The 112,982-nt window shown below is 39.0% G+C and carries 125 protein-coding genes, 1 tRNA gene, 1 other RNA gene, 1 pseudogene and 1 riboswitch (2 of these 129 only partly in view); of the genes and pseudogenes, 100 read left to right on the top strand and 28 right to left on the bottom strand.

Annotation, left to right across the window (positions count from 1 at the left end):
• From lgt to ACH0CI_RS19750, 18 genes are all read left to right on the top strand, one after another.
• A protein-coding gene (lgt, locus tag ACH0CI_RS19665) for a prolipoprotein diacylglyceryl transferase (RefSeq protein WP_028412041.1) crosses the window boundary here: on the top strand, positions 1-57 show its end. Its footprint begins 777 nt before the window's first position; 57 of the gene's 834 nt are visible here — the last part of the coding sequence; its start codon lies beyond the left edge, outside the window; it ends in the stop codon at positions 55-57.
• Between the two features lie 60 nt (positions 58-117).
• Positions 118-765 carry a pyrophosphatase PpaX gene (gene ppaX, locus ACH0CI_RS19670; RefSeq protein WP_335706977.1) on the top strand — a complete coding sequence of 216 codons (648 nt, stop codon included), beginning with the start codon at positions 118-120 and terminating at the stop codon, positions 763-765.
• Positions 762-1,289, top strand: a complete 528-nt coding sequence (locus tag ACH0CI_RS19675) for an acyltransferase (RefSeq protein WP_013059723.1) — start codon at positions 762-764, stop codon at positions 1,287-1,289. Before ppaX ends, ACH0CI_RS19675 begins: the two co-directional genes overlap by 4 nt.
• 183 nt (positions 1,290-1,472) lie before the next feature.
• Positions 1,473-2,654, top strand: coding sequence for an ATP phosphoribosyltransferase regulatory subunit (locus ACH0CI_RS19680; RefSeq protein ID WP_028412043.1), 1,182 nt, complete (start codon positions 1,473-1,475; stop codon positions 2,652-2,654).
• A complete protein-coding gene (gene hisG / locus ACH0CI_RS19685) occupies positions 2,654-3,286 on the top strand; it encodes an ATP phosphoribosyltransferase (RefSeq protein ID WP_013059721.1) in 633 nt (210 codons plus the stop codon). The genes ACH0CI_RS19680 and hisG overlap by 1 nt, the downstream gene beginning before the upstream one ends.
• 15 nt (positions 3,287-3,301) lie before the next feature.
• Complete coding sequence (gene hisD / locus ACH0CI_RS19690; RefSeq protein ID WP_028412044.1) at positions 3,302-4,570, top strand: histidinol dehydrogenase; 1,269 nt, start codon at positions 3,302-3,304, stop codon at positions 4,568-4,570.
• Positions 4,571-4,644: 74 nt separating this feature from the next.
• Positions 4,645-5,229 carry an imidazoleglycerol-phosphate dehydratase HisB gene (gene hisB, locus ACH0CI_RS19695; protein WP_013059719.1) on the top strand — a complete coding sequence of 195 codons (585 nt, stop codon included), beginning with the start codon at positions 4,645-4,647 and terminating at the stop codon, positions 5,227-5,229.
• Positions 5,230-5,877 (top strand): imidazole glycerol phosphate synthase subunit HisH, encoded by a 648-nt coding sequence (gene hisH / locus ACH0CI_RS19700; protein ID WP_034264272.1) that lies wholly within the window; start codon positions 5,230-5,232, stop codon positions 5,875-5,877. It abuts the gene before it with no gap.
• Complete coding sequence (hisA, locus tag ACH0CI_RS19705; protein ID WP_025752584.1) at positions 5,864-6,598, top strand: 1-(5-phosphoribosyl)-5-[(5-phosphoribosylamino)methylideneamino]imidazole-4-carboxamide isomerase; 735 nt, start codon at positions 5,864-5,866, stop codon at positions 6,596-6,598. Before hisH ends, hisA begins: the two co-directional genes overlap by 14 nt.
• Entirely contained in the window at positions 6,598-7,356 is a 759-nt protein-coding gene (gene hisF / locus ACH0CI_RS19710; RefSeq protein ID WP_025752585.1) for an imidazole glycerol phosphate synthase subunit HisF, read from the top strand. The genes hisA and hisF overlap by 1 nt, the downstream gene beginning before the upstream one ends.
• Positions 7,353-7,976, top strand: a complete 624-nt coding sequence (hisIE, locus tag ACH0CI_RS19715) for a bifunctional phosphoribosyl-AMP cyclohydrolase/phosphoribosyl-ATP diphosphatase HisIE (protein ID WP_013059715.1) — start codon at positions 7,353-7,355, stop codon at positions 7,974-7,976. Before hisF ends, hisIE begins: the two co-directional genes overlap by 4 nt.
• 181 nt (positions 7,977-8,157) lie before the next feature.
• Entirely contained in the window at positions 8,158-9,660 is a 1,503-nt protein-coding gene (locus tag ACH0CI_RS19720) for a tetratricopeptide repeat protein (RefSeq protein WP_406902119.1), read from the top strand.
• A 111-nt stretch (positions 9,661-9,771) separates the two neighbouring features.
• A complete protein-coding gene (gene trxB / locus ACH0CI_RS19725) occupies positions 9,772-10,725 on the top strand; it encodes a thioredoxin-disulfide reductase (protein WP_013059713.1) in 954 nt (317 codons plus the stop codon).
• A 303-nt stretch (positions 10,726-11,028) separates the two neighbouring features.
• The gene (locus ACH0CI_RS19730; protein ID WP_013059712.1) at positions 11,029-11,487 is read left to right on the top strand and encodes an 8-oxo-dGTP diphosphatase; all 459 of its coding nucleotides are present in this window, start codon (positions 11,029-11,031) and stop codon (positions 11,485-11,487) included.
• Positions 11,488-11,528: 41 nt separating this feature from the next.
• Positions 11,529-12,422: an RNase adapter RapZ gene (gene rapZ, locus ACH0CI_RS19735; protein ID WP_013059711.1), complete on the top strand. Its 894-nt coding sequence runs from the start codon at positions 11,529-11,531 to the stop codon at positions 12,420-12,422.
• On the top strand, positions 12,419-13,405 hold the full coding sequence (locus ACH0CI_RS19740; RefSeq protein WP_028412048.1) for a gluconeogenesis factor YvcK family protein: 987 nt from the start codon (positions 12,419-12,421) through the stop codon (positions 13,403-13,405). The genes rapZ and ACH0CI_RS19740 overlap by 4 nt, the downstream gene beginning before the upstream one ends.
• Before the next feature lie 33 nt (positions 13,406-13,438).
• Entirely contained in the window at positions 13,439-14,383 is a 945-nt protein-coding gene (gene whiA, locus ACH0CI_RS19745) for a DNA-binding protein WhiA (RefSeq protein WP_013085390.1), read from the top strand.
• 28 nt (positions 14,384-14,411) lie between these two features.
• Positions 14,412-14,666, top strand: coding sequence for an HPr family phosphocarrier protein (locus tag ACH0CI_RS19750; RefSeq protein ID WP_013059708.1), 255 nt, complete (start codon positions 14,412-14,414; stop codon positions 14,664-14,666).
• 34 nt (positions 14,667-14,700) lie between these two features.
• On the opposite strand, the gene clpP is transcribed toward ACH0CI_RS19750, so the two are convergent.
• A complete protein-coding gene (gene clpP / locus ACH0CI_RS19755; protein WP_013059707.1) occupies positions 14,701-15,288 on the bottom strand; it encodes an ATP-dependent Clp endopeptidase proteolytic subunit ClpP in 588 nt (195 codons plus the stop codon).
• Positions 15,289-15,508: 220 nt separating this feature from the next.
• Here clpP and ACH0CI_RS19760 point away from each other — a divergent pair.
• The 15 genes from ACH0CI_RS19760 (at position 15,509) to ssrA (ending at position 30,756) form a co-directional block, all read left to right on the top strand.
• Positions 15,509-15,580: transfer RNA gene (locus ACH0CI_RS19760), tRNA-Arg, on the top strand.
• A 201-nt stretch (positions 15,581-15,781) separates the two neighbouring features.
• Positions 15,782-16,456, top strand: coding sequence for a hypothetical protein (locus ACH0CI_RS19765; protein WP_028412049.1), 675 nt, complete (start codon positions 15,782-15,784; stop codon positions 16,454-16,456).
• A 286-nt stretch (positions 16,457-16,742) separates the two neighbouring features.
• Positions 16,743-18,053, top strand: coding sequence for an RNA polymerase factor sigma-54 (gene rpoN / locus ACH0CI_RS19770; RefSeq protein ID WP_406902120.1), 1,311 nt, complete (start codon positions 16,743-16,745; stop codon positions 18,051-18,053).
• Positions 18,054-18,065: 12 nt separating this feature from the next.
• Complete coding sequence (locus ACH0CI_RS19775) at positions 18,066-18,314, top strand: glutaredoxin family protein (protein WP_406902121.1); 249 nt, start codon at positions 18,066-18,068, stop codon at positions 18,312-18,314.
• A gap of 133 nt (positions 18,315-18,447) precedes the next feature.
• Positions 18,448-19,476, top strand: coding sequence for a sugar-binding transcriptional regulator (locus ACH0CI_RS19780; protein WP_071269834.1), 1,029 nt, complete (start codon positions 18,448-18,450; stop codon positions 19,474-19,476).
• A 46-nt stretch (positions 19,477-19,522) separates the two neighbouring features.
• Positions 19,523-20,530: a type I glyceraldehyde-3-phosphate dehydrogenase gene (gap, locus tag ACH0CI_RS19785; RefSeq protein WP_013059702.1), complete on the top strand. Its 1,008-nt coding sequence runs from the start codon at positions 19,523-19,525 to the stop codon at positions 20,528-20,530.
• A gap of 309 nt (positions 20,531-20,839) precedes the next feature.
• Entirely contained in the window at positions 20,840-22,024 is a 1,185-nt protein-coding gene (locus tag ACH0CI_RS19790; RefSeq protein WP_014457840.1) for a phosphoglycerate kinase, read from the top strand.
• Between the two features lie 175 nt (positions 22,025-22,199).
• The gene (gene tpiA / locus ACH0CI_RS19795; RefSeq protein ID WP_013085385.1) at positions 22,200-22,955 is read left to right on the top strand and encodes a triose-phosphate isomerase; all 756 of its coding nucleotides are present in this window, start codon (positions 22,200-22,202) and stop codon (positions 22,953-22,955) included.
• Entirely contained in the window at positions 22,955-24,487 is a 1,533-nt protein-coding gene (gene gpmI, locus ACH0CI_RS19800; RefSeq protein WP_028412054.1) for a 2,3-bisphosphoglycerate-independent phosphoglycerate mutase, read from the top strand. Before tpiA ends, gpmI begins: the two co-directional genes overlap by 1 nt.
• Before the next feature lie 24 nt (positions 24,488-24,511).
• A complete protein-coding gene (gene eno, locus ACH0CI_RS19805; protein ID WP_028412055.1) occupies positions 24,512-25,807 on the top strand; it encodes a phosphopyruvate hydratase in 1,296 nt (431 codons plus the stop codon).
• 209 nt (positions 25,808-26,016) lie between these two features.
• The gene (gene secG / locus ACH0CI_RS19810) at positions 26,017-26,250 is read left to right on the top strand and encodes a preprotein translocase subunit SecG (RefSeq protein ID WP_014457843.1); all 234 of its coding nucleotides are present in this window, start codon (positions 26,017-26,019) and stop codon (positions 26,248-26,250) included.
• Between the two features lie 272 nt (positions 26,251-26,522).
• On the top strand, positions 26,523-27,263 hold the full coding sequence (locus ACH0CI_RS19815) for an alpha/beta hydrolase (protein ID WP_029714523.1): 741 nt from the start codon (positions 26,523-26,525) through the stop codon (positions 27,261-27,263).
• Between the two features lie 38 nt (positions 27,264-27,301).
• On the top strand, positions 27,302-29,644 hold the full coding sequence (gene rnr / locus ACH0CI_RS19820; protein ID WP_071269831.1) for a ribonuclease R: 2,343 nt from the start codon (positions 27,302-27,304) through the stop codon (positions 29,642-29,644).
• Positions 29,645-29,789: 145 nt separating this feature from the next.
• On the top strand, positions 29,790-30,257 hold the full coding sequence (smpB, locus tag ACH0CI_RS19825) for an SsrA-binding protein SmpB (RefSeq protein ID WP_013059694.1): 468 nt from the start codon (positions 29,790-29,792) through the stop codon (positions 30,255-30,257).
• Between the two features lie 137 nt (positions 30,258-30,394).
• Positions 30,395-30,756, top strand: a transfer-messenger RNA (tmRNA) gene (ssrA, locus tag ACH0CI_RS19830).
• Between the two features lie 154 nt (positions 30,757-30,910).
• Here ssrA and modB read toward each other — a convergent pair.
• The 4 genes from modB to fdhF all read right to left on the bottom strand — a co-directional run bounded on the left by modB (position 30,911) and on the right by fdhF (position 35,927).
• The gene (gene modB / locus ACH0CI_RS19835; RefSeq protein WP_034264255.1) at positions 30,911-31,567 is read right to left on the bottom strand and encodes a molybdate ABC transporter permease subunit; all 657 of its coding nucleotides are present in this window, start codon (positions 31,565-31,567) and stop codon (positions 30,911-30,913) included.
• A 7-nt stretch (positions 31,568-31,574) separates the two neighbouring features.
• The gene (gene modA / locus ACH0CI_RS19840) at positions 31,575-32,372 is read right to left on the bottom strand and encodes a molybdate ABC transporter substrate-binding protein (protein WP_033580425.1); all 798 of its coding nucleotides are present in this window, start codon (positions 32,370-32,372) and stop codon (positions 31,575-31,577) included.
• A 124-nt stretch (positions 32,373-32,496) separates the two neighbouring features.
• Positions 32,497-32,976 carry a helical membrane plugin domain-containing protein gene (locus tag ACH0CI_RS19845; RefSeq protein WP_033580426.1) on the bottom strand — a complete coding sequence of 160 codons (480 nt, stop codon included), beginning with the start codon at positions 32,974-32,976 and terminating at the stop codon, positions 32,497-32,499.
• An 11-nt stretch (positions 32,977-32,987) separates the two neighbouring features.
• Entirely contained in the window at positions 32,988-35,927 is a 2,940-nt protein-coding gene (gene fdhF, locus ACH0CI_RS19850; protein ID WP_406902122.1) for a formate dehydrogenase subunit alpha, read from the bottom strand.
• Between the two features lie 369 nt (positions 35,928-36,296).
• Between fdhF and ACH0CI_RS19855 the strand changes: the two genes are divergently transcribed.
• Genes ACH0CI_RS19855 through moaA form a run of 3 tightly spaced genes read left to right on the top strand, consistent with a single transcriptional unit; the run spans position 36,297 to position 38,515 of the window.
• Positions 36,297-36,641 carry a Na-translocating system protein MpsC family protein gene (locus ACH0CI_RS19855; protein WP_013059689.1) on the top strand — a complete coding sequence of 115 codons (345 nt, stop codon included), beginning with the start codon at positions 36,297-36,299 and terminating at the stop codon, positions 36,639-36,641.
• Between the two features lie 15 nt (positions 36,642-36,656).
• Positions 36,657-37,454: a formate dehydrogenase accessory sulfurtransferase FdhD gene (gene fdhD, locus ACH0CI_RS19860; protein ID WP_033580428.1), complete on the top strand. Its 798-nt coding sequence runs from the start codon at positions 36,657-36,659 to the stop codon at positions 37,452-37,454.
• 44 nt (positions 37,455-37,498) lie between these two features.
• The gene (gene moaA / locus ACH0CI_RS19865) at positions 37,499-38,515 is read left to right on the top strand and encodes a GTP 3',8-cyclase MoaA (protein ID WP_335708361.1); all 1,017 of its coding nucleotides are present in this window, start codon (positions 37,499-37,501) and stop codon (positions 38,513-38,515) included.
• 13 nt (positions 38,516-38,528) lie between these two features.
• Here the strand turns inward: moaA and mobA are convergent, their stop codons facing one another.
• Positions 38,529-39,098 carry a molybdenum cofactor guanylyltransferase gene (mobA, locus tag ACH0CI_RS19870; protein ID WP_406902123.1) on the bottom strand — a complete coding sequence of 190 codons (570 nt, stop codon included), beginning with the start codon at positions 39,096-39,098 and terminating at the stop codon, positions 38,529-38,531.
• A gap of 161 nt (positions 39,099-39,259) precedes the next feature.
• Between mobA and ACH0CI_RS19875 the strand changes: the two genes are divergently transcribed.
• From ACH0CI_RS19875 to moaD, 5 genes are read left to right on the top strand one after another with little or no spacing between them, the layout of a single operon-like run.
• On the top strand, positions 39,260-40,276 hold the full coding sequence (locus ACH0CI_RS19875) for a molybdopterin-synthase adenylyltransferase MoeB (RefSeq protein ID WP_406902124.1): 1,017 nt from the start codon (positions 39,260-39,262) through the stop codon (positions 40,274-40,276).
• Between the two features lie 16 nt (positions 40,277-40,292).
• Positions 40,293-41,558: a molybdopterin molybdotransferase MoeA gene (locus ACH0CI_RS19880; RefSeq protein ID WP_406902125.1), complete on the top strand. Its 1,266-nt coding sequence runs from the start codon at positions 40,293-40,295 to the stop codon at positions 41,556-41,558.
• The gene (mobB, locus tag ACH0CI_RS19885) at positions 41,546-42,073 is read left to right on the top strand and encodes a molybdopterin-guanine dinucleotide biosynthesis protein B (protein WP_033580429.1); all 528 of its coding nucleotides are present in this window, start codon (positions 41,546-41,548) and stop codon (positions 42,071-42,073) included. Before ACH0CI_RS19880 ends, mobB begins: the two co-directional genes overlap by 13 nt.
• Positions 42,070-42,534: a molybdenum cofactor biosynthesis protein MoaE gene (locus ACH0CI_RS19890; protein ID WP_406902126.1), complete on the top strand. Its 465-nt coding sequence runs from the start codon at positions 42,070-42,072 to the stop codon at positions 42,532-42,534. Before mobB ends, ACH0CI_RS19890 begins: the two co-directional genes overlap by 4 nt.
• Positions 42,535-42,536: 2 nt before the next feature.
• A complete protein-coding gene (moaD, locus tag ACH0CI_RS19895) occupies positions 42,537-42,770 on the top strand; it encodes a molybdopterin converting factor subunit 1 (RefSeq protein ID WP_028412068.1) in 234 nt (77 codons plus the stop codon).
• A 32-nt stretch (positions 42,771-42,802) separates the two neighbouring features.
• Here moaD and ACH0CI_RS19900 read toward each other — a convergent pair whose 3' ends face one another.
• The 3 genes from ACH0CI_RS19900 to ACH0CI_RS19910 form a co-directional block, all read right to left on the bottom strand.
• Positions 42,803-43,444 (bottom strand): nitroreductase family protein, encoded by a 642-nt coding sequence (locus ACH0CI_RS19900; RefSeq protein ID WP_406902127.1) that lies wholly within the window; start codon positions 43,442-43,444, stop codon positions 42,803-42,805.
• 27 nt (positions 43,445-43,471) lie between these two features.
• Positions 43,472-43,909 (bottom strand): MarR family winged helix-turn-helix transcriptional regulator, encoded by a 438-nt coding sequence (locus ACH0CI_RS19905; RefSeq protein ID WP_013085370.1) that lies wholly within the window; start codon positions 43,907-43,909, stop codon positions 43,472-43,474.
• 392 nt (positions 43,910-44,301) lie between these two features.
• Positions 44,302-44,928, bottom strand: a complete 627-nt coding sequence (locus ACH0CI_RS19910; RefSeq protein WP_406902128.1) for an undecaprenyl-diphosphatase — start codon at positions 44,926-44,928, stop codon at positions 44,302-44,304.
• A gap of 153 nt (positions 44,929-45,081) precedes the next feature.
• On the opposite strand from ACH0CI_RS19910, the gene ACH0CI_RS19915 reads away from it, so the two are divergent.
• The 3 genes from ACH0CI_RS19915 to ACH0CI_RS19925 all read left to right on the top strand — a co-directional run bounded on the left by ACH0CI_RS19915 (position 45,082) and on the right by ACH0CI_RS19925 (position 48,435).
• Positions 45,082-46,218 carry an MGDG synthase family glycosyltransferase gene (locus ACH0CI_RS19915; RefSeq protein WP_406902129.1) on the top strand — a complete coding sequence of 379 codons (1,137 nt, stop codon included), beginning with the start codon at positions 45,082-45,084 and terminating at the stop codon, positions 46,216-46,218.
• 158 nt (positions 46,219-46,376) lie between these two features.
• Positions 46,377-47,102 carry a response regulator transcription factor gene (locus tag ACH0CI_RS19920; protein ID WP_098621236.1) on the top strand — a complete coding sequence of 242 codons (726 nt, stop codon included), beginning with the start codon at positions 46,377-46,379 and terminating at the stop codon, positions 47,100-47,102.
• Complete coding sequence (locus ACH0CI_RS19925) at positions 47,080-48,435, top strand: sensor histidine kinase (RefSeq protein ID WP_406902130.1); 1,356 nt, start codon at positions 47,080-47,082, stop codon at positions 48,433-48,435. The genes ACH0CI_RS19920 and ACH0CI_RS19925 overlap by 23 nt, the downstream gene beginning before the upstream one ends.
• A gap of 33 nt (positions 48,436-48,468) precedes the next feature.
• Here the strand turns inward: ACH0CI_RS19925 and ACH0CI_RS19930 are convergent, their stop codons facing one another.
• Entirely contained in the window at positions 48,469-49,182 is a 714-nt protein-coding gene (locus ACH0CI_RS19930) for an FTR1 family iron permease (protein ID WP_406902131.1), read from the bottom strand.
• A gap of 216 nt (positions 49,183-49,398) precedes the next feature.
• Here ACH0CI_RS19930 and ACH0CI_RS19935 point away from each other — a divergent pair, with 216 nt between their 5' ends.
• The 3 genes from ACH0CI_RS19935 to ACH0CI_RS19945 all read left to right on the top strand — a co-directional run bounded on the left by ACH0CI_RS19935 (position 49,399) and on the right by ACH0CI_RS19945 (position 51,644).
• On the top strand, positions 49,399-50,025 hold the full coding sequence (locus ACH0CI_RS19935; RefSeq protein WP_406902132.1) for an FMN-dependent NADH-azoreductase: 627 nt from the start codon (positions 49,399-49,401) through the stop codon (positions 50,023-50,025).
• Positions 50,026-50,182: 157 nt separating this feature from the next.
• Positions 50,183-51,076, top strand: coding sequence for a LysR family transcriptional regulator (locus tag ACH0CI_RS19940; RefSeq protein WP_335707521.1), 894 nt, complete (start codon positions 50,183-50,185; stop codon positions 51,074-51,076).
• A 136-nt stretch (positions 51,077-51,212) separates the two neighbouring features.
• Positions 51,213-51,644, top strand: coding sequence for a carboxymuconolactone decarboxylase family protein (locus ACH0CI_RS19945; RefSeq protein ID WP_406902133.1), 432 nt, complete (start codon positions 51,213-51,215; stop codon positions 51,642-51,644).
• Positions 51,645-51,681: 37 nt separating this feature from the next.
• Here the strand turns inward: ACH0CI_RS19945 and ACH0CI_RS19950 are convergent, their stop codons facing one another.
• Together ACH0CI_RS19950 and ACH0CI_RS19955 are read right to left on the bottom strand one after the other, a co-directional pair.
• Positions 51,682-52,884 (bottom strand): MFS transporter, encoded by a 1,203-nt coding sequence (locus ACH0CI_RS19950; protein WP_406902134.1) that lies wholly within the window; start codon positions 52,882-52,884, stop codon positions 51,682-51,684.
• A gap of 129 nt (positions 52,885-53,013) precedes the next feature.
• The gene (locus ACH0CI_RS19955) at positions 53,014-53,808 is read right to left on the bottom strand and encodes an SDR family oxidoreductase (protein WP_406902135.1); all 795 of its coding nucleotides are present in this window, start codon (positions 53,806-53,808) and stop codon (positions 53,014-53,016) included.
• A gap of 170 nt (positions 53,809-53,978) precedes the next feature.
• Between ACH0CI_RS19955 and ACH0CI_RS19960 the strand changes: the two genes are divergently transcribed.
• Positions 53,979-54,563 carry a DUF502 domain-containing protein gene (locus ACH0CI_RS19960; protein ID WP_028412076.1) on the top strand — a complete coding sequence of 195 codons (585 nt, stop codon included), beginning with the start codon at positions 53,979-53,981 and terminating at the stop codon, positions 54,561-54,563.
• 21 nt (positions 54,564-54,584) lie between these two features.
• Here ACH0CI_RS19960 and ACH0CI_RS19965 read toward each other — a convergent pair whose 3' ends face one another.
• Complete coding sequence (locus ACH0CI_RS19965; protein ID WP_028412077.1) at positions 54,585-55,457, bottom strand: TetR/AcrR family transcriptional regulator; 873 nt, start codon at positions 55,455-55,457, stop codon at positions 54,585-54,587.
• 268 nt (positions 55,458-55,725) lie between these two features.
• Between ACH0CI_RS19965 and ACH0CI_RS19970 the strand changes: the two genes are divergently transcribed.
• The gene (locus ACH0CI_RS19970; RefSeq protein WP_406902136.1) at positions 55,726-58,836 is read left to right on the top strand and encodes an efflux RND transporter permease subunit; all 3,111 of its coding nucleotides are present in this window, start codon (positions 55,726-55,728) and stop codon (positions 58,834-58,836) included.
• Positions 58,837-58,872: 36 nt separating this feature from the next.
• On the top strand, positions 58,873-59,010 hold the full coding sequence (locus ACH0CI_RS19975; RefSeq protein WP_014457868.1) for a hypothetical protein: 138 nt from the start codon (positions 58,873-58,875) through the stop codon (positions 59,008-59,010).
• A gap of 32 nt (positions 59,011-59,042) precedes the next feature.
• On the opposite strand, the gene ACH0CI_RS19980 is transcribed toward ACH0CI_RS19975, so the two are convergent.
• Together ACH0CI_RS19980 and ACH0CI_RS19985 are read right to left on the bottom strand one after the other, a co-directional pair.
• On the bottom strand, positions 59,043-59,216 hold the full coding sequence (locus ACH0CI_RS19980) for a YozQ family protein (RefSeq protein WP_013085357.1): 174 nt from the start codon (positions 59,214-59,216) through the stop codon (positions 59,043-59,045).
• A 109-nt stretch (positions 59,217-59,325) separates the two neighbouring features.
• Positions 59,326-60,315 carry an ABC transporter substrate-binding protein gene (locus ACH0CI_RS19985; protein WP_406902137.1) on the bottom strand — a complete coding sequence of 330 codons (990 nt, stop codon included), beginning with the start codon at positions 60,313-60,315 and terminating at the stop codon, positions 59,326-59,328.
• A 179-nt stretch (positions 60,316-60,494) separates the two neighbouring features.
• Between ACH0CI_RS19985 and ACH0CI_RS19990 the strand changes: the two genes are divergently transcribed.
• The 6 genes from ACH0CI_RS19990 (at position 60,495) to ACH0CI_RS20015 (ending at position 65,505) form a co-directional block, all read left to right on the top strand.
• Positions 60,495-61,499, top strand: coding sequence for a FecCD family ABC transporter permease (locus ACH0CI_RS19990; protein WP_028412080.1), 1,005 nt, complete (start codon positions 60,495-60,497; stop codon positions 61,497-61,499).
• On the top strand, positions 61,496-62,545 hold the full coding sequence (locus tag ACH0CI_RS19995) for a FecCD family ABC transporter permease (RefSeq protein WP_335707514.1): 1,050 nt from the start codon (positions 61,496-61,498) through the stop codon (positions 62,543-62,545). The genes ACH0CI_RS19990 and ACH0CI_RS19995 overlap by 4 nt, the downstream gene beginning before the upstream one ends.
• A gap of 26 nt (positions 62,546-62,571) precedes the next feature.
• Positions 62,572-63,399: an ABC transporter ATP-binding protein gene (locus tag ACH0CI_RS20000; RefSeq protein ID WP_013059664.1), complete on the top strand. Its 828-nt coding sequence runs from the start codon at positions 62,572-62,574 to the stop codon at positions 63,397-63,399.
• Positions 63,389-64,159, top strand: a complete 771-nt coding sequence (locus ACH0CI_RS20005) for an IucA/IucC family C-terminal-domain containing protein (RefSeq protein ID WP_034264219.1) — start codon at positions 63,389-63,391, stop codon at positions 64,157-64,159. Before ACH0CI_RS20000 ends, ACH0CI_RS20005 begins: the two co-directional genes overlap by 11 nt.
• Positions 64,152-64,409 (top strand): YusU family protein, encoded by a 258-nt coding sequence (locus ACH0CI_RS20010; protein ID WP_335707513.1) that lies wholly within the window; start codon positions 64,152-64,154, stop codon positions 64,407-64,409. Before ACH0CI_RS20005 ends, ACH0CI_RS20010 begins: the two co-directional genes overlap by 8 nt.
• Positions 64,410-64,587: 178 nt before the next feature.
• The gene (locus ACH0CI_RS20015; protein ID WP_028412084.1) at positions 64,588-65,505 is read left to right on the top strand and encodes a proline dehydrogenase family protein; all 918 of its coding nucleotides are present in this window, start codon (positions 64,588-64,590) and stop codon (positions 65,503-65,505) included.
• A gap of 79 nt (positions 65,506-65,584) precedes the next feature.
• Here ACH0CI_RS20015 and ACH0CI_RS20020 read toward each other — a convergent pair whose 3' ends face one another.
• A complete protein-coding gene (locus ACH0CI_RS20020) occupies positions 65,585-65,734 on the bottom strand; it encodes a YuzL family protein (protein ID WP_013059660.1) in 150 nt (49 codons plus the stop codon).
• 184 nt (positions 65,735-65,918) lie between these two features.
• Here ACH0CI_RS20020 and ACH0CI_RS20025 point away from each other — a divergent pair, with 184 nt between their 5' ends.
• The 22 genes and pseudogenes from ACH0CI_RS20025 to ACH0CI_RS20130 all read left to right on the top strand — a co-directional run bounded on the left by ACH0CI_RS20025 (position 65,919) and on the right by ACH0CI_RS20130 (position 85,401).
• The gene (locus ACH0CI_RS20025) at positions 65,919-68,300 is read left to right on the top strand and encodes a 3-hydroxyacyl-CoA dehydrogenase/enoyl-CoA hydratase family protein (protein ID WP_406902158.1); all 2,382 of its coding nucleotides are present in this window, start codon (positions 65,919-65,921) and stop codon (positions 68,298-68,300) included.
• Positions 68,301-68,312: 12 nt separating this feature from the next.
• Positions 68,313-69,491, top strand: coding sequence for an acetyl-CoA C-acetyltransferase (locus ACH0CI_RS20030; RefSeq protein ID WP_335707512.1), 1,179 nt, complete (start codon positions 68,313-68,315; stop codon positions 69,489-69,491).
• A 23-nt stretch (positions 69,492-69,514) separates the two neighbouring features.
• Positions 69,515-71,299, top strand: coding sequence for an acyl-CoA dehydrogenase family protein (locus ACH0CI_RS20035; RefSeq protein ID WP_033580444.1), 1,785 nt, complete (start codon positions 69,515-69,517; stop codon positions 71,297-71,299).
• A 115-nt stretch (positions 71,300-71,414) separates the two neighbouring features.
• Positions 71,415-71,771: an arsenate reductase family protein gene (locus ACH0CI_RS20040; RefSeq protein ID WP_028412087.1), complete on the top strand. Its 357-nt coding sequence runs from the start codon at positions 71,415-71,417 to the stop codon at positions 71,769-71,771.
• Between the two features lie 135 nt (positions 71,772-71,906).
• Positions 71,907-72,290: a glycine cleavage system protein GcvH gene (gcvH, locus tag ACH0CI_RS20045; protein WP_014457880.1), complete on the top strand. Its 384-nt coding sequence runs from the start codon at positions 71,907-71,909 to the stop codon at positions 72,288-72,290.
• A 79-nt stretch (positions 72,291-72,369) separates the two neighbouring features.
• Positions 72,370-72,615, top strand: coding sequence for a YusG family protein (locus tag ACH0CI_RS20050; protein ID WP_014457881.1), 246 nt, complete (start codon positions 72,370-72,372; stop codon positions 72,613-72,615).
• 181 nt (positions 72,616-72,796) lie between these two features.
• Positions 72,797-73,147, top strand: a complete 351-nt coding sequence (locus tag ACH0CI_RS20055; RefSeq protein WP_025752660.1) for a toprim domain-containing protein — start codon at positions 72,797-72,799, stop codon at positions 73,145-73,147.
• Positions 73,148-73,161: 14 nt separating this feature from the next.
• Positions 73,162-73,461, top strand: coding sequence for a thioredoxin family protein (locus ACH0CI_RS20060; RefSeq protein ID WP_033580445.1), 300 nt, complete (start codon positions 73,162-73,164; stop codon positions 73,459-73,461).
• A gap of 180 nt (positions 73,462-73,641) precedes the next feature.
• A riboswitch (SAM riboswitch) is annotated at positions 73,642-73,749 on the top strand.
• Positions 73,750-73,880: 131 nt separating this feature from the next.
• Positions 73,881-74,906, top strand: a complete 1,026-nt coding sequence (locus ACH0CI_RS20065; RefSeq protein ID WP_335707511.1) for a methionine ABC transporter ATP-binding protein — start codon at positions 73,881-73,883, stop codon at positions 74,904-74,906.
• Positions 74,899-75,567 carry a methionine ABC transporter permease gene (locus ACH0CI_RS20070; RefSeq protein WP_016765829.1) on the top strand — a complete coding sequence of 223 codons (669 nt, stop codon included), beginning with the start codon at positions 74,899-74,901 and terminating at the stop codon, positions 75,565-75,567. The genes ACH0CI_RS20065 and ACH0CI_RS20070 overlap by 8 nt, the downstream gene beginning before the upstream one ends.
• A 17-nt stretch (positions 75,568-75,584) precedes the next feature.
• Positions 75,585-76,421, top strand: a complete 837-nt coding sequence (locus tag ACH0CI_RS20075) for a MetQ/NlpA family ABC transporter substrate-binding protein (RefSeq protein WP_014457885.1) — start codon at positions 75,585-75,587, stop codon at positions 76,419-76,421.
• Positions 76,422-76,542: 121 nt separating this feature from the next.
• On the top strand, positions 76,543-76,908 hold the full coding sequence (locus ACH0CI_RS20080; protein ID WP_016765828.1) for a carboxymuconolactone decarboxylase family protein: 366 nt from the start codon (positions 76,543-76,545) through the stop codon (positions 76,906-76,908).
• A gap of 238 nt (positions 76,909-77,146) precedes the next feature.
• Positions 77,147-77,932 (top strand): Fe-S cluster assembly ATPase SufC, encoded by a 786-nt coding sequence (gene sufC, locus ACH0CI_RS20085; protein WP_013059647.1) that lies wholly within the window; start codon positions 77,147-77,149, stop codon positions 77,930-77,932.
• A gap of 17 nt (positions 77,933-77,949) precedes the next feature.
• Positions 77,950-79,257 (top strand): Fe-S cluster assembly protein SufD, encoded by a 1,308-nt coding sequence (gene sufD / locus ACH0CI_RS20090; protein ID WP_028412089.1) that lies wholly within the window; start codon positions 77,950-77,952, stop codon positions 79,255-79,257.
• Positions 79,257-80,477, top strand: a complete 1,221-nt coding sequence (locus tag ACH0CI_RS20095) for a cysteine desulfurase (protein WP_406902138.1) — start codon at positions 79,257-79,259, stop codon at positions 80,475-80,477. The genes sufD and ACH0CI_RS20095 overlap by 1 nt, the downstream gene beginning before the upstream one ends.
• Positions 80,467-80,901: a Fe-S cluster assembly sulfur transfer protein SufU gene (sufU, locus tag ACH0CI_RS20100; RefSeq protein WP_013085338.1), complete on the top strand. Its 435-nt coding sequence runs from the start codon at positions 80,467-80,469 to the stop codon at positions 80,899-80,901. The genes ACH0CI_RS20095 and sufU overlap by 11 nt, the downstream gene beginning before the upstream one ends.
• Before the next feature lie 45 nt (positions 80,902-80,946).
• Entirely contained in the window at positions 80,947-82,344 is a 1,398-nt protein-coding gene (gene sufB / locus ACH0CI_RS20105; protein ID WP_013059643.1) for a Fe-S cluster assembly protein SufB, read from the top strand.
• A gap of 101 nt (positions 82,345-82,445) precedes the next feature.
• Positions 82,446-83,300: a DUF72 domain-containing protein gene (locus ACH0CI_RS20110; RefSeq protein WP_406902139.1), complete on the top strand. Its 855-nt coding sequence runs from the start codon at positions 82,446-82,448 to the stop codon at positions 83,298-83,300.
• Between the two features lie 120 nt (positions 83,301-83,420).
• Positions 83,421-83,723: a YunC family protein gene (locus ACH0CI_RS20115; RefSeq protein WP_013059641.1), complete on the top strand. Its 303-nt coding sequence runs from the start codon at positions 83,421-83,423 to the stop codon at positions 83,721-83,723.
• Positions 83,724-83,812: 89 nt separating this feature from the next.
• A complete protein-coding gene (gene yunB, locus ACH0CI_RS20120; RefSeq protein ID WP_034264201.1) occupies positions 83,813-84,565 on the top strand; it encodes a sporulation protein YunB in 753 nt (250 codons plus the stop codon).
• A gap of 127 nt (positions 84,566-84,692) precedes the next feature.
• A pseudogene (locus ACH0CI_RS20125) lies at positions 84,693-85,286 on the top strand (SLC5/6 family protein); the annotation flags it as partial.
• 34 nt (positions 85,287-85,320) lie between these two features.
• Positions 85,321-85,401 carry a MetS family NSS transporter small subunit gene (locus tag ACH0CI_RS20130; RefSeq protein WP_406902159.1) on the top strand — a complete coding sequence of 27 codons (81 nt, stop codon included), beginning with the start codon at positions 85,321-85,323 and terminating at the stop codon, positions 85,399-85,401.
• 30 nt (positions 85,402-85,431) lie between these two features.
• Here the strand turns inward: ACH0CI_RS20130 and ACH0CI_RS20135 are convergent, their stop codons facing one another.
• Positions 85,432-86,433, bottom strand: coding sequence for a M23 family metallopeptidase (locus ACH0CI_RS20135; RefSeq protein ID WP_028412626.1), 1,002 nt, complete (start codon positions 86,431-86,433; stop codon positions 85,432-85,434).
• A gap of 316 nt (positions 86,434-86,749) precedes the next feature.
• On the opposite strand from ACH0CI_RS20135, the gene lipA reads away from it, so the two are divergent.
• Positions 86,750-87,649, top strand: a complete 900-nt coding sequence (gene lipA, locus ACH0CI_RS20140) for a lipoyl synthase (protein WP_013059637.1) — start codon at positions 86,750-86,752, stop codon at positions 87,647-87,649.
• Positions 87,650-87,769: 120 nt separating this feature from the next.
• Here lipA and ACH0CI_RS20145 read toward each other — a convergent pair whose 3' ends face one another.
• On the bottom strand, positions 87,770-88,411 hold the full coding sequence (locus ACH0CI_RS20145) for a YhcN/YlaJ family sporulation lipoprotein (protein ID WP_406902140.1): 642 nt from the start codon (positions 88,409-88,411) through the stop codon (positions 87,770-87,772).
• Between the two features lie 196 nt (positions 88,412-88,607).
• Between ACH0CI_RS20145 and ACH0CI_RS20150 the strand changes: the two genes are divergently transcribed.
• Positions 88,608-88,883 (top strand): YutD family protein, encoded by a 276-nt coding sequence (locus tag ACH0CI_RS20150; RefSeq protein ID WP_013059635.1) that lies wholly within the window; start codon positions 88,608-88,610, stop codon positions 88,881-88,883.
• A 48-nt stretch (positions 88,884-88,931) separates the two neighbouring features.
• Here ACH0CI_RS20150 and ACH0CI_RS20155 read toward each other — a convergent pair whose 3' ends face one another.
• Positions 88,932-89,198, bottom strand: a complete 267-nt coding sequence (locus ACH0CI_RS20155; RefSeq protein WP_033580450.1) for a DUF3055 domain-containing protein — start codon at positions 89,196-89,198, stop codon at positions 88,932-88,934.
• 162 nt (positions 89,199-89,360) lie between these two features.
• Here ACH0CI_RS20155 and ACH0CI_RS20160 point away from each other — a divergent pair, with 162 nt between their 5' ends.
• A complete protein-coding gene (locus ACH0CI_RS20160) occupies positions 89,361-89,798 on the top strand; it encodes a DUF86 domain-containing protein (protein ID WP_406902141.1) in 438 nt (145 codons plus the stop codon).
• 74 nt (positions 89,799-89,872) lie between these two features.
• Entirely contained in the window at positions 89,873-90,643 is a 771-nt protein-coding gene (locus ACH0CI_RS20165) for a TIGR01457 family HAD-type hydrolase (protein ID WP_013059632.1), read from the top strand.
• 37 nt (positions 90,644-90,680) lie between these two features.
• Here the strand turns inward: ACH0CI_RS20165 and ACH0CI_RS20170 are convergent, their stop codons facing one another.
• Positions 90,681-91,181: a phosphatidylglycerophosphatase A family protein gene (locus ACH0CI_RS20170; protein WP_013059631.1), complete on the bottom strand. Its 501-nt coding sequence runs from the start codon at positions 91,179-91,181 to the stop codon at positions 90,681-90,683.
• Between the two features lie 176 nt (positions 91,182-91,357).
• Between ACH0CI_RS20170 and yutH the strand changes: the two genes are divergently transcribed.
• From yutH to thrB, 5 genes are all read left to right on the top strand, one after another.
• Positions 91,358-92,359: a spore coat putative kinase YutH gene (gene yutH, locus ACH0CI_RS20175; RefSeq protein WP_406902142.1), complete on the top strand. Its 1,002-nt coding sequence runs from the start codon at positions 91,358-91,360 to the stop codon at positions 92,357-92,359.
• Positions 92,360-92,476: 117 nt separating this feature from the next.
• Positions 92,477-93,466 (top strand): 2-hydroxyacid dehydrogenase, encoded by a 990-nt coding sequence (locus tag ACH0CI_RS20180; protein ID WP_406902143.1) that lies wholly within the window; start codon positions 92,477-92,479, stop codon positions 93,464-93,466.
• Positions 93,467-93,707: 241 nt separating this feature from the next.
• Positions 93,708-95,009, top strand: coding sequence for a homoserine dehydrogenase (locus tag ACH0CI_RS20185; protein ID WP_013059628.1), 1,302 nt, complete (start codon positions 93,708-93,710; stop codon positions 95,007-95,009).
• Positions 95,009-96,070: a threonine synthase gene (thrC, locus tag ACH0CI_RS20190; protein ID WP_028409600.1), complete on the top strand. Its 1,062-nt coding sequence runs from the start codon at positions 95,009-95,011 to the stop codon at positions 96,068-96,070. Before ACH0CI_RS20185 ends, thrC begins: the two co-directional genes overlap by 1 nt.
• Positions 96,064-96,978: a homoserine kinase gene (gene thrB / locus ACH0CI_RS20195; RefSeq protein WP_406902144.1), complete on the top strand. Its 915-nt coding sequence runs from the start codon at positions 96,064-96,066 to the stop codon at positions 96,976-96,978. The genes thrC and thrB overlap by 7 nt, the downstream gene beginning before the upstream one ends.
• An 89-nt stretch (positions 96,979-97,067) precedes the next feature.
• On the opposite strand, the gene ACH0CI_RS20200 is transcribed toward thrB, so the two are convergent.
• Positions 97,068-97,298: a NifU family protein gene (locus ACH0CI_RS20200; RefSeq protein WP_013059625.1), complete on the bottom strand. Its 231-nt coding sequence runs from the start codon at positions 97,296-97,298 to the stop codon at positions 97,068-97,070.
• 193 nt (positions 97,299-97,491) lie between these two features.
• Here ACH0CI_RS20200 and ACH0CI_RS20205 point away from each other — a divergent pair, with 193 nt between their 5' ends.
• Positions 97,492-97,818: a YuzD family protein gene (locus ACH0CI_RS20205; protein WP_168761557.1), complete on the top strand. Its 327-nt coding sequence runs from the start codon at positions 97,492-97,494 to the stop codon at positions 97,816-97,818.
• 43 nt (positions 97,819-97,861) lie between these two features.
• Here ACH0CI_RS20205 and ACH0CI_RS20210 read toward each other — a convergent pair whose 3' ends face one another.
• Entirely contained in the window at positions 97,862-98,926 is a 1,065-nt protein-coding gene (locus tag ACH0CI_RS20210) for an NAD(P)/FAD-dependent oxidoreductase (protein ID WP_406902145.1), read from the bottom strand.
• Positions 98,927-99,307: 381 nt separating this feature from the next.
• On the opposite strand from ACH0CI_RS20210, the gene ACH0CI_RS20215 reads away from it, so the two are divergent.
• From ACH0CI_RS20215 to ACH0CI_RS20230, 4 genes are all read left to right on the top strand, one after another.
• Entirely contained in the window at positions 99,308-99,547 is a 240-nt protein-coding gene (locus tag ACH0CI_RS20215; RefSeq protein WP_033580454.1) for a YuzB family protein, read from the top strand.
• A gap of 302 nt (positions 99,548-99,849) precedes the next feature.
• Positions 99,850-100,704: a diaminopimelate epimerase gene (gene dapF, locus ACH0CI_RS20220; RefSeq protein WP_335387951.1), complete on the top strand. Its 855-nt coding sequence runs from the start codon at positions 99,850-99,852 to the stop codon at positions 100,702-100,704.
• A 74-nt stretch (positions 100,705-100,778) separates the two neighbouring features.
• Positions 100,779-101,144, top strand: a complete 366-nt coding sequence (locus ACH0CI_RS20225) for a HesB/IscA family protein (RefSeq protein WP_025752687.1) — start codon at positions 100,779-100,781, stop codon at positions 101,142-101,144.
• A gap of 148 nt (positions 101,145-101,292) precedes the next feature.
• Positions 101,293-101,811 (top strand): hypothetical protein, encoded by a 519-nt coding sequence (locus tag ACH0CI_RS20230; RefSeq protein ID WP_406902146.1) that lies wholly within the window; start codon positions 101,293-101,295, stop codon positions 101,809-101,811.
• 26 nt (positions 101,812-101,837) lie between these two features.
• Here the strand turns inward: ACH0CI_RS20230 and ACH0CI_RS20235 are convergent, their stop codons facing one another.
• Positions 101,838-102,830 (bottom strand): NAD(P)/FAD-dependent oxidoreductase, encoded by a 993-nt coding sequence (locus ACH0CI_RS20235; RefSeq protein ID WP_013059618.1) that lies wholly within the window; start codon positions 102,828-102,830, stop codon positions 101,838-101,840.
• Between the two features lie 493 nt (positions 102,831-103,323).
• Here ACH0CI_RS20235 and ACH0CI_RS20240 point away from each other — a divergent pair, with 493 nt between their 5' ends.
• The 3 genes from ACH0CI_RS20240 to ACH0CI_RS20250 all read left to right on the top strand — a co-directional run bounded on the left by ACH0CI_RS20240 (position 103,324) and on the right by ACH0CI_RS20250 (position 105,714).
• The gene (locus ACH0CI_RS20240) at positions 103,324-104,538 is read left to right on the top strand and encodes an NAD(P)/FAD-dependent oxidoreductase (protein ID WP_033580456.1); all 1,215 of its coding nucleotides are present in this window, start codon (positions 103,324-103,326) and stop codon (positions 104,536-104,538) included.
• A gap of 123 nt (positions 104,539-104,661) precedes the next feature.
• On the top strand, positions 104,662-104,985 hold the full coding sequence (locus ACH0CI_RS20245) for a YuiB family protein (protein ID WP_406902147.1): 324 nt from the start codon (positions 104,662-104,664) through the stop codon (positions 104,983-104,985).
• Positions 104,986-105,066: 81 nt separating this feature from the next.
• Positions 105,067-105,714, top strand: coding sequence for a 3D domain-containing protein (locus ACH0CI_RS20250; RefSeq protein ID WP_406902148.1), 648 nt, complete (start codon positions 105,067-105,069; stop codon positions 105,712-105,714).
• A 42-nt stretch (positions 105,715-105,756) separates the two neighbouring features.
• On the opposite strand, the gene ACH0CI_RS20255 is transcribed toward ACH0CI_RS20250, so the two are convergent.
• Positions 105,757-106,233: a divergent PAP2 family protein gene (locus tag ACH0CI_RS20255; RefSeq protein ID WP_013085319.1), complete on the bottom strand. Its 477-nt coding sequence runs from the start codon at positions 106,231-106,233 to the stop codon at positions 105,757-105,759.
• A 245-nt stretch (positions 106,234-106,478) separates the two neighbouring features.
• Here ACH0CI_RS20255 and ACH0CI_RS20260 point away from each other — a divergent pair, with 245 nt between their 5' ends.
• Positions 106,479-107,972 (top strand): leucyl aminopeptidase, encoded by a 1,494-nt coding sequence (locus tag ACH0CI_RS20260; RefSeq protein WP_033580459.1) that lies wholly within the window; start codon positions 106,479-106,481, stop codon positions 107,970-107,972.
• Between the two features lie 268 nt (positions 107,973-108,240).
• Positions 108,241-109,560, top strand: a complete 1,320-nt coding sequence (locus ACH0CI_RS20265; RefSeq protein WP_033580460.1) for a Na+/H+ antiporter family protein — start codon at positions 108,241-108,243, stop codon at positions 109,558-109,560.
• Positions 109,561-109,614: 54 nt separating this feature from the next.
• On the opposite strand, the gene ACH0CI_RS20270 is transcribed toward ACH0CI_RS20265, so the two are convergent.
• From ACH0CI_RS20270 to ACH0CI_RS20280, 3 genes are all read right to left on the bottom strand, one after another.
• Complete coding sequence (locus ACH0CI_RS20270) at positions 109,615-109,806, bottom strand: hypothetical protein (RefSeq protein WP_033580461.1); 192 nt, start codon at positions 109,804-109,806, stop codon at positions 109,615-109,617.
• Positions 109,807-109,922: 116 nt separating this feature from the next.
• Positions 109,923-110,459: an HD domain-containing protein gene (locus ACH0CI_RS20275; RefSeq protein ID WP_013059610.1), complete on the bottom strand. Its 537-nt coding sequence runs from the start codon at positions 110,457-110,459 to the stop codon at positions 109,923-109,925.
• A 175-nt stretch (positions 110,460-110,634) separates the two neighbouring features.
• Complete coding sequence (locus ACH0CI_RS20280) at positions 110,635-111,003, bottom strand: YuzC family spore coat inner layer protein (RefSeq protein ID WP_033580462.1); 369 nt, start codon at positions 111,001-111,003, stop codon at positions 110,635-110,637.
• 106 nt (positions 111,004-111,109) lie between these two features.
• On the opposite strand from ACH0CI_RS20280, the gene ACH0CI_RS20285 reads away from it, so the two are divergent.
• Together ACH0CI_RS20285 and kapD are read left to right on the top strand one after the other, a co-directional pair.
• A complete protein-coding gene (locus ACH0CI_RS20285; RefSeq protein WP_033580463.1) occupies positions 111,110-111,493 on the top strand; it encodes a hotdog fold thioesterase in 384 nt (127 codons plus the stop codon).
• Between the two features lie 345 nt (positions 111,494-111,838).
• A complete protein-coding gene (gene kapD / locus ACH0CI_RS20290) occupies positions 111,839-112,453 on the top strand; it encodes a 3'-5' exonuclease KapD (protein WP_013085312.1) in 615 nt (204 codons plus the stop codon).
• Positions 112,454-112,489: 36 nt separating this feature from the next.
• Here the strand turns inward: kapD and kapB are convergent, their stop codons facing one another.
• On the bottom strand, positions 112,490-112,870 hold the full coding sequence (gene kapB, locus ACH0CI_RS20295; protein WP_034264171.1) for a kinase-associated lipoprotein KapB: 381 nt from the start codon (positions 112,868-112,870) through the stop codon (positions 112,490-112,492).
• 85 nt (positions 112,871-112,955) lie between these two features.
• Here kapB and ACH0CI_RS20300 point away from each other — a divergent pair, with 85 nt between their 5' ends.
• Positions 112,956-112,982 carry the beginning of a hypothetical protein gene (locus ACH0CI_RS20300; protein WP_033580465.1) on the top strand. The gene runs 171 nt beyond the window's last position, so the window shows 27 of its 198 coding nt (coding positions 1-27); its start codon is at positions 112,956-112,958; its stop codon lies off the right edge, out of view.

Consider the following 112,982-nt stretch of genomic DNA (forward strand, 5'->3'; position numbering starts at 1 on the left):
ACGGGAATGAGTAAACAGAAATACTTAGAGAATGAAGAAGCACAATCTAAAGCGTAAATGAAGAAAAGCTACAAGGTTTAGACAAACTTGATTTGACGCAAGGGAAGGAAATGAATAATGACGATTAATACGGTTTTGTTTGATTTAGACGGTACGTTAATTGATACAAATGAATTAATTATTGCTTCGTTTACTCATACGCTTAATCACTATTATCCTGAACAATACACTCGTGAAGATATTTTACAGTTCATGGGTCCGCCTTTATACGACACGTTTGTAGAAATGGATAAAACGAAAGTAAACGAAATGATTGAGATGTATCGCACGCATAATCTAGCCAATCATGATTTGCTTGTGAAAGAATTTGAAGGCGTATTTGAAACAGTTAAATGGCTGCACGAGCAGAATTATAAATTAGGTATTGTCACAACTAAGCAAAGAAATACGGTCATGATGGGGCTTAAGTTAACAAAGTTAGATCAGTTCTTTGATACGATTGTCGCAATTGAAGACGTAACAAATGCAAAGCCGCATCCTGAGCCGGTCGAAAAAGCGCTGAATCTGCTTGATGCTAAACCTGAAGAAGCGCTGATGGTAGGAGATAACCATCACGATATCGTTTCCGGCCAAAGAGCTTACACGAAAACAGCTGGAGTTGCTTGGAGTGCAAAAGGAAGAGATCATATCGCTTCTTATAACCCTGATATTATTTTAGAAAATATGACGGATTTAATTGATATATTAAAAGGAGAACGTCAGTGAGAAAAACAACGCGCTATCCGGTTAAAGGAGCTAACTCCCTTTGGCATGTCTATAAGACCGTGCCTTTTTGGAAAGTAGTGCGCAACTTCCTCATCATTCAATGCGCTCGTTATACGCCTTTTCTTTCGATGAAAAACTGGCTGTATAAAGCGTGCTTAGGGATGAAAGTAGGACCTCAAACATCCTTTGCCCTTATGGTGATGCTTGATATTATGTTTCCTGAAAAAATACAAGTAGGACGCAATACGGTCATTGGATACAATACCACTATTCTCGCTCATGAATATCTGATAACGGAATATCGTCTTGGAGATGTCATCATTGGGGATGAAGTGATGATTGGAGCAAATAGCACCATCCTTCCAGGTGTAACAATCGGCAACGAAGCGGTTGTAGCGGCTGGAACGGTGGTTCATAAAGATGTAGCACCCGGTTTCTTTGTTGGAGGTAACCCTATGCGTGTCATCTATACAAAAGAAGAAATGGAAAAGCGCAGGGAAGCAGAACCTAAAGCCACAACTTAGCAAGAACTAAGCTGTGGTTTTTTTTGTAAATTTGAACAGCTGGCGGTTGACGGCTGACTTTATCGGGTGTAAACTATCAATAACTTTAATTTGTTATTTCGCTAATACATTAGCGCGATAAAGTGAAATCAACCTATCAATGGTTCCTTAATAGATAAAATCAAGCTTAAAGGACGTGTCAGAATGTCAAAGTTATTTATGTTTGAAAAACCCCTTGGAATGAGAGATACCCTGCCGGCTCTTTTTGAAAGAAAAAAACAAGTTCGCAGTCAGCTGGCAGATGAAATCAGCAGCTGGGGCTATCAATATATGGCAACACCTACTGTGGAATACTACGAGACGGTAGGAAGCGCATCAGCTATTTTAGATCAACAATTGTTTAAACTTTTAGATAAAGAAGGGCATACGCTTGTGCTGCGACCGGATGTAACAACGCCATTTGCACGTGTGGCCGCTTCAAAACTTTTAAATAATTCTCCTTTGCGCTTAGCTTATGAAGCAAATGTATTCCGAGCTCAGCAGCGTGAGGGTGGCCGCCCGGCGGAGTTTGAACAAATAGGCGTTGAGCTAATTGGAGACGCTACGATGAGCAGCGATGCTGAAGTCATTGCTCTCATGATTGGCGCATTAAAAAGAGCGGGACTTAAATCATTTAAAGTCGCAATTGGCCACATCGGGTTCGTTAATTCGCTTTTTTTAGAGATTGTCGGAAATGAAGAACGTGCTAACGTGCTTCGCCGCTTTTTATATGAGAAAAATTACGTGGGTTATCGTAATCATGTAAAAGATTTGAATCTATCTTCTATCGATAAACAGCGTCTCCTTCAGCTGCTTAACCTGCGTGGAGATGAAAAGAAGATTGAAGAAGCGGTTGAACTCGTTGAAAACGAAGCTGGGCAAAAAGCAGCCGGTGATTTGAAAAAGCTATGGAATATGCTTGATGCGTACGGTGTAACGGATGAAATTAAAATTGATTTTAACTTAGTCAGTCATATGAGCTATTACACAGGTATTTTATTTGAAGTTTTTGCTGAAAACGTTGGTTTCCATATCGGTAATGGAGGACGTTATGACCAGCTTCTTGAAAAATTCGCGTCTAAAACACCAGCTACAGGATTTGGAATTCAGCTCGACCGCTTAATTGAAGCGCTGGGCGAAGAAGTATATGAGCCTTCAGTAGTATACGGCATATTATATAGTCAAGAGCGTTTAGATGAGGCATTAGCTTTAGCTGCTGAACAGCGCAAGCAAGGATACCGGGTAGTGACTCAGGAAATTGCGGGCGTTGATGATGTTGATGTATTTACTGCACAGTTTGAAGAAGTCACGTTTCTAATTGGAAAACGAGGCAAGGGGGGACAATAATGAGTGAACTATTAACAATTGCAATGCCAAAAGGACGTATTTTTGAAGAAGCAGCTGAACTTTTGCGTCAAGCAGATTTTCAATTGCCGCCAGAATTTGACGATTCGCGCAAGCTGATTGTAGACATTCCTGAAGAGAACATGCGCTTTATTTTAGCGAAACCAATGGACGTTACTACTTATGTAGAATACGGAGTAGCGGATCTTGGTATTGCAGGCAAAGACGTAATGTTAGAAGAAGAACGAGATGTCTATGAGCTGTTGGATTTAAATATTAGTAAATGTCATCTGGCCGTTGCCGGCTTGCCTAATGCTAAAAAATCAGAAATTGCTCAAAAAGTGGCAACCAAATATCCAAATGTAGCATCTACTTATTTCAGGGAGCAAGGAGAGCAAGTAGAAATTATTAAATTGAATGGTTCGATTGAATTAGCGCCTTTAATCGGCCTTGCTGATCGGATTGTTGATATTGTATCAACAGGACAAACACTAAAAGAGAACGGACTTGTTGAATTGGAGCACATTGAAGATATTACATCGCGTTTGATTGTGAACCCTGTAAGCTATCGTTTAAAAGACGAACGAATTGATGATTTAGTGAATCGTTTAGCCCAAGTGGTTCAACCTGTATAAAAGAGGTGACATACATTGAAAATTACACGTGTAACAGAACAAGTGAGCTTAAAGCGTACGATTGATCAAGGGACGAGTGCCCAAAGAGAAATTGTCGTAAATATTTTAAAGCAAGTGCAAGAGCAAAAAGACGAAGCTTTAAAAAGATATACAGCCCAATTTGACGGCGTTGAGCTTTCTTCTTTGCTTGTGACAGAACAAGAAAAGAAGCGTGCTTATGAGCTGGTTGATGCAGATATGCTGTCAATCATTCGTGAAGCTGCTGACAACATTCGTGATTACCACGAAAGAATGGTCGAGCAGTCTTGGATGACAACAAAAGAAGACGGCACCATTTTAGGGCAGAAAGTAACGCCTTTAGATGCAGTAGGTGTTTATGTACCGGGAGGTCTTGCAGCGTATCCTTCTTCCGTTTTAATGAATGTCATTCCTGCTCAAGTGGCAGGTGTAAAACGTATCGTGATGGTTTCACCTCCAGGAAAAGACGGCGCGCTTCCTGCTGGAGTAGTTGTAGCAGCGAGTGAGCTTGGGGTCGAAGAGATTTATAAAGTAGGGGGAGCTCAGGCAGTAGGAGCACTTGCCTATGGAACAGAAACAATTCAACCCGTCGATAAAATTGTAGGGCCTGGTAATATCTTTGTTGCATTGGCGAAGAGAGAAGTATATGGCTTAGTAGACATTGACTCAATTGCTGGACCTAGTGAAATTGTCGTACTAGCAGACGATACGGCTAAGCCGAACGAAGTGGCCGCTGATTTATTGTCTCAAGCAGAACATGACAAATTAGCTTCAAGTATTTTAGTTACGCCTTCTATGAAGTTAGCCGAAGCTGTTAAAGAAGAAGTGGAAAGGCAAGTAGAATCTTTACCACGTAAAGAAATTGCCAAACCTTCTATTGATAACCATGGCGCTATTTATGTGACCGGGTCATTAGAAGAAGCGGTTGAAGCTGTTAATCAATTAGCCCCTGAGCATTTAGAAATTATGACTGAAAGTCCGCTTGAACTTTTAGGTTCCATTCGTCATGCCGGTGCTATTTTTCTAGGAAGATACAGTTCAGAACCTGTTGGCGATTATTTCGCTGGACCAAACCATGTTCTTCCAACCAATGGGACAGCAAAATTCTCAAGTCCTTTATCAGTTGATTCATTTGTGAAGAAGTCTAGTATTATTTCATACAGCCAACAAGCCCTGCAGAAAAATGTCTCAAAAATCGCAGCGTTTGCTCGTTTAGAAGGGCTAGAAGCTCATGCAAGGGCGGTTGAAGAACGCTTTAAAAAATAAGGCGGAGATTAAAAAAAAGAGTAGAAATGTTCTTTTCTTTACTTATTACATGCACAGTTGAAAGGAGTTTCACAATGAGAGAGTCAAGTATTAAACGTACAACAAACGAAACGGATATTGCATTAGCGATTGGAATCGATGGAGAAGGAAAAGCGAACATTGATACAGGCGTTCCTTTTTTAAATCATATGCTCGATTTATTTACAAAACACGGACAGTTTAACCTTGATGTAAAAGCAGATGGAGACACGGAGATTGATGATCACCATACAACGGAAGATATCGGTATTTGCCTTGGTCAAACGTTCAAAGAAGCGCTCGGTGATAAAAAAGGAATTAAACGCTATGGAAATGCGTTTGTACCAATGGATGACGCGTTAGCCCAAGTCGTAGTAGATTTAAGCAATCGTCCTCATTTTGAATTTAAAGGTGACATTCCCGCTTCGCGCGTCGGTACATTTGATACAGAGCTTGTATATGAATTTTTATGGAAATTTGCATTAGAATCTCGCATGAATGTACATGTAATTGTACACTACGGTAAAAATACGCACCACATTATTGAAGCGGTATTTAAGGCATTAGCACGTGCTTTGGACGAAGCGACAACGATTGATCCGCGTGTCAAAGGTGTGCCTTCGACGAAAGGGATGTTGTAAATGATTGGCATTATTGACTATGGGATGGGAAACTTATACAGCGTAAGTAAAGCTCTTGAACGATTAAACTATGACTATATCATCTCCGCAGATCCTGCAGAACTAAGAAAGGCAAAAGGGCTGATTCTTCCTGGAGTTGGAGCATTCAAAGATGCGATGGAACAGCTGAATCAAACAAAGCTGACGGACTTTATTAAAGAAGAAGTAGAAAAAGGAATGCCTTTGCTTGGAATTTGTTTAGGTATGCAGCTTTTATTTGAAGAAAGCGATGAGAACGGTGTAACAAAAGGGCTGGAACTGTTAAAAGGGAGAGTCGAGCGTATTCCCGGCATTACTGCCGAAGGACAGACATATAAAGTTCCGCATATGGGCTGGAACTCTTTAGATTTTCATCAGCAGTCCGCTCTGCTTGATGGAATCAGTGCAGGTCACGTGTACTTTGTTCACTCTTATTACGTAAAAACAAACGACCAAGACGTGCTTTTAGCAACAAGTCCTTATGATGTTGAAGTTCCAGCAGTTGTTGGAAAAGAACACGTATTTGGCACTCAATTCCACCCTGAAAAAAGCAGTGCAATCGGAATGCAAATGCTTCAAAATTATGCAAACTTCGTAGAGAAAAGGAGCCCATCGTATGAGCAAATTTGAAATATATCCAGCCATTGATATGCGCGGAGGGAAGTGCGTCCGTTTGCTTCAAGGAGATTACACAAAAGAAACGGTGTACGGAGACTCTCCGGTAGATATGGCCACACAATTCGCAAGTGAAGGCGCTCAGTGGATTCACATGGTTGATTTAGACGGCGCAAAAGCGGCTAAGCGCGTGAATGATGAATTTGTGCTAGGCGTGAAAAAGAAATTAAATGTACGTGTGCAAATTGGAGGAGGCATTCGCTCAGAAGCTGACGTTGCTTACTATTTAGAAAACGGAATTGACCGCGTTATTTTAGGAAGTGCAGCTATTTCAAATCCTGAATTTGTGAAAAAAATGTTGAAGGAATATGGTGCGCGTATTGCTATTGGTATTGATGCACGTGATGGCTATGTTGCGACGGAAGGCTGGGTGGAAACATCTACAATCAAAGCGACAGAACTAGGAAAAGAATTGGCTAATGCTGGTGCGGAAACATTTATTTTCACGGATATTTCTACAGATGGTATGCTGTCTGGTCCTAATGTGGAAGGAATTGTTGAAATGGCTAAGGCTACTGGAAAAGGTGTGATTGCATCAGGGGGAGTTAGTAAGCTTGCTGATCTAGATGCACTAAAGAAATATGAAGCTGACGGCGTTATTGGTGCGATTGTAGGGAAAGCACTTTATACAAATAAGTTTACAGTAGCTGAAGCACTTCAAGAGGTGAAAGCGTAATGATTACAAAACGAATCATTCCTTGTTTAGATGTAAAGGACGGCCGTGTGGTAAAAGGAGTTCAGTTTGTGGAACTTCGAGATGCAGGAGATCCTGTAGAGTTGGCGAAATTTTATGATGAAGAAGGCGCAGACGAATTAGTCTTTTTAGATATTTCTGCTTCTCATGAAGGACGCAAAACAATGGTACATGTTGTAGAAGAAGTAGCATCTCAGCTAGCGATTCCTTTTACGGTGGGCGGAGGAATTAATGCATTAGAAGATATGAAGAGAATGCTTCGTGCTGGTGCAGACAAAGTGTCATTAAATACAGCGGCCGTACTCAATCCAGCACTGATTACAGAAGGGTCCGACTTTTTTGGAGCTCAGTGTATTGTGGTAGCAATCGATGCTAAGTACGATGAAAGCTTACAATCATGGCGAGTCTATACACACGGAGGCCGCAATGCAACGGACTGGGAAGTAATCGACTGGGCAAGAGAAGCAGTGAAGCGCGGTGCGGGTGAGATCTTGTTAACGAGCATGGATAAAGACGGCGAAAAGTCAGGGTTTGATTTAGCGTTAACCAAAGCAGTCAGCCAAGCGGTGAGCGTTCCTGTTATTGCTTCTGGCGGCGCAGGAAATGGTCAAGATTTTGTCGATGCGTTTGAAAAAGGAGAAGCTGACGCGGCTTTGGCGGCTTCAATCTTTCACTATAAAGAAACATCTGTAAAAGAAATTAAAAGCTATGCAAAACAACAAGGAGTGAGCATTCGATGACGATTGAAAACATTAAATTCAACAGTGATGGACTTGTGCCAGCTATTGTACAAGATGCTGTGAGCAAAGAAGTTTTAACATTGGCTTATATGAACGAAGAATCACTTCAAAAATCAATTGATACACGCGAAACATGGTTTTACAGCCGTTCTCGACAAGAGTTATGGCACAAGGGCGCAACCTCTGGGAACACACAAAAAATTGTGAGCATGGCATATGACTGTGATGCTGATTCTCTTGTTGTAAAGGTGGAGCCTCAAGGTCCTGCTTGTCATACGGGGGCTTACAGCTGTTTTAATGAAACAATTCTTGGCGAAAATAAACAAAATGATAATCGGTTTGCTATTATTAATGAGCTAGAAGAAGTGATCGCTAAGCGTGAAGCTGAAATGCCAGAAGGAGCTTATACGACGTACTTATTCGATAAAGGCGTAGATAAAATCCTCAAAAAAGTAGGAGAAGAAGCAGGTGAAGTGATTATTGCAGCAAAAAATCGTGACCATGATGAGCTGAAGTGGGAAGTTGCGGATTTACTGTACCACGTACTTGTTTTACTTCGTGAGCAAAAGCTGCCTTTGGACGATGTCCTATCAGTATTAAAGGAACGTCACTCTAGCTAATAGCTACATAGTGAAAGGAGAGAAGGAGTTGTCTCATTTTAGATAAAAGAGGCAAAACCTTCTCTTATTTGCGTCAAGAAACGACTGCTTGCAGGCTCCTTTTTTGAATAGAGGTATTAAACTTCTTGGCAAATGTGATATACTACGAACGTCGAAATTATCAACTTATTTGGAGGGCTTAATGGAAAAACACTCAAAAGTAATTCAAAAAATGGCACAAGTAATTCCATTTTCGCAAACGGGTGACTTCTATTTCGAAAAAGCGCTGCAGGCGTTTGAAGAAGAGGAGTCAGATAAAGCGCTCAAGTATTTAACGCGTGCAAACAAAGAAAATGCCCGTAATCCACAGCTTCTTACAAACGTTGGAGTAGCTTTAACGGAGCAGGGAGATTATCAAGATGCCAACGAGCTTTTTCTCCATGTGATTCATCATATGGACGATACATTAGGAAGCGGTTACTACTATATAGCCAACAGCTATGCGCATCTTGGACTGTTTGAAGAATCAAAAAAATACGCGATGTATTACATTGAGCATTTTCCAAATGGTGACCTCTTTCGATCGGCTACAGATCTGTTAGATTTACTATCAATTGATGTGGATGAAGAAGATGAAGAGCCTAAAAATCAGCTAGGCGACATGCTGATTATAAAACAAGAACAAGCAAAACGACTGCTTGAAGCAACGAATTTTGAAGAAGCAGCGGATTTGTTAACTGAAATAATTGATGAGTATCCAGAATTCTGGTCTGCATATAATAATTTAGCGTTAGCTTATTTTTATTTAAATAAAATTGATGAGGCAATGGATTTGCTGAATGAAGTATTGGAGAAAAACCCGGGAAATCTTCATGCGTTATGCAATCAGCTGATTTTCTATTATTATTGCCATAAGCATAAAGAAGTTGAGGAGCTTACAGACGGGCTTAGCCGCGTTTATCCGATGTCATTTGAACACCGCTATAAGCTTGGAGCAACATTTGCGTTGATTGGTCAATACAAACTATCATACAGATGGTTAAAAAAGCTTTATACACAAGGTTTTCAAGGAGACAACTCATTTCATTATTGGCTTTCATACGCCTCTTACTATACTGGACATGAAGCCTTCGCTAAAGAAATGTGGAAGCAGGCATTGGAAGACGTTCCTGATAAAGAAGGAGAGGAGCCTTGGCGCATCAGTCAAAAAGCTGCGAAGGTTTTTCAATCGAAAGTGGATGTTACAGCGAAAAAGAAGTGTGCAACAAACAATGTTCACGATCAGCTTTACAGCTTGTATATGGCAAAGAAGCTTCCTGAACAGCAGCGTCTGCTTCTTTTAGAAGAAATCAAATCGTCCATACATATGAGTACACTTTTGGATGAAGTATATACGTATGTATGGCAGGATAAACAACATGTGATTTTTGAGGTGGCAGATGTTATTGAACTGGAGATGGAATCGCAGACTGAAAGTGATACCCAGGATCTTTTAAGCTTTTGGTTTTATGTATATGTACAGGTATATAAACAATCCTATGATTTTCAGCATGTGAACGTAAATGCATGGGCTGCAGCCGTCACATATATATGGGCGAAAGAACAAAACCAGTCTATTACTCAAGCCGATGCGGCAAAACAATATTCCATTTCGGCTGCAACAGTTAGAAAGTACAGTAAAATTGTGAATACGTTATTAAATTGAGCAAAAAAATAGACGATAATAGGAAGAACATATTAGGATAGTGGTAACGAAATAATTATCCATAAATTTGGAATCAACTACGAAGGAATTTCCTAAAAGGAGTGTAAAGAAATGACAGAAGAAAAAATTTATGATGTCATTATTATTGGGGCAGGTCCAGCAGGTATGACTGCTGCTGTATATACATCTCGTGCAGATTTATCAACACTAATGATTGAACGCGGAATTCCAGGCGGTCAAATGGCTAATACGGAAGATGTAGAAAACTATCCAGGTTATGATCATATCCTTGGTCCTGACCTTTCTAACAAAATGTTTGAGCATGCAAAAAAATTCGGTGCGGAATATGCGTACGGTGATATTAAAGAAATCATCGACGGAGAAGAATACAAGACAGTTCGTGCAGGCAGCAAAGAATATAAAACACGTTCAGTAATCGTTGCTACTGGTGCTGAATATAAAAAATTAGGTGCGCCTGGAGAAAAAGAACTAGGCGGCCGCGGCGTATCTTATTGTGCTGTATGTGACGGTGCATTCTTTAAAGGTAAAGAGCTAGTCGTTGTAGGCGGTGGAGACTCTGCGGTTGAGGAAGGCGTATATTTAACACGCTTCGCAACAAAAGTAACAATTATTCACCGACGCGATGAGCTTCGCGCGCAGAAAATCCTACAGCAGCGTGCATTTGACAACGAAAAAGTTGATTTTATTTGGAATACAACAGTCAAAGAAGTAAATGAAAAAGACGGTAAAGTAGGCAGCGTAACGTTAGTAGACACGAAAACAGGGGAAGAGCGCGAGTTTGGTGCGGACGGCGTATTCATTTATGTTGGAATGGTTCCACTAACAAAACCATTCGAAAGCCTAAACATCACGAATAAAGAAGGATATATTGAAACGAACGAGCAAATGGAAACAAAAGTACCAGGTGTGTTCGCAGCTGGAGACGTTCGTGAAAAGGCTCTTCGTCAAATTGTAACAGCTACAGGTGATGGCAGCATTGCTGCTCAAGCGGCTCAGCACTATGTAGAAGAGTTAAAAGAAAAGTTAAAAGCTATTCAGCAATAAGGCTGAAATCAATCGTTTACAAAACGTAATTCGGTTTTAACTGTTCTGTAACACCTGTGAAACATTGATGGGGTACTATATAGATAGTAATTGACCCCCTTTTATAAAATATATGTATGTCGGGCATAGGACGTGTTCCTATGCCTCTTTTTTTTGACTATAACAGATTGAATTTACGTATATAACAGCAAGCGTTTATTTTCAGAAAATTTAGTAATAGTTAGTTCATCTCCGTTGTGAGAGAAGTTTGTTTCGTAGTATAATAAAAGAAAATGTCAGTATACATATGATGAGGTGGAAAACATGCAAAGGGTCACAAATTGTGTATTAATGAAAGACGATAAAGTATTGTTGCTTCAAAAGCCACGAAGAAACTGGTGGGTGGCCCCGGGTGGGAAAATGGAGCAAGGAGAATCTGTAAAAGACTCTGTTGTAAGAGAATTTCGTGAAGAAACAGGAATTTATTTGAAAAATCCCACTGTAAAAGGTATTTTTACTTTTACGATGAAAGAAAACGATCAAATTTCATCTGAGTGGATGATGTTTACTTTTTTTGCTACAGATTTTGATGGGACAAATGTGCTAGAATCAGAAGAAGGCAAACTCGGTTGGCATAATTTGAGTGAAGTAAGTGAATTGCCGATGGCACCGGGAGATCATCACATTATCGATTATGTAGCAAAAGGGTCGGGTGTTATTTATGGCAACTTTACGTATACAACGGATTTCGAGTTATTATCTTATCGAATTGATCCTTGTTAATGATAAATAGACATGTATGCATAGATTGAGGGGGATGAAAAATGAGTACTGGGTCTGTAAGCGATATTCAATTAGTGATTATTACTGGAATGTCAGGTGCAGGAAAAACAGTAGCAATTCAGAGTTTTGAAGATTTAGGGTTCTTTTGTGTAGATAATTTACCCCCTACATTGCTACCGAAATTTTTAGAACTCATGAAAGAGTCAGGGAATAAAATGAATAAAGTTGCTCTTGTTATGGATTTGCGAGGCAGAGAGTTTTTTGAAAGCCTATTTGAAGCATTAGATAACATGAGTGAAACAACGTGGGTCACGCCACAAATTTTATTTTTAGATGCAAAAGATTCTGTACTGGTGACGCGTTACAAAGAAACGAGACGTTCACATCCGCTAGCTCCTTCAGGTTTACCGTTAGAAGGAATTGGTATGGAACGGGAGCTGCTTGAGGAGTTAAAAGGAAGAGCTCAGCTTATTTATGAGACATCAGAGTTAAAGCCAAGAGAGCTTAGAGAAAAGATTTTAACTCAGTTTTCTTCGCATGCTTCACAAGTTTTTACTGTTAATGTGATGTCATTTGGTTTTAAATACGGGGTGCCTATTGACGCTGACTTAGTCTTTGATGTGCGTTTTTTGCCAAACCCTCACTATATTGACCATATGCGTCCTAAAACAGGGCTTGAAGAAGAGGTTTCTTCTTACGTATTAAAATGGACGGAAACTCAAAAGTTCATTGAAAAAGTGGTAGACCTACTTTCGTTTATGCTTCCGCAGTACAAGCGAGAAGGTAAAAGCCAGCTGGTCATCGCTATAGGGTGTACAGGCGGACAGCATCGCTCCGTCACATTAGCTGAATATTTAGGTCACCATTTCCAGAATGAATACAAAACTCATATTTCTCATCGTGACATTGAGAGGAGAAAGGAAAATCATAGATGAGCAGTGAACAGCTTCCAAAAGTTGTCGTCATTGGGGGAGGAACGGGTTTACCAGTGCTGTTAAGAGGGTTGAAGGAATACCCTCTTGATCTTACAGCCATCGTAACCGTAGCAGACGACGGGGGAAGTTCTGGCCGATTGCGCGATGAACTTGAAATCCCTGCTCCTGGTGATATTCGAAATGTGCTAGCTGCTTTATCTGATGTAGAGCCACTAGTTGAAGAGCTTTTTCAACATCGATTTGATACAGGAAATGAGCTTACAGGCCATTCTCTTGGCAATTTGTTGCTTGCAGCTATGACGTCTATTACTGGCGATTTTGTGCATGCTATACGAGAAATGAGCAAAGTACTAAACGTCAGAGGGAAAGTGCTTCCGGCAGCTAATCAAAGTGTTGTGCTGCATGCGGAGATGCAAGATGGATCCATCGTAACAGGTGAATCTAAAATTCCAGAAGTTAATAAAAAAATTAATAAAGTGTTTTTATCGCCTGCCGATGTGAAACCGCTTGTCGAGACAATAAAAGCTATTCGACGCGCTGATTTAATTGTATTGGGACCGGGAAGTCTTTATACAAGTATTTTGCCGAATTTACTGGTGCAAGATATTTGTAATGAGCTTTGTTCGACAAAAGCAAAGAAAGTGTACGTGTGCAACGTGATGACGCAGCCGGGTGAGACATTGGGTTTTAAGGCAAGTGATCATATTAAAGCGCTTTACAACCATATGCCGTGTGCGTTTTTAGATGCGATTATCGTCAATAATGCACCTATTCCGGCACCTTTAAAAAAGAAATATCAAGTAGAGCAGGCTCAGCCTGTAGAATATGACCGTGAAGTATTGCTGAAATTAGGTTTAGAAGTGATTGAAGATCAAATTATTCAGTATGACGGCAGCGTAATTAGGCATGATACAAAAAAAGTAGCAAAGCTTGTGTATTCTATGCTGACATCGCTGCAAGGTAAAGCGAATACGGGTGTTTAACACTATTTCCGTATGTAGATTGGAGGTGAAGTTATGTCATTTGCATCAGAAACAAAAAAAGAGTTAACGAATTTAGAAGTCAAAGATTGCTGTGCAAAAGCAGAGCTCTCTGCATTAATTCGAATGAATGGTTCACTTTCTTTTTCGAATAAAAAATTCACAGTTGATGTCCAAACTGAAAACGCAGCGATTGCTCGACGCATTTATGTCCTGCTTAAGAAAAATTATGATGTGTCAGTAGAGCTGCTTGTGCGTAAGAAAATGCGGCTGAAGAAAAACAATGTGTATATTGTTCGATTAGTAGAGAAAACAAGAATGCTTTTGGAAGACTTAAAAATTGTAGAAGAAGGATTTACGTTTACACATCGTATTTCACCAGAGCTAGTACAAAAGAAATGCTGTAAGCGATCCTACTTAAGAGGCGCATTTTTAGCCGGCGGCTCTATTAATAACCCGGAGACATCATCGTACCATCTTGAAATCTTTTCATTGTATGAAGAGCACAACGAAGCTTTATGCAATTTAATGAACGAATTTCAATTGAATAGTAAAACATTAGAACGAAAAAAAGGCTATATTAACTATTTGAAAGAAGCTGAAAAAATTACGGAGTTTCTAAATATCATTGGAGCCCATAACGCTCTTTTACGGTTTGAGGATGTAAGAATTGTCCGAGATATGCGGAATTCCGTTAATCGCTTAGTTAATTGTGAAACAGCTAACTTAAATAAAACAATCGGAGCGGCCATTCGTCAAGTGGAAAACATTCGTTATATTGATGAAACAGCTGGATTAGATATCTTACCAGAAAAGCTAAGAGAAATTGCTCGTTTGCGTGTGGAATATCAAGACGTTACGTTAAAGGAGCTTGGTGAGATGGTATCTGGAGGTCAAATTAGCAAATCAGGCATTAACCATCGGTTGCGTAAAATTGACCAAATAGCAGACAAGCTTCGCGCCGGTCAGCCAGTCACATAAGGGGAATTGCAAGGGGGAGGATTTTATCATGGAAAAACAAGTAGAAGTAAAATTAAAAACGGGATTACAAGCTCGTGTTGCGGCACTATTCGTGCAAGAAGCAACTCGTTTTACATCTGATGTGTACTTGAAGAAAGATGAGAAAGTAGTCAACGCTAAAAGTATCATGGGGTTAATGAGCTTAGCGATTAATAACGGTTCTCTTATTACGCTCATTGTTGAAGGGGTAGATGAAAAAGAAGCAATGGATGCGTTAGTCGCTTACGTAGAGAACGATGCATAAAAAAGCCTTTCCCAAAGTGGGAAAGGCTTTTTTCTTATTTAGGGTCGTTTTCTAATACTTTGTCAATTAGACCGTATTCTAAAGCGCGTTCAGCAGTCATGAAATTATCACGATCTGTATCACGTTGTAGCACTTCTAACGGTTGACCTGTACGCTCAGCTAAAATTGAATTTAGTTTTTCACGTAAGAATAGAATACGTTTTGCCGCAATTTCGATTTCAGTAGCTTGTCCTTGAGCACCACCAAGAGGTTGATGAATCATTACTTCGCTGTTTGGAAGAGCAAAACGTTTGCCCTTTTCACCAGCAGCCAGTAAGAAAGCACCCATTGATGCAGCCATACCGATACAAATTGTAGAAACTTTTGGCTTAATGAATTGCATCGTATCATAGATAGCCATTCCAGCTGTAATAGAGCCACCTGGGCTGTTGATATAAAGTGAGATATCTTTTTCTGGGTCTTCAGCAGCTAAGAATAGAAGCTGAGAAACGATCGAGTTAGCTACATTATCATCAATAGCACTACCTAAAATAATAATGCGGTCTTTTAATAAACGTGAATAAATGTCATAAGCACGTTCACCACGGTTTGTTTGTTCAATAACTGTAGGAATTAAGTTCATATTAAATTCCTCCTTAACAAGAATAATTTGTTATGTACCTATAATACACGTATGGTCAATAAAGGTCAAACAAAAGAACCTCTACTACACATATTCGCTTAAAAGACTATGTATTCCTCTTTGACATTATTAAAATTTTTCCCCCTTCTAAAAAAAATAAACGTAGTATTCTATTGAAAAGAGAAGTTTTCTCTCCTATAATGGAAGTTGTGACAAATATGCCCTCGTAGTGTAGTGGATAGCACAAGAGATTCCGGTTCTCTTAGGGTGGGTTCGAATCCTGTCGAGGGCGTCTTAAAACGTTGCGGATTACGCAACGTTTTTTATTTTGAGTAAAAAGGCTCATCTTTTCAAAAAATAATATTTATTTTCCTTCTATAACCCTTTATACGCGTAAGGAAGCAAGAAATTAATTCCATTGTACCGGTTGCGGAATTTGTCAGAATACTATAAAACAGTATATAAGGAAAAGAAACACGGAGGAGGAATAAATATGAAATACATGAACAAACTTTTCATCGTCAGTGCATCGGTAGCCCTATTACTATCTGCATGCGGGACGAACGAAGATTCTGCTCAGCCGAAGTCTAATGATCAAGCAGAAAATGTTCAGCAGGATACAGCTTCTAAATCTGATCAAACATCAGGCGCTGCAAAAGAAGAGTCGAAAAAAGATGCGGATTCTGCTGAGGTCTCAGCCGAACCTTCAGGAAGTCAATCATCGACTAGCGAAACGGCGGAAGGTGGACAGTCAAGGTCTTCTTCAGAAACAAAACTAACAAAAAGCCCAGAACAAGATTATTCTATTCAAGTAATGGACGGCTATAAACTAACGGGTGAAGAACCTGGAAAAGATGCGTTAGTGTTAACTTCAGATGATTCTCAATTTATGCGTATTGAAATGCTTTCATCAGAAGCATCGCTGGATGACGCTGCTCAATCTGTTAAACAAACGGCAACAGCAGTTAATAAAAATGCAGCAGAGAAAAAGAATCTTGAAGAGAATGGAATCTTCAAAGATTCAGTTTGGTATGAAGCCACATCTGGCGATCATACGGTAAACGCCGTGTTGGTTAAAGGAAAGAAACCAATGAAGCTAACCATTTTTACGAAAAATGACGCAGAAAACTTAGACAAGTTTATGCAAATGGCACAAACTATTCAATAAGCAATTCTTCTATATATTATACAAATGCAGAAAATTCGACATGACGAAGAAAACGTCATGTCGAATTAGTACTCGGATCATGTAGTAGGCGCGAATTATAATGAAAAGTTATAAAGGTGTATAGCTCTATTACTTTTTTGATGGTTAGTAACTAAAAATAGGATGAAATGCTTCGTTAACAAAGGTTGACGGAGATTTTTTGATGAAAAAATTACATATAAAAAATAGTTAAATGCTCTTTGAAAGCGTTTTTATAGTAAAATAGATGAAGGGGAGGGGAGAAATAATGGAGATTGGATTATTTCAGCAGCAGTCGTTAAAACTGACGATGTCAAAAGAATTATCACAAGCTATTTCTCTTTTACAATATTCATCGATGGATATTGTAGCGTTTTTACATGAGCAGGCGCTTCAAAATCCGCTTATAGATTTTTCAGAGCTGCCCGTCAATACATCTCACAATCAAAAAAATCATGCAACTTCTGATTCAACAGATTATATGAGCAGTATACCAGCTCCTAAAGAAACGCTGTACGAACATTTAATGAATCAATCCGCATTATTAAAATTAGATGAATGTGAGCAGGCAGCCGTTGAGTTTGTTATTCATAGTCTGGATGATGCTGGCTATTTGCACGATGAGTTAATCATACTTGCTAACCAGCTTGGCCAAGGTCAAGAGCAGGTTGAAAAGGCTCTTCAACTTGTGCAGCAGATGGACCCGGCAGGAGTAGGGGCGAGAAGTTTACAAGAGTGCTTAATGCTTCAATTAAAAAGAAGTAATCAATGGACAGAAAAAATAGAGCAAATTTTGACACATCACTTTGAGGAATTTGCGTATAAAAAATGGATGAAAATCTCAAAGTTATGTCAAATCTCACTTGAAGCTCTTCAACAATTACATGAACAGATTAAGAAATTAAATCCTCGTCCTGGATCATTTTATATGAAGTCCAATGAACGATTCATTGTACCGGATTTTATTGTAAAAGTTGAAGATGGAAATGTCGTTGCTTATGCAAATGAGGATTTGGAACCTCGTCTTTCAGTCAATGAACAATACAAACTTCAGCTGAAAAATAGGCAGAACCAAGAAATGTTTTCTTATTTGCAAGAGAAATACCGTGAATTTCAATGGATTATGAAAAGTTTACACACACGCAAAGACACATTAAACGCGTTAATGAATACCTTACTCGTTGAACAAGAAGCATTTTTTAAGAAGGGTCCGTCGTATTTGAAGCCGTTAACAATGAAGGAAGTAGCAGAGCAAACGTCTGTGCATGAATCAACGATTAGCCGTGCTACTCGGCACAAATATATTCAAACGCCTTTTGGCACCTTTTCAATGAAATCTTTTTTCTCAACTAGTATTCAACTGGGCAACAACGAAGCGACTTCTACAACTCACGTAAAAGAACTGCTTAAAAAGCTAGTATCAGAAGAAAACAAACAGCGTCCGCTTTCAGATCAGCAGTTGGCTAACGTCTTGCAAAGCAATTATAACGTTACTATTTCAAGAAGAACGGTAGCCAAATATCGAGACCAATTAAATGTTCTGCCATCCAGTCAACGAAAACTTTTTGTCACGCAGTAAAGGAGTGGGAATGTGGAAGTCGTACTGTATACCAAAAATGGCTGTCACTTATGCGATGATGCAAAGAAGCTGCTTGCAGAGATGCAGTCTGAGTTTCCCTTTCAGCTTATTGAACGAGATATTTACAAAAACGATGAGTGGCTGGAAAAGTATCAACTTGCGATTCCTGTAGTAGAAATGGACGAAGAAGAAGTGGAATATGGAAAAATAACAGGTATTCCACTAAGAAAACGCTTACTTTTAAAAATAGGCAACACATGAGTTGAATAAAGGATTCACTCCTGTTAGAATAGATTTTGTAGCAGGGTGAATTTTTTTTGCGCAAGGTGGGACATAATATGTCTATACGGGACAAAATATGTCCAGCAAGTTTATGCCTTAAGGGGATTTTAACATGCGTTCTTTAATAGAAGTACAACGAAAATTATTACCTGAACTTCTCTCAGTTATGCAAAAGCGCTATCAAATCTTGCAATACATACGTTTAATGCAGCCGATTGGTCGCAGAAACTTAGCTGTAAGCCTTGGGCTCACAGAGCGTGTGTTACGAAGCGAAGTAACATTCTTAAAAGAACAAGATTTGATTGACATTTACCCTAGTGGGATGACGCTTACAAACGTGGGAGAACTACTTCTAGCTGAATTAGAAGAAGTAATGAAGGAAGTTTCAGGACTTCGATTATTGGAAACAACATTAAAAGAGGCGTTTTCTTTATCAGAAGTTGTTGTTGTATCTGGAGATAGTGATCAGTCTCCTTGGGTCAAAAATGAAATGGGTCGAGCATCTGTTTCATGTATCAAGGAGCGCCTTGTTGGTGAAAAAAATACCGTTGCTGTTACAGGTGGTACAACGCTTGCCGCCGTTGCCGAAATGATGACACCTGATTCAAAACACCCTGATGTGCTTTTTGTACCTGCTCGCGGAGGGCTAGGTGAAAATGTACAAAACCAAGCAAACACGATTTGTGCTAAGATGGCTGAAAAGTCCATGAGTCACTATCGCTTGCTTCATGTTCCAGATCAGCTTAGTGATGAAGCATACCGATCCATTATCGGTGAGCCATCTATTAAAGACATGCTTCATTTAATCAAGTCCGCTGGTATGGTTGTTCACGGAATAGGAGACGCTATGACAATGGCAGAACGCCGTAAAACACCACAAGCTGACTTAGAAAAAGTGAAAAATGGACATGCTGTAGGTGAGGCATTTGGATACTATTTTAATCATCAAGGCGAAGTTGTTCATAAAGTTAAAACAGTTGGCATACAACTCGATGATTTAAAGAACAATAAATGTGTTATTGCTGTTGCAGGAGGATCATCAAAAGCAAAGGCAATTAAAGCGTTTATGCAACAAGCGCATGATTCGATTCTCATTACAGATGAAGGCGCCGCAAAAGAGTTAGTAAGGGATTTTAATTAATCCCTCATATAAAAAAATACTTTTTACATTCAAGGAGGAAATACCCATGGCAGTAAAAATTGGTATTAACGGATTTGGTCGTATCGGCCGTAATGTATTCCGCGCAGCTTTAAAAAATGATAACGTTGAAGTAGTAGCAATCAATGACTTAACAGATGCTAACATGCTTGCTCACCTTCTAAAATATGATTCTGTACACGGAAAATTAGATGCAGAAGTAGTAGTAGATGGTAGCAACTTAGTAGTAAACGGTAAAACAATCGAAATCTCTGCTGAACGTGACCCAGCTCAATTATCTTGGGGCAAACAAGGCGTAGAAATCGTTGTTGAATCTACTGGATTCTTCACAAAACGCGCTGACGCTGCAAAACATTTAGAAGCAGGAGCTAAAAAAGTAATTATCTCTGCTCCAGCATCTGATGAAGACATCACAATCGTAATGGGTGTTAACGAAGACAAATACGATGCAGCTAACCACAACGTAATTTCAAATGCTTCTTGTACGACTAACTGCTTAGCGCCATTTGCTAAAGTGTTAAACGACAAGTTCGGTCTTAAACGCGGAATGATGACAACAGTTCACTCTTACACAAACGACCAACAAATCTTAGACTTACCACACAAAGATTACCGTCGTGCTCGTGCAGCTGCTGAAAACATCATCCCAACTTCAACTGGTGCTGCTAAAGCTGTATCTCTAGTATTACCTGAATTAAAAGGTAAATTAAACGGTGGAGCTATGCGTGTTCCAACTCCAAACGTTTCTTTAGTAGACTTAGTTGCTGAACTTGACAAAGAAGTAACTGTTGAAGATGTAAACAACGCTCTTAAAGAAGCTGCTGAAGGCGATCTTAAAGGCATCCTTGGTTACAGCGAAGAGCCACTAGTATCTGGTGACTACAACGGTAACATCAACTCTTCTACAATCGATGCATTATCTACAATGGTAATGGAAGGTAACATGGTTAAAGTTATCTCTTGGTACGATAACGAGAGCGGATATTCTAACCGTGTAGTAGACCTTGCTCAATACATCGCTGCTAAAGGACTATAAGAATAACTTAAAATTCGCTTCTATTTTATTCAATAAGACAGAAATCGACTAGACTTTCCTTTTTTATTGGATATCTGAAAATAGAACGACTATAATAAGACTTGCTAAGGAAGAGAGGGGCATACCCCCTCTTCCTTGATTTATGTATTGGCTTCTACATGAAAAAGCGTCATAAACAGCTAACTGGAGTTTCACTTTATATAGAAAGGCGCCAATATATAAAATGAAATGTACGGTGGTTTGTGGATTGATGATTACATAGAAGCCTACTTGCTTAGTACCATAAATACTTAAGGAGGCCTTTTAACGATGAACAAAAAAACGTTGAAAGACATCGATGTAAAAGGAAAGCGAGTATTTTGTCGCGTAGACTTTAACGTACCAATGAAAGACGGAAAAGTAACAGACGAAACTCGTATTCGTGCAGCTGTTCCTACTATTCAATATTTAGTAGAACAAGGTGCAAAAGTAATTTTAGCTAGCCATCTTGGACGTCCAAAAGGCGAAGTTGTTGAAGAATTACGTCTAAATGCTGTTGCAGAACGTTTACAAGCTCTTCTTGGTAAAGACGTTGCAAAAGCTGACGAAGCTTTTGGTGAAGAAGTAAAGAAAACAATCGACGGCATGAGCGAAGGCGATGTTTTAGTACTTGAAAACGTACGTTTTTACCCAGGCGAAGAGAAAAACGATCCTGAATTAGCAAAAGCGTTTGCTGAATTAGCAGATGTATACGTAAACGATGCATTCGGTGCAGCTCACCGTGCGCATGCTTCAACAGAAGGAATTGCTCAACACATTCCAGCAGTAGCAGGTTTCTTAATGGAAAAAGAGCTTGATGTGCTTTCAAAAGCATTGTCAAACCCAGAACGTCCATTTACTGCAATCGTTGGTGGAGCAAAAGTTAAAGACAAAATCGGTGTAATTGACCACTTACTTGATAAAGTAGATAACTTAATCATCGGTGGAGGACTTTCTTACACATTTATTAAGGCACTAGGCCATGAAGTAGGTAAATCACTTCTTGAAGAAGACAAGATTGAACTTGCAAAATCTTTCATGGAAAAAGCTAAGAAAAACGGAGTAAACTTCTACATGCCAGTGGACGTGGTAGTAGCAGATGACTTCTCAAATGATGCTAATATTCAAGTTGTATCAATTGAAGACATTCCAAGCGATTGGGAAGGCTTAGATGCAGGACCGAAAACGCGTGAAATCTATGCTGACGTAATCAAAAACTCTAAGTTAGTTATTTGGAACGGACCAATGGGTGTGTTTGAATTAGACGCATTTGCTAACGGAACAAAAGCAGTAGCGGAAGCTTTAGCAGAAGCAACTGACACATATTCAGTAATTGGCGGAGGAGACTCTGCAGCAGCTGTTGAAAAATTCAACCTAGCTGATAAAATGAGCCATATTTCTACAGGTGGCGGTGCGTCACTAGAGTTTATGGAAGGTAAAGAACTTCCAGGCGTAGTTGCACTAAACGATAAGTAAGTTTATGTTTCAGTAAGACGGAGGACCGACCTGACGACTGATAATATAAATAATTATCAAGCAGCGAAGAAGGATGACCAAGAGATAAAAGGGACCGAATCACTTTTAACAGCACCCTCTTGGACATCTAACGCGTGAAGGGAAAACCCACAATAAACAAAGGACGGTGTTACACATGCGTAAACCAATTATTGCAGGAAACTGGAAAATGAACAAAGTACTTTCTGAAGCAACTAGCTTTGTTGAAGAAGTAAAAGGAGCAGTACCATCTCCCGAAAGCGTAGATTCAGTAGTATGTGCACCTGCACTATTTTTAGATCGTTTAGTAGAAGCGACTAAAGGCACAGACTTAAAAATTGGTGCACAAAACATGCACTTCGAAGAAAACGGTGCGTTCACTGGAGAAGTGAGCCCTGTTGCATTAGCAGACCTAGGTGTGAACTACGTAATTTTAGGACACTCTGAACGTCGTGAAATGTTTGCTGAAACGGACGAAACAGTAAACCAAAAAACAATTGCTGCATTCAAACACGGTTTAACACCAATCGTTTGCTGCGGTGAAACAAACGAAGAGTATGAACAAGACCAAACAAAAACAGTTGTAGCTAATCAAGTACAAAAAGCATTAGCTGGTCTAACTGATGAGCAAGTAAAACAAACGGTTATCGCATATGAGCCAATCTGGGCCATCGGTACAGGTAAATCTTCAACTGCTGAAGGTGCAAACGAAGTTTGTGCATACATCCGTAGCGTTGTTGCAGAACAATTCTCTCAAGATGTTGCAGATGCTGTACGTATTCAATACGGCGGTAGCGTAAAGCCTGCTAATATTAAAGAATATATGTCTCAATCAGACATTGACGGAGCTTTAGTAGGTGGAGCAAGCTTAGAAGCAGATTCTTTCTTACAGCTTTTGGAGGCTGGTAAGTAATGAGTAAAAAGCCAGTAGCATTAATCATCTTAGATGGTTTTGCATTACGCGATGAAGATAAAGGTAATGCGGTAACACATGCAAAAAAACCAAACTTCGACCGTTTCTGGAACGAGTATCCTCATGCTACACTTCAGGCGTCTGGAGAAGCTGTAGGCTTACCAGAAGGCCAAATGGGTAACTCTGAAGTAGGTCACTTAAACATCGGCGCAGGCCGAATTGTGTACCAAAGCTTAACTCGTGTAAACGTAGCAATTCGTGAAGGCGAGTTTGAACAAAACGAAACGCTTGTAGCAGCTGTAAAGCACGCAAAAGAAAAGGGTACAAACCTTCATCTTTTCGGACTTTTATCTGATGGCGGTGTACACAGTCATATCGAACATCTTTATGCATTATTGCGTCTAGCTAAGAGTGAAGGCTTAGAAAAAGTCTACATTCATGGCTTCTTAGATGGTCGTGACGTAGCACCTCAATCTGCTGAAACGTATTTAAAAGAACTTAATGAAAAAATTGAAGAGTACGGCGTTGGTGAAATTGCAACACTTTCAGGACGTTACTACTCAATGGACCGCGATAAACGCTGGGAGCGCGTAGAGAAATCATACCGCGCAATGGTGTACGGTGAAGGTCCATCATATACAAGCGCTGAAGAGTGCGTAAAAGATTCATATGAAAATGGAATCTATGACGAATTCGTTTTACCTTCTGTTATTACAAAAGAAGACGGATCGCCAGTTGCGACAATTCAAGACGAAGATGCAGTCATTTTCTACAACTTCCGTCCCGATCGCGCAATTCAAATTTCAAATACGTTCGCAAACGAAGATTTCCGCTCATTTGATCGCGGTGAAAAACATCCGAAAAACTTACATTTTGTATGTTTAACTCACTTCAGCGAAACAGTTGACGGATATGTAGCCTTTAAGCCAATTAACTTAGATAATACGCTTGGTGAAGTATTATCTCAAAATAACTTAAAGCAGCTTCGTATTGCTGAAACGGAAAAATATCCTCACGTAACGTTCTTTATGAGCGGTGGACGTGAAGCAGAGTTTCCTGGTGAAACACGTATCTTAATCGATTCACCAAAAGTAGCAACATATGACTTGAAACCTGAGATGAGTGCTTATGAAGTGACGGACGCGTTGCTTGCAGAAATCGAGGGCGATAAGCAGGACGCTATTTTATTAAACTTTGCAAACCCTGATATGGTAGGTCATTCAGGTATGTTAGAACCAACGGTAAAAGCAATTGAAACAGTAGATGAGTGCTTAGGCAAAATTGTAGATGCAATTTTAGCTAAAGGCGGTACAGCAATTATCACAGCAGACCATGGTAATGCTGATGAAGTGATTACACTTGAAGGTAATCCAATGACGGCTCATACAACGAATCCTGTTCCAGTAATTGTAACCAAACAAGGCTTAGAGCTTCGTGAAGACGGTATTCTAGGGGATCTAGCTCCTACAATGCTTACTCTTCTAGATGTAGCACAGCCAAAAGAAATGACAGGTAAAACATTAATTAAATAATTAATTATAAAGGAGAGTTTTAAAATGCCAACAATTCTTGACATTTATGCACGCGAAGTATTAGATTCTCGCGGTAACCCAACAGTTGAAGTAGAAGTATATACTGAATCAGGCGCTTTCGGACGCGCAATCGTACCAAGTGGTGCTTCTACTGGTGAACACGAAGCAGTAGAATTACGCGATGGTGACAAATCTCGCTACCTAGGTAAAGGTGTATTAAAAGCAGTAGAAAACGTAAACGAAATTATCGCTCCTGAATTAGTAGGTATGGACGCAACTGATCAAATCGGTATCGACCGCCTTATGATTGAGCTAGATGGTACGGAAAACAAAGGTAAATTAGGTGCTAACGCTATCCTTGGTGTATCTATGGCAGTAGCTCACGCAGCAGCTGACTTCGTAGGTCTTCCATTATATCGTTACCTTGGTGGATTCAACGCGAAGCAATTACCAACTCCAATGATGAACATCATCAACGGTGGTTCTCATGCTGATAACAACGTTGACTTCCAAGAGTTCATGATTTTACCTGTAGGAGCTCCTACATTCAAAGAAGCAATCCGTATGGGTGCTGAAGTATTCCACGCGTTAAAATCTGTTCTATCTGCAAAAGGCTTAAACACAGCTGTAGGTGACGAAGGTGGATTCGCTCCAAACCTTGGTTCTAACCGTGAAGCATTAGAAGTAATTGTTGAAGCAATCGAAAAAGCTGGCTACAAAGCTGGTCAAGACATCCAATTAGGTATGGACGTTGCTTCTTCTGAATTCTTCAACAAAGAAACTGGTAAATATGACTTAGCAGGTGAAGGCCGTACAGGCGTAACTTCTGCTGAAATGGTAGATTTCTACGAGCAGTTAGTTAACGAATTCCCAATCGTTTCAATCGAAGACGGTTTAGACGAAAATGACTGGGATGGTCACAAGCTATTAACTGAGCGCATTGGCGGCAAAGTACAGCTTGTTGGTGACGATTTATTCGTAACAAACACGAAAAAACTTTCTCAAGGTATCGAACAAGGCGTAGGTAACTCTATCCTTATCAAAGTTAACCAAATCGGTACATTAACTGAAACGTTCGAAGCTATTGAAATGGCTAAACGTGCTGGTTACACAGCAGTAGTTTCTCACCGTTCTGGTGAAACTGAAGATGCAACAATCGCTGATATCGCTGTTGCAACAAATGCTGGCCAAATCAAAACTGGTTCTATGAGCCGTACAGACCGTATTGCGAAATATAACCAATTACTACGCATCGAAGACGAGCTAGGTGTTCTAGCTGTATACGATGGCGCTAAATCTTTCTACAACTTAAAAAAATAAGTTGAAATCATAAAAAACGGATGACGATTGTCATCCGTTTTTTTTATGTTAAAATCCGGTGTATTTCGCTGTCATTACTTGTATGAGGGGGGTTTTTGTGATAAATTAACCTTAGCGTAGTGCGCGTACTTTATCCCCGGTAATGCCAATCAGAAGGGATGAAGAAACCCCGCTGATTGACTATTACTTGGTGTAGGAGGTGTGTCTTAGTGCATACATTGCTGATTACTTTACTAGTGATTGTTTCAATTGCATTGATTGTTGTGGTCGTTTTACAATCAAGCAAAACTACTGGATTATCTGGAGCTATTTCCGGTGGAGCTGAAACGTTATTTGGAAAACAAAAAGCACGTGGAATTGACTTAGTTTTACACCGTTTGACAGTAGTGTTATCTATCTTATTCTTTGCGTTAACACTTGCTGTATCTTATTTCAAACTTTAATATGTTACTGGATAGACTGCCACCTAATGCATACGTACTTGGTGTATACCAACTTATGTATGCATTAGGTGGCTTTTTTAATGGGCGTGTTGAATACTTTAATTTCATTTTTAGGTAATGATATAATATAGCTTTAGAAAAAAGTACTAAATATAGTATAAAAGCGTAAAAGTTGACGGTCACATCTCCTGTTATGTGATGACCGTCACATAAATACATGTTTTTTTCTATTATGACTGCAGATATTATAACTAAAAGGAGTTAAATAATATATGAAAATTGCACAACCAAAGCCATTTACATTTGAAGGCGGCGAAAAAGCTGTTTTATTACTTCACGGTTTTACCGGAAATTCTGCTGATGTTCGTATGTTAGGTCGTTTTTTAGAGAAAAAAGGATACACATGCCACGCACCTCACTATAAAGGACACGGTGTAGCCCCTGAAGAGCTTGTTCATACTGGTCCAGAAGATTGGTGGAAAGATGTCATGGAAGGCTATGAGTTTTTGAAAAGCAAAGGCCATGAAAGTATTGCCGCTGTAGGTCTTTCACTAGGTGGCGTATTTTCACTGAAATTAGGTTACACTGTACCTATAAAGGGTATTGTGCCTATGTGCGCGCCTATGTATATAAAGAGTGAAGAAGTCATGTATGAAGGTGTTTTAGCGTATGCACGCGAATATAAAAAGCGTGAAGGTAAATCGTCTGAACAGATTGAACAAGAAATGGAAGAGTTCAAACAAACACCAATGAACACATTAAAGTCTTTACAGGAATTAATCGCTGAAGTGCGAAATTCAGTTGATATGATTTATGCACCGACATTTGTTGTACAAGGTCGTCATGATCATATGATTAATACAGACAGCGCCAATATTATTTATAATAGCGTCGAGTCTCCTACAAAAGATATAAAATGGTACGAAGAATCTGGTCATACCATTACCTTTGATAAAGAGCGTGATCAGCTTCACGAGGATGTATATGCATTTTTGGAATCACTTGATTGGTAATAGAGATAATACGAATAAAGAAAAAGGAGGGACATGATGTGAAAGAAGAAAATCAGCCCTATATGAATGAAATATTGGATTTTATGAAAAGGGATAATTATAAACCTTTGACTGTCCAAGAGCTTGCAAAAGAATTTAATACTGAGGATGCAGAGTCATTCAAAGAGTTTGTTAAGGCACTTGTTATTATGGAAGAGAAGGGTTTAATTATCCGAGCAAGAAATGACCGCTACGGGCTGCCGGAACAAATGAATTTTGTCAAAGGGAAAGTAAGCGGACATGCAAAAGGATTTGCGTTTGTAGTTCCTGAAGAAAAAGATGCAGGTGATGTATTTATTCCGCCTACTGAAACAAACAATGCTATGCACGGAGATATTGTGCTTGCAAGAGTGTTATCAGAATCATCAGGTGCTCGTCGTGAAGGAACCATTGTAAAAATCTTAGAACGAGGTACCCAGCAAATTGTAGGTACGTATACGCAAAGCAAAAATTTTGGCTTTGTGATTGCGGATGACAAAAAAATTGCAGGTGATATTTTCATTCCGAAAGCAGCAAGAAACGGTGCCGTTGAAGGCCATAAAGTAGTAGTAGAGCTGACAACCTATCCGGAAGGCCGCATGAATGCAGAAGGAAAAGTTGTTCAAATTCTTGGACATAAAAACGATCCGGGGATCGATATCATTTCTGTTATCCATAAGCACGGTCTTCCTCAAGAATTTCCTGCTGACGCTTTAACGCAAGCAATTGATACACCTGAGACAATTGATGAAAAAGATATCGGTAACCGCCGCGATCTTCGGGATCAAGTTATTGTAACCATTGACGGAGCAGATGCAAAAGATTTAGATGACGCTGTAACGGTTACAGAGCTTGAAAACGGAAACTACAAATTAGGCGTTCATATTGCAGATGTAAGTCACTATGTTAAAGAAGGTTCTCCGATTGATGTAGAAGCAGCAGAGCGCGGAACAAGCGTCTATTTAGTAGACCGAGTTATTCCGATGATTCCTCACCGTTTATCTAACGGAATCTGTTCATTAAATCCAAAAGTTAACCGTTTTACGCTTTCTTGTGAGATGGAAATTAATCCACAAGGTGAAGTAGTCAAACATGAGATTTTTGAAAGTGTCATCAAAACGACAGAACGAATGACGTATTCAGACGTGAACAAAATCTTAGTGGATAAAGATGAAGAAGTGTTAGAACGCTACGAGCCAATCGTTCCGATGTTTGAGCGTATGGAAAAGCTGGCGGCTATTCTTCGTAAAAAGAGAATGGATCGCGGTGCCATTGATTTTGATTTCAAAGAAGCAAAAGTATTGGTAGACGATGATGGCCATCCGCACGATGTTATTTTGCGTGAACGCTCAGTTGCTGAAAAGCTAATCGAAGAATTTATGCTGGCGGCGAATGAAACAGTAGCAGAACATTTTCACTGGATGAACGTACCGTTTATTTATCGTATTCATGAAGATCCAGATGCAGAGAAGCTTACTCGTTTCTTAGAGTTTATTACAAACTTTGGTTATACAGTGAAAGGGACAGGCAACGATATTCATCCGCGTGCGCTGCAAGATATTTTAGAAGAAGTAAAGGGTACGCCTGAAGAGATGGTTATTTCAACTGTTATGCTTCGTTCGATGAAACAAGCGAAATATGAAGCAGAAAGTTTAGGCCACTTTGGTTTATCAGCTGAATTCTATACGCATTTTACGTCTCCAATCCGTCGTTATCCGGATTTAATCGTTCATCGTCTCATTCGTACGTATTTAATTGAAGGAAAAACAAATCAGCAAACGCAAGAAAAATGGCGCGAGCTTCTGCCTGATATTGCTGAGCATTCTTCTAATATGGAACGTCGTTCAGTTGACGCTGAGCGAGAAACGGACGATATGAAAAAAGCTGAGTTTATGGCTGATAAAGTTGGGGAAGTATTTAATGGTATTATTAGCTCTGTTACAAACTTTGGAATGTTCGTGGAGCTAGAAAATACGATTGAAGGGTTAGTTCATGTTAGTGACCTAACGGATGACTATTATCGTTACGACGAACGTCACTATGCGATGATTGGAGAAAGAACGGGCAACGTCTTCCGAATTGGAGACGAAATTGAAGTAAAAGTTGCCGATGTGAATAAAGACGAGCGTTCAGTGGACTTTGTTATTGTGGGAATGAAAGAAGGCCGCAAACGCTTATCTAAAGATCGTCCTAAAGTGATTAAAGCAAAACAAAAGTCACGCAAAGATGATAAAGGAAAAGGTCGAGAGGGCAGCCGAAGCAAAAATGAAGAGTGGTCTACTCAAAAACCAAAGAAGAAAAAGAAAAAAAGATTCTTCGAAGGCGCTCCAAACGTTAAGCGCAAAAAGAAAAAGCGCAAATAATCGACAGCAGTGAAGCAGAAGGGTAGCCCTTCTGCTTCAAAACAGCTCTATTAAACGTTTTAGTTGTTGTTTAGATTTCCATACAGTAAAATGATACATAATATCATACATATACGTAAGTACGGCTGAAGGGAAGGAACGTTGTATGCCAAAAGGTGAAGGGAAATTAATTGCACAAAACAAAAAAGCCCGCCACGACTTTTTTATTGAAGAAACATATGAGACGGGTATTGTTCTACAAGGAACGGAAATCAAATCAATTCGTAATGGCCGTGTGAATTTAAAGGACTCTTTTGCTCGTGTGCAAAATGGAGAAGTATTTTTACACAATATGCACGTTAGTCCCTACGAACAAGGCAATCGATACAATCATGAGCCACTTCGTACACGAAAGCTATTACTGCATAAACGCGAAATCAGCAAGTTAATTGGCTATTCAAAAGAAACAGGTTATTCACTAGTTCCTTTAAAAGTGTATTTGAAAAACGGATACGCAAAGGTTTTACTAGGGCTTGGTAAGGGTAAAAAGAAATATGATAAGCGTGAAGACCTAAAGCGCAAAGAAGCCAAGCGCGATATCGAACGAGCATTTCGTGATCGCCAAAAGATGTGATATTACAAAATCTTACAATTGCAAAATGCTCATTTTGTGATATAATAAATATTGTTATCAGTTAGATTTCATTTTGCACACTGAAGTCGCTATCTGATGTAAGGACTTTTCTTACACATTCCGACTCCCTTTTATATGGGGACGTTACGGATTCGACAGGGGTAGTTCGAGCTTAGGTTGCGAGTCGAGGAGATGGCCTCGTTAAAACATCAACGCCAATAATAACTGGCAAATCTAACAATAACTTCGCTTTAGCTGCATAATAGTAGCTTAGCGGTTCCTCCCTCCATCGCCCATGTGGTAGGGTAAGGGACTCACTTTAAGTGGGCTACGCCGGAGTTCGCCGTCTGAGGACGAAGGAAGAGAATAATCAGACTAGCGACTGGGACGCCTGTTGGTAGGCAGAACAGCTCGCGAATTATCAATATGCCAACTACACTCGTAGACGCTTAAGTGGCGATATTTCTGGACGTGGGTTCGACTCCCACCGTCTCCACCAAATACATATTTTTGGTGGCTTACTTTACTTATAACAGGAGCTAATCACATGTATGATCTACATTTGATTAGCTCCTTTTTAATTTATGATGTATGTAAAATTGAAAAAGCGGTACAAAAGTAAAAGGATGCCTCTTACACAAAGAGGCATCCTTTTACTTTTGTTTAAGCTGAACAAAAAGCAGCATAAGAAAGGAAAGAAAGACGATCGAGATAACCCATAGCCAAGCGAGATTCATGTTTCCAGAGTCAATCGCGACGTAGATAGCGGTAGGAACAGTTTGAGTTTCACCTGGAATATTGCCAGCAAACATCAAAGTGGCTCCAAATTCTCCGAGTGCTCTTGCCAGACTTAACACACCTCCTGTTACGATAGCTTTAGAAGCTAAAGGAATGGAAATAAAGAAAAAGACTTTCCATTCGCTTGCACCATCTACTCGAGCTGCGTCTTCAATTTCATGATCAACGCCTTGGAAGCCCGTTTTGGCAGATTGATACATAAGGGGAAACGCAACGACAACGGATGCAATAACAGCTGCCCACCACGTAAAAATAACGGGTTGTTGAAAGACCCATTCAATTGCTCGGCCGAGTAGGCTGTGTTTTCCGAATATGACAATCAATAAAAATCCAACAACGGACGGAGGCAGGACCAATGGTAGCATCAACACCGTTTCAACCATCACTTTTCCCTTAAAGTGTTTCCTTGATAACAGTTTTCCTATAACAGTGCCTAGAATAATCACGACAAATCCCGCTACTAATGCAATTTTAAGCGATAGCTGAAGAGGAGATAAAAACTCTTGAATCATAGCAATCTCAATTCGCAGTGAAACCGTATTTTTTAAACGTGTTAAGAGCCGTCTTACTTTGTAAAAATTGATAAAAATCCTTTGCTTCTTGTGGATGTTTCGAATCCTTAATAACGCCTACAGGATATACAATTGGTTTGTGAGTGCTATGATCTGCAGTGGCGACAATCTTCACTTTTTTTGAAATCAACGCATCGGTTTTATAAACAACTCCAGCTTCAACGTTTCCTGTCTCCACATAGGAAAGCACCTGGCGTACGTCTTTTGCATAGACGGTTTTAGGCTCAATGTTTGTCCACAGATTCATGTGTTCAAAAGTCTCTTTTGCATACTGTCCGGCAGGAACGGATTCCGGTATGCCAAGTGAAATTTTTTGAACAGCAGGCTTTGATAGATCTTCAAAATTTTTGATGGCAGCCGAATTATTCTTTGGGACGATAAGCACAAGATCGTTGCCAACCAAGTCAGTTCCATTTTCTTTAGAAATAACTCCTGACTTTACCAGTGCATCAAACTTATCTTCCGCTGCTGAAAAAAACAAATCAGCCGGTGCGCCGTTTTCGATTTGCTGTTGCAGCGAGCCTGAAGCCCCAAAATTAAATTTTAAGTCGACATTCGGATGCTTTGTTTCATATTGCTTTTGAATATCGGTAAGCGCATCTTTTAAGCTGGCTGCAGCGGATATCGTTAAGCTGACGTTTTGGTGCTGAGCCGCTGATTGACTCGTATTTGTTCCGTTCGAACAAGCAGCAGTAAACATAATTAAAAATAATAGTGCGAATAAGGGTTTAAAGTATTGTTGCATCGTGTCACCTCAATTAGTTTTAGTAGAGCAATTTAGTATAACTATATCACGTTCACTTAGAAAAGGACTTCCTAAAAAGAAAACAGCGACTTGAAAGGGAAAAACTTTCAAGTCGCTGCCTTATTTACTCTTCCAACGCTTTGCCCATTCCTTTTAAAAAGTGAAGCCCAAATCCAATTGCACGATTAACATCTGGATCATTTAGCGCTTTTATAAGAGCTAACGCACTTACTTTTTTTCCTGTTTTTACATATTCATTTGCTTCGTTCATACCAGCTGTTGCACTGTTAACAAGTTTAGCAGTTACCTCTGGGTCTGCCTTCATCAAACCGCTGCTTGCACCCATAAGGGTATTAATTAAATTGGTTACGGGTTCTCTAGAAATTTGATGAAGCGCAATTTTTGAGATTTTTTCTTTTGCTTGAATCATTGAATCAGCAGCTTCAAGAACACCCATGTCGTTAAGTTCTCCGACAATACCGAGAATACGATTCAGCGCTTCTTCATTATCTGCCAGCAGAGAAGTCAAGTCTTCTAATTTTTGCTGTTTTTTTTCTTCCTCGCTTAGAAGAGGCTTTTTAATTTCTGTAATAGGTTGTGCCATCTTTTCTCCTCCTATTTACTTGTTAAATGGACGTAGCCAGGACGATTCCATTTACGCTGAACCTCGACCCCATTTTGAGGATGACGTTTTTTGTTACGCGGATTTGTAGACGGTAAAGGCGTTTTTCCACCTTTGCTTAATACTTCCATCCGTACTTTTGTTTGTTTGTAAGCCGGCGTATTTGTTCGTTGGTCGACTGCAGGTCCCGTCAAGAAGTTAATAGCCGAATCTTTATGAACGGAGTGCATCGGAAGATACAGCTCATTTGCTTTTACTCGCTCTGTAATTAATGCCTGTACTTTTACTGCTCCAAACGGTGAGATTAATCTGACAAGCGAACCGTCTTCAATTTCACGCTCCTTGGCAAGCTGAGGTGAAATTTCTACAAATACTTCCGGTACCTTTGATTGAATACCGCTCGATTTATTGGTCATATTCCCTTCATGAAAATGTTCTAACATTCGTCCGTTATTAATGTGCAAATCATATTCCTCTGGAAATTCAGCAGGAAGAACCCAATCTGATAAAGCAAAGCGCGCTTTTTTATCTGGGAAATTAAACCCATCGACGTAAAGTAAAGGCGTGCTTTTTCCCTCTAAGCTCCCCCATAAGAAGCTATCCCAGCCTTCAAGGTTTTCGTAGCTGGCTTGGCTGAACAGAGGTGATAGACTAGCCATTTCTGAAAAGATGTCACCAGGGTGTGTATACGTCCAATTTGCACCTAAGCGGTTTGCAATCTCTTGAACAATCCACCAATCCGGCTTCGAATCACCAAGCGTTGGCAATGCTTGATACAATCTTTGTACGCGTCGCTCCGTATTAGTAAACGTTCCGTCTTTTTCAAGAGAAGGAACAGCAGGGAGTACAACATCAGCATATTGAGCCGTTCTTGAAAGGAAAATGTCTTGGACAACAAAAAAATCTAGATTTGATAATATTTCGTGTACGTGATTAGCGTTCGAATCGACAAGAGCCATATCTTCTCCTACAAGGTACATAGCTTTCATTTTTCCTTCATCAATTGAATGAAGCATTTGGATATTATCAAGACCCGGCTTGTCTTTAATTTTCACGCCGTATGCTTTTTCAAATTTTTCTCGAGCGACTGAGTCCGTGACGTGCTGATAACCTGGAAGCCAAGCGGGAAGAGTTCCCATATCGCATGCGCCTTGCACGTTATTGTGGCCTCGGAGTGGATAAGCGCCTGCACCAGGGCGTCGATAGTTTCCAGTAGCAAGCAACAGGTTTGAGATAGCCGCTGATGTATCAGAGCCTCCTGTATTTTGCGTCACGCCCATACCCCACAGCACACAGGTTCCATCGGCGTCTCGAATCATTTCAGCTATTTGAATGAGTGTTGCTGCTGAAATACCCGTAATTTGTTCAGCATATTCAAGCGTGTACTTTTCAAGTGAAGAGTTAAAGTCTTCAAAATAGTTGACGTTTTCTTGGATAAATTTTTCGTTGTGCCATCCTTGATCAATCATGTATTTTGTTACAGCCATTAGCCATACTTGGTCCGTACCTTGTTTTGGACTGATAAAAATGTCAGAGCGTTCAGCCATTTCGTTTTTGCGCAAATCTGCGACGATTAGTTTTTGGTCATGAAGCTTATGCGCGCGTTTGATACGAGTTGCTAATACAGGGTGACCTTCGGCAGGGTTAGCTCCAACGATGATAACCAGTCCAGCTTTTGCGATGTCTTTTATCGTGCCGGCATCGCCTCCCATTCCGACTGTTCGAAATAATCCATCGGTTGCAGGAGACTGACAGTAGCGAGAACAGTTGTCTACGTCATTTGTTTCAAACATTTGGCGAGCCAGCTTTTGAATAACATAGTTTTCTTCGTTTGTAATCTTAGAAGAAGAGATAAAACCAACGGATCCATGTCCGTACTGCTGATTGATGGAGTTTAACCTGCTTGCTACTAAATCGAGCGCTTCTTCCCATGACGACTCTACAAATGCGCCATTTTTTCGGATTAAAGGCTTAGTAATACGTTTTTCAGAGTTTACAAAATCCCAGCCGAATTTTCCTTTCACACAGGTTGAAATAGCGTTTGCGGGAGCATCTGAGCTAGGTTGAACTTTAAGGATTTCGCGGCCTTTTGTCCACACTTCAAATGAACATCCAACTCCGCAAAATGTACAGACGGTTTTTGTTTTTTTCGTCCGAGTTTCACGCATAGCTGCTTCCACCTCTGAAACAGCAAAAATTCCGCTGTACCCTGGTTCCACTTCTTTAACTAAATCAACCATTGGATTCAAAACGCTTTTTGGAAGTCCGGTCATGAATCCAGCTTCTCCGAGCATAGATTTTTCCATTAAGGCATTACAAGGGCATACTGTTACACATTGACCGCAGCTCACACAAGAAGATTCATTGATTGCTACACCATCATCCCAGAGAACGCGGGGACGTTTCGCTTCCCAGTCGATAGAGAGCGTTTCATTAACTTGAAGATTTTGACAAACCTCTACACATTGTCCACAAGCAATGCATTGATTAGGGTCATAACGGTAAAACGGATGAGACATATCGACTTCATCCTCTGAGGCCTTTGGCGTATAGGGGTATTTTTGATGTTCAATCTCCATCATTTCGGCTGTATTATGTAATTTACAGTTTCCGTTGTTATTATCGCAAACGGTGCAGTATAGCAAATGATTTTCTAATAAGCGATCCATTGCTTCCGTCTGTGCCGCTTTTGCGGGTGCTGATTGTAATTCAATCTTCATGCCGTTTTCAGCTTTTGTAGAACAAGAACGAACTAACTCGCCATTCATTTCAACAATACATGTGTCACAAGTTTGAATAGGGTCTACTTCAGCCACATAACAAATCTGAGGATGCTCGATGTTTTGCTGGTTAATAATTTCGAGTATGGTAGAACCTGGAGCTGCCTTGTATTCGTTACCATTTATATGAACAGTGATGATTTCACGACTCATTTGTTTTCCTCCTTTATATAAAACAAAAAACCACCATGAATACACATGCCTAATTAAATAAGGGAAGTGCAATCATGGTGGAATAGTTTACTAGCAGGTCTTACTAATATGCCAATCCGGCCCATTTATATCGTTAAGAAAAAGTGATAGAGTAATAACAATTCATTATTATTATTATTATTCCATCTCGGTTATTTATAATTATATCGCTACGTTTTTAAATGCACAACTTTTTTAAATACCCAACTCTCTTCAAAAGTTTTGCTGCAAAGATTTTAGGCTTTTATTTTTTGAAGTGTTGATTTATGATAAAAAAACTGTAGGAATAAAATGCACAATTTAATTTTAATCGGTGGGAGAGCGTTGATTATGTCAAAAACAATTCATGAATTTAATGATATTATTCGGAAGCTTCGAAAAGATTTATTTGGAAAAGGACCGGAAAGAATACATACGGTTTTTGTTGAAAATATGGCTGTCTCAACACTGTATGGAAATTTAACTCCGACAGAAACATTTATTGCAAGCACTTCTGAAGGGTGTGACATGGTTCATTTAGCTCGAACAAAAATGATTCAAGATGTATATGCATCGAATCCGCCGGAAGGGCTAGAAGAATTGGTAGGAGCAAAGCTGGTTAATTTATTTTCAGATATGAAAATAAAAGAAAATATAGCGGTTTCCGTATTTGTTTTTGATAAAAACATTATTTAAAAAAGGAGACATCACATGAATTCGACCGTTAAGAAGCGTACAGTTCTTAGATTTAAAAATGGTGAAATGGAAAGCGTGGAAGATAAAATTGTAACGGAGTTTCCTGTGACTGTGAAAATTAATGAAGAAGAGTTTGTCACGATGGTATGTAGCCCTCAATACATTGAAGATATGGTAATTGGCTATTTAGCATCTGAAGGGGTTATTCGAGAATACAAAGACATTAAAAACATATGGGTTCAAGAAAAAGAAGGGTATGTTCATGTTACAATAGATAAATTAAACCCGTATTTTCAAAACCTTCAAAATAAACGATATATCACGTCTTGCTGCGGGGCGAGCAGACAAGGGTTTGTCTTTATAAATGATGCGCTGACTGCTAAAAAAATGAATGATATATCGGTAGAACTTTCAATTAAGGATTGTTTTCAACTCATGAATAAGCTGCAGCAATCTGCTGCTACGTTTCAAGAAACGGGTGGCGTTCATAACGCTGCCATTTGTGATAAAAATGGTTTCATGCTTAGCAGAATGGACATTGGCAGGCATAATGCTCTAGATAAACTATATGGGTATTGCTTAAAACACCATATTTCAATTAGGGATAAAGTAGTCGTTTTCAGCGGCCGTATTTCTTCAGAAATTTTGTTGAAAGTAGCGAAGATCGGGTGTGAAGTGGTTCTTTCAAAATCCGCTCCGACTGAACTTGCTTTAAATCTAGCAGAAGAATTGAGAATTACAACGGTAGGGTTTATCCGGAGTGATTCGTTAAATATTTATACATGCCCGGAAAGAATTTTAAGAGAAAGTTAATCTGCTGTGGAGAAGCTGACAGCTAGAGAGGAGAGATGAGGCAGATGTCATACGCTATAGTTGATACGTTAAAGCGCCCTTTACGAGACTTGCGTTTGTCCGTAACAGATCGCTGTAACTTTCGCTGTCGATATTGTATGCCTGAAGAAATTTTTGGGGCAGACTATCCATTTTTACCTGCCGAAAATATTCTTTCGTTTGATGAATTAGAGAGACTCACGAGATTATTCGCATCGCTAGGAGTAAAAAAAGTGCGTATAACGGGAGGAGAGCCACTGCTAAGAAAAGGCTTGCCAGATCTAATCAATCGTCTGAAGCAAATTGAGGGTATAGATGATATTGCCATAACAACAAACGGCTCACTGTTAAAGAAGCATGCAGAAGCCTTATCAAAAGCTGGATTATCAAGAGTAACCGTCAGCTTAGACTCGCTTGATGAAGTGAGATTTCAAGAGCTGAACGGAAACCGAGGAAGCGTCAAACGAGTGTTAGAAGGAATAGAGGCAGCAACTCTTGCGGGGATTTCAGTCAAAATAAACATGGTTGTCCAAAAAGGCAAGAACGAGCAGGATATCCTTCCGATGGCCCAATATTTTAAAGGCAAAAAACATACGCTGCGCTTTATTGAATACATGGATGTTGGAAATTCAAACGGATGGAAAATGGATGAGGTTATAACAAAGAAACAAATTCTTGATATAGTTGGACAAGAAATGCCTCTTGAAGAAATTCCGCCTCATTACACGGGAGAAGTAGCTACCAGGTATCGGTATGTTGGGACAGAAGAGGAAATTGGTATCATTTCATCCGTGACAGATTCATTCTGTTCGACTTGTTCACGCGCAAGAGTATCGGCTGAAGGAAAGCTCTATACCTGCTTGTTTGCGTCAAAAGGGTACGACCTCCGGAAACTGATACGATCACAAGCATCTGATCATACTGTTTGTGACACCATTTCTGATATCTGGAATCATCGGAAAGATCGTTACTCAGATGAGCGGGCTAACGGAAGACAGGTCCAAGGCGCTGAGAAAGTGGAAATGTCTCATATTGGTGGATAATTCAAAAAAAGCCTTATAAATGCCAATCACTGCGATGATTCACATTTATAAAAGTAGGATCTTCTGCTGAAAAAGGCACGCGAAGGACGTTTGCCTGATTCAACAATCCTGTAAGCCTTCTTTCACCTTGTGTAACGAGTTGGTCAATAAGAGGAAGCGTTCTACGGTGATAGAGGGCTAGAAGCGGGTGCATGTGATTTGGCTGAACAGGAAGAACAATATCAGCTGAGTTCGCCTGAGTTAGGGTAATCATATTATGAACAAACTCAGCATTAACAAAAGGAATGTCACACGAAAGAATAAAGAACCATTCAGCACGGCAATCAATTGCAGTTAAAGCATGATGAATTGCATACAAAGGTCCTTGATACGGGCATTTTTCAACTGTAAATGAAACATCTTTTCTTTGAAAATAAGGAAGTAAATCTTGGTTGGTAGACACAAGTATAGGTGTGACGTGATTTTCTTTTAATGCATCTATACTATATTCGTAAAATGATTTCTTGTTATAGGTTTCAAACATTTTTGGTTGACCGTAGCGAGAAGATTTTCCTCCTGCTAATACAATGCCGGCAATGGACATTTATTAAATACCTCCATCAAAATATATTTGTATATTTATGCACATAAGCGTCCGTAAAGCAGCTTAGCTTTATGTGTATAATAGCATGTTTTTAAAGAAATATCTTTGACGAAGGAATAGATAGTGAAGTCGTAGATTGAACGAGAAAGGGAGAGAAAAGAGTGACAGAACGTTATTCACGTCAGCAGCTTTTCCAGTCCATTGGAAACAAAGGGCAGCAGCAAATTAGAAGTAAGCATGTTTTAGTTGTAGGCGCAGGGGCTCTAGGCAGCGCTAGTGCAGAAGCTCTCGTGCGTGCTGGAATTGGAAAATTGACTCTTGTAGATCGTGATTATGTAGAATGGAGTAATCTGCAGCGTCAGCAGCTTTATACAGAACAAGATGCGCAAAACAAACTGCCTAAAGCTGTAGCAGCCAAAAATCGTTTGCGTCAAATAAACACAGAAGTGAAAATCGAAGCGCTGGTGATGGATGCTCAGCCTGCTAATTTAGAAAGTATCGTCCAAACAGCTGATTTGATTATCGATGCGACAGACAATTTCGACATTCGCTTTATTTTAAATGATTTGTCACATAAGTATGAAGTTCCTTGGATCTACGGCTCATGTGTAGGGAGTTATGGCACCACTTATACCGTTATCCCAAACGTAACCCCTTGTCTGCACTGCATATTGAAAAAAGTGCCTGTGGGAGGAGCGACGTGTGAGACAGCAGGAATTATCAGTCCAGCCGTTCAAATTGTGGCAGCCTATCAAATAACCGAAGCATTAAAAATTTTAGTGGGAGACGTTGAAGCTTTGCGACACACATTTCTAACTTTTGACGTCTGGAATAATCAGCACGCTGAATTTAAGACAGGTAAAATGAAAAGTTATGAATGTTCTTCTTGCGGATCGGCACGCACATATCCGTACTTAGCGTATGAAAATCAGCTTAAAACAGAAGTTCTTTGCGGCAGAGAGACGGTTCAGATCAGACCCTCGCAGCAGCATTTACACAACTTTGATGAATTGGAAAAGCGTTTAAAAAACCAAGGGAAAGTAGACCGCAACTCATATCTTCTGTCATGTCAGCTTCCAGAGCAGCGCTTTGTTATTTTTCAAGATGGCCGTGTATTTATTCATGGAACGAATGATATTCAATTTGCGAGAAGTTTATATTATCGTTTATTAGGATGAGTAAAGGAGTGAAAAAATGAGAGAAAAGCGAACTCCTATCCCTGTCGGAGAATGCGTTGGGCGAGTGATGCAGTATGTCAAAAGCGGAAAGCAAGAAATCATTGCGCTTGAAGAAGCTCACGGCAGATTTTTAGCAGAAGATTTAATGGCAGATCATGACATTCCTGCTTTTGATCGTTCTCCATATGATGGTTTTGCTATTCGGTCACAAGATACGAAAAAAGCATCATCACTTCATCCAGTAGAACTGGATGTTCGAGGAGAGATAGGAGCGGGTTCTGTTTTTGAACATACAGTCAACGCGATGCAGGCTGTGCGTATTATGACAGGAGCTCCTATTCCAAAAGGCTGCGATGCGGTGGCAATGCTTGAAGTAACAAAAGAATATACAAAAGACAACCAGCCCGTCGTTCAAATCAAGCGGTCGTTTAACAGCGGAGATAACATTTCGTTTCAAGGAGAAGAAACAAAAAAAGGCACTATGTTAGTTTCAAAAGGAACGTATATCACTCCGGGAGTAGCTGCTCTTCTAGCCACATTTGGTTATAGTAACGTAGCTGTCTTCAAAAAGCCTGTAGTTGGATTACTTGCAACGGGAAGTGAACTAGTGGAAGTACGTGATCCTGTTCAGCGAGGGAAAATTCGTAATAGCAATGCTCATATGCTTCGTGCCCAAATTGAAAAAGCTGGAGGAGAAGTAAACTATTTTGGTATTATGCCCGATGATTTAAGTCAGTGCTACAGCGCAGTAAAATCTGCGCTATCAGAAGTAGACATGCTGATTACAACGGGGGGCGTTTCAGTAGGAGATTATGATTATCTACCAGAGGTGTATAAGCAATTACAGGCCGAAGTTCTTTTTAATAAAATAGCGATGAGACCAGGCAGTGTCACAACAGTTGCACGTATGGAAGACAAGCTTTTATTTGGTCTATCGGGAAACCCTACGGCCTGCTACGTTGGTTTTGAACTGCTAGCTCGTCCGGTCATCAGTACATATGCGGGGAAAAGAACCCCTCACCTCCGGAAAGAAAAAGCTTTGTTAGGAAAAGACTTCTTAAAGCCAAATCCTTTTATGCGATTTGTATCTAGCAGGCTTTCATACAGGGAAGGACAGCTGATTGCTTCTCCTTTAAGCTTTACAAAATCTAGTGCTGTTTCTTCTTTAGCTCATGCGGATACGTTAATTATATTTCCCGGAGGGACGAGAGGGTACAAAGAAGGAATGCTGGTTGACGTCTTATTGCTAGATGACGTGCAGGGAAGTGAATGGCCTTGGTAGCAAGTTGCACCGTTTTACAAGTAGTTGGATTTCAAAACAGCGGAAAAACGACTTTAGTGGAAAAGCTAATTAAAAAAGCGAAACAATTCGATCTACGTGTAGGTTCTATTAAGCACCATGGACACGGCGGACCTCCAGATAGCAGCAGTGAGCTAAAAGACAGTCATCGCCACCAGCAAGCAGGTGCCGATGTGGCAGGCGTAGAAGGAGGTGGGATCCTTCAGCTTACGGCAAACAGTAAAGACTGGAGCCTAAAAAAGCTGATTGATTTTTATCAATTTTTCTCGCCAGATGTCATTTTTGTTGAAGGATATAAAAAAGAATCCTATCCAAAAGCAGTCTTGATTCGAAGTGAAGAAGATCTTGTTCTGCTTTCCTCTCTAACCAATATCATATGCGTGATTAGTCACATTCCGCTTAAAAACGAAGTGCAGCGAGCATATCCAATGTTTCACTTACAAGAAGACGAGCTTTATCTTAATTTTTTATTGAAAGAAGTGGGGGAAAGAAGATGAACCAGCACTTATTTGAAGTAGTAAATCAGCCAATTGCGGTAGATGAAATAATTAAAAAAGTTTCTAGAAGAGACGCGGGAGCTATTACGACATTTACTGGAACGGTAAGAGAATTTACAAAAGGCAAAAAGACGCTCTCTCTTGAATATCAAGCCTATGTGCCAATGGCAGTGAAAATGCTCAGCCAAATTGGTGACGAAATTCAGGAAAAGTGGCCGGATGCTTTGACAGCTATTACTCATCGAATCGGAAAGCTTGATATAACAGAAGTCGCAGTAGTTATTGCGGTTTCTTCTCCGCATCGCAAAACAGCTTATGAAGCAAATGAGTATGCTATTGAACGTATTAAGCAAATTGTGCCAATTTGGAAAAAGGAATTTTGGGAAGATGGAACAAAATGGATTGGCGATCAGTTAGAAACAAAAGAATATCCTGAAGGAAAGCCATTGAAGGAGATGTAAAAATGATTAACGTCTTATTTTTCGCTGCTATACGTGAAGAGGCTGGAGTGGAACAAGTAACAGTTGATAAGCAAGATATAACAGTGAAGGAATTAAAGGAATATGTACAAAAAACATATAAGCTGTCCTCTCTGAATCAAACGATGACAGCAGTCAACGAAGAGTTTGTAACAGATGAAGAAATCATTGGAACGGGAGATACCGTTGCATTTATTCCACCCGTTAGTGGAGGATAAAAAAAGGTGCTGAATACACAGCACCTTTTTTATTATCTAAATTGAGCTACTTTTTCAATTGGTAAACGTACAGAAGGGTAACCGCTATTTGCTGCTTTGCCGATTGAAAGTAACATAACCGGTGCATAGCGTTCTTTGTCTAAACCGAATGCTTCGGCAATTTGATCTTTTTCATAACCGCCAATAGCATTCGTATCATAACCGTGAGCACGTGCAGCAAGCATTAACTGCATAGATACTAAACCGCCGTCAATTAATACCGTTTCTTTATTTAATTCTTCAGAAGCAGCTGCGTAGTGCGCTTTGATTTTTGGAATTTGCATATCTCTAATTTCTTGTGGCATATAGCCTAGTTCAACAGCTTTATCGTAAATTTCATCTAAATTTTCTTCGCTTTTTAAATCGCCGAATATCGCAATAACAGCTGCCGATGTTTCTACTTGTGATTGATTAAATTTAGCAAGCGGAGCTAGTGTTGCTTTTCCTTCAGGGCTATCAATTACTAGAAAGCGCCAAGGCTGTGCATTAACAGAAGATGGAGCTAGCGTCGCTTCTGTTAAAATTTCTTTCATTTCTTCACGGCTGATTTTGACAGCTGGATCGTAATAACGAATAGATCTGCGCCCTGTAATAATATCTTGGAAATCATTGTTTAGTGTTTTTGTTTGTGTCATGATGAACTCTCCTTTATGTTAAAAATGTTATGACCGTTCAATGGCCGAAATGTTTACTTTTAAACGCTCAAGCATTTTGGAAAGCAGCAGCTGTTCTTCTTCGCTGAAATCTTTAAATGCTTCATCAATAAAGCGAGCTTTTTCGTTTCGAAATGCACCGATTTTTTCATGTCCGCTTTTCGTAAGCTTTACAAATGTTACGCGGTTGTCATCAGGATTTTTACGGCGTGATACAACATCTCTTTCTTCTAGCTGCTTTAAATGCCTTGTAATTGCAGCATTATCAATGTTTACTTGCTGTTGAAGCGCCTTTTGACTCATTTCACCTGTTTCATAAAGCTGATGTAAAATATCAAGACGTGATTGGCTAACACCGGTACAATGCTCAAACTTTTGATTAATTTGTTTATTAACTTCTTGCAGAGCATACAGAACATTTGCTTTTTCAGAACATGAATGTGACAAGAAAGTCGCTCCCTTTTTTCTATGATATTTATTGATGGATTAATATTTGATACATCAATGTTTGATACATCAACTAATATAAAATAAATAAAAGTGAAAGTCAAGAAAGTGAACAATCTTTTTTTTTATAAATAATAAAAAGAGATTGAGATATAACGAAATCAATGCAATCTAAAGACGAACAAATCGGATAAATGAGCTCGTATGGACCGCTTGTGACACGGTAGTTGATTTCCGTGCAAGACTTCGCTTTGTCCTCCAATCAGCTGTCAGAAGGAACGAAACAGATAAAATCTACGTTCATCGTAACCCAAAAAAACGAACCACTGATCAAACGGTTTGATTAGTGGTTCGTTTTTCACTTCAACTATACTATTTTTGTCTCAGCGTCTTTAAGCTGAATGATTTTTTTTACTAATTTGTTCATGCGTGTAAGGAGACAGAAACGGAATACGCTTGATAATCACATCGTGAATCCAGAATAATCGCTGGATAAGAGGAGCTGTTTTATCTGAAAGATAGATAACAAAGCAGCTGATAGCTCCCGCAATTACCATGCCTCCAAGTACATCTGCTGGATAGTGGACACCTACGTAAATGCGTGAAAGGCCCGAGATGGCAGCCCATATAAAAATGACGCTTCTCCATTTGTTTTTTCGTAACCACATGATCCAAGCAGCAGAAAAGACTAAAATCGAATGATCACTGACAAAAGATGAATTAGCCGGGTGCGGAATCAGCTTATCAACATGATGAGTCACAAACGGACGCGGGTGGTAATACACCAGGTGAATGACTTCATTGATACAAAGAGAAAGGACAATTGTAAACAACATGTATAAAGCCGTATAACGGTGATAAATTGTTCTTTCTGTTTTTCCGCTAAACCAAAGCAAAAGCAAACAAGCCATTATAAAATAAGGAACGCTATTCGTAATGATAACCATGACAGAATCCATTGCGCTGGATTTACCAGCAAACGAGTTAATCCATTGAAATACTTCGTAATTGAGGTTCATTTGTTTTCTCCTTATGCAGTACTTTTCACTCTTAGTTTAGATTGACACTCTAAAAAAACGATGAATTTCACATTAAAAATCAATTAAAATCCGAAATTCAAGGGCATTTAATGATATAAAAAGGAGAGGAAGAAACTGCTTTTAGAATAGGAGATGAAACAGTTGAAAAAGGTTTTATTTTTACCTCTTCTAAAAATGCCTTCTGGCCATCATCAAGTGGCAGAGGCGTTAATGGATATATTGGAAAGAAGAACAACAAATATTTGTTATAAAAAAATAGATTTATTAAGTTATACAAACGAACTATTAGAAAAAGTGGTTACAGGCACATATTTGAAATGGATTCGTTATGCTCCAGAAACATACAATATGGCATACAAACATCTCTTTTATGAACCGCCTGTTCATTCATTCAAATGGTATCATCACGTATTCGCAAAAAAAATGGAGCACTTAGTTAAAGAAGAAAATCCGGATTTAATTATATGCACACATGGATTTCCTTCTTATTTGCTCAGCCTATTAAAAGCAAAAGGCAAGTGCAATGTTCCTATTATAAATGTCTACACGGATTTCTTTATTAATAATTTATGGGGAAAAGAAGAGATTGACTTTCACTTTCTTCCTAGTGAAGAAGTAAAAAGAGGGCTTCGTGCTCAAAGTGAAATTCCACTTCAAAATATGATGGTCACAGGGATACCGGTACATGAAGAAATAACAAAAACAAGAACTGTTAAGCATCCTGGTAACCGAAATATTTTAATTGCCGGAGGCAGCAGCGGTCTAGGCAATATTATGGATTTTTACAATGATTTAAAAGACGCGCGCCATTTTCATTACTTTGTCTTATGCGGCAAAAATCAAAAGTTATATGAAGAAATCAAAGGGTGGGAACTACAACACGTTACACCAATTCCGTACATTTCATCACGCACAGAAATGAATGAACTGTATGAGCGAGTGGATGCTATTGTAACAAAACCAGGTGGTATCACGGTCAGTGAAGCTCTTCGCAAAAATTTACCGATTTTTGTTCATTCTGCTTTACCGGGTCAAGAAGAGGTGAATTTACGCTATTTAACAGAGAAAAACTTAGTTCAAGAACTAAAGGCGGATCAATCGTTAGAAAGTCAGCTGCAGGCAGTGCTGCAGGATGCTGATAAAATGAGCACATTGTATAACGCGATTGCTGCTTACCATAAAGAAATCGAAGCACAAACGCCTGAAGAACTTTTAGCAGTAGTCAATTGGATTCTAGGTGAAAAGCAAACGATTGGTCTTCATGCGTAAAACATTCATGTTTACAAACAATAAGGATAAGCTAAAGAACAAGTATGTTGAAAAAGTAGGGTTTAGATAAAAAAACAAACATCTTTTGAAAAAGGTGTTGTTTTTTTATCTAAAGAAGCTATTCTTTCACTTAAGACACGTGGTGAGAGGTGCATAATATGAAAGAGAAAATTTTAATTGTGGAAGATGAAGCGCAAATTGCGAAAGTGCTAAAGATTGAATTGGAATTTGAAGATTATGAAGTAGATGTTGAGTACGACGGGAAAGCGGGTTTAGAGACGGCAATATCTTCTCAATATGACCTCATTTTGCTCGACGTGATGCTTCCAAGTCTGAGTGGTATTGAGGTGTTAAGAAGACTTCGGAAAGCGGAAGTGTTTACGCCAGTTATTTTATTAACTGCCCGAAATACGACGTTAGATAAGGTAATGGGGTTAGACCAAGGGGCTAATGATTATGTTACAAAACCGTTTGAAATTGAAGAGCTGCTAGCACGAGTTCGCTCTTGTATTCGCTATCGTTCGCTCGTAGAAGCATCAGGAACGAAAGAAGCTGAAGCAGAGCTCTTAACGATCAGTGATTTGACCATTAATCTTGAAACAAGGGAAGTCCTAAGAAACAATGAATCCATTACGTTGACACCGAAAGAGTATGATTTAGTCGTGTATTTGCTTACGAATAAAAATAAAATTGTCACGAGAGAAGGGATTCTCACAAACGTTTGGGGCTATGAATATGAAGGAGAAACAAACGTAATTGATGTGTATATTCGCCACTTAAGAAAAAAAGTAGATGAAGGTTTTTCTACTTCTCTCATTCATACGGTGCGGGGCGTAGGATATATGATGAAAGAGGAGAAGCATGAAGATCACGACGAAGATTAATTTGCTGACAACAGCATGGCTAGTGGTTATTTTATTAATCATGAACATCGTTGTTTTTTTCTCCTTTACTAAATCTACGGTGAATATGGAACAGGACATTTTATTCGAAAAAGCACGCGAGATTATTCAAAAAGGTCAGCAAGATCATTCCGTGGAGCTTTCGCCAGAGTTACTAAAATTTTATTTGACCAACCATTCATTTATCCGAACAGTCTCAGAAAATTCTACGGTCATTAATCAAGTATCAAATGATCCTCATCTGGTGAAAATTAAGCCCGAGTTTTCAAAGAAAAAAAAGGTGAAGCTTCGCAAAATCAGAGAAAAGCAAGTATTGGTTATTCGCATGCCTGTCAAAGTCAATAATCAAGTCGTTGAAACGCTTGAGATTGGCGAGCTCTTGACTGGTTTTGAAACCCGCAAAGATATTTTGCTATCAATTTTGATTTTTTGTTCGCTTGTGTCCATTTTACTGTCGCTTTTAGGAGGAAGATGGTTATCACGTGTCATTATGCATCCTATTAAAAATATGGTCACAACGATGAAAGAGATTGAAGAGAGCGGTGTTCCTAAAAAAGTTCTCATTCAAACGGAAACGAGAGATGAACTGCAGGGTATGACCGTTACGTTTAATCATATGATTGACCGCTTGCGAGAAAATATTGAAAAGCAAAATCAATTTGTTTCCGATGCTTCTCACGAATTAAAAACCCCTCTAACCGTTATTCGCAGTTATTCTAATTTATTAAGAAGAAGAGGGATTAAAAATGAAGAAATTACGCTAGATGCGATTGACACTATCTATGCGGAAGCAACCAAAATGCAAAAAATGATTGAAACGCTGCTTGATCTGGCAAGTGTGGAAAAAGAACAAACGCTTGATATGAAGCAAACAGATCTTGTTCTTATTTTTGAACAAATCGTTAAGCAGCTGCAGCAGGTATACAAAAGAGAATTAGTTCTTCATTATGATCAAACGCCCATTATGATTGAAGTGGATGAACTAAAAATGAAGCAAGTGCTGATTATTTTGCTTGATAATGCAATTAAATACAGTACGGATAAAATTGAAGTGACCGTTGAAAAAAAGCAGGGAGATGTCATTATCAAAGTGAAAGACTATGGAATTGGTATTCCAAAAGAAGATCTTGCACATATTTTTGAACGTTTCTACCGAGTGGATAAAGCTAGAAGCAGAGCTACGGGAGGAACGGGGCTTGGACTATCGATTGCACAAACTATTGTCCGTCAGCATAAAGGCGAGATTTTTATTAAAAGTGAAGAAGAACAAGGGACGGAAGTTGTGATTCATCTTCCCGTTTCATCTACAAATTAAGAAAGCCGCCTTTAACAGGCGGCTTTTGTGTAGTTATGATGCCGATTTTTGGTTTCTTACTCGTAATTTTCTCAAGTCCGCTTGGAAAAACAGATAAAGTGATGCAACTATAAAAATACTAAATCCAATTATTTCAAGGGGTTCTCCACCAGCTTCAAATAGCTTAACCAAACCTTCACCGCATAACTCTCCCCCAATAAAAATAAGGAAAATACCAAGCGCTTTAAAAATAATCCAAAGGTTCAGCTTAATAGCTGTTTTGAACAAAATGTATGTAATAACGACGGCCAGCAAAATGCCACTTATACTGCCGAATACAATAGAAGAGGCGTGATGATTCACTTGTGTTAGATTAAAAATGATTAGTTCTGTTCCTTCACGAAAGACAGATAAAAAGGCTAAAACGATTAATCCCCACTTGGAAGAGCTTTTGGGAATTTTTGATGTAACTGAAGATGTCACTTCTTTGCTTCGGTGCAACCACAGAATAAAATAAGCAATAAGGCCTGCAGCTAAAAGCATCATGACTCCTTCAAAAATTTCTTCTGACTCTTCTTCTAACTCTTTCGCCTCATTAAAACCAATAAAGCCAAATACTAAGCTGAAAATAAGGCCAGCAACAGCGCCAATAAAGACGGAATATTTTAAGTCTTTTCGGCCGATTTTTGTAACATGAGCTAAAATAATTCCAATGATAAGGGATGCTTCTAAACCTTCACGAAGCGACAAAGCCAAACTTGACCACATAAAAAGCTCCCCTTATGTTAAATGATAAATAATAATTTCTCTCTAATTTTAATGATAATGATTATCGTTTTCGATGTGATTTTTGGCTCTTTAAAAATTCTTACTTATATAAGATTTCTCCGACTAAAGTATGAAAGTATTTCATTATAAAGTCGTTCGAAACGCAAGGACAAAACGAATAAAATAAGAGTATCAACAATCAGTGGAGGTTTTAGTATGAGTCATACTCTTTTTATAAAAGCAAATGACAGATCGGCAAGTGAAGCGGTCAGCGTAAAATTATATGATGCGTTTTTAGAAAGCTATCAACAATCGCACCAAGGTGAAGAAATAATGGAGCTGAATTTGTTCAAAGAAGAACTTCCTTATTTAGGTGCTGACATGATAAACGGTCAGTTTAAATTAGCAAGAGGGCTAGAAGTGACGGCAGCGGAAAACAAAGCAGCAGAAATTGCTAATTGTTACCTAGAACAATTTGTTAAAGCTGATAAAATTGTCATTGCCTTTCCGCTTTGGAATTTTACTGTGCCGGCCGTGCTTCATACGTACTTTGATTATTTAAATCAAGCAGGCAAAACGTTTAATTATACGCCAGAAGGTCCTGTGGGATTACTGGGCGATAAAAAGGTGATGTTATTAAACGCGCGTGGCGGAGTATATTCAGAAGGTCCAGCAGCTGAGGTCGAAATGGCCGTTAAATATGTTAGCAGCGTACTTCAATTCTTTGGAATCACGGACGTGAACTCCGTTATTATTGAAGGACATAATCAGTTTCCGGATCGTGCTCAAGAAATTATTGAAAGTGGCTTAGAACAAGCGGCACAAGCAGCCAAAATATTTTAAATAACCGTAGTAAAAAAGGACAGGACAAAAGTATTTTAGGTAAAGGTATATCCGAACGATAAATCGTTCGGATTTTTTGCTGTATATCTTAAAAGTTAATAGGTAAAATGAATAAATAAGATAAAAGATATTCGCTTTATCTATGGGAGGAGCAGAGATGGATATTCGTCAGCTTAATTATTTTTTAGAAGTCGCTAAATTAAGGAGCTTTACTAAAGCATCTCAAAGTCTTCATATTTCACAGCCGACCTTGAGCAAAATGGTGAAAAACTTAGAAGAAGAATTGGAAGTAGAATTAATTGACCGGTCCGCAAGACAGATTGATTTAACGGATGCCGGGGAAGTTGTGTATGCGCAAGGACAAAAAGTTATGGCATCCATTGATGAGCTATCGACTTATCTATATGATGTGATGAATCTGAAAAAAGGCATGATTAAAATTGGAATTCCTCCATTGATTGGAGTCCTGTTCTTTCCAAAGATTATTAAAGGGTTTCAGCAGCTCTATCCAGATATCACAATTAAACTTATTGAATACGGAGCCAATCGTGTTCAAAAAGCAGTAGAAAAAGGAGAGTTAGACTTAGGTGTAGCGGTGCTTCCAGTAAATGAACATCTTTTTGATATTAATCCTTTTATCTCTGAAAAAATGCTTTTATATGTTCACCGTTCTCATCCTTTGGCCTCTAAAACTCATGTGGAAATTAATGAACTAGCCCAAGAGAAATTTATTTTATTTAATGAAGATTTTACGCTTCACGACCGGCTTATTCAGGCGTGTCAACAAGCAGGATTTGAACCTAACGTAGCTTACGAGAGCTCTCAATGGGATTTTATTGGTGAAATGATTGCGGAAAACTTAGGTGTATCTATCTTTCCACAGTCCATTGCAGCAAAAGTGGATTCTGCTGTTGTAAAAGCAATTCCTATTACCAATCCTTCAATTTCATGGGATTTAGGATTGATTTTAAAAAAAGATAAATATATTTCATATGCCTCTAAACAATTCCTTCACTATATGAATGAACAGCATTCTGTTTTATATAGATAAAATGCATATGTTGTATTGAATATATGTATTTTACGAAAGAAAGAATGTGCGTTAAAGTAGATAGTGTAGAAAACATACACGAAAACAAACATTGATTCCGCGCGGTGTCAGTAAAAAATACGGAGGCTGATTTTACATGGCACAAAATAGCTATCAAAAAGGTTTAGATAAATTAATGGAATATACGTTAACGAGTAACAATGATATTTCGACTCATTTAAAAATTACGGAAGACTTAAAAGACCTAGCTCCTGACGTTGGGAAATATATTATTGAATTTGCCTATGGAGACATTTATTCACGACCAGGTTTAACGAATAAGCAGCGAGCTTTAGTTACCATTTCGTCATTAGTTACTCAGGGTACAGAGCCTCAGCTTGAGCTGCATTTAAACACAGGTTTAACGGCTGGACTAGAGCCGAATGAAATTGTGGAGAGCATCATTCAATTAATTCCATATACGGGTTTCCCTCGCGTGTTAAATGCTTTGAGCGTAGCCAAGAAAGTATTCGCTCAGCGTGACGTGGAAGTAGAGACAGGCGAAAAAGAGCTAGTAGAAAATAAATAATAAGCACAAAAAAGACGCTCTAAAAGAGCGTCTTTTTTTATGCGAGCTGCTTTTGTTTGGTTTCTTTTCCTAGAAAAACAACCGAACCAACACCGATTAAAATAGCTGCACAAAAGATGGAGAACGTAATCGTTAAAGACGCACCTTGGGTTGACATATACCCAACTAACAGCGGTCCTAAAATTCCTCCAATTCGTCCAAAAGAAGCTGCCATTCCAGCCCCTGTGCCTCGAATAGATGTCGGATATTGCTCAGGTGTATACGCGTATAAGGCTCCCCAAGCGCCTAAGTTGAAGAAAGACAACAGCATACCTGCTGTTAGCAGCAGCCAAAGTGACTCTGCATTTCCGAAGATATATGCGCTGGCAGCCGTACCTAACAGATATGTGACCAATACGAATTTTCGGCCCATGCGTTCAATAAACCAAGCAGCCGTATAATAGCCAGGCAGTTGAGCTAATGTCATAATCAATACATATTCAAAGCTTTTGATTAAGCTAAATCCTTTAATGACCATGACGCTAGGTAGCCATAAAAACATGCCGTAATATGAAAATACAACGCAAAACCACAGAACCCACAGCATAACGGTAGATTGACGATAAGGCTTAGACCACACGCTTCTTACATTGTCCGTAATAGACGGTTTCTTTTCCTTTGTCGCCTCTAAAAATTGAGGAGAATCTGGCAGTTTGATGCGCAAATAAATGGCGTACAATGCTGGTATAGCCGTTAGAATAAGAGCTAGCTGCCACCCGTAAGCTGGGATTACAAAGTAAGAAATAAGTGCTGCCAGTAGCCAGCCGAACGCCCAAAAACTTTCTAACAAGACGACCACTTTACCGCGTTTTTCCGGCGCCACGGTCTCAGACACAAGGGTAGAAGCAACAGGCAGCTCTCCTCCTAAACCCATTCCAATTAAAAATCGAAATACTAAAAAAGCAGCAAGGGTAGTAGTAAGAGCCGAAAGTCCGCTTGCCACTGAAAAAAGAACAAGAGTCACAATAAAAACGGTTTTTCGCCCAATTCGATCAGCCAGCAGCCCGAACATGAGAGCTCCAACGGCCATCCCGATCGAGTTAACGCTGCCTATCCAACTCATTTCAGTAGGGGAAAGTCCCCATTCAGCGTGAAGAGCTGCAATGATAAAAGACAAAATGCCAACATCCATGGCATCGAATAGCCATCCTAGCCCTGCGATGCCAAGAAGCTGACGTTCTGATAATTGTTTTGTTTTCATGTCTTCCTCCTAGAAGCAAAGAATTTTGCTTTAAGTTTACACCTGTCTTGACATAATGTCACGTCTATTTTAAAGAAAAAATGCAAACGGAAAAGCTCTATACCTTAAGGTATAGAGCTAATTGTATTCTCACATTTTATCGTAAAGCATTTTTCCAGGCCATGTATACGCCATATGACCGCCATCTACCGTAATGCAGTCACCCGTTACATATGAGCTGTCATCGGATGCTAAAAATAATACGGCACCGGCTACTTCTTCTGGTTTGCCTAAACGGCCCATGGGATCGACCCATTCATATGCTTTTCTGAATTTTTTTCCTTCTTCAGCGCCTGATAAATCATCAAGAAGAGGCGTTTCAATTGTTCCAGGAGCAATTGAGTTAACGCGAATACCTTCACGAGCGTAGTCAATTGCCATGGTTCTTGTTAAGTTGGTAATAGCACCTTTCGCCGCGTTATAGCCAGAACGGTCTAAGTCTGCTGCCAGTCCGGATACGGATGAATTATTAATAATCGACCCGCCATTTTCTAACATCAGCGGAATAACATATTTGCTTACAAGAAATGTTCCGCGTAAATCTACCGACATTAAGCGATCCCAAAGTTCTACAGGATATTCGTGAAGCTTACCGCCTTCTGTGTCTGTCCCCGCATTATTAAAAAGAATATCCACTTTTCCAAATTTATTTTCAATTTCCGCTGTGAACTCTTTTACTTTTTCTTCTTCAGCTACATCGATATAGTAGGCGTATGCTTCACCGCCAGCGTCTTTAATTTCTTTTGCTACTTTTTTTACCCCGTCCAAATTAATATCGGCACAAATAACAACCGCTCCTTCTTTCGCAAAGCGCTCAGCAGTTGCTTTTCCTATACCAGAGCTTGACCCTGTAATAACAGCAATTTTTGATTCTAAACGTCCCAATTGTATCCCTCCGAAAAAATAAATATATAAGTATGTATGTTCATGTACCCATCTATTATTTTGATAAAACGTCGCTAGTTTATACGTATGTGAATAGAAATAAAAAGACGCAGCAAAACAAATCCATTGTATAATGAACAGCAGTATGTCAGGAAAAATGAGGTGTTTGCATGAAAGCAATCATAAAAAGTTTTATCAATGGACTCTTAACGATTGTCCCTATTATCCTTGTTATTTATATTTTGGTAAGAGTATTTAATTTTTTAGACAGCATTTTAGGGAACGTATTGAAGCCCTATATGAAGCAGGATTATATACCTGGTATTGGAATCTTAGCAACGCTTGTCTTAATTACGTTCTTAGGGTGGTTATCTACCCGTTTTTTCGCTGGGAAAATTATTAACTTAATTGATCGATTGTTAGAAAAAATACCGCTTGTTAAAACGCTATATAGTGTCATTAAAGATACATTTCAATCTTTTCTTGGAGAGAAAAAGTCTTTTTCAAAAGTAGCTTTAGTGCCAATGCCCGGCACGTCAATGAAAGTCATAGGGTTTGTGACCTCTGAAGAAGTAGAAGAGGTTATTCACTCGTTAAAAGACCATGTCGCTGTCTATGTTCCACAAACTTTTCAAGTAGCCGGTTTTACTTTTTTGATTCCAAAAGAAGAAATTGAATGGTTAGATATTAAGCCGGAAGAAGCAATGAAGTTCGTGTTATCTGGGGGAGTATCTAGTTCAAAAGCAGAAAAATAACAGAAGGCTTGAAGCCTTCTGTTATTTTTGTTGGAGTAAAGCTGTTAAAAGATTAAGCGGTTCTTCCAACGGTTTAAGTTCCGTTAAATTTCCAACCATGCCTTTTACAATAGCAGCGGTAGGCTTATCTTTTTTTAGCTCCGTTTGTAAAATGTGAAAGCTGTCTGCGTGTTCATCAGAAATATGATCGCTGGTGTCTAGCAGATGTTTAATTTCCTCAAGAGCTTGTTTTACCTGCTCATTTTTACTTAGAAAAGTCGTTCGTTCCTTTCCATATATATCTTCACCAAAAGAAGCGGGAATAAGGGGACGAGGTTTTCTAGCTAATAAATCTTCTACTAATACATCAACTCGTTCCATTATGTACTGCGCGACTTCTTTAAAGGTAAGCTCGTATTGATTGAAGATAATAATTTCTAAAAAGGAATGATGAATACCTTCAATCATTTTCGTTAAATCGGAGATATAAGGAGTTACGTCTTCTCCGTATACGCTAACGAGGCTTTTGCGATGAAAGTAAAACGTTTCTCGCTGCATTTTATGAACAAAGGTCTCCACTTCTTTGTTAAATGGAATCGATTTTTCACGGATTTGCATGATAATAAAATCTCTGTGCTCTGTAATAAATTCATAGAAATAGATGAGCTGATTCATATAGCGGCTGCGGGCATCGTTTACTTCCTCGTCGAGAGCATAAACAGAGCTAAAGAGCTTTTCATAGTAAAAGTTTAGAATTGATAATAAAAGTGCATCCTTAGATTTGAAGTGCAGGTAAAATGCACCTTTTGAAATGTTGCATTCATCTACAATTTCTTGCACAGAGGTAGCATTAAATCCTTTTTTTGCAAAAAGCTTAATCGAAGCTTCAATTATTCTTTTTTCTTTTTCTTTCAAGTATTCTACCTCCTTTATTGAACAATTTGACCATTCATTTCGTTAGATAATAGTATCATACACTAAAAAAGATAAAGGTATATATCAAAGTTAAGAACGGGAGTCAGTTCCTCTAAAAAAGATTTATCGTAAATATGTCTTTATTATGAACATATTAGGAGAGAGACTGCTTAGGGTTGACACTGACCAGTTAGTCATTTATATTTTAAGTTGTTGTGACCAATCAGTCAATTTTATTAGTATACATATATTTGAAGGAGGATATGCATTGGGGAAGTTTATTAAATTTTCATTGAAAAATAAATTTGCAGTATGGCTGTTAACACTCTTTGTCATTATTGCAGGGCTGTATTCAGGATTTAATATGAAGCTAGAGACTATTCCTGATATATCAACGCCTGTTGTAACAGTCAGTGCAACTTATCCGGGCGCCACTCCGGAACAAGTGGCAGACAAGGTGAGTAAGCCAATTGAACAAAAGCTTCAGGGACTGAGCGGCGTTGACACAGTTAGCTCGTCTTCTTATGAAAATATGGCTACCATTCAAGTTGAATATGGCTTTAGTAAAAATATGGAGAAGGCAGAAGACGAAGTCAGACGAGCTCTTTCAAACGTGGATCTGCCAGATGATGTAGAGGAACCAAATGTTTCAAGACAAAGCATCAGTGATTTTCCGATTATTTCATTAAGTGTTTCAGATGATAAAAAATCATTAGAAGACTTAACGAAGTATGTAAAAAATACCGTTGTTCCACAAGTTGAAAAAGTGCAAGGCATTTCTTCGGTCAGCGTGTCAGGAGAACAAGTTGAAGAAGCAGAACTTGTATTCAAACAAGACAAGCTCAAGCAGCTGGGACTCGATGAAGATACGGTGAAAAAGCTGATCCAAGCATCCGATGCAAAAGTGCCGGCTGGTACGTATACGATGGATGGATCTCAAAAATCTGTTGTGGTAGACGGAAAGATGACAACGGAAAAAGATTTGGAAAACTTAGAAATTCCAGCTGTGCCTAGTCAAGGAGCTGCTCAAGGTCAGCAACAAGGAATGAGCCAGCAGCAAACACAAGGAGCCGTGCAGCAGGCGCCATCCGCAGCTTCGATTCCAACTGTGAAATTAAAAGAAATTGCGGATGTTAAAGTGACGGGGAAAGCAGAATCCATTTCTCGCACGAACGGAAAACCTTCAATTGCTGTACAAGTTGTCAAAGCGAAGGATGCGAACACAGTAAATGTTGTAAATGATATTAAAGAAAAAATGAATAGCCTAGAAAAGAAAAATAAAGACCTTCACGTTGACAATATTTTTGATCAAGGTAAACCAATTGAAGATTCTGTTCATACGATGCTAAATAAAGCTATTATCGGTGCGGTCTTTGCGGTTATTATTATTCTTTTATTTTTACGTGATATTCGTTCAACGATTATTGCCGTTATTTCAATTCCGCTTTCGCTATTAATCGCCATTTTGGCGCTCAAATCAATGGATATCTCTTTAAATATTATGACGCTTGGAGCGATGACTGTAGCCATCGGAAGGGTTGTAGATGATTCCATTGTCGTTATTGAAAATATTTACCGCCGCATGGCTTATCAGGAAGAAAAGCTTACAGGAAAAGATTTAATTGTCGCGGCGACGAAAGAAATGTTTGTTCCAATTTTCTCTTCTACAGTCGTAACCGTGGCCGTATTCTTACCGTTAGGTCTCGTAGAAGGACCGGTAGGAGAGCTATTCTTACCGTTTGCGTTAACGGTTGTTTTTGCACTGTTAGCATCACTGCTAGTAGCGGTAACACTCGTGCCAATGCTTGCTCATTCGTTATTTAAAACAAATGTAAAAGTCAAAGAAGAAAAGCCAAGCAAACTAGCGCACGGATATAAGCGAATTTTGAACTGGACGCTAAACCATAAGCTTATTTCCTTTGCGTTAGCCGTACTACTGTTAGTAGGAAGTTTATTTTTAGTTCCTTCTATTGGGGTTAGCTTTTTATCATCCGATCAAGAAAAAACGCTGACGCTTACGTATACACCGAAAGCCGGACAGTCTCAAAGCGACGTAGAAAAAGCAGCTAATCGCGCAGAAGCGTACTTGATGAAGCGAGATGGTGTCAAAACGGTTCAGTATTCGTTCGGTGAAGGTAACTCTTTTAATCCGGGAAGCAAAAATAACGTTTTAACATTTGTGCAATATGACGAGGATACACAAAACTTTGATAAAGAGCAGGACAAAGTATTAAAAGCTCTTAATAAACAAGCGAATCAAGGTGAATGGGGCTCCATGAATACGGCGTCTAGCGGCAGCAATAATTCATTAAACGTCCTTATTTACGGAGATAGCTTAGACGAAATCAAACCTTATGCTGACAAAGTTCAGCGCGTTTTAGAAAAGCATAAAGAACTGAAAAATGTCGATTCTACGCTTTCAGATACGTTTGATGAATATACGCTAGTACCGAACCAAAAGAAAGCCGCTGAACTCGGCTTGTCTGCTAGTCAAATCGGAATGCAAATTTCCAACCTTGGACAGCGTGAAGTGTTAACAACTATCCAAAAAGACGGAAACGAAATTAACGTATACCTTCCAAAAGAAAAAGAGGATTTCTCTACTTTTGCCGAACTTTCAAGCACAAAAGTGACCTCTCAAACTGGACAGGAAGTTACATTAAATGAAGTTGTCGATATTAAAAAAGGTAAAACGTCGAATACGGTAACGCGCCGTGATAATAAAATTTATGCAGAGGTAAGTGCCGATATTAAGAGTGACGATGTAGGCGGTGTTTCTTCTAACGTCCAAAAAGAAGTGAAGAAAATTGATTTGCCAAGTGATATGGACATTAACTTTGGCGGAGCATCAGAGCAAATTAATGACTCATTTAGTCAATTAGGAATTGCCATGCTCGCAGCCATTGGTATCGTGTACTTCGTACTTGTACTGACATTTGGTGGAGGTTTAGCGCCATTTGCTATCTTATTCTCACTTCCATTTACACTCATTGGTGCGCTAGTGGCGCTTTTAATCTCTGGGGAAACGATTAGTATTTCTTCGATGATTGGAGCTCTTATGTTGATTGGAATTGTGGTAACCAATGCGATTGTTCTGATTGACCGCGTGATTCATAAAGAGCAAGAGGGTCTTTCAACGCGTGAAGCTTTACTAGAAGCTGGAATGACACGTCTTCGCCCGATCTTAATGACAGCTATTGCAACGATTGGTGCACTGCTTCCATTAGCTTTTGGATTTGAAGGTGGAGGCCTTATTTCAAAAGGGCTAGGGGTTACCGTGATTGGAGGACTAACAAGTTCTACGCTGCTTACGCTCATTATCGTTCCAATCGTCTATGAGTTTTTTATGAAGTTTAAGCGCAAAAAAGTAAAAGAGTAGAAGCAAGACAAATTTCCGCTTTTGAGGTGAATAGCGATGAAGTCAATTGATAAACTAATGAAACAGCTGATTCAACAAGGAATTAAAGCAAAGAAAGTGACGATTGATAAATCAAAGCGCCAGCAGTGGATGTCCATGTCATTGCCTAAAACGGCATGGCAGCATTCAAAATAAAAAAGAGCTGACTTAGAGTCAGCTCTTTTTTATTAACGATCTGTATCTTCAAATGATCCTTCTTGATAGGCGTCGCTTACTTGCTCATGTGTTTCTGCTAGACCTTGTGAGAGTGCATCTTGTCGGTTATAATCTTCTGTTTCGAACTGGCGGTCAGCCATTTCATTTGTATCTGGCTGCTTTTTAGGCTGTTTTTTTGAATTCATTTTCACCACTCCTATTTAATAAAGTGAGACCACGGTTAGTGTGCGATGAAAGGAAATACATTATACATGAAAGAAAGAGCTTCGACTCGTCGAAGCTCTTTCTTTCATATTATTGTTGTTTTTTATCTAAGAAGATTTTTTCAATATCATCAAGTACGATATTAGCTGCTAACACACCGCCTGCGGTATTCCAAGTAGCATCATCTACTTTATGAACATGATTTTCTTGAGCCACTTTTAGCTTTTTAAAGAGAGGATCGTTTATCCATTCTTTTTCAAGCTTTGTTGCTTCACCGTCTCCCGTTTCATAAGAGAAGTAAAATAGCTGATCGCCGTCCATTGCCGGAATGCGTTCTTTTGTTGCATTCATTTCAGCAAAATCATCCTTGTCTTGAGACTCAGGGCGAGCAAATCCAAGCTGATCTAAAATAACACCTGAGAATGAATCTTTATGATAGATACGAACGTCTCCAGCTGTAAAGCGTACAACTGAGATTTTTTGTTTTAACTGATCTCCAAGGCGTTTCTTTAAATCTGCTACGCGATTGTCATAGTCAGCTAATACTTCTTTACCTTTTTCTTCTTTGTTTACAGCTTTTGCATATAGCTTAAAGTTTGATTTCCAGTCTCCGCGCAGCTCCTCAGAGAATACAGTCGGAGCAATTTGACTAAGCTGATTGTATACTTTTTCTTGTCGCATTTTATTTCCGATAATCAAGTCAGGCTTTAAAGCAGCGATTGCTTCTAAGCTTGGCTCGCTTTCTGTACCCACACTTTTAACGCCTTTCATCTGACCTTTAATATGGTCATACCACGGATTTCCTAACCATGATTGAACAGCGCCCACAGGCTTTACACCCATTGCAAGAAGAGCTTCAGTACCTTCGTTTGTTAAAACGACCACTCGTTTAGGCGTTCCTTTAATCTCTGTTTTATCCATTGCGTGTTTTACTGTATAAGTTTCGCCAGAACCCTCAGTTTTTTCTTTTTTATTATCGTCAGCGCTGTTTGAATTACCGCAGGCTGCCAGCACAAGCAGTGTCATAATGGTAAGAATAGATAACAAATATGACAACTTGCCTTTAGAATATGTATTCACATCTCTTCCTCCTCTTAAGTGATAATGATTTTCATTAACAATTAAGATAATATTCTAACTTTTAAGCGGTGTCAATTAAAAATTGAAAATGATTCTCAAAATCATTGACACTTTTTTCAATGTTTCCTAAACTAAAGGTTAGATATATATAGGAATCATCTTAGAGGAGAGCAATGAAAATGATGCTACGCAGTGTTCAAATGAAAGTAATGGGGCTCATCATTGGAATCATGCTGCTTTTAATCTGTATTGGATTAAGTATCGTACTCGGATACACAGATACAAGTATCAAAACAGCATTTGAAGCTTTTCAAGCGTTTAACGGTTCGAATGAGCACATAGTTATTCAAAATATTCGATTGCCGCGCGCTATAATTGGTGCTGTGGTAGGTATTTGTTTAGGAATTGCAGGAGCAATGATGCAGGCGTTAACGAAAAACCCACTTGCTTCACCGGATATTATCGGTGTGAACGCTGGGGCCAGCTTTTTTATTGTTGTTGCAGTGATGATTTTTTCGGTCAATTCACTTCAAGCTTTTACATGGATTGCATTTGTAGGAGCGGCACTAACCGTAGTGGTTGTCTATTTTCTTGGGTCCATTGGAAAAGAAGGGCTAACGCCTATCAAACTGACGCTCGCAGGAGCGGCTATTGCAGCCTTTTTCTCTTCTTTAACACAAGGACTGCTAGCTGTGGATGAATCTTCGCTTGATCAAGTCCTCTTTTGGCTGGCAGGGTCTGTGCAAGGACGCAAGGTTGAAATGTTGTATGGCATACTGCCTTATGTAGTGCCAGCAATTATTGTTACTTTTTTTATCGCTTCAAAAATTAATATTTTAACGATTGGTGAAGATGTAGCCAAAGGATTAGGTCAAAGAACAGCTCTTGTCAAAATTATAAGCGGCATCATTATTGCGATTTTAGCGGGGGGAGCCGTTGCAGTAGCCGGTCCCATTAGCTTTGTAGGAATCATTGTTCCTCACGTTGTAAGAGCAATCGTAGGACAAGATTATCGCTGGGTATTTCCTTATAGTGCGGTTGTCGGCGGGATTTTAATTTTATTAGCTGATGTTGGCGCAAGGTACGTCATTATGCCTCAAGAAATCCCTGTTGGAGTCATGACTGCTGTTATTGGCACACCTTTCTTTATCTATATGGCAAGGAAAGGGGCGAAGACGTCATGAAAACATACTTATCTCTTCGCTTAAAGAGAATTTCATTTTTAGTTAATATAAAAGCTGCTCTAATCATTACCGGATTTTCAGCTGTCCTTGTTGCACTCTTTTTGTTAAGTGCAGGTACGGGTGACTTATTTATTAATCCATTTCGTGTAATTAAAATTTTAGCGGGTCATGGGTTGGAGTTTGAACAATTAGTTGTTACATCTTTTAGACTGCCGCGTATTATTGTTGCCATTTGTGCTGGTATTTGTCTAGCTATTGCGGGCGCTATCTTGCAGGGGCTTGTGAGAAATCCGCTTGCTTCCCCAGACTTAATTGGATTAACAGGAGGAGCGTCAGTTGGTGTAGTGTTATTTTTGACACTATTTAGTGATAAAAGCAACTCGTTAACCGTAAGTATTAATTGGATGCCTGTTAGCGCATTTTTAGGTGCCGTGGCAGTGGCGCTTTTACTTTATGTGTTTGCCTGGAAAAATGGTGTCTCTCCTATTACACTAGTATTAATAGGAATTGGATTAACAGCGTTAACGAAAGCTATGACCACGCTGTTTATGATTATGGGTCCTATCTACCGCGCTAGCCAGGCAAATATTTGGATTACCGGAACGGTTTATGGTTCAAATTGGGCCAGTGTTTCCGTACTAGTTCCAGTTACTGCAGGGCTGGTTATAATTACGATTTTAATGATTCGAAATTTAAATGTTCAAGAATTAGGTGAAGAAATTGCGACTAACGTTGGAAGTCGCGTTCAAAAAAATCGATTGGCACTATTGCTGATGAGCACAGCTTTAACCGGGAGCGCCGTTGCATTTGCCGGTGGAATTAGCTTTGTAGGGTTACTTGCTCCACATATTGCCCGAAAGCTTGTAGGTTCGTCATTCGGCGCTTTAATACCGCTATCGGCACTAATCGGAGCGATTTTAATCACAGCAGCAGATTTAATTGGCCGAACATTCTTCTTGCCAATCGAAGTGCCAGCAGGTGTATTTACAGCTGCAATTGGCGCACCATACTTCATTTATTTACTATACAAACAAAGAAACGTATAGCATTCTTTGTAGAAGGAGCGATTCGCATGCATTCGTTAGAAACAAAGTCGCTAACATTATCATATGGAGAAGCGATGATTATAGATGAGCTTGACGTTACCATCCCAAAGGGTGAGATTACGGTTTTTATCGGCAGTAATGGATGCGGAAAATCTACGCTGCTGCGTTCACTGGCAAGGTTATTGAAGCCACATGCAGGCTCTATTTTACTAGAAGGTTCTAAAATTTCTTCTCTTCCTACCAAGGAAATTGCAAAGCAGCTAGCAATCCTTCCTCAAGGTCCTGTTGCACCTGAAGGTCTGACTGTGCTGCAGCTTGTTAAACAAGGGCGCTATCCGTATCAAAATTGGTTCCGCCAGTGGTCTCAAGAGGATGAAGAAAAAGTGCAAAATGCACTGGAAGCAACAGGCTTAGCAGACTTGGCAGATCGTCAAGTTGATTCGCTTTCTGGTGGACAGCGTCAGCGCGCATGGATTGCCATGACCCTAGCGCAAGATACAGATATTATTTTACTTGATGAACCGACAACATATTTAGATATGACGCATCAAATTGAGATCTTGGACTTGTTGTTTGAACTGAATGAAAAAGAAAATCGTACCATCGTAATGGTGCTGCATGATTTAAACTTAGCTTGCCGCTATGCTCATCATATTGTGGCGCTTCAAGATAAAAAAATCTATGCACAGGGAAGACCAGAAGAAGTCATTAACTGCGATTTAGTACAGCGAGTCTTTAATATGAACTGTGAAGTGACGGTTGATCCGTTATTTGGAACGCCTCTTTGTATTCCTCATGGGCGCGGACGATGTATTGTGAATAAGCTGCGAGTTGAAACGCAGCATGCTCAGTAGGAATGAGCAAAGCGAGTTAGCAGAAAAATTCCGCTGTACGTTTAAAGATAACTCGCTGTACAGGTTTTCTCCTGCCAGCTGCATGGATGAAAGTAAGGTGAAGGTGCAGCTATTATGGATTCAAGAGACGATGGAGGCCGCTAGTTTGAGAGCAGCTGCTTCAATGTTAGCAAAGCGGTATAGTTTTGTTGTGGTTGCGGCTTTGTATTCATTTATTGTGTTTCAAAAAAAGATAAATGCATCGACTAAAAATGTATCTTTGCATACCGAACAAGTTGAAACGATGTGGCTTCCAAAAGTGTTTATCTCAGAAATTGAGACGACAGAAGTAACAGAGGATAATCGCGAAATTCTTCTTGATGAACTTCTTGATGAATTGTTTGCTCATCAAATTGAGCCGATGTGGTCAGTACTGCGTAAAGTGACAAAAATCTCAAAGCTGACGCTGTGGGAAAACGTAGCTGTTTATATTCACTGGCTTTATGATTTGCTTTTAGCAAACGAAGAAATAGACAATGTGAAAGTGCAAAAGAATTTACGATACGTGTTAGAAGAAGCTGAAGGACGTCACTTTGGTTCATATCATAACAATCCGCTTGCTCGGTACAGTTCACCTCCTCAATATATAGAGAAACAAAAGCAGGAGATAAGAGTACGAAAAACGTGCTGTTTGTCCTACCAAACAGGAGCCAAAGAGACTTATTGTCGAACGTGTCCGGTTATTTGTAAACCAAAGAAGGGAGTGACTGCGCATGAGTAAAACCTTTCAAGAGCAATTCGACGGTTTGATTGAAAAGTATACGGAACTAATGGTTGGAGAAACTGATGAACAGCTGCAGGAAAAAGTGAAAATGTGGGCACTTTACAACCATATCTCAAAATCTATGCCGCCTTTAACAAAGCATTGGAATCAATTATATCCAGACGCAAAAGCGGAAATGATTGAAATTGTGAAGGAAATAAAAGAGCTGAATGAGGCGCATCGAGCGTCACAGCGAAAACCAGAATAAAAACATTCATCACGAAGCTGATGAATGTTTTTTTATCAAAAAAGCTCCAGGTAGCTTTTTGATCTAGTGTGCATATGTTAATGAAGGGTGCCTATCTATCTGGTTGATAAAATGGTAAAATTAATGATAATTAGATAAAATTTGTGAGGTGTATGACAAGTGAAGGCGGGGGGTTGCTTTGGAACAAACGATAAGAAACTTTTTTTTATTGTTATCAAAAAGCAAAAAGTTAACAAAGCTGGCTAAGCGCTATGGTTTACGTTTTGGGGCAGCAAGGTTTGTTGCAGGGGAAACCATCGATGAAGCTGTTAGTGTGATAAAAAAGCTAAATGAACAGGGATTAAAAGTAACGATTGATTATCTCGGAGAGTTTGTGGAAAGTGAAGCTGAAGTCAATAATGCTGTGGCTCAATGCATAAAGGCCATCCATCTTATACACAAAGAAAGGTTAGATTCAGAAATTTCTTTGAAATTAACGTCTATGGGACTTGATATTTCTGAAGATTTGGCGCTTCATCATATGCGTCATATTCTAAATGAAGCGGAAAAATATAGCGTATTCGTGACGATTGATATGGAAGATTATAAGCGATGCAGCAAGACGATTAAGCTGTTTAAACAATTAAAAAGTGAGTATGACCACGTAGGGACGGTACTTCAGGCATACTTATATCGAACAGAAAGTGACGTTCGCGAATTAGATGCTTATGCTCCTAAATTAAGGTTAGTAAAAGGAGCGTACAAAGAAGCGGCAGACGTGGCTTTTCCTGATAAAGAAGACGTAGACGAAAACTTCAAAAACATAATTGGACTTCATTTATTAAACGGTCACTACACAGCAGTTGCTACTCATGATGAACGAATCATTCAGTATACAAAAGAGTTTGTTAAAAAGCATGGAATTTCAATGAATCAGTTTGAATTCCAGATGCTATACGGTATTCGACCAGAAAGGCAGGTTCAGCTCGTAGCAGAACAATATCAAATGAGAGTGTACGTTCCTTATGGAACGGACTGGTATGGGTACTTTATGAGACGCCTTGCAGAAAGACCTGCAAATGTCGCATTTGTCTTAAAAGGAATCGTAAAAAAATAACCATGAAATGGTCGTGATGACAGAATAAGAAATAGTCAAAAATCGAACATGATTCGATTACTCATGTTCGATTTTGAGGTTAATGTCCTTGTGTATTATGCTTTGTGTACTGCTGGTTTTGAGATGTCTTTTTGCCGCGTCCGTGCGGTTCATTAACCGGTCCAGCATTTCCTTTGACGCTTGCTGCGCTTACACCTGCTGAAGATGGATCTTTCTTTAATTTACTCACAAAATCACCTCCTGTGTATTAAGATAACCAAACACATTAAAAATAGTTAGAGATAATATTGTGAATATATTGCGAAAATTTAAAAAATGATTTATAGTAAAAACAGAGATTAACAGTGACTCTCTTTTTTTACACATAAAATGAATGACTATTCATTCAATATATCAAAGGGGATGTGGGGATAATTATGAACATAAAAAAAGCCGCCGTTTTAGGTTCAGGAGTTATGGGTTCTGGAATTGCAGCTCATTTAGCGAACGTAGGAATTCCAACGCTTTTGCTAGATGTGGTTCCAGCTTCATTAACACCAGACGAGGAAAAAAAACAGCTAACGCTTGAAGATAGGCAAGTCAGAAATCGGTTGAGCACAACTGCTTTAGCTAAATTAACGAAGCAAAAACCGGCACCTTTAACGTCGAAGTCGTCACTATCGTTAATTACGCCGGGAAACCTTGAAGATCATTTACAGCAGTTAAGCGACTGCGATTGGATCATTGAAGTAGTAGTGGAACGCCTTGATATTAAACAGCAGTTGTTTGAAAAAATTGACGGCGTACGAAAAAAAGGAAGTATTGTAAGTTCAAATACTTCGGGGATATCCATTCACGAAATGGCCAAAGGACGCTCAGAAGATTTTAAAGCGCATTTCTTAGGAACGCACTTTTTTAATCCACCTCGTTATTTAAAGTTATTAGAAATTATTCCAACTCATGACACAAAATCAGAAATTGTTGAATATATGAAAACGTTTGGTGAAGATGTATTGGGTAAAGGAGTAGTTATTGCAAAAGATACGCCTAACTTTATCGCCAACCGTATCGGTACGTACGGTTTACTCGTGACCGTTCAAGAAATGTTAAAAGGTAATTACAGCGTGGGAGAAGTTGACTCTGTGACGGGTCCCTTAATTGGAAGACCAAAAAGCGCAACGTTTCGAACGTTAGACGTAGTGGGACTAGACACATTTATTCATGTGGCCAACAATGTGTTTGACAAAGTGGAAGGCAAAGAAAAAGAGGTATTCGACGTGCCTTTATTTATGAAACAAATGCAGGAAAATGGCTGGCTGGGAAGCAAGTCGGGGCAAGGCTTCTTTTTAAAGAAAGGCAAGGAAATTTTAGAACTTGATCCTAATACACTTCAATACGTCGAAAGAAAGAAGTTAAAAACGACTTCTACCGAATTAAGTAAGCAGGCAAAAGGGCTGCAAAACAAAATGAAAGCGCTTATATATTCTGATGATCGTGCTGGACAGCTTCTTTGGAACATTATCAGCCCCGTTCTTGTGTATGCAGCACAGTTGAAAAATGAAATCGCCGACGATATCGTCGCCATTGATCAAGCTATGAAGTGGGGATTTGGCTGGAAAATGGGTCCTTTTGAGACGTGGGATGCAATTGGTTTAGAAAAATCAATTGAGAAGATGGAGCAGTCTGGCTTAGCCATCCCGCAGTGGGTAAAACAAATGCAGGAAAATGGATTTACAAGCTTTTATAAAGAAATGGAAGGTCAAACGCTTTACTACGAAGAGGATGAGTATAAAGCAGTAAAAGAAAATAAAAAGGTGATCCACCTGTCATCTTTACGCTCTCAAAATAATGTCATTTTAGAAAACAGCGGAGCGAGCTTAATTGATTTAGGAGATGATGTGGCATGCCTGCAGTTTACTTCTCCTAACAATGCGATTGGGCTAGATATTATCAGCTTATTGAATCAGTCTCTTGAAGAAGTGAACAAGAATTATAAGGGGCTGGTCATAGGAAACCAAGGAAAAAATTTCTGCGTTGGCGCTAACTTAGCTATGATTTTGATGGAAGCACAAGATGACAATTATTTTGAAGTTGAGCTTGTCATTAAACAATTTCAACAGGCAATGATGAAGGTGAAATATAACGAAAAGCCGGTTGTTGCAGCTCCATTTGCGATGACTCTTGGAGGCGGAGCAGAAATTTGCTTACCGTCAGCTAAAATCCAAGCTTCTGCTGAAACTTACATGGGCCTTGTAGAAGTAGGAGTCGGGTTAATTCCTGGCGGAGGAGGTAACAAGGAGCTTTATATCAAACAGCTAAATGGTTTACCGAACGGTGTAACGCTCGATCTTCAGCAAATTGCCAATAAAACATTTGAAACAATTGCTACTGCAAAAGTATCTACTTCTGCTGCAGAAGCTAGGCAGCTAAACTTTTTAAACCGCCATGATGCTATCAGTGTAAACGGAGATCACTTGCTGAATGATGCAAAGAACTCAGTCCTTGCTTTACACGACACGGGCTATAAACCGCCTGTAAAAACTAAAGTTCCTGTCGTTGGAGAAACAGGATATGCAACGTTGCTGCTAGGAGCTCAATCCATGAAATATTCAGGATATATATCAGAACATGATTACAAAATTGCTAGTAAGTTAGCATTTGTATTAGCTGGAGGACGCGTAGCGTTTGGTTCCAAAGTGGATGAAGAGTATTTGCTTGATTTAGAGAGAGAAGCATTTTTAAGCCTTGTTGGAGAAGCGAAGTCTCAAGAACGTATGCAGCACATGTTAGTTAAAGGAAAGCCACTGCGCAATTAAGGGGGAGAAAAAATGAGAGAAGCAGTTATTGTAGCAGGTGCTAGGACACCGGTCGGAAAAGCAAAAAAAGGTTCATTGGCAAGTGTTAGACCTGATGATTTGGGAGCTATTGCGGTTAAAGAAACTCTTCGCCGAGCAGGCGGATACGAAGGACCGATTGATGATTTAATTATTGGTTGTGCGATGCCTGAGGCAGAACAAGGTTTGAATATGGCTCGAAATATTGGCGCTCTTGCAGGTTTGCCTTATACGGTGCCAGCAATAACGATTAATCGTTATTGTTCATCAGGTTTGCAAAGTATTGCCTACGGTGCAGAACGAATTATGCTAGGGCAAGCCAAAGCAGTGTTAGCTGGAGGAGCAGAATCAATGAGTTTTGTTCCGATGTTTGGAAACGTAGCGCGTCCGAATGTTCAGCTGGTTGAAAATGCGCCGGAGTATTATATGGGCATGGGACATACAGCAGAACAAGTGGCGATGAAATACGGCATTTCACGTGAAGACCAGGATGCATTTGCCGTACGCAGCCATCAAAAAGCAGCAAAAGCACTTCAAGAAGGGAAGTTTAACGACGAAATTGTTCCCGTGGAAGTGACGCTTCGGAAAATCGATGAAAACAATAAGCTACGTGAACAAAAGCTGATGTTCTCTCAAGATGAAGGAGTTCGTCCTGGCACAACTGCGGACGTATTAGGGAAACTTCGTCCAGCCTTTTCGATTAAAGGATCCGTCACAGCTGGAAACTCTTCGCAGACAAGTGACGGAGCTGCATCCGTTTTTCTAATGGATAAAGAACAAGCTGAAGCAGAAGGCTTAAAGCCTTTGCTTAAGTTTCGCTCATTTGCAGTTGGAGGAGTTCCGCCTGAAGTAATGGGGATTGGCCCGATAGCTGCCATCCCTAAAGCTCTTAAACTAGCAGGGCTGGAGCTTTCTGATATCGGATTGTTTGAATTAAATGAAGCATTTGCTTCTCAAGCACTTGGCGTTATTCGTGAATTAAATATTAATGAAGATAAAGTAAATGTAAACGGAGGCGCTATTGCCTTAGGTCATCCATTAGGCTGTACTGGAGCTAAGCTGACTCTTAGCTTAATGCACGAAATGCAGCGTCGAAATGAGCAGTTTGGAATTGTCACCATGTGTATTGGTGGAGGAATGGGAGCTGCTGGTGTATTTGAATTGTTAGCATAATCATTTCAAAGGGGGATATGAACATGTCAAATAAAACAAAACAAATGATTAAAGGTGGAAGTTTTTTAATTGAAGAAGGCGATGCAAGCCGCGTCTACACGCCGGAGGATTATACATCTGAACAAAAGATGATTGCCAAGACGACAGATGAATTTGTAGAAAACGAAGTCCTTCCGCAAGTGGAATATTTAGAAAAGCATGAATTTGACCGTTCTGTAAAGCTATTAAAACAAGCTGGTGAATTAGGCTTGCTTGGTGCAGATGTACCGGAAGAATACGGTGGGCTTGGTTTAGATAAGATTACCTCGGCTTTAATTGCTGAAAAAATGTCTCGAGCAGGCGGATTTTCCATCACTCATGGTGCTCATGTAGGAATTGGGTCATTGCCAATCGTCTTATTTGGAACAGAAGAGCAAAAACAAGCATATTTACCTGCTTTAGCGGTAGGGGAAAAAATAGCGGCTTATGCGCTGACTGAACCGGGTTCTGGTTCGGATGCTCTCGGTGCTCGAACAACAGCTCGCCTTAACGCAGAAGGTACACACTATGTGTTAAATGGAGAAAAGCAGTGGATTACGAATGCTGGATTTGCTGATGTATTCGTGGTGTACGCAAAAATTGACGGCGATAAATTTTCTGCTTTTATCGTTGAGCGCGAATTTCCAGGCGTTTCGGTTGGCCCGGAAGAGAAGAAAATGGGAATCAAAAGCTCATCAACCAGAACGTTGATTCTTGAAGATGCGCTTGTTCCAAAAGAAAACGTGCTAGGTGAAATTGGAAAAGGCCATGTGATTGCCTTTAACATTTTAAATATTGGGCGCTATAAGCTTGGAGTTGGAGCAGTTGGAGCAGGGAAACGTGCGTTAGAAATTACGTCTCAATACGTTAACCAGCGTCAGCAGTTTAAAACGCCAATTGCTAAATTCTCATTAACACAAGAAAAGTTAGCCACAATGGCTTCTAAATTGTATGCAACTGAAAGCTCCGTATATCGTACGGTAGGACTTTTTGAAGACCATATGGGCCAGCTTTCAGAAGAACAGCAAAAAGACGGAAAACAAATTGCTGCTTCTATTGCTGAATATGCTATCGAATGTTCATTAAATAAAGTGTTTGCCACGGAAGCTCTTGACTACATTGTAGATGAAGGCGTGCAGCTTCATGGAGGCTACGGTTTTATGAGCGAGTATGAAATTGAGCGTCTGTATCGCGATTCTCGCATTAATCGTATTTTTGAGGGAACAAATGAGATTAACCGTCTTTTAGTACCAGGCACATATTTACGCAAAGCGCTAAAAGGAGAGCTTCCACTGCTTCAAAAAGCACAAACGCTTCAAGAAGAATTGATGATGCTTATGCCGCAGGAAGTAGGAAATGAGCCGTTAGATCAAGAAAAAATGCTTGTGCAAAACGGGAAGAAAATTGCGCTCTTGCTTTTGGGATTAGCTGCACAAAAGTATGGCAAAGAATTAGAAAAAGAACAAGAAATTCTCGTTAATATTTCTGATATGATTAGTAACGTATATGCAATGGAATCCACTGTTTTACGTACTGAAAAAGCCATTTCCAAAACAGGAGTAGATCAAAACAGCTTAAAATTAAAATACACGCAAGTATTCTGCCAAGAAGCATTTAATCGAATCGAAGCAGATGCAAAAGAAACGTTAATTGGCGTTGAACAAGGTGATACGCTTAGAGTCATGCTTTCGTCTCTTCGCAAATTAACTCGCTATACACCAATCAATGTAATTAGCGTAAAGCGCGAGGTTGCAAAAACGCTTCTAGAAGTAGAGAAGTTCACAGTTTAAGGAAAAAGGAGCTCGTTTTGCGAGCTCCTTTTTGTTTAAGAAGCCTCTATCTAGGTAAATGATAAAGGATGTGTTAAAATACGAAAAAAGCTTAAAATAAAGGGTGGTTGACGAAATGTCATTATTTTTTTATTCATATCCAAAGTGCGGTACGTGCCGAAAAGCAAAGAAGTGGCTCGATGATAACGGAGTAGCATATGAAGAAATTCATATTGTAGAAAATCCGCCAACAAAAGAGCAGCTGCAAGCTTACTATCAGAACAGCGGCCTAGAATTAAAAAAATTCTTTAATACAAGCGGTAAAAAATATCGCGAGTTAGGTCTTAAAGATAAAGTAAGCAGTGCGAGTGAAGACGAACTTCTGTCTATTCTTGCGTCAGATGGCATGTTAATTAAGCGTCCGCTGCTAACAGATGGACAAAAAGTAACGCTTGGTTTCAAAGAAGAGCAGTTTGAGGACGTGTGGAAGTAAGTTTTCAAATAGAAAATTTTTACCTTTTACGTTACACTGTTAATAGGAAGTTATTTTAGGTTGTAGAAAGTGTTCTCCACGTTGAAGGCGCTTTTTATATAAACAAATTACGATACATATTTTGGAGGGATTAAGATGAGTACACCAAAAGATTTGCGTTATTCTGAAGAGCATGAATGGGTAAAAACAGAAGGAGACGTTGTCCGCGTAGGTATTACACATTTCGCTCAAGCTGAGCTTGGAGACATCGTATTCGTTGAACTGCCAGAAGTAGGAGCAACAGTAGAAGCTGACGAGCCGTTTGGTAGCGTTGAATCAGTAAAAACAGTTTCTGAGCTTTACGCACCAATTAGCGGTGAAGTTGTAGCAGTAAACGACAACTTAGGCGATAGTCCTGAACTTGTTAATGAATCTCCATACGAAGAAGCATGGATGATTACAATCAAACCATCTGATGCTTCTCAAGTAGACAAGCTGATGACAGCAGAGCAATACGAAGAAATGACAAACGAAGGATAATATTCCTCCATAAATTGTCTTTATGAAAAGTTTTTGACTGGACACTCTATTAGTAAACAAGCTAAAGGAGTGTCTTTTTATGTTTGAAAAACAAAAAATGGACGTTACAGATCGCGTTACAGCTAAATTTCATGACGGCGGTATGAAATTATACGTTGATAAGCAGCCAATTGGTGAAGTTAGCTACGGAACAAGCGGCAATGAATACCGCTTTGAAGAAGGATATTCGCAAGAAAATAATAAGTTCTATCAATACGCGGACGTACAAAAACAAGGTGAAACGCAAAAATATACAGACTGCGATGAAGAAGCAGGATGGTGCTAAACAGTGGCAACTGCCGCTGTTTTTCTTGTTTTATAGAGATAATATGGCCTAAACTGCCTTTTAAAAGAGTTCTTTCTTGCAAATTTCTTTTAAAAAACAGGTGAACTGTGATACATTAACGAATATTGTATAGCATAAAGAAATGATGTTACTATACAACTGACGATTATGGGTGATGAAAATGGGGCTAATTGAAATTGAAAAAGTAATTATTGTCGAAGGAAAGTCAGATAAAAAGCGTATTCAAGATATCATTCGAGAACCAATTGAAATTATTTGTACAAACGGTACGATTAGTTTATCAAAGCTGGATGAAATTATTGACTGTACGTTTAACAAAGAGGTATACATACTCGTTGACTCTGATGATTCAGGGAATAAGCTGAGAAAACAATTTAAACGAGAGCTTCCGGAAGCAGAGCATCTATATATTGATAAAATGTACCGAGAAGTTGCTGCCGCCCCTAGACATCACATAGCAACAGTATTGCTGAGTGCCAATATCGATGTTAATGCAGAATTTTTAACATAAAAGGAATGAGCAACATGCAAGAATGGAGCGAAAAACAGCTGGATGATCAGTTAAAAGAAGGAGAAAGAGCCTTTATCTTTTTCCATACGCCTTTTTGCGGGACATGTCAGCTGGCAAAAAAAATGTTAACCGTGGCAGAAGCGATGCTGCCGGATGTAACCATCGGAATGAGCAATTTAAATTATATGCCTTCAAAAGCAGAATTATTTTCTATTGAAAGCGTACCTTGTTTGATTGAAGTGGAAAATGGTGAAATGGTAAAAAAACTCTACGCGTTTCATTCCATCGAGCACGTACTCGAGGAGCTTCGATAATCAAACGTTTGTTTAAAATGAAGAAGTGGAAAGAGAGCGAACCGTTGGGGCTGTTGAAATCTTGGGATATTATCCCAAGAACAAAATCTGTTGACAGCCTATCTGACACATGCTAAAATCACACTCATGAATGTTCATAAATGAATGAATATTTCCCAAAAACAAAATAATTGTTGCGAACTCTTATCAAGAGAGGTGGAGGGACTGAGCCCTGTGAAACCCGGCAACCGTCAGACTAACTGAAATGGTGCCAATTCCTGCAAAGCTATGCGCTTTGAAAGATGAGAGAAAGGATTAAATATCGAGCCTTTCTGTCATGCGCAGAGAGGCTTTTTTAATGGGGAAAATTGTTTTACGGCTTTTTCATCCTATAGGGCAACCTAACATAATTAAGTTTTTATTAAAGAAGGTGAAGAAATATGATTACATTAACAGACGTTACAAAAATTTATCAGGCCAAAAGCGGTCAAGTAACAGCTGTTGATAATGTGAATCTAACCGTTAACCAAGGTGAAATTTACGGAATTATTGGTTATAGCGGAGCGGGGAAAAGTTCTTTGATTCGCTTGCTAAACGGATTAGAAACACCAACGACAGGAACGGTCGAAGTAGCAGGTAATGATATTGGAAAAATTAAAGGCGGAAAACTCAGAAAAGCTAGACAAGAAATTAGTATGGTATTTCAGCACTTTAATATCTTGTGGTCGCGTACGGTACGAGAAAATATTGCCTTTCCGTTAGAAATAGCAGGGATTTCAAAAGAAAAAAGAATGAAACGAGTGGACGAACTTATTAAGCTAGTCGGGCTTGAAGGGCGTGAAGATGCTTATCCATCACAGCTTAGCGGCGGACAAAAGCAGCGTGTTGGGATTGCTCGAGCGCTAGCGAACAATCCAAAAGTATTGCTTTGTGATGAAGCAACATCAGCGCTTGATCCTCAAACGACAGATTCTATTTTAGATCTGTTAGTAGATATTAATGAGAAGCTAGGGTTAACCATTGTATTGATTACTCATGAAATGCACGTCATTCGTAAAATTTGTCATCGAGTAGCCGTTATGGAAAATGGGGCAGTAGTAGAAGAAGGACAAGTGCTAGAAGTATTCAGAAAACCTAAGCAGCCGATTACAAAACGATTCGTTCAACAGATTTCTGAACCAGAGGAAACGTTTGAAACGATTGAACAAGTAAAAGAGCTGTATCCAAGCGGGCAAATTATTCAGCTGACGTTTGTTGGCGGAAAAGCAGAGCAACCGCTCATTACAACGATTTTAAAACAGTTTGATGTAACGATTAATATTTTGCAAGGAAAGATTTCTCATACACAAACAGGTTCATACGGGACGTTGTTCGTTCATTTAGACGGAGAATTAATAGAAGTTGAAAAAGTCATTGCATACATTCATGAGCAGCAGGTAGAAGTGGAGGTAATGACAAATGCTTGAGAAACTATTTCCAAACGTTATTTTAGATGATTTTATTCAAGCGACAAATGAAACACTATATATGACGGCTATTTCAGTTGTAGCCACATTTGTTCTAGGTATTTTATTGGGCTTGCTTTTATTTTTAACGTCCAAAGGACAGCTTTGGCAAAACAAACCTTTATATGCCATTGTGTCGGCGGTTGTAAATATCTTTCGTTCCATTCCATTCATTATTTTAATTGTTTTACTGATTCCATTTACCAAAGCATTGGTAGGAAGTATTTTAGGCGCTAATGCAGCGTTACCGGCTTTAATTGTTGGAGCAGCACCATTTTATGCGCGTCTTGTAGAAATTGGTCTGCGTGAAATTGATAAAGGTGTTATTGAAGCTGCTAAATCAATGGGAGCCACAACAAGCACTATTATCTTTAAAGTGCTGTTACCTGAATCGCTGCCAGCTTTGATTTCCGGTTTGACAGTAACAACCATTGCGTTAGTCGGCTATACGGCAATGGCGGGTGTGATTGGAGCTGGAGGTCTTGGAAACCTTGCATATTTAGAAGGATTCCAGCGCAGTCATAATGACGTAACGCTAGCCGCTACGATCTTAATTTTGATTATTGTATTTATTATCCAACTTATTGGAGATGCGATTACTGCAAAAATTGATAAAAGATAAAGGGAGGATTATTTATTATGAAAAAATGGCTTTCAGCTTTAGCATTAACATCTGCGCTAGTAGTAGGATTAGCGGCGTGTGGATCTAACAATGGATCAAAAGATGAAAAGAAAATTGTCGTGGGTGCATCTAATACGCCTCATGCTGAAATTTTAGAACAAGCAAAACCTATTTTGGAAAAACAAGGAATTGATTTAGAGATTAAAAAATTCCAAGATTACATCTTACCGAACACAGCTCTTGCAAACAATGAAATTGATGCAAACTACTTCCAGCACGTTCCTTATATGAATTCAGTGCTAAAAGATCATAAAGGTGAAAAAGGGTATGATTTCGTAAGTGCCGGTGCCATTCACATTGAACCAATTGGTATCTACTCTAAAAAATACAAAAGCTTAAAAGATCTTCCGAAAAACGGCACAGTTATTATGCGTGATGCAGTAGCAGAGCAAGGACGTATTTTATCGATTTTTGAAAAAGCTGGCGTGATCAAATTAAAACCAGGCGTAAAGAAAACAGACGCACAAATTAAAGATATTGTAGAAAACCCTAAGAATTTAAAATTTAAAGCCGATGTTGAAGGCGGATTGTTACCTCAAATGTACAAAAACAATGAAGGTGACGCTGTTGTTATCAATGCTAACTATGCTATCGATGCTGGTTTAGATCCAGTAAAAGATCCAATCGCAGTGGAAAGCAAAGAAAACAACCCATATGCAAACATCATTACGGTTCACAAAGGTGACGAAAATAAAGATACAGTGAAAGCTTTAGTAAAAGTTCTTCACTCTAAAGAAATTCAAGACTACATTAAAGAAAAATACAAAGGCGGAGTATTGCCGGTAAATAAATAATAGAAGAAAAGCGCTTGCCCACTCTGGGCAAGTGCTTTTTTGTATGCATCAAAACGAATAACTCTTATTTTTCTCACGCATACTAACCGTGAAAACTTTACTGATGATGGGAGCTGACGTTATGCAGCAAGAAGCACGTCATTCAACTGAGCAAGCACTTCATGATTATAAAATGGGTGTTGGGAAATTTAGCGAAAAATTGCCGGAAGTAACAAAAACGTTTAATGCGTTTACTGAAGCATGTTTTGGAGAAGGTTCTCTTTCTAAAAAAGAAAAGCAGTTAATCGCGCTAGGAATCAGCGTAGTAGCTCAAGACGAGTACTGTATGATTTATCATACAAAAGGCTGCATTGATCAAGGTGCAACTGAGCAAGAAATTTTAGAAGCATGCGGAGTATCAGCGGCATTTGGCGGAGGCGCAGCGATGAGTCAGTCCGTTACGCTTGTCCAAGAGTGTGTTTCAGAACTGACTAGCCACACGCACTAAGTAAATAAAGTGGGTAAAAAGCTTGTCTTAGAAGGCTCTATCGAGTCTTTTAAGGCAACTTTTTTATGAGTGGATTTAGTCTTAAAAAACGTACATAATGGTTTAAAACCTTTTGGGTCAAAAGGTTGCTATAAGTTTTCATTTGTTATAAGATTGTAATGAGAATAAAATGAGAATAATTAAAAAGATATAGGTATATCGTTTTTTACTATATACGTCTATAACTGGAGGTTTTAATATGGCAGGGTCAACTTTAACAATTAAAGATCTTCATGTTGCAATTGAAGGTAAAGAAATTTTAAAAGGTGTTAATTTAGAAGTTAAGGGCGGCGAAATCCATGCAATCATGGGACCAAACGGTACTGGTAAATCAACATTATCTTCAGCAATCATGGGACATCCTAAATACGAGGTTACACAAGGAAGCATCACGCTAGACGGCGAAGATGTACTCGAGATGGAAGTAGATGAGCGCGCTCGTGCAGGTCTATTCCTAGCGATGCAATATCCAAGTGAAATCAGCGGGGTAACAAACGCAGACTTCCTACGTTCAGCAATTAATGCTCGTCGTGAAGAAGGCGAAGAAATTTCACTAATGAAATTCATCCGTCAATTAGACAAAAACATGGATTTCTTAGAAATGGATCAAGACATGGCTCAGCGTTACCTAAACGAAGGTTTCTCTGGCGGTGAGAAGAAGCGTAACGAAATTCTTCAATTAATGATGCTTCAACCAGGAATTGCAATTTTAGATGAAATCGACTCTGGTTTAGATATCGATGCGTTAAAAGTTGTATCAAAAGGTATTAATGAACTGCGCGGCAGCGAGTTTGGTTGCTTAATGATCACTCACTACCAACGTTTATTAAACTACATTACACCAGATAAAGTTCACGTTATGATGCAAGGTCGTGTTGTAAAATCAGGCGGACCAGAATTAGCGCAGCGTCTAGAAGCAGAAGGTTATGACTGGATCAAACAAGAATTAGGTATTGAAGACGAAACTGTAGAGCAAGAAGCTTAAGAGTTAGGAGGATCTCTATGACTATTGATACGAAATTACCATTTGATCAAGAGTACATCAGCAGCTTTTCAAAAGAAGCTAATGAACCAAGTTGGCTGCTAGATCTTCGCTTACAAGCTCTTGCGAAAGCAGAAGATCTTGCACTTCCAAAGCCAGATAAAACAAACATTTCGAAATGGAACTTTACTGCTTTTGACAAGCACACTTCACAGGCAAGCACAATCTCATCTGTAGACGAGCTTCCAGAAGTGGTTAAAGCACTGATTGATACAGAAGCGGTTAAGAATCTATATGTTCAGCGTGACCAAACAGCTGCATACTCAACGTTAACAGAAGAGCTAAAATCTCAAGGCGTTATCTTCACAGATATTCAAACAGCTGCTAAAGAGCATAGCGACCTTGTTGAGAAGTACTTCATGAAAGACGGAGTTAAAGTAGATGAGCACCGTTTAACTGCATTAAACGCAGCGTTATTAAACGGGGGGGTATTTGTATACGTTCCTAAAAATGTAGAAGTACAAGAGCCTCTTCAAGCTGTATTTGTCCGTGAAGATGAAGAAGCAGCTTTATTCAACCATGTTATTGTTGTAGCTGAAGACAACAGCTCAGTAACATATGTAGAAAACTACATTGCTACTGCTGAAGAGTCGCACGGTGTTGTCAATATCGTGACGGAAGTATTCGCTAACAGCAATGCAAAAGTAACGTTTGGAGCTGTTGACTACTTAGCTAAAGGTACAACTACTTATGTGAACCGCCGCGGCGTAGCGGGCAAAGATGGTCGCATTGAGTGGGCTTTAGGCTTAATGAGTGAAGGAAATACAGTTTCAGAAAATACAACGTATCTAATGGGCGACGGTTCATATGGAGATACAAAAACGGTAACAGTTGGACGTGGAGAGCAGTCTCAAAACTTAACAACAAGTATCGTACACTTCGGAAAACATTCTGAAGGCTACATTTTAAAACACGGCGTTATGAAAGAAAGCGCGTCTTCAATCTTTAACGGTATCGGTAAAATTGAACACGGTGCATCTAAATCAAACGCTGAGCAAGAATCCCGTGTGTTAATGTTAAGTGAAAAAGCACGTGGAGACGCAAACCCAATTCTTCTAATTGATGAAGATGATGTAACAGCAGGACACGCTGCATCTGTTGGACGCGTAGATCCAATTCAGCTTTACTACTTAATGAGCCGCGGTATTCCGCAAACAGAAGCAGAACGTCTAGTTATTCACGGGTTCTTAGCACCAGTGGTAAACGAGTTGCCAATCGAAACGGTTAAAAAACAATTAACGGATTTAATTGAAAGGAAAGTTCGATAATGAATATCTCTGATATTCGTAAACAATTTCCTATTTTAGACCAAGAGGTAAATGGCAGCCCACTCGTTTATCTAGACAGTGCAGCAACTTCACAAAAGCCGCTTGCTGTAATTGAAGCAATTGAGAAGTATTACAAAGAATATAACTCAAACGTACACCGAGGTGTTCACACGCTTGGTACAAGAGCAACAGACGGATACGAAGGCGCTCGTGAAAAGGTTCGTAAGTTTATTAATGCAAAATCAACGGAAGAGATTATCTTTACGCGCGGTACAACGACAGCTCTTAATACAGTAGCTGCAAGCTATGGCCGTGCGAATCTTAAACCTGGTGATGAAATTGTGATTACTTATATGGAACATCACAGTAACATCATTCCTTGGCAGCAAGTTGCCAAGGAAACAGGTGCAACGTTAAAATATATTTCATTAACAGAAGATCATGGACTTTCACTAGAAGAGGTGAAAAGCACGATTACATCTAACACAAAAATTGTATCGATTATGCAAGTATCTAACGTATTGGGTACAATTAACCCAGTAAAAGAAATTGCAGAAATTGCACACGCTAACGGTGCAGTAATGGTTGTGGATGGTGCGCAAAGTACGCCTCACATGAAGGTGGATGTACAAGATTTAGACTGTGATTTCTTTGCTTTCTCTGGACATAAAATGGGCGGACCGACTGGAATCGGCGCTCTTTATGGAAAGAAAGAGCTTCTTGAAAAAATGGAACCAATCGAGTTTGGCGGCGAAATGATTGACTTCGTAAACTTATACGAATCAACGTGGAAAGAGCTTCCTTGGAAATTTGAAGGAGGTACGCCAATCATTGCAGGTGCAATTGGTTTAGGTGCAGCGATTGATTTCTTAGAAGAAGTTGGTTTAGATAACATTCAAGCACATGAGCACAAGCTAGCGCAATATGCACTGGATCGCTTATCGCAAGTAGATGGAATTACGATTTACGGACCGAAAGAGCGAGCGGGTGTTGTGACGTTTAATATTGAAGATGTGCATCCGCACGACGTTGCAACAGTAGTAGACGCTGATGGAATTGCGATTCGTGCAGGTCATCACTGTGCGCAGCCGCTGATGAAATATTTAAACGTATCGTCTACTGCACGTGCAAGCTTCTATCTGTATAACACGGAAGAAGAAGTAGATAAATTGGTGTCATCATTAATAAAAACGAAGGAGTATTTTACAAATGGCTTTTAATAATTTAGATACTCTCTATCGTCAAGTAATTATGGACCATTATAAAAACCCGCGTAATCGTGGAACATTGAATGAAGATACTGTGAACATTCATATGAATAACCCGACGTGCGGAGACCGCATTGAACTTTCTTTAAAAGTAGAGGACGGCAAAGTGGTGGATGCAAAGTTCGAAGGTGAAGGGTGTTCAATTTCAATGTCATCAGCTTCGATGATGACACAAGCAATTAAAGGTCAAGAAGTAGACAAAGCGTTTAAAATGGCCCATATCTTCTCTGACATGATGCAAGGTAAAGAGTATGATGATAGTATAGATTTAGGAGATATTGAAGCACTTCAAGGTGTAGCAAAATTTCCTGCGCGTATTAAATGTGCAACACTAGCGTGGAAAGCGATGGAAAAAGGTCTTAACGAACAAAAATAAGACCTTCATTCATTCCCAATCCTATCAAGTAGGGGGTAATAAAAGATGGCTAAAAAAATGCCAGAAATCGGCGATTATAAATATGGATTTTCCGATAAAGACGTATCAATTTTCCGCTCTAAACGCGGTTTAACAAAAGAAATTGTAGAAGAAATTTCTCGTATGAAAGAGGAACCACAATGGATGCTTGACTTCCGTTTGAAATCTCTAGAGCACTTCTACAACATGCCAATGCCACAGTGGGGCGGAGACATGGCAAGCTTGGACTTTGATGAAATTACGTACTACGTAAAACCATCTGAGAAGTCTGAACGCTCTTGGGATGAAGTTCCTGAAGAAATTAAACAAACGTTTGATAAACTTGGTATTCCTGAAGCAGAGCAAAAATATCTTGCGGGTGTATCAGCTCAGTACGAATCTGAAGTTGTTTATCACAATATGAAAGAAGATCTTGAAGCGCAAGGTATCGTATTTAAAGATACAGATACGGCGCTAAAAGAAAACGAAGATATTTTCCGCGAGCATTTTGGAAAAGTTATCCCGCCAACGGATAACAAATTCTCTGCTCTTAACTCAGCGGTTTGGTCTGGTGGATCATTCATCTACGTACCAAAAGGCGTAAAAGTAGATACACCATTACAAGCTTATTTCCGTATTAACTCTGAAAATATGGGACAGTTTGAGCGTACGTTAATTATTGCTGATGAAGGCTCACACGTCCACTATGTAGAGGGCTGTACAGCACCTGTTTATACAACAAACTCTCTTCACAGTGCCGTTGTAGAAATCATCATCAAAAAAGACGCGTATTGCCGCTATACAACAATTCAAAACTGGGCGAACAACGTATACAACCTTGTAACAAAACGTGCAGTTTGTGAAGCAAACGCAACAATGGAATGGATTGATGGAAACATCGGTTCTAAGTTAACAATGAAATATCCAGCTGTTATCTTAAAAGGCGAAGGCGCACGCGGTATGACATTATCTATTGCCCTTGCTGGTAAAGGACAGCACCAAGATGCTGGTGCAAAAATGATTCACTTAGCACCAAACACATCTTCAACGATCGTATCAAAATCAATTTCAAAACAAGGCGGTAAAGTAACATACCGCGGTATCGTACACTTTGGCCGTAAAGCAGAAGGTGCACGTGCGAACATTGAGTGTGATACGCTAATTATGGATAACCAATCAACTTCTGATACAATTCCGTACAATGAGATTTTAAATGACAACATCTCACTTGAACACGAAGCGAAAGTATCAAAAGTATCTGAAGAACAATTATTCTATCTAATGAGCCGCGGTATTTCTGAAGAAGAAGCGACAGAAATGATTGTAATGGGCTTTATTGAACCATTTACAAAAGAGCTTCCAATGGAATATGCAGTAGAGATGAACCGTCTAATCAAATTTGAAATGGAAGGTTCAATCGGTTAATAATAGATAAAAACTCGTTTGCTGTTTAAGCAAACGAGTTTTTTTGTATCGTTTGTATTAAAATAAAGAAAAGCAATCTAAGAAAATAGAGGAGGAATGGCATGATTTATATTGGAGTCACAGGCTGGGGAGATCATGATTCATTATATGAAGCGGGTGTTTCATCAAGAGACAAGCTTGCCGTATACGCAGGCCATTTTCCAATTGTTGAAGTCGATTCATCTTTTTACGCCATTCAACCTAAATCAAATGTAGAAAAGTGGGTGAATGATACACCGAAATCTTTTCGTTTTGTGGTAAAAGCCTATCAAGGCATGACAGGGCATATGAGAGAAGGAAATCCGTTTGACAGCAAGGAAGAAATGTTTCATGCATTTTTAGAATCAGTGAAGCCGTACGTAAGTTCAAATAAGCTGGCCATGATTTTATTTCAAATGCCGCCTTGGTTTGACTGTACAAAAGAAAACGTAGCCTATTTGAGGTATAGCCGTGAGAAGTTTGGAGATTTGCCAGTAGCGCTGGAGTTTCGAAATCAATCTTGGTTTAAACCGTTTTTCTATGATAAAACGTTAACGTTTATGGAACAAGAGAAGTGGATTCATGGTATTTGTGATGAACCGCAGGCAGGAGAAGGATCTATTCCCATTGTGATTCATGCTACAGATAAACAGAAAACACTTATACGTTTTCATGGACGAAACGTACACGGTTGGAATAAGCCCGCAGAAGGCAATTGGCGAGCGGTAAGGTTTTTGTATCGCTACAATGAAAAAGAGCTTCTAGAGTGGAAAAAACGTCTTGAAAAGCTGCAAAAACAAACGAAGGACATTTACCTGTTATTTAATAATAACTCCGGCGGAGATGCTGTACATAATGCCAAACAGCTCATGAGCTTATTAAATATTGAATATGAGAATTTAGCTCCTAAGCAACTAGATTTTTTTAACGAATTTTAGCACCGAGGTCTATAAAATGTATAAGGACTACTCTAAACGTTAAATAGGTAGAAAAGTATATGTAAAACCTCACTTTTTTCTTTCAAAATCATAAATTGATTAAGAAAGGAGTGAGCTACTATGATTACTTTAGCGCCTATCGTAATTGAAGGTCATACGTTTAATGCAGTTACCGTATTGCTGCCAAAAACAACTTTGTTAACCATTTCATCAGATAAAGGCTACATTATGTGCGGAGCACTAGATGTAGGTCTATTAAATGATAAATTAGCTGATCGTCAAATAATAGCTGGAAGAGCTGTAGGTGTACGTACAATTGAGCAGCTTCTTGAAGCGCCGCTTGAATCTGTAACGCTTGAAGCTGAAAAAAGAGGGATTTTTAAAGGCACAATTGGCAAAGATGCTTTATTGAAAATGCTTTAATATAGTCGAGAATTTAAGATAAAACTTTTTAAAAGAAGCGTGAACCTCCTTATACATGCATACATATAGCTTGTAAGGAGGGATTTTTTTTGGTTAAACTTCGTCGGAAATTAACAAGAAAAGGCCCGCTTCCTTTTCGTTACGTTCTGTTGCTCACCTTTCTTTTTTTTATGCTTTCCACAGGGGTAGGATTATGGCTAATTAATAGAGGGATTGAACCAACGTTGATGAAATATGCTGAAGCACAAACAAAAGAGATTGCAACTTTAGTTATTAATAAAGCGGTGAATAAACAGGTACTCGATCAGCTCGACGTAGATGTCATTAAAGTGGAATCTACACCTAACGGTCAAGTAGCCAAAATTGACACAGCGCTTGTGAACCGAGTTAGAGCTCAAACTACGTCATTTGTCCAGGCTAACTTAAAAGAAGCAGAGAAAGGGAATTTAGATGCACTTGAACTTCCAACAGATATTCGTATTGAAAAAAATGAAAAGTTGCGGAATCAAGGAATTGTCTACCAAGTTCCGCTTGGGCAAGCGACTAATAATGCGCTGCTTGGAAATCTGGGTCCGCTGATTCCGGTTAAATTTCATGCTATTGGTGACGTTCAAACAGACGTAGTGCGAAAAATCGAGGAGTATGGAATAAATAATGCGTTTCTTGAAGTATCTATCAAAGTGAAAGTAAACATGCAAATCATTATCCCATTTGCAACTAAAAAAACAACCGTTACGGCTACAATCCCAGTCGGAGGCACCGTTATTCCTGGAAATGTTCCTGACTATTTTAACGGTGGAAACTCGTCTTCTCCGGCGATTGAACTTCCGAAGAAAAATTAACAATATTATATTAACGTGATAAAGTATTATTGAAAAAGCAGGTACGGAAGTTCAAAAAGACTTTCATACCTGCTTTTATTCATTGGTTAATTTATCTGAATTTTCTATAAAAATATTTTGACATACTATTAATGAATTTCCAGCCTTTAAACAGCTGTTTGGCATGTTATTCTTTGCTTCCTTAACATTAGCAGGGTTAACGTCGCTTATTTCAATTATTGAAACATTTGTAGCAGTCATTCAAGATAAATTTACTATCTCACGTACAAAATCCGTATTAATAGGCGGAGGAATCGCTTCAATTTGCTCCCTATTATTTGCAACACAGGGCGGACTTTATTTCTTAGATGTGGTCGCTTATTTCATTAATAACTTCGGAGTTGCTTTAGCAGGCTTAGTAGAAGTTGTATTAGTTGCTTGGGTATTTAAAAAGCTGAGCAGCCTTCAGCAGCATGCAAACGAAGTTTCTGATATTCGAATCGGTTCATGGTGGAAGATATGTTTAGGAGTAGTTACACCGCTTGTACTTGGGTATATGATGTTTGATAACTTCCGAAAAAATATTTCGGAAAATTACGAGCAGTATGCAACGACTTTTGTAGGTCCTTTTGGTTGGGGCGTGGCAGCTCTGGCTGTTATTTTAGGAATTGCTTTTTCTTTTGCACGATGGAAAGATGGGGCGACTCGTTTGTCAGTTAAAGAGAAGGGGGGTTCTAAATAATGGATGGAAGTTCAATTACAATGATGGTGTAGGGATGGTCATCATATGGGGCGGCTTGGCCTCGAGTATTGCTCATGCTGTGAAAAAAGCAAAAGAAAGTAAACCATCAGGATAAAAAAACAGGAAGCATTAGCTTCCTGTTTTTTTATTTTTTCTTTAGTTCTAAACGATCATTTCTTTCCCACGTTCTTAACTGAGGATATGGGTCAAACGACCACTCATTTTTGCCGTTATCTTTATACATTCCGTAATGCAAGTGAGGAGGGAATTTCCCAGAAGTTCCAGGAGGTCCATAACCTGAACTTCCTACTCCGCCAATAAGTGTTCCTGGTTCTACAATTTGTCCTACTTTTAAATTTTTTGCAAATCCGCTTAAATGAGCTAAATAGTGATAGTTATTATGAAGGTCACGAATACCGATTCGCCAGCCTCCATATTTATTCCATCCTTTAAGCTCAATAATGCCATAGCAAGGGGATTTTACTGGAACTCCGTAATCTGCAAAAATGTCTGTTCCTTCATGGATTCGTTTTCCACCCCAGCCGCGCGCATCTCCCCATGTACTGCGATAACTGTAGTTCGCACGGAGAGGGACAGGAAATGAAGAACCTTTTAAATCAATGCGACCGTAATGGCGAAAAATTTTAGCATTCCCTAAAATAATATCAACCGCTTTAGCCCGGTGATAATAGTTCCAAAGCGCAATTTTAATATAGTCTTCGGACACCCCGAACGTCCGAATATAATCTGCCATGGTAAAAAGCATATCTTCATCATTAAATTGGTCTGCTTTTTTGTCTCCGTTCCCATCTTTACCCATTCCCCCGAGAAGAGAAATAGTAAGTGGGTTTGTATCTTCCAAATTTGGATTTAAAGAACCTGACCATTTTTCTGGAGGATAATAAATGGCGATCGCACCTTTTTCTCTTGGAATATCTTTATGAGAGCGTCGAATATTTCGTTCATACTGGTCAATCCCAGCAAAGTAATACCAAGGAATTGTAGTAGCGGCTTCCATTTGGTTATACAGCTCTAATCTCTTTTGAATAAGCATTTTTTCTTGATCTGCTGAAGATTCAGCTGTTACGTGGTGCCATCCTGTGAATATAGACATGAACATAAAAAGTAAGATAATCGTTTTGCGCATCGTGTTTCCCCCTTTCTAAAAATAGTGTGTAACACTAGTTTGCAGCGAGAAAAAAGATTTCATAAATATTAATTAATGGAAATCGCTTCAAAACTTTTTAAAAGAATTTTATTCAGAAGATAAATGGAAATTATATGGAGGATGAAAACGCACACATTTGGATGGAAAATAGAAGAAAACTGAGGAAAATAAAGAGCAGACAACTTGTCGAATCTCACTTTTTTATGATAAAGTGACATATAGTTATGTTTTTAATATGTAGTTAACATTAAGCATATAGGTTATAGACATTTTCTAGATTGGTGGAGTTGATAATATGGCAACAAAAGAAGAGCATGTCCGCAAACCCGAGTGGCTGAAGATTAAGCTAAACACAAACGAAAATTACACAGGCTTAAAGAAAATGATGCGTGAGAAAAACCTTCATACAGTTTGTGAAGAAGCAAGATGTCCGAATATTCATGAGTGTTGGGCTGTTCGTCGTACGGCAACTTTTATGATTTTAGGAGAAGTATGTACACGTGCCTGTCGTTTTTGCGCGGTTAAGACAGGTTTACCAACAGAATTAGATTTAGAAGAGCCAGAACGCGTAGCAGATTCTGTTCAGCTAATGAACTTAAAACATGCGGTTATCACAGTAGTAGCTCGCGATGATTTAAAAGACGGAGGAGCAAGCGTATTAGCTGAAACAATTCGTGCGATTCGTCGTAAAAATCCATTCACAACAATTGAAGTATTGCCTTCTGATATGGGCGGTGTGGAAGAGAACTTACGTATTGTAATGGACGCACGTCCTGATATTTTAAACCATAATATTGAAACAGTACGCAGCCTTACGCCTCGTGTTCGTGCTCGTGCTAAATACGAGCGTTCTCTTGAGTTCCTTCGCCGTGCAAAAGAAATGCAGCCGGATATCCCTACAAAATCAAGTATCATGCTTGGTCTAGGAGAAACAAAAGAAGAAATTATTGAAACGATGGATGATTTGCGTGCGAACAATGTAGATATTATGACGCTAGGCCAATATCTACAGCCAACTAAAAAGCACATAAAAGTTCAGAAATATTACCATCCAAATGAGTTTGAAGAGCTAAAAGAAATTGCATTATCAAAAGGATTCAGCCATGTCGAAGCAGGTCCTCTTGTACGTTCTTCTTACCATGCAGATGAGCAAGTTAATGCTGCTGCCAAAAACAAAGCACAAGAAAGCAAATAAGGTAAAAAGAGGCTGGGACGAAAGTAGTTTAGCCGAAGTGAAAAACGAACCATTAATCAAATTGTTTGATTAGTGGTTCGTTTTTTTTGTTACGGTTGACGTAAAATTTATCTGTGTTGTTTATTCCACCATATCTTTGTCAGTCATCGGTTCATTCAATTCGTTTTTCTCTCTTCCATTTGCATCTTCTCCGCCGTTCATTTTACGCCCTTGGGGAGATTTTAGCATTTGTTGAATAACAGCATCGATTCGTTTTCTAGCATCATTTGTTTGTGTATTCATTTCACTGATATTTTCGATTTGGTCCATCTGTTTCGGATTATCTGAGACGTATACATGATAATAACGAGGGACTACAGACATAGCTGTACGTTTTACCTGATCGGCTGCGTTATTCCTGTTTTTAGCATCTGTTTTATAAGCAACAAGCACATCTTTATCCGTTACTAGCGTAGCGGCTTGTTTAATATTTGGGATAGCGGTGCTCAGTTTACTAATATTGTCGGCTGCTTCCTCTCGGTTAAATGTTCCTACTTGGTTCATATTGGAACTTTGTTCATTTGTGTTTTTAGTGTATCGGACATATCCATAATTTGTGCCGCTATTATTATTTGGATTATAATAATGATTAGGCTCGTTTACATTAATGGCATCTGGGTTGTTTGGTGATAAATTTTTATTTTCAGCTGTGTTTTTATTTTGACAGCCAATGGTTAAAATACTTGTTATTAAAGCGATTCCAAGAATAGATTTCTTCACCATTTCCACCTCCTGTAGTTAAATATCGTACGCCAGGTAAACCGGCGAACCTTCATGTGGAGCATAAAAGATCAGTAGGTATACCGATAAAACTCCTACAGGATTAGAGTGCTGCTTATACGTGAAAAATTTCATGTTAATTGATGGTTTCATCATCATAATTATGGTATGGTAAATTTTAAGAGAAGAGGTGTGAGCAATGGTCTGTATCAATAATATTTGTTATGAAGTATTAAAAGATGAGCGCGAGGCATTTAATGAAGAGGCGTTTAGAGGTCGCTTTATCGACGTGCTGAGCCGCTATGACTATATTGTGGGAGATTGGGGATACAATCAGCTTCGACTGCGAGGCTTTTTTGATGATCGTAACCAGAAGGCAACGTATGATACGAAGATTAGTACGCTTCAAGATTATTTACATGAATATTGTAATTTTGGCTGTGCGTATTTTGTCTTAAAAAAAGTCCATAAGTAAAAAAAGGCAAGCCGAAGACACTAATTGTCCTTCACGCTGCCTTTTTTTTTAGATGATTTCATATAAAAATTCGCGAAGTTCTTGACCATCTTCGCTGTTTAGTTTAAATACTTCTTCAAGATAGTGGGGTTCTTCAAGGTCGTCTTGTCCAATAATGGCAAAGCGTCCTCCTTGAATATCAAGAACAACTTGTTTGCCATAATAACGGTCGGTTTGGATAATAGCTAAATCAAATCGTTGATTTTCGCCCATAAAGCTGACAAACCGGGTCTTTGTAGAGACGACATCGTCATATAGATAAAAGCGTTCGCTCATAGGTATACTCCTTTCATAGGTTGTATTTGTATCATATCAAATAAGGTCAAAAACAAAAATGAATTTATCAAATGGATAATGGGTCATGATAAAATAGAACAGGAACCCCGTTTGTTTATGAAAGAAGATTTATACAGAGCTGACAACTAGGGAGGAAATAATATGTACTTTGTAGATCGTGAAAAAATAGAAGCCACGCTTGTTTTTTTTGATGAACACGTTCGTTTGTTTGTTGAGCATTCGAGCTGGAACACAGAAATAGAGAAAAAGGCATTAGAGAGAATTGTACATCTTTTAATTGAAAACGTTTTAGATGTAGGAAATGCAATGATTGATGGTTTTATTATGAGAGACCCAGGCAGTTACGATGATATCATTGACATTTTAGTTGATGAGAAAGTGGTTAAAAAAGAGGAAGAAACACCATTAAAAGAGATTGTTCAATTGCGTAAAAGCCTTGTTCAAGAATATGTGGATGTTAATCATCAGGATATTTATCAAAAAGTGATGCAGCATAAAGACGTACTGGCGGCATTTTCAGAGCGCGTAAGGACATATCTAGAGACAGAGTTAGGACCTGTGTCTGCTTTTCGTAATTAAAGGCAAGCAATTTGTAGTTGTATAAAAAATAAGCTATGATTTCAAGTATGAGACTTGAAAGGAGATCACACAACATGAAGGAATATAAAGGATATTTGATTGATTTAGATGGAACCATGTACAAAGGAACAGAGCTAATTGCCGAGGCGCGTGATTTTGTTATTAAATTAAAGGAAAAAGGAATTCCTTATTTATTTGTAACAAACAACTCAACAAAAACGCCCGATAAAGTAGCTGAAAAGCTAGAGGCATTTGGCATTCCTGCAACAGAAGAGCAAGTTTTTACAACGAGCCAGGCAACAGCTAATTATTTGCATGAACGCAAAGCAAACGCTTCAGCTTATGTAATTGGTGGAGAAGGAATCCGACATGCGTTGCTTGAAAAAGGATTTACCATTGAAGAGGAAGATACGGATTTCGTAGTTGTTGGTTTGGATCAGGAAATTACATATGAAAAATTAGCAAAAGCATGTTTAAACGTTCGAAACGGGGCCTTTTTTGTTTCGACGAACGGAGATATTGCGATTCCTACTGAAAGAGGCTTACTGCCTGGTAATGGATCTATCACGTCCGTTATTACGGTTTCTACTCAAACAAATCCAGTATTTATTGGTAAACCAGAAAGTATTATTATGGAGCAAGCCCTTGAAGTCATCGGTACGCCAAAAGAAGAAACAATCATGATTGGTGATTACTATGATACAGATATTTTAGCAGGGATGAATGCAGGCTTAGATACATTATTAGTCCATACAGGGGTAACAACAAGAGAGTTACTAGAAGGATATGAGAAAAAGCCAACTTATACGGTAGATTCACTAAAAGAGTGGATGGAGCGAATTTAAAAAGCTGTCAATTGACAGCTTTTTTTGTTTTTAAAACCTATTCTTGACTGGCAGCCCGATGCGCTAACCGGCTAGAAGCAGCGGCAGCAATTGCGCCTACTAAATCATCTAAGAAAGTGTGGCACTCTCCAGTAGATTTATCGTTTAATCTTTCTAAAATACCCGGCTTTTGTTTATCAATATACCCGTAATTGGTAAAGCCGATTGATCCGTACACATTTACAATCGATAATGCTAAAATTTCGTCGATACCGTATAAACCTTCATCTTTCTCAAGAATATCCAACAGAGGCGGCTCAATCACTTTTTTTTCCGTGAGGACATCTAGTTGAATACCCGTTAAAATAGCATTTTGAACTTCTCGTTTAGAAATGACGCGCTCAACGTTATATAAACAGTCTTCGATTGTTAAGTTTGGGTGATACTTTTTTTGCAAGTAATAGACCAGTTCAGCAATGTCTGTAAGAGCCACGCCGCGTTCTATTAACCATTCTCTTGCTTTTTTTTCTAATTCACTTTGTGTATGTTTTTTCTCCAAGTATCATCACCTGTTTTCTATATATTTTTAAGTCTAAAGTTGTTTCATACTACTAACCCGGAGTAAATAACTATAAATGGTGTATTTCTAATCTATTCATTCCTCCGTAAATATTATGACAAGTAATGTTGTTTTCCATCATATAATTTCTTGAATGAATGAAGAGAGGGATTAAAATGATACAAACCATTTATGAGCATTACGGATTACGTCCAAATGAATTTATGCCCGTTGGTAAATTTGAAGGTTTTCAGTATCGAGATATTTTATATACAATCATTAATGTAAAGCAAATGGAACAAGACGAGTTAAATGAACTATATCAAATGAGTCAATTTCTGATGGGCCAAGGTGATCGCCATGTGGCAACATTTATGCCTAATTTAAATGGAGAAATGATTACAGAAACTGAAACTGAAAAGTTTATCATTTGCCGATGTCTTGCGGAAGAGAAAAACCCCAATTTTTCACCTGGGCGCGAGCTAGCTGTTTTTCATCAAAAAGGGAGGCTGTTTCCTTATGAAGTGGAAAAAGCAAACCGGCTAGGGCAATGGAAGTCCATGTGGGAGAAGCGTCTCGACCAGATGGAGCAATTTTGGTATGGAAGATTACGTGCTTTACCTAATCAAGAGATGGAAAAACGTTTTTTAGAAACTTTTCCTTATTACCTAGGATTAACGGAAAATGCTATTCAATACCTAGTAGACACGGAAATTGACGATTTGCCCCGGTCAGTTGACGCTGCGACGATTTGTCATCATCGGTTCGGCCAAAAAACATGGGGGGAAGACCACGTTTACAAGCTCCCGGCAGACTGGGTTTTCGATCACCCTAGCAGAGATATAGCTGAATATATAAGGGAACAATATTTATTAACATACGCTGTCGATGAAAGGCACATGCATCAGTTTTTAAGTGAATACGAAAAGGTAAATCCACTTTCTTCTTTTTCATGGAGACTGTTATATGCTAGACTTCTTTTTCCCGTTCATTATTTTGAGGTCATTGAAGGATACTACAGTGTACAAGATGAGCGGGAAAAACAAAAGTATTATGAGAAGCTTGAAGGAGTATTAGCTCATTCTTCTCACTACGAAGCTTTTCTGAAGCGCTTTTACCAGTCGGTAGGCATTTCAACGTCTCGTTATCACATTCCTGAATTAACATGGATTCATTAAAAAGCGATTACTATAGAATATGATAAAATAGAAAAATAGGTGTTGGATAATCCAAACCCGTTTTTCTATTTTGTTTTTGTGCATGCAGTTTAAAAAGGATAAAGAGGTGGCGTACATATGGACAAGCCGTTTGTATTTATTACGAGAAAAATACCGAATGAATTAATTGAACCTTTAAAGGCAGTAGCGAATGTGGAAATGTGGGATAAAGAAGATGAGGCAGTTCCTCATGAGCTGCTTTGTGAAAAAGCTAAGCACGCACATGCTCTATTAACAATGCTTTCAGACCGTATTGACAGTGAATTGCTTACGCAAGCTCCTCATTTAAAGCTTGTAGCTAACTTAGCGGTCGGATTCGATAATATTGACATAGAAGCGGCAACTGAACGCGGAGTTATCGTTTCTAATACACCCGATGTTTTATCTGATACAACAGCGGATTTAACGTTTGGTTTGTTAATGAGTGTAGCTAGACGTTTAGTAGAAGCTGCTGAATACGTGAAAGAAAATCAGTGGAAAAGCTGGAGCCCATTTTTGTTAGCGGGTAGAGATGTTCATCATAAAACATTAGGTATTGTTGGAATGGGGAAAATTGGAGAGACGCTTGCGAAACGTGCTACAGGTTTTGATATGGAAATCTTGTATCACAATCGGAGCCGCAACCTCCAAGCAGAACAAAAGCTCGATGCAGTTTACTGTGAGTTAAATGAGCTGCTTGAGCGATCTGATTTTATTGTTTGTTTGACACCGTTAACGGACGAAACCAAACATTTATTTAATGCTGAAGCATTTAAACAGATGAAAACAACTGCGATTTTTATTAATGCTTCAAGAGGAGCAGTGGTTGATGAGCAAGCATTATTACATGCGATTCAATCTGGTAAAATTGCTGGAGCTGGCTTGGATGTATTCGACCAAGAGCCTATTTCTGCTTCTCATCCTCTTCTTCAGTTGCCTAATGTTATCGGGCTTCCTCATATCGGCAGTGCGAGTATCGAAACGCGCACGGAAATGATTTCTTTATGTGTTAAAAACATTAAAGCAGTACTTACAAACGAGTCTCCTATTACAATTGTAAATAAAGAAGCGTTTGCGAAAAAATCATAACAGAAAAAGGCAATTTCATTTCGGTGAAATTGTCTTTTTTTTATTAAAAAACAGTGGGAGCCATGTTATGATAATAAAATGAAATATTTTAAAAATTTACATTTATCTTTATATATCAATTTTTTTAACGAGTTTACGAGAAAAGATGGCAAGTAAACCTTGTAAAAAAGAAAAATAAGGTCTATAATGTCCTCTATAAGAGAACAAATGTATACGTAGAAAGAACACAGAGGTGAGGAATATGACAAAAAGTATTTCAGTAGGATTATTAGGGTTAGGAACGGTAGGAAGCGGAGTAGTCAAAATTATTGAAAATCATCAGGATAAATTAAGTCATCAAGTCGGATGTCCTGTAGAAGTTAAAAAAGTAGTAGTCAAAGATATTGATAAGAAACGTGACGTAGAAATCAGTGAAGATAAATTAACAACGAATGTTGAAGACGTTTTACATAACGCGGAGATTGACGTTGTCATTGAAGTAATGGGTGGCGTTGAAGAAACAAGAGATTATATCTTAACAGCCCTTCGTAATAAAAAGCATGTTGTAACGGCAAACAAAGATTTAATGGCAGTTTACGGCTCAGAATTGTTAACAGTAGCTTCTGAAAATAACTGTGATTTATTTTATGAAGCAAGTGTAGCAGGCGGTATACCAATTCTTCGTGGATTAGCAGATGGATTAGCGTCTGATCGTATTACCAAAATGATGGGAATTGTAAATGGTACAACAAACTTCATTTTAACGAAAATGACAAAAGAAGGAAGCGCTTATGATGAAGTGTTAAAAGAAGCGCAGGATTTAGGATATGCTGAAGCGGATCCAACTTCTGACGTAGGTGGTTTAGATGCTGCTCGCAAAATGGCAATCTTGGCTACACTAGGATTTTCAATGAAAATTGACTTGGACGATGTTCGTGTTCAAGGTATTACAGAAGTAACGGAAGAAGACTTGCAATATAGTAAACAATTAGGCTATACGATGAAACTGATTGGATATGCACATCGTGACGGCGACAATGTAGAAGTTAGTGTTCAGCCAACTCTTTTAGCAGACACACATCCTCTTGCTTCAGTAAGCGATGAGTACAATGCTGTATATGTATACGGAGAAGCTGTTGGAGAAACGATGTTTTATGGACCGGGGGCAGGAAGCCTGCCAACTGCCACTGCTGTCGTATCAGATTTAGTAGGTGTTATGAAAAACATGCGTTTAGGTGTGAATGGTAAAAGTGCGGTAACGCCTCAGTATCCAAAACAGTTAAAAGCAGAAGATGAAATGTTCTCGAAGCATTTCTTACGTATTCATGTTAAAGATCAAGTTGGAGCATTTGCAAAATTAACAACGCTATTTTCAGAGCGTGGCGTGAGCTTCGAAAAAATTATTCAACTTCCTGTGAAAGGAAGCGAATTAGCTGAGATTGTTGTTGTTACACATAAAACATCTCAAAAAGATTATGAGGAAATCCTTCAGCAGCTTCGGGATTTACCAATTGTAGAAAATGTAAAAAGCAGTTACCGCGTAGAGGGAGTTGGCACAGTATGATGTGGAAAGGTCTATTAGCAGAATATAAAGAGTTTTTACCTGTAACAGAGAACACACCTATGCTTACACTACATGAAGGAAATACGCCTTTAATTCATCTTGCTCATTTATCAAAAGAGCTAGGCATTGATTTACATGTGAAAGTAGAAGGGTTAAATCCAACGGGGTCATTTAAAGACCGCGGAATGGTAATGGCTGTAGCAAAAGCGAAAGAAGAAGGAAGCAATACGGTTATTTGTGCATCTACAGGTAACACATCCGCAGCTGCAGCAGCTTATGCATCACGCGCTGGCATGCGCTGTATCGTTGTTATTCCAAATGGAAAAATTGCGATGGGGAAATTAGCTCAAGCAGTTATGTACGGTGCAGAAATTGTAGCAATTGAAGGAAACTTTGACCAAGCGCTCTCTATGGTTCGTAAGCTAAGTGAAACATCACCGGTTGCACTTGTAAACTCTGTGAACCCATACCGTATTGAAGGGCAAAAAACAGCTTCTTTCGAGATTTGTGAACAGCTTGGAAAAGCGCCGGACGTTTTAGCTATCCCAGTGGGGAATGCAGGGAATATTACAGCTTACTGGAAAGGATTCAAAGAATACAGTGAGCGTCACCAAACGTCTCTTCCTCACATGCATGGTTTTGAAGCAGAGGGTGCAGCGGCGATCGTGCGTAATCAAGTTATCGAAAATCCAGAAACAATTGCAACGGCTATTCGAATCGGAAATCCAGCAAGCTGGGATTATGCTGTAAACGCAGCAAAAGAATCAAACGGAAAAATTGATGAAGTGACAGATGAACAAATCTTAGAAGCATATCGTACAATTGCACGCAAAGAAGGCGTATTTGCAGAGCCAGGTTCTTGCGCTTCAATTGCTGGTGTGTTTAAAGATGTAGCTTCTGGTAAAATTGCAAAAGGTTCAACGGTTGTAGCTGTACTAACAGGTAATGGATTAAAAGATCCAAATGTAGCAATCGATGCTCATAACGTAAAGCCAGTGGTTTTACCAAATGATGAAGAAAAGGTATTTGAGTATATCCAAGGTGTCGTTGCTTCATGCTAGAAAATGAGCGTTTTGTCATTACGGTCCCAGCTAGCTCTGCTAATTTAGGGCCAGGATTTGATTCCATTGGAGTGGCTTTATCCCGCTACTTAAGATTAACAGTAGAGCGTCATGACGAATGGGTTTTTATCCCTGAAACGAAAGAAGTGCAAAGTATTCCTACAGGTACAGATAACTTAATGTATGAAGTGGCACAAGACGTGGCTCGTCAATTTAACATTGATCTTCCAAGTGCGAAGGTCAATGTTTGGAGCAACATTCCATTAGCAAGAGGACTTGGAAGCAGTGCATCGGCTATCGTAGCTGGAATCGAGCTGGCCAATGTACTGTGTGACTTGCGTTTATCAAAAAGAGAAAAGCTTCGCATCAGCAGCTTAATGGAAGGACATCCTGATAACGTCAGCCCGTCTATTTACGGCGGCATCGTTGTTGGTTACCATCATGAAAAGGAAACATACATTGCTCAAATACCTGAATTTGATGTCGATATTGTGATGGCTATTCCAGAATATGAATTAAAAACAACGGATGCCCGTGATGTGCTGCCTTCCGATATTAATTATCGCCATGCAGTAGAAGCTGGAGCAATAGGCAACATGCTAGTAGCAGCCTTGTTAAATAAAGATTTGCCTCTGGCAGGCGAATTTATGGAGAAAGATTTATATCACGAACCATATCGCATGAGACTCGTGCCAGAACTTTCTCTTGTGCGAAAAGAAGCAAAAGCTCTCGGCGCATACGGTGTGTCACTAAGCGGAGCCGGTCCGAGTGTATTATGTTTAGCACCAAAAGGAAAAGGAAAAGGGATTGCTGAACATATGTATGCTTTACTGCCGAACTGTGAAATAGATGTTTTACAAATTGACCGCAAAGGTGTATTTGTAGAAGCTGAAGTCACAACGAGCTAATAAAAAAATCCTCATTCATTTGAATGAGGATTTTTCATTTGCAAGCCCCAATAAAATGGGAGGTTGCTTTTATAATAAAATCAAAGAGATTAGAATACTTGTTCTACTTCAACTACACCAGGTACTTCTTCTAAAAGGGCACGTTCGATACCAGCTTTTAGCGTAATTGTTGAACTTGGGCAGCTTCCGCAAGCGCCTAAAAGACGTAATTTTACAATACCATCCTCTACGTCTACTAGCTCACAGTCTCCACCGTCGCGAAGTAAAAACGGACGAAGTTTTTCTAATACTTCTTGAACTTGCTCGTGCATTTCTGACATAACTATCGACTCCTTTCTTCTACTCTTATTATAAACGGTCTTTCATGAAAAATCTATTGGAGTATACATCGTAATGTTACCTTAAAAGAAAAAGATGTGCAATGAATCAGTTTTGTGTAAAATAGTATTCATAATGAAGTAAAAGTGTGAATAATCGTACAGTTTATATGTAAAGATTCAAGGGGGATGTGCTATGCAGTCAACTGAGGTAGAAGTGTGTATTTATGGAGCTGAAATTGTTTGTGCAAGCTGTGTTAACCTGCCGTCTTCAAAAGACACCTATGATTGGCTAGAGGCAGCTATTTCTCGTAAATATCCGAACCAACCGTTTGCTATCACGTATGTAGATATAAACGAGCCGCATACGGATCCGGAAAAAGCAGCTTTTGCCAAGCGTGTGATTGACGAAGATTTATTCTATCCTGTAGTGGTCATTAATGGAGAAATTGTTGGGGAAGGCAATCCGAAATTAAAGCGCGTATTTGAGGAAATGGAGAAGTATGGTTTCCGCGCATCATAACGAAAAAAGCCGTTAGATTGTCAGTCATCTAACGGCTTTTGTTTTATCCACTGTGGTGTTTATACATCCAAAGAATACCTGATTTCAATAATCGAGCTACGCGTCCTGTAATCGGACGTTCGGCAACTAAGCCAAACCCATGCTTTTTGCCTAATGAACCAAGTATGCCTTTTAATTTAATAGTTGGCAATTCATCAGGAAGCGCTTCGCCTTTCCAGCGGTGAAGAAGCACTTGCACAATTTGTTCAGCCTGACCTTCTGCAAGCTGAGCACTTGGGGCGTGCGGTAGGCTTGCACAGTCACCCAAAATGTAGACATTTTCATCGTCAGGCAAGTTATGGTATTTTGTCAATACGACGCGTCCTTGAGGATCTTTTTCCACGTCTAAATCGCGTACCACTTTATTTGGCTGAATGCCTGCTGTCCACACGATTGCATCGCTTTGAACGGGCTCATCATGATTATAAAGAATGTTCGGTTCTACTTTTGTAATATTAGCACTATTTACAATTTCGACACCGTTTGAAGTAAACCAAGTTTGAACGTAATTGCTTAAACGTTCTGGGAAAGCAGATAAAATTAATTTACCGCGGTCAAATAAGATGATTTTTAAATCCGGGCGGCTTTCTCTTAGCTCACTTGCCAGTTCTACTCCGCTTAATCCAGCTCCGACAATTGAAACAGTAGCGTGGGCCGGTAAGTTGTTTAATGTCTGATAAGTTGCTCGTGAAGCATCAATGGATTGAATGCTGTATGTATGCTCAAGAGCTCCGGGAACTCCATGATATTTATCTTCGCATCCGAGTCCTACAATCAGGTCATCGTAAGCGATCATTTGATCATCCACATAGACGCATTTCTCTTTCAGGTCTATTCGTTTTACACAGCCGTAGCGAATTTTTAAGCGAGGGTGTTCAGGAAAAGCAACACGGACATGTTGATCAGAGATTGTTCCAGCTGCAAGTGCATAGAATTCAGTTTTTAGTGAGTGATAAGGTGCTTTGTCAATAAGCGTTACTTCTAAATCGTTAGGCAATTGATTCGGAAAAAGGCGCTGCAAAATGCGCATACCACCGTATCCGCCGCCCAGTATGACAAGGTTCTTCATGTGAATTTCCCCTTTAGCTTCATGCATTTTTGTTTTCTCTCTATTATTCTTGCTTTTAAGAATAGGAGGGTACAAATTACCGTTAATAAGGATGGTTGCCAAAAAGATATGAAAGGCTATATAAGATAACATATTTTACTTAAATAATAATTTAATATAACCTCGTTTGGTTTTCTATACATAAAAGTATAACTAAATTAATAAAAAACCACAATATGTTTCAACATAATTTCAAGCTATCCACGTAATAAAGCTTATTTATGCGTTTTTGAAAAAAGTCTATAAATCTAAAAAGCGCGCGCGAAATGAACGTGAATTTCTAAAGTTGACGTTGAAAATGAAAGGAGATAGGATAAACTAATAGTAGAGAGGTGAAAAAACGTGATACAGCCAATTATTGAATTTTGCGTTAGCAATTTAGCCAGCGGTTCTCAAGCAGCTTTAGAAAAGCTTGAAAAAGATCCAAATCTAGATATTATTGAATACGGATGTTTAGGTTATTGCGGGAAATGTTCACAATCTTTATTTGCCTTGGTAAATGGAGAGATTGTTACGGCGGAAACACCTGAACAGTTAGTAGATAATATCTACATTCATTTAGAAGAAAACCCAATGTTTTAAACTACCCCCGCTGTCGTATCTCTTTTTAGCAGGAGAGGGACATGAGGCTAATAGAATAGATGATGTAAGCACGGCTAGTCTTGCCGTGCTTTTTTATGCGTTTTTGCACAAATATATGCGCTTTAACCATCCTCTTTGTAATCATAAAGCTTCTTTTGTTTTTTAATACTCTAAAGGAGGACAAAATAAAAAACCCCTTAATCTTTATGATTAAGGAGCTAAAAAAACGGGGGATGATATTATTGTGTACAAAAGAGAATCACTTTATACTAGAGCTACATAAAAAAATAATGGGTGATAATATGAAAAAATTTCAGTTTACAAAAATGCATGCACTTGGCAACAACTATATCTACGTAAATATGTTTGAAGAACATATAGAAGAGCAAGAGTTAGCACCGCTTGCTGTAAAAGTCTCAAATGTTTATACGGGAATCGGATCGGATGGAATGATTCTTATTTGTCCATCTGAACGCGCAGATGTGAAAATGCGCGTATTTAATAATGACGGCTCGGAAGCAAAAAACTGCGGAAACGGTTTAAGATGTGTAGCTAAATATGCATACGAACATAATTTAGTAACAAGCGAAAGATTTTTTATCGAAACGCTTTCTGGAGTTGTAGAAGCAACGGTGCATCCGCAGGGAAATGAAGTTCCAGAAGTAACAATCGATATGGGAGAGCCTATTTTAGCTAGAGAACAAATTCCGATGACGGGAGCAAGCCAATACCAAGTTGTTGATGAAGAGATGGAATTTGGAAAAGAACGGTTAAAAGGGACGGCGGTATCAATGGGAAATCCTCACGTCGTCTTTTATGTAAATAATATTGAACAAGCGCCTCTTACTACACTAGGTCCGGTAGTTGAAAAAGATGCGCGTTTTCCAGAAGGAGTGAACGTTGAATTTGTCGAGGTAGTGAACGAAAGAGAGCTGAACTTTCGCGTATGGGAAAGAGGTTCGGGTATCACTCAAGCATGCGGGACAGGAGCATGCGCTGCTGTTGTTTCTTCTGTGTTAAATGAGAAGACGAAAAAAGATGTGCCTACTGTTGTACACCTCGCTGGAGGAGATTTAACGATTGTTTGGCAAAATAAAGGCAATGTGTTAATGACAGGTCCAGCCAATGTGATTTGCGACGGCACGTATTATTATTAAAAATGAAGAAGCAGACGATTTGTCGTCACAGACATTTCGTCGTATACTAAACAAAAAAGGAGGTCTGTTTAAAAATGAGTCAAGATATCCTAACAATTACAGAAGCTGCAAGCTTTCAAATAAAAGATATGATGAAAGAACATGAAGAAGAAAATGCTTATTTACGTGTTACTGTAAATGGAGGAGGCTGCTCAGGTCTTTCTTACGGCATGGGTTTTGCACACGAAGTAAATGAAAACGATACGCTGTTTGAACAACATGGCATTAAGATTCTTGTAGATAGCGAAAGTGCTCCAATTTTAAAAGATGTAAAAATTGATTACAAGCAATCTATGCTAGGCGGAGGGTTTACAATTGATAACCCGAACGCCATTGCAGCATGCGGCTGCGGCTCTTCTTTCCGTACAGCAAGCAACGCAGGTGCTCCTGAAGAGTGCTAAGTATATTTTTATAAAAAAGCTTTCTTCACCTCATCTGGTGAAGAAGCTTTTTTAGTGAGAAATTTTTGTATGTTACATCATCTACCAAACTTATTGACGGAATAATCAGTCTTTTTTATACTCAATAAAAAAGAGGAGATGAACGGATTTGATAGATGCGACTCGTTACGACGCGGAACAAGTAGGAGGTTATGGAAGTTTTCGTAAAAAAAATATCCTGCCTATTCTATGGAAGGGGTTTATAAACTGGTTAAAACTTGAAAATAGGAAAATGGAGTCTAAGGATGCAAAAAGTATTCACTTCAGTGAATCGCATTTATTTGTTCAACATTTGCCTTTTTCCTCAGGTGAAGTCTGTCATCAAAACTCGTTCTCTGCGCCTCTTAACCATTCTGAACCTTACATTCGCTATTATGAAAATGCTAATGCATCTCTGGCCGAAAGCTATGGAGCAGTGGAAGGAGAGAATATTCTGCTGATTGAACGTATTGTCGGTCAATCAGAGGTAGTAAAATATTTAAGCAAGCTCGAAGGCTTGAAGGCCTACAGAATGAGCGTAACTAGTCAAGAAGGAAACCATTCCTTTTATGAAATCTGTTTAATAAGCAGTGATGCAGAAATGATGAGTGAAATCATTCATCGAATGGTTACACCAATCCAGCAATGAAAAAAAGCAGGCGAGAGCCTGCTTTTTTATGAGAACATTGACGTACTGTGCATAGGCTGTAAGCGAGCCTTTGGGTCAATGTATGCTTTAGCGTTATTAACGGCAGTCGGACCTTCGCCAAATCCTGCCACGATGAGTTTTACTTTTCCATCATATGTGCAGACATCACCTGCTGCATAGATGCCAGGAATATTTGTTTCTTGCTTTGAATTAACAACAATTGCATTTTTTTCTAAATCTAAGTCCCATTCTTTAATTGGACCTAGAGAAGAAACAAATCCAAAGTTTACAATAACATCATCTACGTCTACTACTGTCTTTTCTTCACCTTTTGTATTTTCTAACACAACTTGTGTAATACGGTCATCTCCAATAAATTCAACCGGTACATATGGTGTTTTAATATCAACTGATGAATTATGCAAGTTTTCTACGCTATGTTCATGAGCGCGGAACTTGTCTCGGCGATGCGTTAACGTTACTTTTTCTGCGATCGGCTCTAACATAAGAGACCAGTCTACAGCAGAATCCCCACCCCCGCATACTAATACTTTGCGGCCTTTGAATTTATTCATATCATCCACAAAATAATGAAGGTTCGTTTGCTCGAACTGTTCTGCATTTTCTAGCTCAATTTTACGGGGCTTAAATGCACCGTTTCCAGCCGTAATAATAATTGTTTTTGAATAGTGGACTTCAGAATTAGTAGTTAATCGGAATACACCGTCCGCTTGTTTTTCTACCTTTTCTACTGCTTGCTCTAGTGCAACTGCAGGTTTAAATTGATCCATTTGCTCTTTTAGGTTATTGACTAATTCTTGAGCACGTACTTTTGGAAACCCAGCTACGTCATAAATATATTTTTCAGGATATAAAGCAGAAAGCTGTCCACCGAGCTGTGGTAAGCTTTCAATAATTTTTACGCTCGCCTGACGCATACCGCCATAAAATGCTGTAAATAAGCCTGTAGGGCCGCCTCCGATGATGGTAATATCGTATACTTGTTTATCTTCTTTCATTTATAATCACCTCTAGATTGTTCTGTGCCAATGCATATTCTACTTTATGATAGCATAGTAAATTATAAAATATCATTAAAACACGCTGGAATGTTTGAGAAACTTTCTCAACTTAAAGATCAGTATTTGCAATCATTAACATAACCACACGTTTTGGTCAAATATAAAACTGGGTATACAGGAAAGTAATTGAAAATTTAAAAGCTTGTAAATACAAAGTGAAGGGTTGAAAAACCGATGAAAAAAGCATAAGATGTTTGTGTAAATCAAGCTAGGACTTATGCTTACATTTTTTTGAAAAAGAAAAAATGTATTTTTTTAAAAAAGAACGTGAAGTGATTCACATTATTTTTCTTATATGAATAATAAATGGATAGCGATGATCGTTCTTGCTCAAACTAACATAAAAAAGCAAACCAAATAAAATTGCTCTTATCATTATATTTGTAAGACATACTTGTGACTATAACTAAAAAAGGTGGATGACATTCCTATGAAAAAGCCTAAAATCGTCATTTTGGGTGCCGGGTATGGCGGCATTATGACAATTGTTAATTTACAAAAGAAACTGGGTGCTAGTGATGCGGAAATTGTTTTGGTAAATAAAAACGATTACCATTACGAAACGACATGGCTTCATGAAGTATCGGCAGGTACAATTCATCAAGATCGCTCTCGTGTTCCTGTTAAAAATTTAATTAACACGAATAAGGTTACATTTATTAAAGACACGGTCGTAGATATTAAGTTAGATGAAAAGCGTGTTCTTCTTGAAAACAGTGAGCTAACGTACGATTATTTAGTTGTTGCTTTAGGGTATGAAGCAGAAACTTTCGGAATTAAAGGTTTAAAAGAACATGCATTTACCATTACGAGCATTAATGCAGCACGTCAAATTCGTGAGCATATTGATTATGTGTTTGCGACGTACAACAATGAAGTGGAAAAAAGAGACGAACTTCTGACAATTATTGTTGGAGGTGCTGGCTTTACCGGCATTGAATTTGTGGGAGAATTAGCAAATCGAGTCCCTCAGCTTTGCAAAGAGTTTGATATCCCGCGTGAAAAAGTACGCGTTATTTGTGTAGAAGCAGCGCCTACGGCCTTGCCAGGTTTTGATCCGGAACTTGTAGAATATGCGGTAACACAGCTAGAACGAAAAGGAATCGAGTTCAAGATCGGAACAGCGATTAAAGAGTGTACAGAAGAAGGAATTATTGTATCAAAAGATGACCAAGTGGAAGAAATCAAATCAGCAACAGTTGTATGGGCTGCAGGTGTTCGAGGCAGTCATTTAATTGAAAAAGCTGGATTTGAGAACATGCGCGGACGTGTAAAAGTAAGCAATAGCTTGCTGGCACCAGGGCATGAAGATGTGTTTGTTATTGGAGATTGTTCACTAATGATTAACCCAGAAACAGAACGTCCTTATCCGCCAACAGCTCAAATCGCTATGCAACAAGGCGGTACCTGCGCTGAAAATATTAGCCGTTTGATGAAAGGGCAAAAAGAATTAAGCGAGTTCAAACCAGATATTAAAGGAACGGTATGTTCGTTAGGGCATGATGACGCAATTGGCGTTGTATACGGTCGAAAACTATTTGGTTCAAGCGCATCTTTTATGAAAAAAGTTGTTGATAATCGCTCGCTTTTCCTTCAAGGCGGAGCAGGTCTTGTATTGAAAAAGGGAAAATTTAATTTCTTTTAAAACAAAAAGCAAAAGGTCTTCAAACCTTTTGCTTTTTTTGGTATTAACTTACTTTTCTGTGATTGACGCCTTGATTACTCTTAAGTAAACTGAGAGTATAAAGAGTAACGGAGGCGAAAAGCAATGGAAATGAGTGTGCCTGTCCTAATTATCTCCATCTTGTTGTTTTTTGTGTTGTTTTTTGGAATCGGTTTCTTGTTGAATATGCTGCTTCGCATGTCTTGGATTATGGCCATTATTTATCCCGTAATTTTTATTCTTATTATTGATGATGTAAGAGCAGTTGATTACATTCAACATCCCGCTCACTCCTTTCAGCAGCTAGGTACAAAAGTGCTATCTTTAGCCGCAGCTGACATTGCGATTTTAATGGCTGGTTTTATAGGTGCACTAGCTTCAGGTATTACCATTAAATCTTTACGAACAAGAGGGTACCAAATGTTTTGAATGTAAATTCTTCTCGCGAACGAATAATTTGTTTTTATGTTGGAAACAAATAGATTCGTGAGAGGAGTTGTGGAAATCACAATGATTGGAAAAATAGCAAAGCGATTCATTATGTGCCTACTACTGGTCGGAGCGCTGTTTACAACATATGAAGCAATTACTGGCGTCCCAATAAACACGGTCATCAAATATATGCCTTTTATAAACAGTACAGGGCATCCTCTAATGAATGAAAGGCTCTTACCATCATTTCTAAAACCACTAAGAGCTGAAGCAGCTAGCAATGACAGAGAGCGTCTGACAATTGAAGAAGCATTTGATTGGTCGCGTTATCCAACTAAGAGTGTATTGGCTACGGGTTACACAGCTGGTTACGAATCAACTGGGAAAAATCCCAATCATCCAGGGTATGGTATTACATATTCGGGCGTTAAAGTAAAACGTGACTTGTATTCAACCATCGCTGCTGATTTAACCATATTTCCAATCGGCACGATCTTGTTCATTCCGGGCTATGGGTACGGAGTGGTAGCAGATAAAGGTGGGGCTATTAAAGGCGATCATCTTGATTTATACTTTGAAACTGTTTCTGATGTATATAACATATGGGGTAAGAAAGAATTAAACGTCTATGTAGTCAAATCAGGAGACGGCCGTTTAACTGAAGAAGAGTTAACAATGCTGAATGAAAAGAAATCGATGCAAGTTTTTCGTCAGCAGGTGAAATAAACGAGAAACACATGAAGCATTCTTCATGTGTTTTCTTATGTTTTATGGCCATACATAATACGTGACAAAAGCAACTGCTATTCCTGTTAAGGCTCCAAAGAAAACTTCAATGGGCTTATGTCCAAGCAGTTCTTTTAGCTTCACTTGTTTTTCGTCTTCTTCATTGGTCGTCCACAGCTTTGCCTCTTTTACCGCGCGCTGAAAATCTTCAACCAAACGATTTAAAACCGTTGCTTGCTCTCCTGCGTGTCTTCTTACTCCTTTAGCATCGAACATGACAATGATGGCAAAAATAGCGGAGAGAGCAAAAATAGGGGATTTAAGACCTTCTGCTAGCCCAATGGCAGTTGCTAAGGAAGTTACGGCTGCGGAGTGAGAGCTTGGCATGCCCCCCGTACTAAAAAATAAGCTTCCGTCTATTTTTTTAGTAGCTACAAAAGAAAGCGGAATCTTAATAAATTGAGCAAAGAAAATAGCGATTAATGAACTCCAAAGTGGAAAATTTGAGAATAACTCCATTGAGACGTCCTCCCTCAACTTAAAATGTCTGAAAAGCTAAACCCGTATGATGAAAAAAGCGGTAGATGAAAGTATATGTGTGAAACTAAGGGTTTTGAACTGTGATTAAAAATTGTATTTCTGCTATCATATGTATATAGATGAAAACAGTGGTGAATATGATATATATTCCACTTGCTGAATAGATTAAACAAAGCAGATGATAAATAAAAATAAAATCTCTATACGTAAAAGGGAGGAATTTTATGTTTTCGCACGTAGAAACATATGGTGTTGATCATCAAACAGAAGCGCTCGTAATCGGGTTATTTAATCAAAACCAACAGTTTGAAGGCTTTCTAAAAGAAATTGATGATGCTTTAGGTGGACAGCTCATTCATTTGATTAAGGAAGGAGATATTCGCGTACAGGAAAAGCGTATATCAACGATTCATACACTAGGAAAATTAGGAGCAAAACGTCTTTATTTTGTAGGGCTCGGACGAAAGCAAGCGTTAACTAAAAATGGGCTCAAAGAAAGCTTTGGCCTTTTATTTAAAAAGTTAAAAGAAGCAAAAATTTCAAACGCATCGGTCGTCCTTCCTACATTTGATACAGGAGAGTGGTCAGAGCAAGAAACTGCAGCTTTACTAGGAGAAGCTCAACAGCTTGCTATGTATGAGTTTGAAAACTACAAAAAGAAATCAAATGAGCCTGACAAGCAGCTTGAGAAAATTGAACTGTTTTCTTGTTATAAAGACGTTTTACAATCTGCGTTGGTTGGATATACGTACGGGAAAGCAACAAACTCAGCCCGCACCCTCGTTAACTTACCAAGCAATATGCTAACGGCTACAGATTTAGCTAATTATGCAGTAGAAATGGCACATACATATGGTTTTGAATATGAAATTTTAGAAAAAGAAGAGATGGAAACGCTAGGAATGGGCGCGTTGCTCGCAGTCAATCAAGGTTCCGCAGAGCCTCCTAAAATGATTGTGCTGAAATATCAAGGTAAAGAAAAATGGGAAGACGTTATTGGGTTGGTAGGAAAAGGAATTACCTTTGACACAGGTGGTTACTCTATCAAATCTAAAGACGGGATTGTAGGCATGAAAACAGATATGGGTGGAGCTGCATCTGTTCTTGGTGCAATGGAAGCGATTGGAGAATTAAAACCTCATCAAAACGTAGTAGCGGTCATTCCATCAACTGACAACGTTATTAGCGCGCGTGCCTTTAAACCAGATGATGTTATTACAGCAATGAATGGAAAGACAATAGAAGTGCTGAACACAGATGCTGAAGGGCGTTTAGCACTAGCTGATGGTATTTCATATGCCAAGCATCATGGAGCAAATTATTTAGTAGACGTGGCGACATTAACGGGTGGTGTAATTGTAGCTCTTGGTACACACACAACTGGGGCAATGACGAATGATTCTGCTTTATTGCAGCAAATAGCGAAAGCGAGCATTGAGACAGGCGAACCGATTTGGGAGCTGCCTATTACAGAACGAGACAAAAAGCGTGTTCGGGGAAGTAAAGTAGCAGATTTAAATAACTCTCCTGGACGGGAGGGGCACGCAATTATGGCAGGAACCTTTATTGGTGAGTTTGCAGAGCAAACACCATGGGTTCACTTGGATATTGCTGGAACTGCAACATCCGCTGCTTCTCATGAGTTAGGACCTTCAGGTGCAACAGGCGTGATGGTGCGAACCCTAGCTGCGATGGTTTGTTCATTTGAAGCCAATTAATAAAAAGAACATAGCAGTGATAGAAAGAAACGTAAAAAGAAGCATCGAAGATGCTTCTTTTTTAATATGTTTACATAACATTTTTTTCTTTTTAGGAAGAAAAGATTGTTTAAAAAAATCCTTATATTGTTAAGGATGTAGAGAAGTTAAACAAACGTTTATTTAGTAAGATGATTGACTTTTTTTCTATACCTAATATAATGAACATGTTGTTTATCTCTCTAATGTTTTAATGAGATAAAGTAAAAAGAAAAATGGAGGTTTCAAAATGAATGCAGTATTAATAGCTGTGCTCGTGATGCTGATTTTGAGCTTATTGCGTATCAACGTTGTCTTTTCTTTAGCGGTCGGAGCGCTAATTGGAGGACTTGTTGGCGGTATCAGCCTCACAGATACAGTAAGTATATACACAGATGGTCTTGGAAACAGTGCTTCTGTTGCATTAAGCTATGCTTTGCTTGGAGGATTTGCAATGGCTGTTTCGCGGACAGGGCTGCCTGATGCCGTTGTTCAGCTAGCGTTGAAAATAGTAGGAAAAGAAGGAGAAACGAAAAAGAAGTCACTGTCAAAAGTACTAATTTTATTGATCATCCTTATTATTTCGTGTTTTTCTCAAAATGTTATTCCGGTTCACATTGCATTTATTCCGCTTTTAATTCCACCGCTATTAAAAGTATTTAATCAGTTGAAAATAGATCGCCGATTAGTCGCAACAGTTATTACATTTGGATTGGTTACACCTTATATGTATTTGCCGGCAGGATTCGGTAAGATTTATCACGACATTTTATTTACTAACATCAAAGAAAGTGGATTAACGATTGATAAAGGAGATATTACCACGGCGATGGCTCTTCCAGCTTTAGGAATGGTAGCGGGCTTATTGTTTGCTGTGTTTATTTCGTACCGTAAGCCGCGCAGTTATAAAGACATTGACATTGATCAAGGCGCAGAGGAGCGTACAGGTTACACAACAAGAGGGATTATAGTAGCGTTACTTGCGATTGTAGCGGCTTTAACTGTGCAGCTCTTAGTAGATTCTATGATTTTCGGAGCGCTTGCAGGAATTGTGGTCGTTTATTTCAGCGGGGCTTTGAAGTGGAATGAAGCAGATCCAGTATTAACGAACGGAATGAGAATGATGGCTTTCATCGGATTTGTTATGCTGTCAGCCTCTGGTTTTGCAAAAGTTCTTCAAGAAACTGGAGATGTAGAAGCACTTGTAAAAGGCTCTGTTGCTCTTATTGGCGGAAACCAAATGCTGGGTGCATTTCTTATGCTTGTCATCGGGCTTTTAGTCACAATGGGCATTGGTTCTTCTTTCTCTACCATTCCAATTATCGCGACGATTTTTGTTCCTCTTTGCTTAGAACTTGGTATGAGTCCAATGGCAACGATTTGTATTGTTGGTACAGCGGGAGCGCTTGGAGACGCTGGTTCACCAGCTTCAGACAGTACGCTTGGACCAACATCTGGACTAGCAGTCGATCGTCAACATGATCATATCTGGGATACGTGTGTACCAACTTTTCTTCACTATAACATTCCACTCATTATTTTTGGGTGGGTTGCCTCAGTTATCTTGTAAATAGAGGGTCTCTAATGAAAAAAAAGCAGCCGATCAAAACCGGCTGCTTTTTTTTCATGCTTGAGAAAGAGTAGAAGCAGTGCTGTCACAAGCTCCTAATGCTTGCTCTACAGCCTGAAGAGATTGTTCAATATGTTCGCGATTTGAATCTTTCTCTACTGTTTGAAGAGCTTGTTCAAGGCTTGCTTTTGCCTGATTTAATGACGTACAAGAATCCTGCACGTAACCTCTAGCGTTTTTAGACATTCTTCTTCCTCCTAACTAACCAAAAATGAGAATCAATAAGTAGTATGAGTAATTTGCAGGGAATTATGAGGAGAAATAATAAAAAGGATTAACTCTTATGAAAGGAGTTAATCCTGTCAGCCTAACTGTTTAAATTGGTTGGAATGTAGAAGTTCAAGCACTTTCTTATCAAGCTCCTTAATTTTCTTTACAGCCAAATTGTATTCCATTTCACGGTAATGATGTTTGCCGCCTGGCTCTTCATCAGCTTCATCAGCTAGTTTGACTACTTTTTGAAGAGGGCGTTGCTGAATGGTTCCTTCAGGCAAATAGGAGTCTGTGTGTAGTAAAATAGCTAAGGCAATTTCTTTTGCCGCCTGAGGTTCCTCGCCTAAACGAATGAGTAATTTATGTGCACGTTCAGCACCTTTAATAGCGTGAATATCATTTTGACGATACTTCTCATAATCCCACTGACCATTTGTGTACCATTCGTAGTGGCCAATATCATGAAGCAGCGCTGCTTTTGTAGCTAAATCAGGGTTTACATTATGCTGTACAGATAGACGAAACGCATGATAGGCGACCGATACAGCATGCGCAACGCCAGATCGTGTTAAATATTTTTGAGCGATAGGATGCGTGAAAATTTCTACTAGCGTAACATGTCTCATCCTGTCATCCCTCCTAAAGAAAAAATATATTTCCAAATACGATATCATATTTATTTCCTAAATACAATTATCGTGTAATTTGTTTTTACATCCAAAAACGGCATATATTATAATATTCGAAACAAAACAACATGTACATCTTTTTCAAAAGAAAATAAGACTTTTTTCCTTGTGTTTACCATTTAATATTTAACGAAACGTGACAGCAGTCAAATTGGTTATCGGGATGAATAAACGTAATTTTAATATAGTCTGGCGTATAAAAAACATCAATTTTGGCCTTAACGCCTGTTGAAAGAATGAGTCTTTTTACTTCACTCATTTTAGATTCTTGAGCAGCAGCTTTTATTTTTTTTATTAAAGCTGGCGAAGCGTTAGCTCTTTGAATAAATATGGTAGCGCTTTGCATGGTAGAGGGAATCACTTTAAGAGATTGCTGGAAAGTCGCTATGTCCGCCTCAGGTAAGCTAGGTACCCTGTATGTATAAGGGTGAGGCATGTAGTACGATGGCCAGTAGTAAGACAAGGGAGCAAATGGTTTCATATAAGAATCCTCCTAAAAAACGGATTTTTATTATGTATATGTAGAGGGTTCGTATATGTTGTAGCAAAACCGTTATTGTATACTAGATACAAAGGGAGGTATGTATATGAAAACAAAAGATACGCTGTTAGAAGCATTAGGAATTGAGATTATTAGCGCAAGTGAACAAAGAGTGGAAGCGACGATGCCTGTTGATGAGCGAACGCGTCAGCCATTCGGGCTTTTGCACGGAGGAGCATCGGTGGCGTTAGCCGAAACTGTGGCTAGTCTAGGTGCTATTAAAAGTGTAGATATTGAAAAAGAAATCTGTGTGGGTTTAGAGATTAATGCTAATCACATCAAAGGGAAAAAAGATGGAACAGTTACAGCTATAGGCGTTCCTTTACATAAAGGAAAAAAAACAGCGGTTTGGGAAGTGAAAATTCAAGATGAAGAAGAGAATTTAATCTGTATATCCCGGTGCACGCTTGCTATTCTGCCTAAAGCTTAAATATAAGAAAGGCTTAGTCTAAAAGGTGTGAGGTATGCTTTTGAAGTCAGGAGGAGCACCTCACACACTGATGTGAGAGCTTAAAGAGAATTTGGAAGAGCGGATACATAAAAAAGTGAAAAAATAGGTAAAAAAAAGAAGCGAAATTATGTCTATTCGTGACAGTTACCCTGCGCATAGAGACATGCTCTAGAATATAGTAGTAGTAAAGTATTCTTTTTATTCAGCAACTAGAATATTCATAATATTAAAAATAAGAACAGAAAATAGACCTTCCGATTGTTCAATCGTGCTATAATAGCATTAATATAGTAGGGCGGTTTATTTTACAAAGGGGTGATAATATTGGATAAGAACTCTCAGTATTTATTCATTGATTTTGAATTTACAATGCCAGAGTATAAAGGTTTTCCAAAAGGCTTTTTTCCGGAAATCATTGAAGTTGGTTTGGTGTTTGTTAAAAATCAAGAAATCATTGATCGTTTCTCCTCTTACGTACAGCCTACACACTTTACAAAATTAACTGAGCGCTGTAAATCATTTCTCCATATCGAACAAAATCAAGTAAATGAAGGAATTACGCTAGAGCAGCTTGTACAGCGACTGGGCATGTATAAAAACAGCACGATTATTACATGGGGAAACATGGATATGAAAGTATTAAGGCAGTGCTGTCAAAAAAATAAGGTGCCGTTTCCTTTTACAGGTAAAGAAATTGATCTTTCGATGGAGTATAAGCGCTTTTTTGGAGATCAAAATCAAACCGGCCTTTGGAAAGCTGTGCAAGAGTATGGTAAAGAAGGAACTGGAAAGCACCACTGCGCGCTTGATGATGCGATGACTACACTCAACATCTTTAAGCTTGTAGAAAAAGATAAGCGGTACCTTCAAAAGCCGGAGCCGACGACCATAGGAGATCGAATCGATTTTTCAAAAGTATTAAATAAATTTGCATTATAAAAGCCAAATCACTTCTATGTGAATTTGGCTTTTTGCTTAATGAATACCGTACTCTTTTTTTAACTCTTCTAAACAGGCAATACTTGCTTGAGCAAAAGCGCTATCTTTGGCTTGTTGTTCAGCTATCTTTAATTCAAGGGCTTTTTTTAGTGAATGCTTATAATCAGGAACGCTGTCTTCATAGAGATGAACCATTTTTTGAGGAATGTTGGCCTGCTCTCGAAACGCAAGTGCTTTTCGCTCGTGAAAAAAAGGTACGTCCACTTGTCCAGGATTATGTAAGTCACCTTGTTCTGGATGCTTCAACACAGCTTGAATTCGTACAACATAATGCAGATCTCGAACTTGTGTAATTTCACCGATGTATTTCCCGGTTTTATAAAGTGCTGTAACGGTTTGACCAATTGTAAATGTCATATTGCCAGATCTCCTTTAAGTAAAGTGTTTGTTATAAACAGTATAAATCAAAACCTACTACCGTTTCTATGAAAGGATGTTGTACATGATGTATTTAATGTTTTTGCTTTAT

The sequence above is a fragment of the Priestia sp. 179-F W1.4 NHS genome, from assembly GCF_045369295.1.
Lineage (GTDB): Bacteria > Bacillota > Bacilli > Bacillales > Bacillaceae_H > Priestia > Priestia zanthoxyli.

Coding starts and splice junctions, on each gene's coding strand:
- ACH0CI_RS20225 (WP_025752687.1), top strand. CDS start 100,779: ATGAGTCAAGATATCCTAACAATTACAGAAGCTGCAAGCTTTCAAATA.
- ppaX (WP_335706977.1), top strand. CDS start 118: ATGACGATTAATACGGTTTTGTTTGATTTAGACGGTACGTTAATTGAT.
- ACH0CI_RS20275 (WP_013059610.1), bottom strand. CDS start 110,459: ATGAGACATGTTACGCTAGTAGAAATTTTCACGCATCCTATCGCTCAA.
- ACH0CI_RS19950 (WP_406902134.1), bottom strand. CDS start 52,884: ATGAAAACAAAACAATTATCAGAACGTCAGCTTCTTGGCATCGCAGGG.
- tpiA (WP_013085385.1), top strand. CDS start 22,200: ATGCGTAAACCAATTATTGCAGGAAACTGGAAAATGAACAAAGTACTT.
- ACH0CI_RS19790 (WP_014457840.1), top strand. CDS start 20,840: ATGAACAAAAAAACGTTGAAAGACATCGATGTAAAAGGAAAGCGAGTA.
- clpP (WP_013059707.1), bottom strand. CDS start 15,288: ATGAACTTAATTCCTACAGTTATTGAACAAACAAACCGTGGTGAACGT.
- ACH0CI_RS19765 (WP_028412049.1), top strand. CDS start 15,782: ATGAAATACATGAACAAACTTTTCATCGTCAGTGCATCGGTAGCCCTA.
- hisG (WP_013059721.1), top strand. CDS start 2,654: ATGAGTGAACTATTAACAATTGCAATGCCAAAAGGACGTATTTTTGAA.
- ACH0CI_RS20035 (WP_033580444.1), top strand. CDS start 69,515: ATGTCAAATAAAACAAAACAAATGATTAAAGGTGGAAGTTTTTTAATT.
- sufC (WP_013059647.1), top strand. CDS start 77,147: ATGGCAGGGTCAACTTTAACAATTAAAGATCTTCATGTTGCAATTGAA.
- gap (WP_013059702.1), top strand. CDS start 19,523: ATGGCAGTAAAAATTGGTATTAACGGATTTGGTCGTATCGGCCGTAAT.
- ACH0CI_RS20040 (WP_028412087.1), top strand. CDS start 71,415: ATGTCATTATTTTTTTATTCATATCCAAAGTGCGGTACGTGCCGAAAA.
- ACH0CI_RS20070 (WP_016765829.1), top strand. CDS start 74,899: ATGCTTGAGAAACTATTTCCAAACGTTATTTTAGATGATTTTATTCAA.
- ACH0CI_RS19815 (WP_029714523.1), top strand. CDS start 26,523: ATGAAAATTGCACAACCAAAGCCATTTACATTTGAAGGCGGCGAAAAA.
- gcvH (WP_014457880.1), top strand. CDS start 71,907: ATGAGTACACCAAAAGATTTGCGTTATTCTGAAGAGCATGAATGGGTA.
- ACH0CI_RS19910 (WP_406902128.1), bottom strand. CDS start 44,928: ATGAACCTCAATTACGAAGTATTTCAATGGATTAACTCGTTTGCTGGT.
- ACH0CI_RS19940 (WP_335707521.1), top strand. CDS start 50,183: ATGGATATTCGTCAGCTTAATTATTTTTTAGAAGTCGCTAAATTAAGG.
- ACH0CI_RS19925 (WP_406902130.1), top strand. CDS start 47,080: ATGAAGATCACGACGAAGATTAATTTGCTGACAACAGCATGGCTAGTG.
- gpmI (WP_028412054.1), top strand. CDS start 22,955: ATGAGTAAAAAGCCAGTAGCATTAATCATCTTAGATGGTTTTGCATTA.
- ACH0CI_RS19975 (WP_014457868.1), top strand. CDS start 58,873: ATGAAGTCAATTGATAAACTAATGAAACAGCTGATTCAACAAGGAATT.
- ACH0CI_RS19920 (WP_098621236.1), top strand. CDS start 46,377: ATGAAAGAGAAAATTTTAATTGTGGAAGATGAAGCGCAAATTGCGAAA.
- thrC (WP_028409600.1), top strand. CDS start 95,009: ATGTGGAAAGGTCTATTAGCAGAATATAAAGAGTTTTTACCTGTAACA.
- sufU (WP_013085338.1), top strand. CDS start 80,467: ATGGCTTTTAATAATTTAGATACTCTCTATCGTCAAGTAATTATGGAC.
- hisA (WP_025752584.1), top strand. CDS start 5,864: ATGAGCAAATTTGAAATATATCCAGCCATTGATATGCGCGGAGGGAAG.
- ACH0CI_RS20200 (WP_013059625.1), bottom strand. CDS start 97,298: ATGTCAGAAATGCACGAGCAAGTTCAAGAAGTATTAGAAAAACTTCGT.
- ACH0CI_RS20240 (WP_033580456.1), top strand. CDS start 103,324: ATGAAAAAGCCTAAAATCGTCATTTTGGGTGCCGGGTATGGCGGCATT.
- ACH0CI_RS20210 (WP_406902145.1), bottom strand. CDS start 98,926: ATGAAGAACCTTGTCATACTGGGCGGCGGATACGGTGGTATGCGCATT.
- ACH0CI_RS19730 (WP_013059712.1), top strand. CDS start 11,029: ATGCAAAGGGTCACAAATTGTGTATTAATGAAAGACGATAAAGTATTG.
- ACH0CI_RS19740 (WP_028412048.1), top strand. CDS start 12,419: ATGAGCAGTGAACAGCTTCCAAAAGTTGTCGTCATTGGGGGAGGAACG.
- ACH0CI_RS20260 (WP_033580459.1), top strand. CDS start 106,479: ATGTTTTCGCACGTAGAAACATATGGTGTTGATCATCAAACAGAAGCG.
- ACH0CI_RS20130 (WP_406902159.1), top strand. CDS start 85,321: ATGGTCATCATATGGGGCGGCTTGGCCTCGAGTATTGCTCATGCTGTG.
- smpB (WP_013059694.1), top strand. CDS start 29,790: ATGCCAAAAGGTGAAGGGAAATTAATTGCACAAAACAAAAAAGCCCGC.
- ACH0CI_RS20205 (WP_168761557.1), top strand. CDS start 97,492: ATGCAGTCAACTGAGGTAGAAGTGTGTATTTATGGAGCTGAAATTGTT.
- ACH0CI_RS20165 (WP_013059632.1), top strand. CDS start 89,873: ATGAAGGAATATAAAGGATATTTGATTGATTTAGATGGAACCATGTAC.
- fdhF (WP_406902122.1), bottom strand. CDS start 35,927: ATGAGTCGTGAAATCATCACTGTTCATATAAATGGTAACGAATACAAG.
- ACH0CI_RS19680 (WP_028412043.1), top strand. CDS start 1,473: ATGTCAAAGTTATTTATGTTTGAAAAACCCCTTGGAATGAGAGATACC.
- lipA (WP_013059637.1), top strand. CDS start 86,750: ATGGCAACAAAAGAAGAGCATGTCCGCAAACCCGAGTGGCTGAAGATT.
- ACH0CI_RS20005 (WP_034264219.1), top strand. CDS start 63,389: ATGCTCAGTAGGAATGAGCAAAGCGAGTTAGCAGAAAAATTCCGCTGT.
- ACH0CI_RS20255 (WP_013085319.1), bottom strand. CDS start 106,233: ATGGAGTTATTCTCAAATTTTCCACTTTGGAGTTCATTAATCGCTATT.
- yutH (WP_406902142.1), top strand. CDS start 91,358: ATGATACAAACCATTTATGAGCATTACGGATTACGTCCAAATGAATTT.
- ACH0CI_RS20050 (WP_014457881.1), top strand. CDS start 72,370: ATGTTTGAAAAACAAAAAATGGACGTTACAGATCGCGTTACAGCTAAA.
- ACH0CI_RS20145 (WP_406902140.1), bottom strand. CDS start 88,411: ATGGTGAAGAAATCTATTCTTGGAATCGCTTTAATAACAAGTATTTTA.
- ACH0CI_RS20150 (WP_013059635.1), top strand. CDS start 88,608: ATGGTCTGTATCAATAATATTTGTTATGAAGTATTAAAAGATGAGCGC.
- sufB (WP_013059643.1), top strand. CDS start 80,947: ATGGCTAAAAAAATGCCAGAAATCGGCGATTATAAATATGGATTTTCC.
- ACH0CI_RS20270 (WP_033580461.1), bottom strand. CDS start 109,806: ATGTCTAAAAACGCTAGAGGTTACGTGCAGGATTCTTGTACGTCATTA.
- ACH0CI_RS20245 (WP_406902147.1), top strand. CDS start 104,662: ATGGAAATGAGTGTGCCTGTCCTAATTATCTCCATCTTGTTGTTTTTT.
- ACH0CI_RS20110 (WP_406902139.1), top strand. CDS start 82,446: ATGATTTATATTGGAGTCACAGGCTGGGGAGATCATGATTCATTATAT.
- ACH0CI_RS19980 (WP_013085357.1), bottom strand. CDS start 59,216: ATGAATTCAAAAAAACAGCCTAAAAAGCAGCCAGATACAAATGAAATG.
- rapZ (WP_013059711.1), top strand. CDS start 11,529: ATGAGTACTGGGTCTGTAAGCGATATTCAATTAGTGATTATTACTGGA.
- ACH0CI_RS20060 (WP_033580445.1), top strand. CDS start 73,162: ATGCAAGAATGGAGCGAAAAACAGCTGGATGATCAGTTAAAAGAAGGA.
- ACH0CI_RS19750 (WP_013059708.1), top strand. CDS start 14,412: ATGGAAAAACAAGTAGAAGTAAAATTAAAAACGGGATTACAAGCTCGT.
- ACH0CI_RS19720 (WP_406902119.1), top strand. CDS start 8,158: ATGGAAAAACACTCAAAAGTAATTCAAAAAATGGCACAAGTAATTCCA.
- modA (WP_033580425.1), bottom strand. CDS start 32,372: ATGCAACAATACTTTAAACCCTTATTCGCACTATTATTTTTAATTATG.
- ACH0CI_RS20030 (WP_335707512.1), top strand. CDS start 68,313: ATGAGAGAAGCAGTTATTGTAGCAGGTGCTAGGACACCGGTCGGAAAA.
- ACH0CI_RS20250 (WP_406902148.1), top strand. CDS start 105,067: ATGATTGGAAAAATAGCAAAGCGATTCATTATGTGCCTACTACTGGTC.
- ACH0CI_RS20055 (WP_025752660.1), top strand. CDS start 72,797: ATGGGGCTAATTGAAATTGAAAAAGTAATTATTGTCGAAGGAAAGTCA.
- ACH0CI_RS19780 (WP_071269834.1), top strand. CDS start 18,448: ATGCGTTCTTTAATAGAAGTACAACGAAAATTATTACCTGAACTTCTC.
- ACH0CI_RS20280 (WP_033580462.1), bottom strand. CDS start 111,003: ATGAAACCATTTGCTCCCTTGTCTTACTACTGGCCATCGTACTACATG.
- ACH0CI_RS19960 (WP_028412076.1), top strand. CDS start 53,979: ATGAAAGCAATCATAAAAAGTTTTATCAATGGACTCTTAACGATTGTC.
- whiA (WP_013085390.1), top strand. CDS start 13,439: ATGTCATTTGCATCAGAAACAAAAAAAGAGTTAACGAATTTAGAAGTC.
- hisH (WP_034264272.1), top strand. CDS start 5,230: ATGATTGGCATTATTGACTATGGGATGGGAAACTTATACAGCGTAAGT.
- ACH0CI_RS20180 (WP_406902143.1), top strand. CDS start 92,477: ATGGACAAGCCGTTTGTATTTATTACGAGAAAAATACCGAATGAATTA.
- ACH0CI_RS19845 (WP_033580426.1), bottom strand. CDS start 32,976: ATGGCACAACCTATTACAGAAATTAAAAAGCCTCTTCTAAGCGAGGAA.
- ACH0CI_RS20115 (WP_013059641.1), top strand. CDS start 83,421: ATGATTACTTTAGCGCCTATCGTAATTGAAGGTCATACGTTTAATGCA.
- ACH0CI_RS20075 (WP_014457885.1), top strand. CDS start 75,585: ATGAAAAAATGGCTTTCAGCTTTAGCATTAACATCTGCGCTAGTAGTA.
- ACH0CI_RS19855 (WP_013059689.1), top strand. CDS start 36,297: ATGTCAAAAACAATTCATGAATTTAATGATATTATTCGGAAGCTTCGA.
- ACH0CI_RS20235 (WP_013059618.1), bottom strand. CDS start 102,830: ATGAAAGAAGATAAACAAGTATACGATATTACCATCATCGGAGGCGGC.
- ACH0CI_RS20160 (WP_406902141.1), top strand. CDS start 89,361: ATGTACTTTGTAGATCGTGAAAAAATAGAAGCCACGCTTGTTTTTTTT.
- sufD (WP_028412089.1), top strand. CDS start 77,950: ATGACTATTGATACGAAATTACCATTTGATCAAGAGTACATCAGCAGC.
- trxB (WP_013059713.1), top strand. CDS start 9,772: ATGACAGAAGAAAAAATTTATGATGTCATTATTATTGGGGCAGGTCCA.
- ACH0CI_RS19880 (WP_406902125.1), top strand. CDS start 40,293: ATGAGAGAAAAGCGAACTCCTATCCCTGTCGGAGAATGCGTTGGGCGA.
- ACH0CI_RS19890 (WP_406902126.1), top strand. CDS start 42,070: ATGAACCAGCACTTATTTGAAGTAGTAAATCAGCCAATTGCGGTAGAT.
- ACH0CI_RS20135 (WP_028412626.1), bottom strand. CDS start 86,433: ATGCGCAAAACGATTATCTTACTTTTTATGTTCATGTCTATATTCACA.
- hisB (WP_013059719.1), top strand. CDS start 4,645: ATGAGAGAGTCAAGTATTAAACGTACAACAAACGAAACGGATATTGCA.
- ACH0CI_RS20010 (WP_335707513.1), top strand. CDS start 64,152: ATGAGTAAAACCTTTCAAGAGCAATTCGACGGTTTGATTGAAAAGTAT.
- ACH0CI_RS20080 (WP_016765828.1), top strand. CDS start 76,543: ATGCAGCAAGAAGCACGTCATTCAACTGAGCAAGCACTTCATGATTAT.
- mobB (WP_033580429.1), top strand. CDS start 41,546: ATGGCCTTGGTAGCAAGTTGCACCGTTTTACAAGTAGTTGGATTTCAA.
- ACH0CI_RS19930 (WP_406902131.1), bottom strand. CDS start 49,182: ATGTGGTCAAGTTTGGCTTTGTCGCTTCGTGAAGGTTTAGAAGCATCC.
- ACH0CI_RS20285 (WP_033580463.1), top strand. CDS start 111,110: ATGAAAACAAAAGATACGCTGTTAGAAGCATTAGGAATTGAGATTATT.
- moaA (WP_335708361.1), top strand. CDS start 37,499: ATGTCATACGCTATAGTTGATACGTTAAAGCGCCCTTTACGAGACTTG.
- ACH0CI_RS19945 (WP_406902133.1), top strand. CDS start 51,213: ATGGCACAAAATAGCTATCAAAAAGGTTTAGATAAATTAATGGAATAT.
- ACH0CI_RS20185 (WP_013059628.1), top strand. CDS start 93,708: ATGACAAAAAGTATTTCAGTAGGATTATTAGGGTTAGGAACGGTAGGA.
- ACH0CI_RS19915 (WP_406902129.1), top strand. CDS start 45,082: ATGAAACAGTTGAAAAAGGTTTTATTTTTACCTCTTCTAAAAATGCCT.
- mobA (WP_406902123.1), bottom strand. CDS start 39,098: ATGTCCATTGCCGGCATTGTATTAGCAGGAGGAAAATCTTCTCGCTAC.
- ACH0CI_RS20065 (WP_335707511.1), top strand. CDS start 73,881: ATGATTACATTAACAGACGTTACAAAAATTTATCAGGCCAAAAGCGGT.
- ACH0CI_RS19935 (WP_406902132.1), top strand. CDS start 49,399: ATGAGTCATACTCTTTTTATAAAAGCAAATGACAGATCGGCAAGTGAA.
- rpoN (WP_406902120.1), top strand. CDS start 16,743: ATGGAGATTGGATTATTTCAGCAGCAGTCGTTAAAACTGACGATGTCA.
- ACH0CI_RS19995 (WP_335707514.1), top strand. CDS start 61,496: ATGAAAACATACTTATCTCTTCGCTTAAAGAGAATTTCATTTTTAGTT.
- thrB (WP_406902144.1), top strand. CDS start 96,064: ATGCTAGAAAATGAGCGTTTTGTCATTACGGTCCCAGCTAGCTCTGCT.
- ACH0CI_RS20000 (WP_013059664.1), top strand. CDS start 62,572: ATGCATTCGTTAGAAACAAAGTCGCTAACATTATCATATGGAGAAGCG.
- ACH0CI_RS20265 (WP_033580460.1), top strand. CDS start 108,241: ATGAATGCAGTATTAATAGCTGTGCTCGTGATGCTGATTTTGAGCTTA.
- fdhD (WP_033580428.1), top strand. CDS start 36,657: ATGAATTCGACCGTTAAGAAGCGTACAGTTCTTAGATTTAAAAATGGT.
- hisIE (WP_013059715.1), top strand. CDS start 7,353: ATGACGATTGAAAACATTAAATTCAACAGTGATGGACTTGTGCCAGCT.
- ACH0CI_RS19900 (WP_406902127.1), bottom strand. CDS start 43,444: ATGACACAAACAAAAACACTAAACAATGATTTCCAAGATATTATTACA.
- dapF (WP_335387951.1), top strand. CDS start 99,850: ATGAAAAAATTTCAGTTTACAAAAATGCATGCACTTGGCAACAACTAT.
- kapB (WP_034264171.1), bottom strand. CDS start 112,870: ATGACATTTACAATTGGTCAAACCGTTACAGCACTTTATAAAACCGGG.
- ACH0CI_RS20095 (WP_406902138.1), top strand. CDS start 79,257: ATGAATATCTCTGATATTCGTAAACAATTTCCTATTTTAGACCAAGAG.
- ACH0CI_RS20155 (WP_033580450.1), bottom strand. CDS start 89,198: ATGAGCGAACGCTTTTATCTATATGACGATGTCGTCTCTACAAAGACC.
- eno (WP_028412055.1), top strand. CDS start 24,512: ATGCCAACAATTCTTGACATTTATGCACGCGAAGTATTAGATTCTCGC.
- ACH0CI_RS19990 (WP_028412080.1), top strand. CDS start 60,495: ATGATGCTACGCAGTGTTCAAATGAAAGTAATGGGGCTCATCATTGGA.
- moaD (WP_028412068.1), top strand. CDS start 42,537: ATGATTAACGTCTTATTTTTCGCTGCTATACGTGAAGAGGCTGGAGTG.
- hisF (WP_025752585.1), top strand. CDS start 6,598: ATGATTACAAAACGAATCATTCCTTGTTTAGATGTAAAGGACGGCCGT.
- modB (WP_034264255.1), bottom strand. CDS start 31,567: ATGATTCAAGAGTTTTTATCTCCTCTTCAGCTATCGCTTAAAATTGCA.